General features: G+C 34.2%; 93 protein-coding genes and 3 tRNA genes (2 of these 96 only partly in view). 53 read left to right on the top strand and 43 right to left on the bottom strand.

Annotated features, from left to right (window positions below):
- The 6 genes from KF896_01090 to nuoE form a co-directional block, all read left to right on the top strand.
- Positions 1 to 866 carry the final stretch of a SpoIIE family protein phosphatase gene (locus tag KF896_01090; GenBank protein MBX3042289.1) on the top strand. Its footprint begins 1,222 nt before the window's first position, so only the last 866 of its 2,088 coding nucleotides appear in the window; its start codon lies beyond the left edge, outside the window; it ends in the stop codon at positions 864 to 866.
- A gap of 51 nt (positions 867 to 917) precedes the next feature.
- Complete coding sequence (locus tag KF896_01095) at positions 918 to 1,289, top strand: STAS domain-containing protein (protein MBX3042290.1); 372 nt, start codon at positions 918 to 920, stop codon at positions 1,287 to 1,289.
- Positions 1,289 to 1,732 (top strand): ATP-binding protein, encoded by a 444-nt coding sequence (locus KF896_01100; GenBank protein ID MBX3042291.1) that lies wholly within the window; start codon positions 1,289 to 1,291, stop codon positions 1,730 to 1,732. Before KF896_01095 ends, KF896_01100 begins: the two co-directional genes overlap by 1 nt.
- 815 nt (positions 1,733 to 2,547) lie before the next feature.
- Positions 2,548 to 4,176, top strand: coding sequence for an NADH-quinone oxidoreductase subunit NuoF (nuoF, locus tag KF896_01105; GenBank protein MBX3042292.1), 1,629 nt, complete (start codon positions 2,548 to 2,550; stop codon positions 4,174 to 4,176).
- A gap of 18 nt (positions 4,177 to 4,194) precedes the next feature.
- Positions 4,195 to 5,955, top strand: a complete 1,761-nt coding sequence (locus KF896_01110; GenBank protein ID MBX3042293.1) for a [FeFe] hydrogenase, group A — start codon at positions 4,195 to 4,197, stop codon at positions 5,953 to 5,955.
- Positions 5,955 to 6,458: an NADH-quinone oxidoreductase subunit NuoE gene (gene nuoE / locus KF896_01115; GenBank protein MBX3042294.1), complete on the top strand. Its 504-nt coding sequence runs from the start codon at positions 5,955 to 5,957 to the stop codon at positions 6,456 to 6,458. The genes KF896_01110 and nuoE overlap by 1 nt, the downstream gene beginning before the upstream one ends.
- Positions 6,459 to 6,570: 112 nt before the next feature.
- Here the strand turns inward: nuoE and KF896_01120 are convergent, their stop codons facing one another.
- The 6 genes from KF896_01120 to KF896_01145 all read right to left on the bottom strand — a co-directional run bounded on the left by KF896_01120 (position 6,571) and on the right by KF896_01145 (position 12,186).
- Positions 6,571 to 6,894, bottom strand: a complete 324-nt coding sequence (locus KF896_01120; GenBank protein MBX3042295.1) for an acetyl-CoA carboxylase biotin carboxyl carrier protein subunit — start codon at positions 6,892 to 6,894, stop codon at positions 6,571 to 6,573.
- 12 nt (positions 6,895 to 6,906) lie between these two features.
- A complete protein-coding gene (locus tag KF896_01125) occupies positions 6,907 to 8,451 on the bottom strand; it encodes an acyl-CoA carboxylase subunit beta (GenBank protein MBX3042296.1) in 1,545 nt (514 codons plus the stop codon).
- A 237-nt stretch (positions 8,452 to 8,688) separates the two neighbouring features.
- The gene (rplT, locus tag KF896_01130) at positions 8,689 to 9,036 is read right to left on the bottom strand and encodes a 50S ribosomal protein L20 (protein MBX3042297.1); all 348 of its coding nucleotides are present in this window, start codon (positions 9,034 to 9,036) and stop codon (positions 8,689 to 8,691) included.
- Between the two features lie 67 nt (positions 9,037 to 9,103).
- Positions 9,104 to 9,301: a 50S ribosomal protein L35 gene (rpmI, locus tag KF896_01135; protein MBX3042298.1), complete on the bottom strand. Its 198-nt coding sequence runs from the start codon at positions 9,299 to 9,301 to the stop codon at positions 9,104 to 9,106.
- Between the two features lie 301 nt (positions 9,302 to 9,602).
- On the bottom strand, positions 9,603 to 11,147 hold the full coding sequence (locus tag KF896_01140) for an AbgT family transporter (protein MBX3042299.1): 1,545 nt from the start codon (positions 11,145 to 11,147) through the stop codon (positions 9,603 to 9,605).
- A 94-nt stretch (positions 11,148 to 11,241) separates the two neighbouring features.
- Entirely contained in the window at positions 11,242 to 12,186 is a 945-nt protein-coding gene (locus KF896_01145; protein MBX3042300.1) for a pyridoxal-phosphate dependent enzyme, read from the bottom strand.
- A 147-nt stretch (positions 12,187 to 12,333) separates the two neighbouring features.
- On the opposite strand from KF896_01145, the gene KF896_01150 reads away from it, so the two are divergent.
- Positions 12,334 to 12,831 (top strand): hypothetical protein, encoded by a 498-nt coding sequence (locus KF896_01150; GenBank protein ID MBX3042301.1) that lies wholly within the window; start codon positions 12,334 to 12,336, stop codon positions 12,829 to 12,831.
- Positions 12,821 to 13,723: a hypothetical protein gene (locus tag KF896_01155; protein MBX3042302.1), complete on the top strand. Its 903-nt coding sequence runs from the start codon at positions 12,821 to 12,823 to the stop codon at positions 13,721 to 13,723. The genes KF896_01150 and KF896_01155 overlap by 11 nt, the downstream gene beginning before the upstream one ends.
- Here the strand turns inward: KF896_01155 and KF896_01160 are convergent.
- From KF896_01160 to KF896_01170, 3 genes are all read right to left on the bottom strand, one after another.
- The gene (locus KF896_01160) at positions 13,716 to 14,258 is read right to left on the bottom strand and encodes a TlpA family protein disulfide reductase (protein MBX3042303.1); all 543 of its coding nucleotides are present in this window, start codon (positions 14,256 to 14,258) and stop codon (positions 13,716 to 13,718) included. The two genes, KF896_01155 and KF896_01160, sit on opposite strands and share 8 nt — an antisense overlap.
- A gap of 79 nt (positions 14,259 to 14,337) precedes the next feature.
- Complete coding sequence (locus KF896_01165) at positions 14,338 to 14,865, bottom strand: TlpA family protein disulfide reductase (GenBank protein MBX3042304.1); 528 nt, start codon at positions 14,863 to 14,865, stop codon at positions 14,338 to 14,340.
- 3 nt (positions 14,866 to 14,868) lie between these two features.
- A complete protein-coding gene (locus KF896_01170; protein MBX3042305.1) occupies positions 14,869 to 16,191 on the bottom strand; it encodes a T9SS type A sorting domain-containing protein in 1,323 nt (440 codons plus the stop codon).
- Positions 16,192 to 16,385: 194 nt separating this feature from the next.
- On the opposite strand from KF896_01170, the gene KF896_01175 reads away from it, so the two are divergent.
- The 4 genes from KF896_01175 to queC all read left to right on the top strand — a co-directional run bounded on the left by KF896_01175 (position 16,386) and on the right by queC (position 19,278).
- Positions 16,386 to 17,030, top strand: coding sequence for a putative DNA binding domain-containing protein (locus tag KF896_01175; GenBank protein MBX3042306.1), 645 nt, complete (start codon positions 16,386 to 16,388; stop codon positions 17,028 to 17,030).
- A 137-nt stretch (positions 17,031 to 17,167) separates the two neighbouring features.
- A complete protein-coding gene (locus tag KF896_01180; protein MBX3042307.1) occupies positions 17,168 to 17,968 on the top strand; it encodes a ferredoxin--NADP reductase in 801 nt (266 codons plus the stop codon).
- Between the two features lie 6 nt (positions 17,969 to 17,974).
- Complete coding sequence (locus KF896_01185; GenBank protein ID MBX3042308.1) at positions 17,975 to 18,601, top strand: hypothetical protein; 627 nt, start codon at positions 17,975 to 17,977, stop codon at positions 18,599 to 18,601.
- A complete protein-coding gene (gene queC, locus KF896_01190; GenBank protein MBX3042309.1) occupies positions 18,601 to 19,278 on the top strand; it encodes a 7-cyano-7-deazaguanine synthase QueC in 678 nt (225 codons plus the stop codon). The genes KF896_01185 and queC overlap by 1 nt, the downstream gene beginning before the upstream one ends.
- 4 nt (positions 19,279 to 19,282) lie before the next feature.
- Here queC and KF896_01195 read toward each other — a convergent pair whose 3' ends face one another.
- Together KF896_01195 and KF896_01200 are read right to left on the bottom strand one after the other, a co-directional pair.
- Positions 19,283 to 21,481, bottom strand: a complete 2,199-nt coding sequence (locus KF896_01195) for a hypothetical protein (GenBank protein MBX3042310.1) — start codon at positions 21,479 to 21,481, stop codon at positions 19,283 to 19,285.
- Positions 21,482 to 21,604: 123 nt separating this feature from the next.
- Complete coding sequence (locus KF896_01200) at positions 21,605 to 22,501, bottom strand: membrane dipeptidase (GenBank protein MBX3042311.1); 897 nt, start codon at positions 22,499 to 22,501, stop codon at positions 21,605 to 21,607.
- A gap of 110 nt (positions 22,502 to 22,611) precedes the next feature.
- Here KF896_01200 and KF896_01205 point away from each other — a divergent pair, with 110 nt between their 5' ends.
- Genes KF896_01205 through KF896_01215 form a run of 3 tightly spaced genes read left to right on the top strand, consistent with a single transcriptional unit; the run spans position 22,612 to position 24,666 of the window.
- Positions 22,612 to 23,436, top strand: a complete 825-nt coding sequence (locus KF896_01205) for a DUF3108 domain-containing protein (protein ID MBX3042312.1) — start codon at positions 22,612 to 22,614, stop codon at positions 23,434 to 23,436.
- Positions 23,437 to 23,450: 14 nt separating this feature from the next.
- A complete protein-coding gene (locus KF896_01210; protein MBX3042313.1) occupies positions 23,451 to 24,071 on the top strand; it encodes an outer membrane lipoprotein carrier protein LolA in 621 nt (206 codons plus the stop codon).
- Between the two features lies 1 nt (position 24,072).
- On the top strand, positions 24,073 to 24,666 hold the full coding sequence (locus KF896_01215) for a hypothetical protein (protein ID MBX3042314.1): 594 nt from the start codon (positions 24,073 to 24,075) through the stop codon (positions 24,664 to 24,666).
- On the opposite strand, the gene KF896_01220 is transcribed toward KF896_01215, so the two are convergent.
- From KF896_01220 to KF896_01235, 4 genes are read right to left on the bottom strand one after another with little or no spacing between them, the layout of a single operon-like run.
- On the bottom strand, positions 24,646 to 25,737 hold the full coding sequence (locus tag KF896_01220) for a 4-phosphoerythronate dehydrogenase (GenBank protein ID MBX3042315.1): 1,092 nt from the start codon (positions 25,735 to 25,737) through the stop codon (positions 24,646 to 24,648). The genes KF896_01215 and KF896_01220 overlap by 21 nt on opposite strands.
- Position 25,738: 1 nt before the next feature.
- Positions 25,739 to 26,479 (bottom strand): SDR family oxidoreductase, encoded by a 741-nt coding sequence (locus tag KF896_01225; GenBank protein MBX3042316.1) that lies wholly within the window; start codon positions 26,477 to 26,479, stop codon positions 25,739 to 25,741.
- The gene (locus tag KF896_01230; GenBank protein ID MBX3042317.1) at positions 26,476 to 27,777 is read right to left on the bottom strand and encodes an FAD-binding oxidoreductase; all 1,302 of its coding nucleotides are present in this window, start codon (positions 27,775 to 27,777) and stop codon (positions 26,476 to 26,478) included. Before KF896_01230 ends, KF896_01225 begins: the two co-directional genes overlap by 4 nt.
- Complete coding sequence (locus KF896_01235; protein ID MBX3042318.1) at positions 27,774 to 29,207, bottom strand: UbiA family prenyltransferase; 1,434 nt, start codon at positions 29,205 to 29,207, stop codon at positions 27,774 to 27,776. Before KF896_01235 ends, KF896_01230 begins: the two co-directional genes overlap by 4 nt.
- Positions 29,208 to 29,427: 220 nt before the next feature.
- Between KF896_01235 and KF896_01240 the strand changes: the two genes are divergently transcribed.
- The 6 genes from KF896_01240 (at position 29,428) to KF896_01265 (ending at position 35,915) form a co-directional block, all read left to right on the top strand.
- Complete coding sequence (locus tag KF896_01240) at positions 29,428 to 29,589, top strand: T9SS type A sorting domain-containing protein (GenBank protein ID MBX3042319.1); 162 nt, start codon at positions 29,428 to 29,430, stop codon at positions 29,587 to 29,589.
- Positions 29,590 to 29,793: 204 nt separating this feature from the next.
- Positions 29,794 to 31,686, top strand: a complete 1,893-nt coding sequence (locus KF896_01245) for a T9SS type A sorting domain-containing protein (protein MBX3042320.1) — start codon at positions 29,794 to 29,796, stop codon at positions 31,684 to 31,686.
- Between the two features lie 320 nt (positions 31,687 to 32,006).
- Positions 32,007 to 33,650 (top strand): C69 family dipeptidase, encoded by a 1,644-nt coding sequence (locus KF896_01250; protein ID MBX3042321.1) that lies wholly within the window; start codon positions 32,007 to 32,009, stop codon positions 33,648 to 33,650.
- A gap of 114 nt (positions 33,651 to 33,764) precedes the next feature.
- Positions 33,765 to 34,598 carry a restriction endonuclease gene (locus tag KF896_01255; GenBank protein ID MBX3042322.1) on the top strand — a complete coding sequence of 278 codons (834 nt, stop codon included), beginning with the start codon at positions 33,765 to 33,767 and terminating at the stop codon, positions 34,596 to 34,598.
- A 72-nt stretch (positions 34,599 to 34,670) separates the two neighbouring features.
- Complete coding sequence (locus KF896_01260; GenBank protein ID MBX3042323.1) at positions 34,671 to 35,249, top strand: N-acetyltransferase; 579 nt, start codon at positions 34,671 to 34,673, stop codon at positions 35,247 to 35,249.
- 45 nt (positions 35,250 to 35,294) lie between these two features.
- Positions 35,295 to 35,915, top strand: coding sequence for a class I SAM-dependent methyltransferase (locus KF896_01265; protein ID MBX3042324.1), 621 nt, complete (start codon positions 35,295 to 35,297; stop codon positions 35,913 to 35,915).
- 35 nt (positions 35,916 to 35,950) lie between these two features.
- Here KF896_01265 and KF896_01270 read toward each other — a convergent pair whose 3' ends face one another.
- The 4 genes from KF896_01270 to KF896_01285 form a co-directional block, all read right to left on the bottom strand.
- Positions 35,951 to 37,246 carry a replication-associated recombination protein A gene (locus KF896_01270; GenBank protein MBX3042325.1) on the bottom strand — a complete coding sequence of 432 codons (1,296 nt, stop codon included), beginning with the start codon at positions 37,244 to 37,246 and terminating at the stop codon, positions 35,951 to 35,953.
- A 69-nt stretch (positions 37,247 to 37,315) separates the two neighbouring features.
- Positions 37,316 to 37,789, bottom strand: a complete 474-nt coding sequence (locus KF896_01275; protein ID MBX3042326.1) for a DNA starvation/stationary phase protection protein — start codon at positions 37,787 to 37,789, stop codon at positions 37,316 to 37,318.
- Between the two features lie 67 nt (positions 37,790 to 37,856).
- Entirely contained in the window at positions 37,857 to 38,765 is a 909-nt protein-coding gene (locus KF896_01280; protein MBX3042327.1) for a hypothetical protein, read from the bottom strand.
- Between the two features lie 15 nt (positions 38,766 to 38,780).
- Positions 38,781 to 39,506: a DUF2490 domain-containing protein gene (locus tag KF896_01285; GenBank protein ID MBX3042328.1), complete on the bottom strand. Its 726-nt coding sequence runs from the start codon at positions 39,504 to 39,506 to the stop codon at positions 38,781 to 38,783.
- A gap of 365 nt (positions 39,507 to 39,871) precedes the next feature.
- Here KF896_01285 and ftsH point away from each other — a divergent pair, with 365 nt between their 5' ends.
- From ftsH to KF896_01305, 4 genes are all read left to right on the top strand, one after another.
- Positions 39,872 to 41,815, top strand: a complete 1,944-nt coding sequence (gene ftsH / locus KF896_01290) for an ATP-dependent zinc metalloprotease FtsH (protein MBX3042329.1) — start codon at positions 39,872 to 39,874, stop codon at positions 41,813 to 41,815.
- Between the two features lie 38 nt (positions 41,816 to 41,853).
- On the top strand, positions 41,854 to 43,353 hold the full coding sequence (locus KF896_01295) for a hypothetical protein (GenBank protein MBX3042330.1): 1,500 nt from the start codon (positions 41,854 to 41,856) through the stop codon (positions 43,351 to 43,353).
- 752 nt (positions 43,354 to 44,105) lie between these two features.
- The gene (locus tag KF896_01300; GenBank protein ID MBX3042331.1) at positions 44,106 to 44,591 is read left to right on the top strand and encodes an RNA polymerase sigma factor; all 486 of its coding nucleotides are present in this window, start codon (positions 44,106 to 44,108) and stop codon (positions 44,589 to 44,591) included.
- A gap of 1 nt (position 44,592) precedes the next feature.
- Positions 44,593 to 46,581 (top strand): T9SS type A sorting domain-containing protein, encoded by a 1,989-nt coding sequence (locus KF896_01305; GenBank protein ID MBX3042332.1) that lies wholly within the window; start codon positions 44,593 to 44,595, stop codon positions 46,579 to 46,581.
- A gap of 140 nt (positions 46,582 to 46,721) precedes the next feature.
- Here KF896_01305 and KF896_01310 read toward each other — a convergent pair whose 3' ends face one another.
- Entirely contained in the window at positions 46,722 to 49,793 is a 3,072-nt protein-coding gene (locus tag KF896_01310) for a PKD domain-containing protein (protein MBX3042333.1), read from the bottom strand.
- A gap of 237 nt (positions 49,794 to 50,030) precedes the next feature.
- On the opposite strand from KF896_01310, the gene KF896_01315 reads away from it, so the two are divergent.
- Together KF896_01315 and KF896_01320 are read left to right on the top strand one after the other, a co-directional pair.
- Positions 50,031 to 51,047, top strand: a complete 1,017-nt coding sequence (locus KF896_01315; protein ID MBX3042334.1) for a fumarylacetoacetate hydrolase family protein — start codon at positions 50,031 to 50,033, stop codon at positions 51,045 to 51,047.
- On the top strand, positions 51,047 to 51,982 hold the full coding sequence (locus tag KF896_01320; protein ID MBX3042335.1) for a flavin reductase family protein: 936 nt from the start codon (positions 51,047 to 51,049) through the stop codon (positions 51,980 to 51,982). Before KF896_01315 ends, KF896_01320 begins: the two co-directional genes overlap by 1 nt.
- A gap of 155 nt (positions 51,983 to 52,137) precedes the next feature.
- Here KF896_01320 and KF896_01325 read toward each other — a convergent pair whose 3' ends face one another.
- The 14 genes from KF896_01325 to KF896_01390 form a co-directional block, all read right to left on the bottom strand.
- Positions 52,138 to 55,275: an efflux RND transporter permease subunit gene (locus KF896_01325; protein MBX3042336.1), complete on the bottom strand. Its 3,138-nt coding sequence runs from the start codon at positions 55,273 to 55,275 to the stop codon at positions 52,138 to 52,140.
- Positions 55,276 to 56,337: an efflux RND transporter periplasmic adaptor subunit gene (locus tag KF896_01330; protein ID MBX3042337.1), complete on the bottom strand. Its 1,062-nt coding sequence runs from the start codon at positions 56,335 to 56,337 to the stop codon at positions 55,276 to 55,278.
- A 22-nt stretch (positions 56,338 to 56,359) separates the two neighbouring features.
- Entirely contained in the window at positions 56,360 to 57,808 is a 1,449-nt protein-coding gene (locus tag KF896_01335) for a TolC family protein (protein ID MBX3042338.1), read from the bottom strand.
- Positions 57,809 to 57,841: 33 nt separating this feature from the next.
- Complete coding sequence (locus tag KF896_01340) at positions 57,842 to 58,468, bottom strand: TetR/AcrR family transcriptional regulator (GenBank protein MBX3042339.1); 627 nt, start codon at positions 58,466 to 58,468, stop codon at positions 57,842 to 57,844.
- 177 nt (positions 58,469 to 58,645) lie between these two features.
- Positions 58,646 to 60,055: a leucine-rich repeat domain-containing protein gene (locus KF896_01345; GenBank protein ID MBX3042340.1), complete on the bottom strand. Its 1,410-nt coding sequence runs from the start codon at positions 60,053 to 60,055 to the stop codon at positions 58,646 to 58,648.
- Positions 60,056 to 60,158: 103 nt separating this feature from the next.
- Positions 60,159 to 61,472: a HAMP domain-containing histidine kinase gene (locus tag KF896_01350; protein ID MBX3042341.1), complete on the bottom strand. Its 1,314-nt coding sequence runs from the start codon at positions 61,470 to 61,472 to the stop codon at positions 60,159 to 60,161.
- A complete protein-coding gene (locus tag KF896_01355) occupies positions 61,473 to 62,327 on the bottom strand; it encodes an HDOD domain-containing protein (protein MBX3042342.1) in 855 nt (284 codons plus the stop codon).
- Positions 62,320 to 62,652 (bottom strand): hypothetical protein, encoded by a 333-nt coding sequence (locus tag KF896_01360; GenBank protein ID MBX3042343.1) that lies wholly within the window; start codon positions 62,650 to 62,652, stop codon positions 62,320 to 62,322. The genes KF896_01355 and KF896_01360 overlap by 8 nt, the downstream gene beginning before the upstream one ends.
- Before the next feature lie 201 nt (positions 62,653 to 62,853).
- Complete coding sequence (locus tag KF896_01365; GenBank protein ID MBX3042344.1) at positions 62,854 to 65,238, bottom strand: T9SS type A sorting domain-containing protein; 2,385 nt, start codon at positions 65,236 to 65,238, stop codon at positions 62,854 to 62,856.
- A gap of 163 nt (positions 65,239 to 65,401) precedes the next feature.
- The gene (locus KF896_01370; GenBank protein ID MBX3042345.1) at positions 65,402 to 67,744 is read right to left on the bottom strand and encodes an immunoglobulin domain-containing protein; all 2,343 of its coding nucleotides are present in this window, start codon (positions 67,742 to 67,744) and stop codon (positions 65,402 to 65,404) included.
- Between the two features lie 144 nt (positions 67,745 to 67,888).
- Positions 67,889 to 69,166 carry a phosphoribosylamine--glycine ligase gene (purD, locus tag KF896_01375; protein ID MBX3042346.1) on the bottom strand — a complete coding sequence of 426 codons (1,278 nt, stop codon included), beginning with the start codon at positions 69,164 to 69,166 and terminating at the stop codon, positions 67,889 to 67,891.
- A 20-nt stretch (positions 69,167 to 69,186) separates the two neighbouring features.
- Positions 69,187 to 71,079, bottom strand: coding sequence for a PAS domain S-box protein (locus KF896_01380; protein MBX3042347.1), 1,893 nt, complete (start codon positions 71,077 to 71,079; stop codon positions 69,187 to 69,189).
- A 63-nt stretch (positions 71,080 to 71,142) separates the two neighbouring features.
- On the bottom strand, positions 71,143 to 71,772 hold the full coding sequence (locus tag KF896_01385; GenBank protein ID MBX3042348.1) for a regulatory protein RecX: 630 nt from the start codon (positions 71,770 to 71,772) through the stop codon (positions 71,143 to 71,145).
- A 104-nt stretch (positions 71,773 to 71,876) separates the two neighbouring features.
- Positions 71,877 to 71,958 (bottom strand) — tRNA-Leu (locus tag KF896_01390).
- 164 nt (positions 71,959 to 72,122) lie between these two features.
- Here KF896_01390 and KF896_01395 point away from each other — a divergent pair.
- The 3 genes from KF896_01395 to rpoN all read left to right on the top strand — a co-directional run bounded on the left by KF896_01395 (position 72,123) and on the right by rpoN (position 75,613).
- On the top strand, positions 72,123 to 73,073 hold the full coding sequence (locus tag KF896_01395; GenBank protein ID MBX3042349.1) for a hypothetical protein: 951 nt from the start codon (positions 72,123 to 72,125) through the stop codon (positions 73,071 to 73,073).
- Between the two features lie 210 nt (positions 73,074 to 73,283).
- Complete coding sequence (locus KF896_01400) at positions 73,284 to 73,850, top strand: DUF3109 family protein (GenBank protein ID MBX3042350.1); 567 nt, start codon at positions 73,284 to 73,286, stop codon at positions 73,848 to 73,850.
- Complete coding sequence (gene rpoN, locus KF896_01405; GenBank protein ID MBX3042351.1) at positions 73,850 to 75,613, top strand: RNA polymerase factor sigma-54; 1,764 nt, start codon at positions 73,850 to 73,852, stop codon at positions 75,611 to 75,613. The genes KF896_01400 and rpoN overlap by 1 nt, the downstream gene beginning before the upstream one ends.
- A 1-nt stretch (position 75,614) precedes the next feature.
- On the opposite strand, the gene KF896_01410 is transcribed toward rpoN, so the two are convergent.
- Entirely contained in the window at positions 75,615 to 76,031 is a 417-nt protein-coding gene (locus tag KF896_01410; GenBank protein MBX3042352.1) for a secondary thiamine-phosphate synthase enzyme YjbQ, read from the bottom strand.
- 177 nt (positions 76,032 to 76,208) lie between these two features.
- Between KF896_01410 and KF896_01415 the strand changes: the two genes are divergently transcribed.
- Together KF896_01415 and KF896_01420 are read left to right on the top strand one after the other, a co-directional pair.
- A complete protein-coding gene (locus KF896_01415; protein MBX3042353.1) occupies positions 76,209 to 77,912 on the top strand; it encodes a proline--tRNA ligase in 1,704 nt (567 codons plus the stop codon).
- A gap of 55 nt (positions 77,913 to 77,967) precedes the next feature.
- Entirely contained in the window at positions 77,968 to 78,798 is an 831-nt protein-coding gene (locus KF896_01420; protein MBX3042354.1) for a PHP domain-containing protein, read from the top strand.
- A 3-nt stretch (positions 78,799 to 78,801) separates the two neighbouring features.
- On the opposite strand, the gene KF896_01425 is transcribed toward KF896_01420, so the two are convergent.
- On the bottom strand, positions 78,802 to 80,829 hold the full coding sequence (locus KF896_01425) for an OmpA family protein (protein MBX3042355.1): 2,028 nt from the start codon (positions 80,827 to 80,829) through the stop codon (positions 78,802 to 78,804).
- 247 nt (positions 80,830 to 81,076) lie between these two features.
- On the opposite strand from KF896_01425, the gene KF896_01430 reads away from it, so the two are divergent.
- The 10 genes from KF896_01430 to KF896_01475 all read left to right on the top strand — a co-directional run bounded on the left by KF896_01430 (position 81,077) and on the right by KF896_01475 (position 86,632).
- Positions 81,077 to 81,151, top strand: a tRNA-Pro gene (locus KF896_01430).
- A gap of 104 nt (positions 81,152 to 81,255) precedes the next feature.
- On the top strand, positions 81,256 to 82,044 hold the full coding sequence (locus tag KF896_01435) for a DUF3108 domain-containing protein (protein MBX3042356.1): 789 nt from the start codon (positions 81,256 to 81,258) through the stop codon (positions 82,042 to 82,044).
- The gene (gene crcB / locus KF896_01440; GenBank protein ID MBX3042357.1) at positions 82,044 to 82,433 is read left to right on the top strand and encodes a fluoride efflux transporter CrcB; all 390 of its coding nucleotides are present in this window, start codon (positions 82,044 to 82,046) and stop codon (positions 82,431 to 82,433) included. Before KF896_01435 ends, crcB begins: the two co-directional genes overlap by 1 nt.
- 10 nt (positions 82,434 to 82,443) lie before the next feature.
- Positions 82,444 to 83,034 (top strand): pseudouridine synthase, encoded by a 591-nt coding sequence (locus KF896_01445; protein ID MBX3042358.1) that lies wholly within the window; start codon positions 82,444 to 82,446, stop codon positions 83,032 to 83,034.
- Between the two features lie 89 nt (positions 83,035 to 83,123).
- Positions 83,124 to 84,080, top strand: coding sequence for a hypothetical protein (locus KF896_01450; protein MBX3042359.1), 957 nt, complete (start codon positions 83,124 to 83,126; stop codon positions 84,078 to 84,080).
- Between the two features lie 17 nt (positions 84,081 to 84,097).
- Entirely contained in the window at positions 84,098 to 84,919 is an 822-nt protein-coding gene (locus KF896_01455) for a purine-nucleoside phosphorylase (protein MBX3042360.1), read from the top strand.
- Positions 84,919 to 85,203, top strand: a complete 285-nt coding sequence (locus KF896_01460) for a hypothetical protein (protein ID MBX3042361.1) — start codon at positions 84,919 to 84,921, stop codon at positions 85,201 to 85,203. The genes KF896_01455 and KF896_01460 overlap by 1 nt, the downstream gene beginning before the upstream one ends.
- A gap of 19 nt (positions 85,204 to 85,222) precedes the next feature.
- The gene (lipB, locus tag KF896_01465) at positions 85,223 to 85,861 is read left to right on the top strand and encodes a lipoyl(octanoyl) transferase LipB (protein MBX3042362.1); all 639 of its coding nucleotides are present in this window, start codon (positions 85,223 to 85,225) and stop codon (positions 85,859 to 85,861) included.
- Between the two features lie 87 nt (positions 85,862 to 85,948).
- Positions 85,949 to 86,021: transfer RNA gene (locus KF896_01470), tRNA-Gly, on the top strand.
- Between the two features lie 155 nt (positions 86,022 to 86,176).
- Positions 86,177 to 86,632: a LytR C-terminal domain-containing protein gene (locus KF896_01475; protein MBX3042363.1), complete on the top strand. Its 456-nt coding sequence runs from the start codon at positions 86,177 to 86,179 to the stop codon at positions 86,630 to 86,632.
- Between the two features lie 51 nt (positions 86,633 to 86,683).
- Here the strand turns inward: KF896_01475 and raiA are convergent, their stop codons facing one another.
- From raiA to KF896_01490, 3 genes are all read right to left on the bottom strand, one after another.
- On the bottom strand, positions 86,684 to 86,998 hold the full coding sequence (gene raiA, locus KF896_01480; GenBank protein ID MBX3042364.1) for a ribosome-associated translation inhibitor RaiA: 315 nt from the start codon (positions 86,996 to 86,998) through the stop codon (positions 86,684 to 86,686).
- 115 nt (positions 86,999 to 87,113) lie between these two features.
- Positions 87,114 to 87,896: a hypothetical protein gene (locus KF896_01485; protein ID MBX3042365.1), complete on the bottom strand. Its 783-nt coding sequence runs from the start codon at positions 87,894 to 87,896 to the stop codon at positions 87,114 to 87,116.
- A gap of 98 nt (positions 87,897 to 87,994) precedes the next feature.
- Positions 87,995 to 88,726, bottom strand: coding sequence for a hypothetical protein (locus tag KF896_01490; GenBank protein MBX3042366.1), 732 nt, complete (start codon positions 88,724 to 88,726; stop codon positions 87,995 to 87,997).
- A gap of 156 nt (positions 88,727 to 88,882) precedes the next feature.
- On the opposite strand from KF896_01490, the gene KF896_01495 reads away from it, so the two are divergent.
- Complete coding sequence (locus tag KF896_01495; GenBank protein ID MBX3042367.1) at positions 88,883 to 92,053, top strand: pyruvate, phosphate dikinase; 3,171 nt, start codon at positions 88,883 to 88,885, stop codon at positions 92,051 to 92,053.
- A gap of 143 nt (positions 92,054 to 92,196) precedes the next feature.
- Here the strand turns inward: KF896_01495 and gyrA are convergent, their stop codons facing one another.
- Complete coding sequence (gene gyrA, locus KF896_01500) at positions 92,197 to 94,698, bottom strand: DNA gyrase subunit A (GenBank protein ID MBX3042368.1); 2,502 nt, start codon at positions 94,696 to 94,698, stop codon at positions 92,197 to 92,199.
- Between the two features lie 476 nt (positions 94,699 to 95,174).
- Between gyrA and KF896_01505 the strand changes: the two genes are divergently transcribed.
- The 4 genes from KF896_01505 (at position 95,175) to ubiE (ending at position 100,454) form a co-directional block, all read left to right on the top strand.
- The gene (locus tag KF896_01505) at positions 95,175 to 96,386 is read left to right on the top strand and encodes an alkaline phosphatase family protein (protein ID MBX3042369.1); all 1,212 of its coding nucleotides are present in this window, start codon (positions 95,175 to 95,177) and stop codon (positions 96,384 to 96,386) included.
- Between the two features lie 97 nt (positions 96,387 to 96,483).
- Positions 96,484 to 99,201, top strand: a complete 2,718-nt coding sequence (locus tag KF896_01510; GenBank protein ID MBX3042370.1) for a HEAT repeat domain-containing protein — start codon at positions 96,484 to 96,486, stop codon at positions 99,199 to 99,201.
- A complete protein-coding gene (gmk, locus tag KF896_01515) occupies positions 99,194 to 99,772 on the top strand; it encodes a guanylate kinase (GenBank protein MBX3042371.1) in 579 nt (192 codons plus the stop codon). The genes KF896_01510 and gmk overlap by 8 nt, the downstream gene beginning before the upstream one ends.
- The gene (gene ubiE, locus KF896_01520) at positions 99,765 to 100,454 is read left to right on the top strand and encodes a bifunctional demethylmenaquinone methyltransferase/2-methoxy-6-polyprenyl-1,4-benzoquinol methylase UbiE (GenBank protein ID MBX3042372.1); all 690 of its coding nucleotides are present in this window, start codon (positions 99,765 to 99,767) and stop codon (positions 100,452 to 100,454) included. Before gmk ends, ubiE begins: the two co-directional genes overlap by 8 nt.
- Positions 100,455 to 100,636: 182 nt before the next feature.
- On the opposite strand, the gene metH is transcribed toward ubiE, so the two are convergent.
- The gene (gene metH / locus KF896_01525; protein ID MBX3042373.1) at positions 100,637 to 104,332 is read right to left on the bottom strand and encodes a methionine synthase; all 3,696 of its coding nucleotides are present in this window, start codon (positions 104,330 to 104,332) and stop codon (positions 100,637 to 100,639) included.
- Between the two features lie 241 nt (positions 104,333 to 104,573).
- Between metH and KF896_01530 the strand changes: the two genes are divergently transcribed.
- The 3 genes from KF896_01530 to KF896_01540 all read left to right on the top strand — a co-directional run bounded on the left by KF896_01530 (position 104,574) and on the right by KF896_01540 (position 109,803).
- A complete protein-coding gene (locus KF896_01530; protein MBX3042374.1) occupies positions 104,574 to 107,483 on the top strand; it encodes a TonB-dependent receptor in 2,910 nt (969 codons plus the stop codon).
- Between the two features lie 16 nt (positions 107,484 to 107,499).
- Positions 107,500 to 108,789, top strand: coding sequence for a hypothetical protein (locus KF896_01535; GenBank protein MBX3042375.1), 1,290 nt, complete (start codon positions 107,500 to 107,502; stop codon positions 108,787 to 108,789).
- A gap of 111 nt (positions 108,790 to 108,900) precedes the next feature.
- Positions 108,901 to 109,803, top strand: a complete 903-nt coding sequence (locus KF896_01540; protein ID MBX3042376.1) for a PE-PGRS family protein — start codon at positions 108,901 to 108,903, stop codon at positions 109,801 to 109,803.
- Positions 109,804 to 110,301: 498 nt separating this feature from the next.
- Here the strand turns inward: KF896_01540 and KF896_01545 are convergent, their stop codons facing one another.
- On the bottom strand, positions 110,302 to 112,620 hold the full coding sequence (locus KF896_01545; protein ID MBX3042377.1) for a T9SS type A sorting domain-containing protein: 2,319 nt from the start codon (positions 112,618 to 112,620) through the stop codon (positions 110,302 to 110,304).
- Positions 112,617 to 113,150 (bottom strand): RNA polymerase sigma factor, encoded by a 534-nt coding sequence (locus KF896_01550; GenBank protein MBX3042378.1) that lies wholly within the window; start codon positions 113,148 to 113,150, stop codon positions 112,617 to 112,619. The genes KF896_01545 and KF896_01550 overlap by 4 nt, the downstream gene beginning before the upstream one ends.
- A 162-nt stretch (positions 113,151 to 113,312) precedes the next feature.
- Here KF896_01550 and KF896_01555 point away from each other — a divergent pair, with 162 nt between their 5' ends.
- The 3 genes from KF896_01555 to KF896_01565 form a co-directional block, all read left to right on the top strand.
- A complete protein-coding gene (locus tag KF896_01555) occupies positions 113,313 to 113,495 on the top strand; it encodes a hypothetical protein (protein ID MBX3042379.1) in 183 nt (60 codons plus the stop codon).
- Between the two features lie 20 nt (positions 113,496 to 113,515).
- On the top strand, positions 113,516 to 113,764 hold the full coding sequence (locus tag KF896_01560) for a hypothetical protein (protein ID MBX3042380.1): 249 nt from the start codon (positions 113,516 to 113,518) through the stop codon (positions 113,762 to 113,764).
- Positions 113,765 to 114,231: 467 nt separating this feature from the next.
- A protein-coding gene (locus KF896_01565) for a serine hydroxymethyltransferase (GenBank protein MBX3042381.1) crosses the window boundary here: on the top strand, positions 114,232 to 115,343 show its 5' portion. It continues 184 nt past the right edge of the window; the window shows 1,112 of its 1,296 coding nt (coding positions 1-1,112); it begins with the start codon at positions 114,232 to 114,234; its stop codon lies off the right edge, out of view.

A 115,343-nucleotide genomic window follows, 5' to 3' on the forward strand; every position in this document is an offset into this window, starting at 1 on the left:
CTCTGGTTATATTTGATTCTGAGGATTTTGCCTTCGAGCCGGATGACTTGAACATTCTATCAGCTTTTGGCGATAATGTCAAAATTGCTTTGGAAAATTCCAGATTACTTCGTGAATCAGTAGAGAAAGAACGCTATCGTAACGAGATGATGCTTGCAAGAACAATGCAGAATAAACTCTTGCCGCAAAAGCTCTATCAGCCCATAAATTATTCAATTTCGGCTTACTCAATTCCAGCTCAGGAAGTTGGTGGGGATTATTATGATTTAGTAAAGTTGAAAAATGGAACTGATTGCGTGCTGATAGGCGATGTCTCAGGCAAGGGAATATCTGCAGCATTCTATATGGCTCAGCTAAAAGGTGTAGTGCTCTCAAAATCTTTGGAATCAGATTCTCCTGCAGAACTTTTATGCAAGATAAATTCTACTCTGCATAAGAATATGGAATCTCAGATGTTTATCACCATGAGTGCAGTTTCATTATGCTTGAACAGCTCAAAGGTTAAAATGGCACGAGCAGGGCACATGCCTTTTTTTGTTAAAGCATCAAAAGAAGTGATTGAATATACTCCTAAAGGTTTAGGAATTGGTTTAACCGGAGAAAGTATCTTTAATTCAAATATGGAAGAAATTGAAATTGAATTGTCAAAAGATGATAAATTACTATTATTTACTGATGGATTGAATGAAATAAGAAATCAATCAGGGGAAGAGTTTGGAATTGAAAATCTGAAGGTTATGATACTAAGAAATGACCTTGCTGATACTGAAAAAATGATATACTCAATCAGAGATTATATAGATAATTTTGCAGGTAGTGCAAAAATTCACGATGATATGACCTTAATTATTTTAAGCAGGAAGTAAAAACGGAACGCTTTTTGATAATTTACTTTTTTTATCTAATAGGAGAAAATTATGTCAGAAGATATTAAGTTTGATGTGAAAATCAAATATGAAAAAGAAGTCGTATGTATGTATCTGAAAGGATTTTTAGATGCACATACAGCTTCAGAGTTAGAAAATGCCATTCAGTCAACAATTTCTGAGGGGAAATACAAGATTCTGATGAATTTTGAACAACTTGATTATATAAGTAGTGCCGGACTTGGCGTCTTTATGTCATTTATTGAAGAAATTCGTAATAAAAACGGTGATATAAAGATGTCGAATATGAGCGACAAAGTATTCTCAGTATTTGATTTACTTGGCTTTCCTATGCTTTTTGATATTGATAAAGATGAAGAGATATGTTTGCAAAAATTCTATGAAAACAAAATAAAAGAATAATGGCAGGTAAATCAAATAAAGATCAATGTTTCTGCACTCTTTCCGGCTCTCAAGAGCTGGAAAAGATTCGCAATTTTGTATTTGAATGTTCTGTTAAGTTTGGGTTTGATAATAATATTAGCAATAAAATTGCACTCGCTGTAGATGAAGCTTGCTCTAATCTTATCAAATACGCTTATAACAATAATTCTAATAATGAAATTAAAGTTAAAATCAATAAAAACGAAACAACTAATTATTTAATTGTTAAAATAGAAGATGACTCTCAGCCATTTAATCCTCTCTCAATTGAATCACCTGATATGGTAGATTACTTTAAGCATTTTCGTAAAGGTGGACTTGGTATTCACATAATGAAACTTGTTATGGATGAAATTGAATATATTCCCAAAACGAATTTTTATAAATATAATACTTTAATTCTTAAAAAAAGATTGAATTAATTAAGTCGTTGAAATCAAAAGTTATTACTTCCCATTAATGATTCTCTCGTTTCTCTTTTCAAACCTGATAATGGTTAGCCTTATCTAATTAAAATTTAAGAGTATTCTAATGTATTGAAAAATAATAATTTATTACGATTTTTCTTGCAGGATTGCTAATAATTTGTTACTTTTGTAAAAGTTATTATTGTATTATGTGAATTTAATAACATTAAACAGACTATTGATAACATATTAAAAATGTAAAGAAAGAGGATATTATGCCTAAGGTTATTGATAACTACAATAAATTGAAAAGTGAGCTTGATTTTGCCTCAACTGATGCGAAATCTCATGATAAGGTCATCATTCAAGTCGGTTCTGCAACTTGCGAAAATGCAGCAGGTGCTGATATTGTCCGGAATGAATTTTTGAAACTTATTGCAGCTTCAGGAAGAGAAGACATACTTGTCAAACAAACAGGATGTACCGGAAGATGCTCACAGGAGCCGATTGTAGGTGTTTTTGCTCCAAATCATTTTGCAGTCAAATACCAGAAAGTTACAATTGATAAAGTATCTGAAATATTTCAAAGTCATGTACTTGGTGGCAAACCTGTTCCAAGTCTTATGCTTGATAAGAAAACGGACATACTTTATGAACATGTTGTAACATTTTGCGAAACAAATTACGAAAAAAGACCCGACCACGTTGATTTACGTGAGTTATTCATTGAAAGACTAATTGACCATGGTTTTCATTCAGATTCTGTCAGAGTTTTAAGCGGTGGCAATATTGGTTTATCAAAATTTGAAGATGATGATAAGCACGCAGTGATGATTGTATTTCCAGAGAATGTGATTTACCGTTACAATACTGAAGAAGCTATGGATGAAATCATAGAATCTCATCTGAAAAACAAAATAATATGTAAAAAACATCTTGTTCATTCAGAGCAGCTTAGCGAAGATTATATGAGATTTTACGGAGATGTTTCATTTTTTAACAAACAATCCAGAATTACTTTAAGAAACTGCGGTATTATTGACCCCGAGAATCTTGCCGATTATATTCACGCTCAGGGTTATAAAGCACTTGCTGAAATTCTCGACAAAGGCGACAGGAATTATGTAATTGATGAAATTCTTGAATCAGGACTTCGGGGAAGAGGCGGCGGTGGCTATAAAACCGGCTTGAAATGGAAATTAACAGCTACTTTAAGTGATGACCCAATCAAATATGTGATTTGTAATGCCGACGAAGGCGACCCGGGTGCATTTATGGACCGTTCAGCTCTTGAAGGCGACCCATTCTCAATCATTGAAGGTATGACAATAGGTGCATACTCAATGGGTGCAAGCAAGGGTTATTTCTATATTCGTGCAGAATACCCGCTTGCTATTGAAAGAATTGAAAAAGCTATTAAACTTGCTAAGGAAAATAATCTCCTCGGTAATAATATTCTTGGTTCTGATTTCAGTTTTGACCTTGAAATACGTTTGGGTGCAGGTGCTTTTGTTTGTGGAGAAGAAACGGCTTTAATTCACTCGATTGAAGGAAAACGCGGACAACCGAGAATCAGACCTCCATATCCATCACTTTCAGGACTTTGGGGACATCCGACCTGTATAAACAATGTTGAAACATGGGCAAATGTTCCTGCTATTATGCTTTACGGCTCAGAATGGTTTAACCGAATTGGTACTAAAGAATCAAAAGGTACAAAAGTATTTGCACTTGCAGGTAAAGTAAAAAATACCGGACTTATCGAAGTTCCTATGGGTACAACATTGCGTGAAGTAATTTATGACATTGGCGGTGGTGTACCGGGTAATTATGAACTTAAAGCAATACAAACAGGCGGTCCCTCAGGCGGTTGTATCCCGGCATCAAAAGTTGATACTCCAATTGACTATGAAACATTGAAAGAAATTGGCTCGATGATGGGTTCAGGCGGTATGATTGTACTTGATGATACTGATTGTATGGTTCAGACTGCCAAATTCTTCCTTGAATTTACGAAAGATGAATCTTGTGGAAAATGTCTCCCATGCCGTGAAGGTACTTTCAGAATGTTGGAAATACTTGAAAGAATTACAGATGGCTCGGCAGTGATGGAAGACCTTGATAAACTTGAACGATTAGGAAAAATTATCAAAACAACATCACTTTGCGGATTAGGTCAGACAGCTCCAAATCCTGTATTGAGTATGATGCAGAATTTCCGTGAGGAATTTGAAACACATATAAAAGACCACAGATGCCCAACGCAAAAATGTCAGAAACTTATCAGCTACTTCATTATTGCAGATAAATGTACCGGTTGTACTCTTTGTGCAAGAAGATGTCCTGTATCATGTATTATGGGCGCCAGAAAGCAGGTTCATGAAATAATACAGCAGGACTGTATCAAGTGCGGTGAGTGTTTCAATGCTTGTAAGTTTGATGCAATTGAGAAAATTTAAGGTAAAGGAGAAAATAAAATGAAATATATAAATGCTATAATAGACGGTATAAATGTTTCGGTTCCTGATGGTCTTACTATTATGGAAGCCGCTGACAGAATAAATGCTCACGTGCCAAGATTATGTTATCACCCATTTCTTTCAACTGAAGGTTCTTGCAGAGTTTGCTCTGTAAAAGTAGAAGGTTATGGTAATTTACTTCCTGCTTGTGCTACAAAATTGCAGGAAGGAATGAAAATTACAACAAATTCTCCTGAGCTTAGAGAAACAAGAAGAGATTTAGTGGAATTACTTCTCGATAATCACCCACGAGCATGTTTGACTTGTGAACGTGACGGCAATTGTGAATTGCAAAACTTATCATACAAACTTGGTGTTCGTCACAGAGTATTTGACGGTGCAAGAAAGAGATTCCCAATTGATAAATCAAATGTTTCAGTAGTACGTGATGCTGAAAAATGTATCCTTTGCCGCAGATGTGTAAGAGTATGCTCCGAAATACAGGGTGTGCATAACTTAAGCCAGATGTTCCGCGGTGTAAATACAGTTGTAACTCCGGCTTTTCAGGCACCGATGGATGATTCAGTTTGTATCAAATGCGGGCAGTGTATCAATGTATGTCCTACAGCTGCATTCATCGAAAAGAATGATACCGAAGATGTGTGGGAAATCTTGAAAGATCCTAATAAATTTGTTGTTGCCCAAACTGCTCCGGCAATCAGAGCCGCAATAAATGAAGGATGGGATTTGCCACATGGCAGAAGTGCAACCGGAAAAACTGTTGCTGCACTTCGCCGGCTTGGTTTTGATGCAGTATTTGATACTGATTTCACAGCCGACCTAACAATTATGGAAGAAAGCCATGAATTGATTGAACGACTTAATAATGGAGGTACTTTACCTCTTATCACGTCTTGTTCGCCGGGCTGGATAAATTTTGTTGAACATTTTTATCCCGAATTGCTTCCAAATGTGTCAAGTTGTAAATCTCCGATGCAGATGCTTTCAACATTAATCAAAACATACTACGCTGAAAAAACAGGGCGCGACCCGAAAGATATTTATGTAGTTGCTGTAATGCCATGCGTTGCAAAGAAATTTGAAGCGAAACGACCAGACCATTATTCTCCTGAAGGTATTCCTTACACTGATACAGTTGTAACCACACGCGAATTAATTTGGATGATTAAAGCATACGGTATAGATTTTCCAAATTTACCTGAAGAAGATTTTGATACTCCTATGGGTATTTCTTCCGGTGCAGGCGATATTTTTGGTTCAACAGGTGGTGTAATGGAAGCTGCTCTTAGAACTGCTTATGAAAAGATCACCGGTGAATCAATTACAAACCTCAATTTCACAGAAGTACGTGCAATTGAAGGATTAAGAGAAGCAACAATTGACATTAAAGGAACTTTAATAAATGTTGCCGTTGCTAATGGTCTTAACAATGCAAAAACTATTTTGGAAAAAGTTAAGAAAGGTGAAAAGCAATATCATCTTATAGAAATTATGGCATGTCCGGGTGGCTGCGTAGCAGGTGGTGGTCAGCCATTATCACATGTTGAAAAATATGTTTATCCTCTTGATAAAGATATGATAAAATTAAGACAAAACGCCCTGTATGATATTGATTCCGGAAAAACATTAAGAAAATCTCATGAAAATCCTGCTATAATACAAATATATAAAGAGTTTTTAGGCGAACCCGGTAGTCATACTGCTCATGAATTATTACATACAAACTATTCTGCCAAATTACCAAGGGGGATAAAATAATGTGCTGCGATAAAACATTTACATTAGATAAAGATATTGTAGAATTTGCAAATGAATGTATTACCAAAGAACATCCCGAGTCATATCTTATTGCGGTTCTTCATAAAGTACAGGGACGCTACGGCTATCTTTCTGAAATTCATCTTGATGAAGTAGCTCATCTCTTGCAGGTACCAACTGCAAATGTTTACGGTGTTGCTACATTTTATCATTACTTCAAATTGAAACCACGAGGAAAATTCTCAATTTCAGTTTGCCTTGGAACTGCCTGCTTTGTCAAAGGTGCAGATAGTGTACTCAATGCATTTAAAAGTGATTTGGGTATCGAAATGGGTGAAACTACAAGCGACGGACTTTTCTCAATTGAGGGCACACGATGCATTGGCGTGTGTGCGTTGGCTCCTGTTGTTACAATCAATGACAAGGTGTTCAGCAATGTAACTGCTAATCAGGTTTCACAGATTTTGAACGACGTTAAAGAGCAAGAAAAATCAAGTCTTTAGGCTACATCAAGTCTTTAGGCTACATGTTGTTTAATGCTAAAATAGTACTCTACTAACAAAGTGGAGTACTATTTTTTTTAATAAATAATGCTATTTAAAAAATTGTAATAAACTATAACTTATCTTCATCAATAATTACCAGAAGTTGATTTTTTGAAACATTCTCGCCTAAACTGACGTGAACAGATTTAACAGTACCATTTACAGATGCTGTCACAAGATTTTTCATCTTCATTGCTTCAAGTACAAGTAACTTTTCTCCGAATTTAACTTTATCACCCTGTTTGATTGATATTTCCCTAATCGCTCCGGGAATGAATGCAGTGATGACATTTTTATTAAAGCCACTAAAATTTTTCCTGCTTGAAAATTTCTTATTGACTTTGGTAACATAGACCGTGTCATCAACAACAAATTCAGTATATAGGTCATTCATAAATATGTCTCCTTAAAATGGCGGTATGCCATGTTTTCTACTTGGACGATTTTCAATTTTATTAGTAGCTATATGTAATGAATGAAGCAACTGCCCACGTAACTCATCAGCAGTTACTACCGCATCAATATATCCTGCAGAAGCAGCCTTGTAAGGATTTGCAAATTTTTGAGTATATTCATCAACTTTTTCCTTGCGCATTATTTCAGGGTCAATAGCCTCTGAAATTTCTTTTTTGAAAATTATATTTGCTGCACCTTCAGGACCCATCACAGCTATTTCGGCTGTCGGAAGCGAGAATACGAAATCAGCTCCTAAGTGCTTGGAACACATGGCAATATAACCACCACCATAAGCTTTACGAAGAACAACTGTTAATTTTGGAACAGTTGCTTCGCTATAAGCATAAAGAATCTTTGCGCCGTGCCTGATTACTCCGGCATGCTCCTGATCAACACCGGGTAAATAACCGGGTAAGTCAACAAGTGTTAATAGTGGAATATTGAAGGAATCACAGAATCTTATGAAACGAGCAGCTTTATCAGATGAATCCACATCCAGAACACCTGCTAAAACCATCGGTTGATTGCCAACAATACCCACTGTTTCTCCATTGAAGCGAGCAAATCCCACAACAATGTTCTGTGCAAAATATTCCTGAACTTCCAAAAAGTCGGAATTATCGCTCAATGATTTTATTATATCACGAACATCATAGGGCATTGTAGATTCTTTGGGAATAATATCAAGTATTTTGTATTCAGGTTTTGGAGGCATTGGAGCAAATTTCTCTGCTTTTTTGTAATTATTCCAGGGAATGTATGAAACTAATTTTGCTATCTGCTCAAAACATTCTTCCTCGCTTTCAGCAAAGAAATGAGCATTTCCGGTTATTTCAGAGTGAACTCTTGCACCTCCAAGGTCTTCCATGCTAATTTCCTCACCCAATACAGTTTTGATTACTTCAGGACCGGTGATAAACATTTTCGAAATTTTATCAACCACAAAAACAAAATCAGTTAGCGCAGGAGAGTACACAGCTCCGCCTGCACAAGGTCCCAATATAACAGAAATTTGAGGAATCACTCCTGAAGCAAGTGTATTACGATAGAATATTTCTCCATATCCTGCCAAGGAATTTACACCTTCCTGAATTCTTGCACCGCCTGAATCATTTATACCAATTAATGGGATTCCAAGTTTTATGGAATGGTCCATTATTTTTGTAATTTTTCTGGCATGAGCAAGCCCAAGAGAGCCACCAGCTATAGTGAAATCCTGAGCATATATACAAACAGGATGTCCAACAATATCACCTGTACCGGTTATGACACCGTCACGGGGGAGAAATTTTTTATCCATACCGAAATCTTCGGCTTTGTGCTCTACAAATAGGTCATACTCGTGGAAGGAATCCTTATCTAATATAGCCTCAATACGCTCACGAGCCGTCATTTTACCCAGCTTCTGCTGTTTAACTTTTGACTGTGCGTCTGTATCTTCGGCGACTGTTTTCTTCTTTGTGAAGAAGTCAAGTAATCTTGATGCTAAAGACATTGTTATCACCTAACAATAATTAAAAATTTAAAAAAATCATAATAACATATTACAAAAATGCAATATTTTGATGAAATATAAAAGAACTTTTTTACATATTCTTTGCAAATAAGGTATTTGCAATGCGTTATATGTGAAAACAATGACAATAAGGTGATGGACATTCAATAAAACATAATAAAAAAAGACTGCTTAGTAAAAAGCAGTCTTCTTAAAATATCTAATCAGGAAGCAATATTAACTGTTGACCTGACTAATAATAGCTTTGAATACTTCCGGACGGTTCATAGCAAAATCTGCTAAAACTTTACGGTTGATATTGATATTATTTTTCTTCAGGGCATGAATCAGTCTTGAATATGTTGTATCATTTTCGCGTGCTGCTGCATTGATACGCATTATCCAAAGGCTTCTGTACGAACGTTTTTTGAGTTTACGACCAACATAAGCGTGCAACAAACCTTTTTCAATGTGATTTTTTGCAACTGTCCATACGTTTTTACGTGAACCCCAATAACCTTTGGCTAATTTTAGAAATTTTCTTCTTCTGTTTCTTGCCGCTACTTTATTGGCTGACCTTGCCATACTAAATCTCCAATATTGGCTCGGGGAGAGCAACCATCCCGTTCGCCGGTTAATAAAAATATGTTAATTAAGCGAGCCCTAACATTCTTTTGACTCTTTTAACATCTACATCAGCAATAACTGATGACTGCCTTAAATTACGTTTACGTTTGGCAGATTTTTTTGTAAGGATATGACTATGATAAGCCTTTTTCCTTTTGATGGTTCCGCTTGGAGCTACTTTGAATCTCTTTTTAGCGGACCCGTTTGATTTCATCTTTGGCATAATGCTTCCTATTTAAAATATTAAAATCAAAGAACAGCAAAAATACGATTATTTTCAGAATTATCAAAATTTTATATAAAATTTTAATTTATTTTGCTTAAAAATTTATATTTTGTTAGATAATTTCGAGCTATTTAGCAAATTTCAAATATTATATCCGATTGATTTTATAGCCTGTAATAATTGATATTAATAGTTAATCAATCAAACTCACATCTGTAAGTTTGATTGATGATAAAGCTCTAAATCAATTATTTTCAGTACATTTTCCTGATTGAAAATATGCAATATAGCAATAATCTTAATTCGGTAAATAGAGTGGTCCGTCGGGTCCCAGAGGAATACCAAGCAACATCCACAAAATAAGTATAATCAGCCAGGCAATTGTAAGCATAAATGTATATGGTATCATTGTTGAGATTATTGTGCCAATACCATAATTTTCGTCATACTTTTGAGCGTATGTTACAATTAAAGCGAAATAACTCATCATTGGAGTAACAAGATTTGTTACTGAATCGCCAATTCTGAATGCAGCTTGAGTAAGTGCAGGATGATAACCCAATAGCATAAACATAGGGATGAAAACCGGCGCCATTATAGCCCATTTTGCTGATGCACTGCCCATAAAGAGATTAATGAAAGCAGATAGCAAAACAAATGCTGCGATAAGTGTAATTCCGGTCAAATTTATACTGCGTAAAGTTTCCGCCCCGTTGATTGCAAGAATCAGTCCAAGATTTGAGTAGCTGAAGAAATATACAAACTGTGCCGCAAAAAATACAAGCACAATATAGCTTGCCAGTCCACTCATAGAGTGTGTGATATGCTTTACTGTATCTTTATCATTCTTGATTGTACCGACAATTGCACCATAAATTAAACCGGGAATAAAAAAGAATATCAAAATACCTATGATTATACCGTCAAAAAATGGAGAATGAAGTACAGAGCCGTCAACAGGATTTCTAAACAATCCATTTTCAGGAACTACAGTCATAGCAAGTGCAATTATGACTCCCAAAAGTCCAAGTCCTGCAAATCTCAATCCCTTTTTCTCTAATGAGGTTAATTGTTCAATTGCAAGTGCTTTGGCATTTCCTTCATATTTTCCTAATCTCGGCTCTACAATTTTCTCGGTTACCCATGTACCTATCAGTACGACCATGATACCTGAAGCAAACATAAAGTAGAAATTAACTGCAGGATTTATAACAATTGTGTTGTCTAATATCTGCGCTGCAGTTGTTGAAAGGCCTGCTAAAATCGGGTCAACTGAACCAATAAGAAAGTTTGCACCGAATCCTCCGCTCACACCACAAAATGCTGCAGCAAGACCCGCCATAGGATGCCGATTTAAGGCATGAAACATCATAGCACCGAGTGGAATAAGTATTACATAACCAGCTTCGGATGCAAGATGCGACAAAATTCCGGCTAACACGAGTGCAGCGGTTATAAGCCTTGGCGGTGCAGAAAGCACAAGAGCACGTATCATTACAGAGAATAGACCCGAACCTTCAGCTACGCCAATACCTACCATTACTACAAGGACATATCCAAGTGGAGGGAAATTTACGAAATTTTTGATTATATTGGTATAAATCCACCTAATTCCATCACCACTTAACAAACTATTTACCGATATAGATTCTTTTGTAATTGGATGCAAGGCATAAAATCCAAACATATCAGCAAAGAATGATAATATTGCTACCATCAGGGCAAGTAGGGCAAACAATGTTGCCGGGTGAGGTAATTTATTTCCAATTATTTCAATATAGTCCAACGATTTTAAAAAGATTCGCTGAAATCTTCCATTTTTCTTAGCTTTCTTTTCTGTCATACCTTATTTTTTTTATTTACTAAATAATAAGATACAAATATAATAAAATACTTAAGATTAATCATTCAAAAAGTATTATTTTTTCCAAAAAAGTTTAAAATGGTAGTTTCCCTAAATCAACATTACCTCCTGAAAGTATAATACCTACTTTTTTGCGTTTGAATCTTTCGGGGTTTTCCATTATTGCAGCAACCGGCACAGCACATGATGGCTCAATGATGATTTTCATCCTTTCCCAAATTAGCCTCATAGACTTAATAATGGTTTCTTCTTCGACTGTCAAAATAGTACTGACGTTTTTTTTGATTATTTCAAAAGTGAGTGTACCAAGAGATGTCAAAAGCCCATCTGCTATAGTTTTTGGATTTACAGAGGGCACAATATCACCCTTCATGATAGATTGATATGCGTCATCAGCACCTTTTGGTTCGCCTGCGATTACCTCTGTTTTGGGGCTAATGTGCTTCACAGAAATGGAAGTACCGCTAAGTAGCCCTCCACCACCGACAGGAGTCATCACAATATCCAAATCAACAACTTCATCAAGTAGCTCTATAGCAGCAGTTCCCTGACCGCAAATTACATTGAAATTATTATAAGGATGTATGAATTTAGCACCGGTTTCTGCTGTAACCTTCTCAAGAGTATCCTCTCGGGCTTTTAGGTTTGGCTCGCAATAAATTATCTTACCACCATAACCTGCTACTGCATCAGATTTCACTTTTGGTGAATTGTTTGGCATTACAATATAAGCCGGCACACCCCTCATACGTGCTGCCAGAGCAAGAGCCTGAGCATGATTTCCGGATGAATGTGTTGCAACACCTTTTTGGGCTTCATCGTCTGTAAGTGATAAAACAGCATTCGATGCTCCACGGAATTTGAAAGCACCCACTTTCTGGAAATTTTCACATTTGAAATAAATTTCGCAACCTAAAATTTTGTTGACACTTTCTGATGTTAGAACAGGTGTATGTTTAATTTGATTTCTAATGCGATTATGAGCATCTTGAATATTGTTAAATTCGGGTAATTTCATTATAATTTTTTAGAATAATAATACAAAAAATATGAGACGCTATTTAAACAATGCTATTTTGCAGATTTTAATCGCAAAATTGTTACATTGACAATATTTGCTTATTTTTGTTCAGTCAGATTTTGCAAAAACAAGATTTTATAAATTATGGCAAGTAATAAAAATGTCAATAATAATTTTTGTGCGATAATATTTATCGCAACTATTCTTATTTCATCATGCTCGACCACTCACACAAACAAGCTCAATGGTAATGTTGATATTGAAGATTGGATGATGAAATCCGGTTGGGACAGAACACTTTATGATTCAAGTCAATTTGATGAAAATCAAGTAGCAAAATTCAGAGAAATTATCAATTCGCAAGGTATTGATTTTCAAATATTTGCTATGGCATCTTGTATGGAATGCGCCTCGACACTGCCATATTTTTTCAAGTTATTGAATATTTCCAATATTGATAAATCGAAAATTACACTTACCGGCTTGGATGATTATTGGGAATCACCCGATGGAAAGCATAGAAAGTTTAAAATCGAAGAACTACCTGTTGTTTTTGTAAATAAAAAAAGCAAATTAATATCTCTATTAAAAAAAGATTTCACAGATATAAACAAAATAATCGAAAAAATAGATGAAAAATAAAATATTCGAATTACTTGCCTTGATTTTAGCTGCGATTATTTGTCAATACAACTTGATGTATTCGCAGTGCGGTTGTTGCAGTGCTGCATTTTCAGGCTCGGCACTTGCCGCAGGAACATCAAATATAGGAGTTCTCAAAGAAGGTTCATTGAGAATTATTGCAATGCACAGAGCTCTGTATGGTGACCATTTCTATGATGGAACTCAAAAACTCGGAAAATTTTATGATGAGCAAATGCTTATTAATTTCACAGGAATAAATATCGGATATGGAGTTACTAAGAGATTCACTTTAGAAACTGAAATTGGAGCTTTCCCTGATAAAAATATTAATATGGGATATCAAATTGAAAGAATTTCTGGATTTTCATCCATTAATTTAATAGGAAAATATACAGTTCTTGCTGACAGGGATAATAAGCAGGAAATCACTATCGGTGCTGGATACAGACAACCGCTTTCTGGGAATGTAGCTTTGTCAGGAAATTCTGGCGGAATTCTTCAGCTGTTTTATTTCAAAAATTTGTACGATGATTTCAATTTGGTATTTCTTTCAAGAGCTGAGCTGTTCCTCATAAATCCTGATAAATTTGAGCAAGGGAACAGTTACATAAATTCTGTATTCATCTCCAAAAAAATTTCTGAAAAATTTTATGGATTAGTCGAATTTCGATATGACCATTTATCAAAGTCATATCAGGAAAGTGAATTGCTTATAAATACAGGAAGAAGTGTACTTTCAATTGTACCGCAATTGAGCTGCAATTTTGGAAAATTATCAGTTTCGGGTTTCTTCGAGCTTCCAGTTTATAAGAATTTCAATGGTATTCAATTAGGTGAAAGCTTTGGTGCCGGCATTGCCTTAGTTATGATGAGTGATTTGTTTAATTAAATACTTCTTCGTTAACTAATTCTGCGATTGCTTCTTTCAACTTGTCATGATTTATGGGATTTAATCTATAACGTATTTTACCATGCTTATCTATCAAAATTACAGCAGGTACTCCTTGAATGCAGTATAAGGTTTGTGGGTCTTTACTTAATTTCGTAGAATTTTGAGTGTGTTTCCAATTTAAATTATGTTCTTCAATATATTCTATCCATTTTTCCGGTCTGTCGTTTATAGATATACCTAAGACTTCAAAATCAATATTATTCGAATAATCATTGATTAATTGTTTCATGTCCGGTCTGGTCATACCACAAATTGAACACCATGCACCCCAAAAATCAAGCATTACAACCTTTCCCTTTGTATCAGCAAAATCGAAAAGAGAATTATCTCTTAGTTCGGTTTTAAACAAAGGTGCATCATCGCCTACTTCGCAACCATACTGCTTATTCAGCTCATCTAGATTTGCGGGTATTTCTTTTGCAGAACAGCCAATAAAAAAATAAGCAGTAATTATTAATAATAAGTATTTCATCCTCTGCCTCCATATATGTGAGTTATTATTTTCTTTCTATACTTTATAGACTCATTAATAATTAATTCCTTACGAATTTTTATTTCTGAAGACATTCTTTGATTTTCCTAATCATAATTTCGCTGCTGTTGGGATTAATTCTTGAATTAATTTTGCCATCTTTATCTATGATAATAACCGTTGGAATTCCATCAACACAGAAAAGTGTTTTAGGGTCAGGTCCTAATTGAGATGAATTTTGGATTTGAGTCCACTTAATCTCCTTATCTATCAGATATTCTAACAACTTTTCAGGTTTGTCGTTTACAGATATTCCAAACATAACAAAATTTGTATCAGCATAAAACTCATCATAAACAAGCTTCAGCATTGGTCGTGAGTAGTTGCAGTGAATGCACCAAGTAGCCCAGAAATCTAAAAGAATAACCTTGCCATAATACTTATCAAGCTCAAAAAGGCTGTTATCAATAGCAATTGACTTGAACTTGGGAGCATATAATTCAGGCTCACATCCGGTTATACGGTTAGAATTATCCTTGTTGCCTGTACCATTTTCGGTACAGGCAATCAAGATAAAAATTAATATTAAGAAAACCAGATATTTCATTACTTAATTTTTTATAAATTTAATCAGCTGATACTTTTCATTTTGGCTTATTTTCAGGAAATAAGTGCCGGAAGCCAATTCAGCAATATTCAACAAATTAGAGGAGCCAAATTTCCCAAATGATAATTTAGAACCAAATAGATTATAAATATCATAGTTTAAACCGTTTAAATCAACTTCACTTATAATTGAAATAAAATTTTCAGCAGGATTAGGAAAAACAGTTTGAATTAATTCGGCATTCCCGGCAAAATCATTATTTTTTACAGAAGTTGTTATGCGGTTTGATTTATAAATGCCATTTCCATAAATAGATGCATAAACAATTATACCATTTGCATCAGGAGCAACATTAGGAATAGCGACTTTACGGGCAAAGAAATCTTCCGGAAGTCCGTCGGTTGAAAATTCCCAGTAATCACCACCGGTTCCGCTAATTAAAACGCCTTTATCGCCACCTGCTGCAGCCCAATATCTTGAATCAGTCGGATGATATTGAATGTCAAAGACTGAAGCTCCTGCAGCTCCTGCGTGTCTCCAGTTCAGTCCATAATCATCACTGTAAAAAACTCCCATACCGAATATTCTTCCGGCAGGTGTGATAGAATCGGCTCCAACCACAACCACAGCTTCGTTCAGAGGTGACACCTGAACAGATAATATCCTATAATTCAATAGTCCTTCTGAGCGATCCTGCCAGGATTGACCGCCATCACTTGAGCACAAAACTCTGGCACTTGATACATTATCACCGATCAGATACAAGACTTTTGGATTTGATTTTGATATTGCCAAATCGCGTGAGTTGATATTAGTTTCGACGGTAGTCAAGCAGTTTTCAAATAAGTCATCAGAGTAGCGAAATCCGCTTGTTGAATTTAGCATTGCAGCATAAAAAACCTCACTATCTCCTTCTGAAGCAGATTGGAACCTTGATGCTTGCGATGAGCCTTCGCATCTTTTTGTTTCTTCATCCCAGGTTGTGCCTCCGTCCTTAGTTACGAGTATTCTGCCAATGTCCTGTTTGCGGGCTGAAACCATCAGTAAAGAAGCATCTTCCCCGGACTCAATAATATCAAATATTGAATAATCTGTGAGTTTCGCTTGAGAAAATGTAGCACCTGAATTACTGCTTACTTGAAAACCATATCCGAAAAAGGGAAAATTTACAATATTTGTTGTGATATCCGTTGGAATAGCATCAGAACCTGCAAACAATTTTTCTTGATTATGAATTGAAAATTTTAAAAAATTTACATAATCCAAAGTACCCGGAACCTTTGTCCAAACTTGTGAAAAGGCTTGTGAATTCATTGATATAAACATAAGGATAATCAAAATTCCAAACAAATTAAAATATTTTTTTAAAAACATAAAATTACCATCTATAAATTAACAAATATATTCGTCTTAAAATTTGTAACCAAATCATTTGTAAAATTACTTAAATAAAATTGAATAAAGAAATAATTAAGCAAAAAAGCACTCTTATAGACAAATAATAATACCAAAACAATAAAATGAACCCCAAAAAAGTACTTGAAATCATTTCGGGTGGAGAATCAAGTTCAGTCGAATTTAAAAGAAAATCTACAACTCCGAAAAAACTTGCCAAAGAAATTGTAGCAATTGCAAATACTTCAGGTGGGTATCTCTTTGTTGGTGTTGATGATAATGGCAAGATTTATGGCATTGCAAGTGAAAAAGCTGAATCCGATATCGTAATGACTGCCTGCAAGTTTCACATAGAGCCACCAATTGAAGGTGAAATTCATATTATAAATTTGTATGATAAAGATATTCTGTTACTAGTTATTAAGGAAAGCACGGTTAAACCTCACAAGTTGATTTTAGATACAGATTCCAAAAAACCTGAATATAAAGTTTATATAAGGCTTGGCGAGAAATCTGTCGAAGCAAGTCGCGAAATGACAAGACTTATGCGGCAGACAACTGAGGATAAACCCCTCAAGTTAAGTATAGGTGAGAAAGAAAAGCGGCTTTTTTCCTATCTTGAAAAAAATGACCGTGTAACTGTCAAAGATTTTGCAAGATTAGTAAATATTTCAGACAGAAGAGCAGAGAGATTAATGATTAGACTGGTTCGAGCAGGAGCTTTGAGTATTCATAATGATTCACATCATGATTATTTCACCTTAAAATAATCCAAAATCATTACAAATTATAATAAGTTTCATTATTTTAGCAACAAAAACATCATTTTTTTTATAAAACTTCGAATTTAAACTTAACTATGTTTATTTTTGCATAACTATATGTGCAATTTATAATAATAAAATTTATGAACTCGTCATTATACAACGCAACAGTAATAGGTAAAATTTTGTTGACGCCTGATTTGATGATTCTCAGAATCAAAACTGACCAGCCAAGGAATGAATTTGTGGCAGGGCAATATACATCAATAGGTCTTCTCTCAAATGAACAAAGGTCGGCTAATTCAGTTGTTACTATAGAACCAATGAAGGAAAATGAGCTAATAATCAGACCATATTCCATAGCCTCAGCCAAACATGAAATATCGGAATTCGAATTTTATATAAGTCAGGTAAAATCAGGACAGCTCACACCAAGACTTTTCAATCTGACACAAGGCAGAAGAATGTGGATTGACGATAAAATTCATGGTATTTTCAATTTGAACGAAGTTCCCGATGGTTCGAATATAGTAATGATAGCTACCGGAACCGGACTTGCTCCTTATATGAGTTTCCTCAGATCTCATCTTAAAGACCATACTGAAAGTAAACTTGCTGTCGTCCATGGGGCAGGTTATCCATGGGATTTAGGCTACTACAGCGAATTAAGATTTATTGAGCAAAATTTTAAAAATTTCTACTATTTTCCGACTCTTCTTAAAGCTGACAGCAGCTGGACGGGACTCACAGGATATATTGAGAAACACCTTGAGGCTGAAGCTCTTCAGAACGAAGCAGGAATTGAAATTAATCCGAATAAAACGCATTTCTTCCTTTGCGGCAATCCCAAAATGGTCGAATCAGTAACAAACTATCTGTCAAAATATAATTATACTAAGCACTGTGAAGAAAAAGACGGTGCATTGCATGTTGAAGAATATTAAAATATTATGTCCAAGAATTTATTTAGAATATTAATTGTATTTTTAGTGGTTATTCTTAATTCATGTATTATTGTAGTGCATGAAGAAAAGAGAGTACAGGAGTTCGAACAGGAGCTTGTACTTAGTCCGAAACCAATTTTAAAAATGAGTGAAAATATAATTCGCTCTGATAAGGGCGATATGATTGCTTTCTTGCCTGATGGTTGGTTTTTGGTCAATGTAGAATCTAAAGTTACACCCGATATTATTGCGGTTGCAATGAATCCTGATTATACACTTTCTGCTGTTTTCTCTGTATTGAGGAATAACGAACTGATTAAGCAAATCATTGAAAAGGAAGGACTTTTCGGTCTTGCAAGGATTTCACTTGATAGACGGGAAAATAAAACTGTAGGGTTTGTAAAACAAATTGGCAAATATCAGCAAATTAATATGGGAGCTCAGGATTTTGTGAAATACGAATATTCTAATACAGGTGGAGCATTGATAGCAAGAAGCGCTGTTTATATTTCAACTACCGGCGATTTATATGAGTTTTCGCTCGTACCTGTAAATGTTAAAAATAATATTATGCCCTCACCAAGAGAATTTGATGACATTTTTCAATCATTTTTAGCCAGTATAAATTATTGATGAAAAAGAATCTTGCCATAGTATTGCTCTCAGGAGGAATGGATTCGGCTGTTTGTGCTGCTATTGCTAAAAATGCCGGTTTTGAACTTGCAGCGATACACCTTAATTATGGACAACTTACTCAATTGAAAGAATTAGAATGCTTCAATTTGGTATGCCAAGATTTCAGTATCGAACACAAACTTGTTACTGATGTAAGTTTTCTTGCAGAAATTGGAGGCTCATCTCTGACTGATAATAAAATTGAAGTCAAAAATTCTAATCTCGGCTTAGGTGAAATACCAAATACTTATGTACCATTTCGTAATGCAAATATTCTTGCAATTGCTACAAGCTGGGCTGAAGTTATAGAAGCCAGGGCGATTTTTATCGGTGCTATGGAGCAGGATTCAAGCGGTTATCCTGACTGCAGAAAATCATTCTTCTCGGCATTCCAATCAACCATAAATTTAGGAACAAAGCCGGGATCGGAAATTAAAATTTTCACACCGATTATTGACATGACTAAATCTGGAATTATCAAAATAGGGCTTGAATTAGGAGTGGATTTCTCTCATACCTGGAGTTGTTACAAAAATTCCGATATTGCCTGCGGACAATGCGAGTCTTGCCGGCTCCGTCTGAGAGGTTTCAGAGATGCCGGCAAATCAGACCCGATAAAATATTCAGCCGAATAATTCTTTATTGCAAATATTTATAAATACTTGCATGACGATAATTTGCTTCTTTATTCTTTCGGTTTATTTCCAGTGCTCTCCTCAAATCTTTATCGGCATCATTATATCTTTTTAAATTAATATTGCAGATACCGCGAGCAAGCCAGTTATTATCATCTCTTCGGTCAAATTCTAATATTCTGTCTATGATGGCAAGTTCTTTCTCATAGTCGCCTAAAGTTCTGTAAATAAGAGCATAATTGATAAGTAAAGGCTTGTGTTTTTTATTGATTTTTTCGGCTTCATCATAGAATTTTAAAGCTTCGTCATAATCCTTCTTAAAAAAGTAAATACTACCCTTAATATTATAAGCAATTAGCTTGGAATTGCGTGTTGCTTTTTCTGAATTTATGACTTTATCAATCCATGGTAAGGCATTATCAAACTCACCTCTCATATATAAATACTTGCCTAAAGTTACAATAGCATTTGTGTTGGTCGAATCAATTTTTAAAGCTTCTTTGGTTGTATTGATTGCGCTGACAGCATCATTCATTGATTCATAGACAGCAGCTTTCTCGAGGTAAACTTCAATATCCAGATTATTCCTTTTCAAGTAAGAATTGTAATCTTCTAAAGCTTTAGTGTTTCGTTTTATTCGGCTGAATACCCTGGCTCGGTTCAAATAGCCTTGGGTTTTATCCTTAGAAAGTTCAATAAATTTGTCGTAATCGGTAATTGCTTCTTTAAATCTCTCCGAATTGATATGAATTGCAGCTCTATAGGTATAAGCAGAAATGAATTCCGGATTATATTCAATAGTCTTGTTGAAGTCATCTAAAGCCTGATTAACTTTCTTGTTTGAAATCAGAGCTTGTCCTCTTTTAAAATAAGCACGAGCTTTTTTCGGAGATTTACTGATTACATCACTCCATAGTGAGATTTCGCTTTCCCATACTTTATTCCTATTATGAGCTAAAAAAGCAGAAAATGCTGAAAATATGAACAAGAAAATAAAAAGCACCGGAATTAACTTTTCCTTTTTTGATATAAGCTCATACAGAATAGCTGTCAAAGCTAAAACTAATCCAATCATAGGTAAGTAAACGCGATGTTCAAACACAACGTCAGCAATTGGTATTATACTTGATTCGACCGATATTGTAAGAAAAAACCACAAAATTCCAAATGTAATAAGACGATTATATTTATACATATAAATTGCAAAAGCCAGTAATATAACCAAAATTCCAAAACCAAGAAGAACCTGAGAATCAAAAAATGATTCTGAGATTCTTATATCATGGTCAAAATTCTGACCGTATGGTGCTATAAAAAGCCTAAGATAAAGAGGCAATACTTTAAACTGAGTAATCAAATAATTCTGGCTTGTTACTGTTTCACCATTAAAATTATTGATAGGCTGAAATATATTGGAAGGCACCTGAAATTGTAAAAATATAAATATGCCGAGAGCTATCAAGCCAAGGAAAACTCCAATTACAGCCGGAGACAATCTGAAATTCTTATTAAACAATATAAGCTCTAATATCAGTATCATTGGGAAAATCGTAAATACATTTTCCTTGGAGAATAATCCAAGAATCAAGAATATAAAGCTCAATCCAAAAAGTGGTAATTTTACAGAAAGCCCTTTTTTAGAGATTCTGCCGGCAAGATAAGTCAAAACGGCTCCGAAATAAAAAGTAGTGGCAATAGATGCAAGTCGCTGATAAATATATGTTACAGCTTGAGTTTGAAGCGGGTGCATAGCAAAAAGCAGTGCCCCTGAAAATGCTATAAGTGGTCCGTATTTTGCCATTTCGGTTTCTTTAATTACCGGAGTTTTGAATATTAAAAATAGTATCCCAATAGCAAAAAAACTATTGATAATATGTATCGCAATGTTTGTATTATAAAATCCGGCAAGCTCCTTTCCACCATTGCTTGATGTATAATTAACGGCAAAAGTCCAAAATGGTACCAATCTGAATTTATTTATCGAAAATAGCTTATCAAAATCCGATGGGTCATGCAAATCTGTATTTTTGAAAATAAATTCATCATCAAAATGGATTGAATTGCCATGTATGTTAGAATATACCGCAATGATTGAAACTGCTATTATTATTAACGCAATTACAGGAATAAATTTATTTCCCGCAAAAGAAATAAATTTGTTTGAGCCACCAGAATTATCTGAATTAGTATTTTTGATATTCATTTTTTTTTACTGATTATTTATATTTACTTAAAAACCATCAACAAAAATAATAACTTAAATTGTAAAATTACAATAATAATGAAATATTAAGTTCATTTTGATAGATATTTATTAATTGAAAATTTAAATCAACTTTAAAGTACAATCAACAAGATTTCTGTACATAATTTTTTCAATTACATTTTCAGATAATTTTAATTCATTTCCGAGCAGCTCAGCCACTGAGATATATGAAGAGGCATCAGGGAAAGGAGTTTCAGGTATTCCGTCGAAATCAGCACCCATACCTATTATATTTTCACCTCCAAGGCTCAGAATATGCTCGATATGTCTGATTAATTCAATTTTGAGGTCATTTTCAGCTGAGCCTATGAATTCAGAATAAAAATTAATTCCCACAAATCCGCCTCTGGAGATAATTTCACGAATTTGCTCATCGTGAAGATTTCTGCGATGATCAAAAATAGCCCTTGCATTGGAGTGAGATGCTATAAAAGGCTTTGAAGTATGTTTGACAACATCATTAAAACCGGCTTCGTTCAGATGCGAAACATCAATTATCATGCATAATTTTTCCATTTCTTTGATTACTTCTATGCCAAAAGGAGTCAGCCCGTAATCTGTATCAATGCCGTCTGCTACGAAATTTCGATGATTCCATGTCAAACCCATCGCACGGACTCCGAGTTTGTAAAATGCATAAAGATTGCTGATATCATTAATTATTGGTCCGGCTCCCTCAATTGAAAGCAAAATATTGATTTTACTTTCATCATAATCATCTTTATTTTCTAAAAAATTTATCTCCTGCTGAGGATTACGCAGAAAATTTCCAATAGAATTTACAGCAAATCGCATAGCCGAATCACCTACAAACTGAGCTGGTGTAAATATTGCAAAATATTGCAAAACACCGCCGCAGGATTTGAATTTGTCTATATTCCAATGTGCATTACCGCTATTATAAATATTATTGGGATACTTCGTCAATGTATCACAATGTGCATCAGCAACTTTCATAATTTAATTCCGTCTAAATAATAGTTATTGAAATTTGTTTTGAAATAAATGTAAAATTAAGTAATTATTTGAAAAAAATCAATTATTTTTGAAGAAACAGGTAAATGAATATGGAAATTAGTAAAAAAATATTGTTTCTTTCTCTAAGCGTGGTAATTTTCGTTTTGACTTTGCTTTTGACAATGACTCTGGAATCACAGGATGATGTCAGCAAAAAAACATTCAGATACGTACCTAATGAAGCCTTTGGGTTTGGAGAGAAGCTAAACTACAGCGTCGGTTATAAATTTATAACTGCAGGCACCGGACATTTTCATATTCAGCCTGAACCGGTTTACAGAAATGGTAGAAAGTGCTATGATGTAAGATTTATGGTAAAATCTCTCGAAAGTCTTGATTGGCTTTATATGGTGCGTGACCAATATCGGACAATACTTGATGTTAATGGCATCTTTCCATGGGAATTTGAACAGAAGATTCGTGAAGGTGGCTACAAACGTGATGCAAAAGCTTATTTCGACCAGGCAAATAATACGGCGAAAACAAATAAAAAAACAATTTTTACTCCTGAATATGTCCATGACATAGTTTCAGCATTCTTTTATGTTCGCACTTTGGATATTGGTAATTTTCCAAAAGATTCTACTTTTTTTATGCCAAATTTTGTAGATGATACAACTTATACTCTTGGTGTAAAAATCAGAGGAAAACAAACTGTGAAAGTAGATGCAGGGGAGTTCAATTGTATAGTAATTGAACCGCTTGTAGTGCAGGGCGGTCTTTTCAAAGCTGATGGCACGATACTTGTTTGGGTATCAGATGACGAGAGGAAAATTCCTGTTAAAGTTGCTACGAAGATTCCTATAGGATATGTTGAAGCAAAGCTTACAAGTTACTCTGGTCTTAGAGGCAAGTTAGATTCAAAAATAAATTAGAAGGAAATTTATTGATGTTAAAATTAATATTAAATATCGCAATCTTGGTAATATTTGCCAAGATTTCATTGTTTTCACAAATGGATAAGGATAAGTTGTTTGAAAATATTAAAACTAAGTATTCAAACTTAAATTCATTATCCTTAAACTTTGTTCTGAATGAGAATTCAGCTATCAAGGGTGAACTCATTGCAAAAAAAGGGAATAAGTATGTTTTATCTGTTTCAGGAAGGAAAATTTATTGCGATGGTGAAACTATTTGGAATTATGTTCCTGAAAATAAAAATGTGTTAATCAGTAATTTTGAATCACACGGTGAAACTGCTTCAATTGAGAGGATACTTTTTGAGTTCACTAATAATTTTGTTCCACTTAAATTATATAAAAATCAAACCACTTACGGTAAATCAGTTCATACTTTGGAACTTGTTCCAGGTAGTGAACAGCAGGACGATATAACCATGATTAAACTTGATATGAATACAGATACTCACGATATTTATCAAATCAGCATTATTCGTAATTATGCTGAAGAAAGCTGGAGAATCTCAAATCTAAAGATTAACCCTAAAATTGCCGATAATCAATTTAATTTCGTACCTAAAGATGATGTTGAATTAATTGACCTGAGATAATATGACCGGATATAAATACTTGATAATTTTATTGATTACAATTTTAACTGTAAGTGCCTGCACATCAGTCAGGAATACTACATTCAGAAATCACAAAGCGAAATCAGATGTTGAGCAAGCAGAATTTGTAGAAAACTATGCTCCACGCTTTGTGGACACCACTTTCATAAAAATGCCTGATGTTGTTCCAAGTAAAGCTAATTATTCCAATGATTTAAATAATTTATTTGAAGAAGCATTGAAAGATTTTGATGCCGGTAATTTTTCATCAGCAAAGCAAAAATTCATAAATATCAAAAATACTGTTGATAATGGGGACGAGCTATATTATGAATCTGACTTCTACATTGTTGAGTGCATTATAAGTGAAAATAAGTTCGATGATGCAGAAAAACTCCTCGAAACAATGCTTGTTGATAAGGGACTTCCAGATAATATCTTAGAAAGAGTTTTAGTCAGATTGGGGCAGATAAACTGCGCACGAAATGATAAAAAGGAAGCTGCAAAATATTTTACTCGCTTGGGTGATATCAATCCGAATTCAATTTATCTTAAAGTTGCGAATTGCGATTTCTTAAATGGCGGCTCTAAGTGATTCATATCTAATTGGATAATTCTTTCTTAGAAAGTCAAAACCTATAGTCTTATGATTATTAGATTGACCGAATAATTTTCGGAATTTCATATCGTCACTCATTATTTGACGTGTGAATACAAGGTGATTATACAAATCATATCGTTTGATAAAGTCTGTAATATTTAACAAATTGGATTTGCTTAATTCATTTACTATTAATGATTTGTCGATATCAGTTAAAGTATGTTTTTCAAATGCATCAACCATCATTAAAGTGCCATTAAGTTTGCCGTTATGTGTATGTCCTGCAATATGTGGTGTTGCAATGTAAGATTTTTCAGCTAATTCTTCGTTGAAAAGCGGCTCATTATCCCACACGTCAATTACGAGTGTGATATTCTTTTCGCCTTTCAATTTCAATAAAGCTTCCTCGTCAATAATTCCACCACGCGATGCATGAATAATTAAACTATCATTGTTAATATTTTTTAAATTATCGTAATTAAATAATTTAAAAGTATTATACTTAGAGCCGTGAGTAAGTGGTACGTGGTTAGTCAGTATATTACATTTTGCAATTAATTCATCAAGCTCCATATACTGTGTATAATCCGGAAATTGAAAACCTGAGTTACTCAGTGGTGGGTCATTCACAAGAATATTCAAACCAAGTAATGCTGAATAAAATGCTACTTTTGAACCGATATTACCATATCCGACTATTCCAATTGTGACTTCATTAAGGTCAATGTTATTCTCAATTCCCCATTTAAGGATTGAAAATACAACATATTCAGCGACTGAATTTGAATTACTTCCTAATGCAGAGTAAAATGGAATGTTCCTTTGTGTGATATATTTCAAATCCACATGGTCAATTCCTGAAGTTGCTGTAGCAACAAGCTTAATATTAGTATTTTCAAGAAGTTCAGAGTTTATCAATGTTTGCGAGCGAGTAAAGAGTATATCGCATTTAGAATTAATTAAGTCAATATTTTTCAGTTGCCTGCCTGCAAACGTATGATACTCGCAGTAAGGAGATAAAATTTCTCTAAGAAGAACGATATTTTCATCACCAAAAACTATCATATTATAAGCTTAACCTTTTGAAAATGCTTTCAGGTATTAATTTAATAATCAACATTATAAATTTCCAGAAAAATGGTAGATATACGACATTTTTTTGATTGTCTATAGCATCAATAATTCCTTTAGCAATATCAGCTGGTTTTGCAAAGAGGAAATTTTTAGGTAAATGTGCCGTCATCGGAGTATCTACAAAACCGGGTTTAACAGTAATTACATTCACATTGCTTTTTGATAGCCTGTTTCTAAGTCCTTGCAAATAAATAGAGACAGCACCTTTAGCTGCTCCGTAAACATAGTTGCTTTGCCTTCCTCTGTCACCGGCAACTGACGATATTACTACAAGAGAGCCTTTTTTCTGGTCCTTAAAATACTCAGCAACTAATTCTGAAATTGAAAATACTGATATTGCATTATTTTCAAATGACTTATGAAATAATTCGAAATTTTGTCGAGTATCAACATTATCTGTTAGAGTTCCGTGAGCAATCATAACAATATCAATATTACCAAAATCATTTACAACATTTTGAATAATTTCCGAATGTTTATCATATTCCAATGCGTCAAACTGATAAAACTTAGCATTTGCCAGTGGATAGTTAGTTCGAATATCCTCAATAACGGCTAAAGTTTTTGTATGACTTCTTGCTGCGAGTGCTAAGTTATACCCTGAAACAGCAAATTGCTTTGCGGTTTCTTGAGCAATTGCCGAAGTAGCTCCAAATATTAAAACGTTTTTCATTTTGAATCTCCTGTAACTCTTCTCCAGAACCCTGAAGAAAATTTTGGGTCAATATATTGTTTAAATTCTTTCCACTGTGGATAAAAGTATCTGAAATCCTCTCCTGACATTCTGGCATCTTTAGCAGGGTATAGAATTCCACCTGCATCTCTTACAATTTTATCCGATAAATCTAATATATCCAATATTTTTTGTCCGGTCATTTTAAAGTCAATTGCCATCGTAATTCCGGGTTTGGGAAATGATAACATTCCCGGAGACTTAATTCCTCCGAATGTCTTTAGCACAGTCAGAAATGAAGAGTTTCCACCGGCAGTAATTATTTTAAAAATAGATTTCAGATTTTCCAAACCATTTTCAAAAGGAATAACAAACTGATATTGCAGAAATCCGCGTTTGCCATAAGCTTTATTCCAGCCATTTACTGCATCTAAAGGATAGAAAAATGGATTGTAATCAATTATCAGCCGCTGCCGGTCTTCCAACTGCTTTGTATAATACAGAAAATTGAATGCGGCAACACTCAAAGGATTTATAAAATCATAATCAACCGGAAATGGCAGAGATTTACTGACATAATCATACTTCTCCGGCTGTAAATTCGCATCGGCAAAATTTCCACGTGAAAGTATTCCGCTGCCGTCAGAATTTGTATTGACCCACGCAACCGTAAATTCATAATCAGATGAACCAGCATTTACTTCAAAAAATTCCTCAAATGAGCGAAACTTTATATTTTCCGAATCAATCATAGGACCATTGCACCTTGTGCATTGAAATTTCACTTTTGTAATGATTCCCGTCAGCCCAAGTCCGCCAATTGTAGCATTGAATAACTCTGTATTTTGCTCTCTGCTACAATATGTTCTGCTCAAATCTGAACGAAGTAACTCAAAACTTATGATGTGACAGCCAAAAGTCCCCGCCACGTGATGATTCTTGCCATGGACATCGTTGGCAATGGCACCTCCGATAGTAATGAGCTTAGTGCCCGGAGTTACGGGCAAAAACCAACCGCGTGGAATCAGAAATGCAATGCATTGTTCAAGAGTAACACCGGATTCTACTTCAAGAATTCCGTTTTTATCATCAAAGGATATGAATTTATTTAAGTAATTGATACTAATCAAATTATTATCGGGATTAAGGCAACTGTCACCGTAACTTTTTCCAAGTCCAAAAGGCAGAAATGAATTTTCATCTGAAAAATCAGGATTCTCATTTCTCCAAAATAAATAGTCATTTTTTTTGTGATGTACTTTTGGATATCTTCCAAAAGATTCGATACTGTCAATCATAATGTAGCTCCCAGTGCTATAAGGAATATGATTGCAGCAACGATATAGCTGGCTTTATCTTTTAATCCAAAGACTATCGGGTCATCATTCATCATACCGCGATGGGCTATAAACCACATTCTGAGTATCCAGTATAACACAACAGGAGTTATCAAATATAGATAAAATGGGCTGTTATAGAGCTTAATCACATCGGGATTATCAATGTATAGTGTGAAAACGAGTGTGGAAACAATTCCGGCTGATATACCAATCATACTAATCAGCGGAATATCCTCCACATAGTAATCGCGACCGCGAGTCTTTGTCTTATTAGATTCTATTAAGCCTTTTAGCTCCGTATAGCGCTTCATAGCACCCAGCGACAGGAAGACGAACATCGAAAAACTAAACAACCATGGGGAAATCTCAGTACCGGTTGCCACGCCACCGGCTATCAATCTTGAAGTGTAAAGTAGCGAAAGAATGATAATATCAAGCAGATAAATTTTCTTAAGCCTGAATGAATATAGCACTGTTATTATTGTATATGCTACCAAAATCATAGTGAAATTGATTCCAAGAGCCATTATTGACATTAAATACCCTGACAAAATCATTACAGGTATTATTTTTAAACAAGTTAGTATGCTGATATTCCCTGATGCGGCAGGACGATTTTTCTTGCCATCGTGGTTTCTGTCCGACTCAATATCTGCCAGGTCATTGATAACATAAATTCCCGAGGCTACAAAACTAAATGACAAAAATGCCCAAATAACATTGAAATAATCATCAAATCCTGTTTTATGAGCGAGTAATGGCGGCATAAATATCAACAAATTTTTGACCCACTGATGAACCCTGATTTGTTTTATGAAAATTTTGAATTTATCTCTTTTGAATATAAACTTCTTTGAAACATTTGATGCTTTTTCAGCCTCGTTCAGTAGATTTTCATTGTCGCTTACAACCATTGAATTTCGGGATTTTGCCCAAACAAATAAATCTTTGTATGAATCTCCTGCATAATCAAATCCCTTTTCTCCAAATAGTTCAACCAAGCGGGCAGCTTTATTCTGACCAACAAGATTAATACCGTCTTTACTTGCAATAACTTCATCAAATACATCAAAATGTTCTGCGGCTTTGATTGCTAATGGCTCAGCAGTGGCTGTAACTAATACAATTCTTCTGCCATTTGATTTTTCATTGATGACATAATCCAAAACATCCTGATGAAATGGCATTGAAGTAATATTTGGAGTTATAAACTCAAGCAGTTTAAATTTCAGGAAATATCTGCCTTTTGCAAGCCAGAAGGGCAAGATAAAAATATAAAAGAAATTTTTCTTTAATAAATATATTACCGACTCATAAAGCAGGTCGGTTTTGAGCAGAGTTCCATCCAAATCCACACATAATGGAATATTTATATCATCATTTTTCAAATTCAGTTTTTGATATTTTGTAAAATTATATAAATTCAAAAATAACTTATTTCAGTCAATTATCAGAATTTTTGTTTCTTTTTGAAATTTTAAACACATCTATATTTTGAGATTTACTAAACGAAAGGTTGTTTCTTATTTGTAAAATATATTTTGTTTATTTGAATATTCTGATTATATTACAATTTCTATCCCTGAAATCAACCATAGGGTTAACCCTATGGTTGATAAAGTGCAGATATTCGATATGCTTGGATTAGAGGTTTTATCTGTAGGGATAGGGCTTGACCTGTCCACACAGAAAATTGATGTATCTCACCTGCCGACGGGAGTGTATTTCATCCGTATTGGCAATAAGGTTGAGAAGTTTGTGAAGATGTAACTATGTTGAATGTTATTGAGTTGAAAGTTAAAAAGAGTTATCAGTTGTTATTTGAGCAGGATTTCAATGTCAGTAAAGGTTAATGACCTGATTCTTAATCTAAATGAATTTAAAACAGGTATGTATCTGATTCGTTATTCATCAGGTGGTTCATATCAGAGTGTTGATAAATTAATTATTGTTAAATAAACAAGTTTTATTGAAATGAAAAGATTATTATATATAATCATTTTAATTACTCTTCCCATGTATTCTCAGAATAAATGGGAAATGACACGGAATGTCAATTCAGTTCCTAAAAAGTTAGAATGTCCCGACAGTAATAACTGTTTTGTTACTGTACAATTTGGTGAAAACTGGACAAATTATCAAGCTATTTATAAATCTGAAGACCAGGGTAATAGTTGGTATTTATTAAGTAAATTTGAGAATAATTTATATAGTTCAGACATGAGCTGTCACGACAGTTCAAGTATATTCTTATCTTATAATTATACTGATACGATATTAAAATCAACAAATTCAGGACAGGATTTTGAGTTAATTAATCTAAATTTAAGAAGTAGGATAGGTATTGAATATGTTTCGATGTATAATAAAGATGTTGGGGTACTAACAAATACTTTCATACTTATTACTAAAGACGGATGGGAGTCATTTAAGGAATTTAGATTGGATACTTCTTATGGTAAAATTATGTCTTATAGAAATCCCGTAATGGTGAATGACTCAATTCTATATGTAACGGTAGGCAAAGGAGGTGTAAATATATTGCAACTCAATATAAATAGTTTAGAGTATTCATTATATAAGGTTGATGTGAATTCATTTTACTCAGGCAATCTTTGCAAGGTTACTGAAAAATTATTTTTCATTTGCGGTTGGAGTAATGATATTGCAGGAGGTTCTTGTAGAGATGCGATATATAAAAGCACGGACGGAGGCAAGAACTGGCGAAGGGTATTGGATTTGTATAATGACCGAAAATTTAACGATACACTAAGAAACCCATTTGGTTTGCAACAAATTGCATTTAAAGACAGTTTAACAGGTATAGCAGTAGGTCAGTTCGGTACGATTATTTATACTTATGACGGTGGTGAGTCCTGGATTTATGAAAGTGTAAACCCACCAGGAATAAGAACCCCGGCAACCATGATGGTACGATATGCCGGTACGGTACCAATTATAGCAACATTTTTTGGACATTTATTCCGTATGGTAGAAGATAATTTAGCGCCTGGTCTTGAGGACATATATACAATAAGCGGTAGAGTTTGGGAAGGAGATAAAGGTCAGCCCAATATACCTGTTTTTCTTGGTTATCGTGTAACAATGACAGATACTGATGGTTACTATAAATTTACCCGTCTAAAAAAAGGTTCATACACAGTTAAAGCAATGAACAAATATCATGATAACCCTTTATCAAAATTTTACTACAAACCCTTTGAATATTCACCCTTACAGTATGATATAGAGCTTACCCACGATACGAGTGGTTTCGATTTTAATGCAACTGATTTACGCACATACCACACTATTAGCGGCTATGTTGTAGATACGGACGGCAAAGGTATGGCAGATATAGATGTCCGCTTTGCCCGTTCAGTACTAACCCCTGACGGTTTAGGTCTTGCAGACACGATAACTAAAACCGACGCTACGGGCAAATTTGAATTCCTGAATATAGAATCTTATAAAACCTGGGACATCACTCCAGTTCATGATAATTTCAAGTTTTCACCATTAAAGCATACAGTCCGGCTTATAAGTAACGATTCAACCGATTTGAAATTTACGGGTACACCTACCACCAGTGTATGGGAGAGCAGTGAGGATAGGGGAATTGTAGTAAGCCCCAACCCCGCAAGTGATTTTATTACAATTTCTATCCCTGAAATCAACCATAGGGTTAACCCTATGGTTGATAAAGTGCAAATATTCGATATGCTTGGATTGGAAGTCATATCCACCCCGTCAGCTTCGCAGCCACCCACGGGTGAGGGGAATTTAAAAATTGATGTTTCGCATCTGCCGGCGGGAGTGTATTTCATCCGTATTGGCAATATTGTGGAGAAATTTGTGAAGATTTAAAAATACCGTAGGGGCAGGTTCGGAACCTGCCCTTACTTTTTTATAAATCCGTGAAATCCCTCAATTCGAATAATCTGCAATTCAGATATCAATATTAAACATCCGATGTTTCAAAAACATCGGATGTATGATGATTAAATTAACACTATGGTAGAGAAATTTGTAATACTTTCCAAAAATTGAACATAATCGCATTTTTTCAAAATTAGCATTAAACGAATTTAGAAATATTTATCAAAATTATTGATAATAATAATATTAGTTTTATATTGCATTATTAAAAATTGCAATTTTATTTTTTTATTTATTTAGGTGATTTAATGATTCAATTAAAGAATATTATTATAGGTTTATTTCTGTTGTTGTTCACAATCAACTCATCTGACGCTTGTACCAATTTTCTTGTTACGAAGGGTGCATCAGTTGATGGCTCAACTATGATTACTTACAATGCTGATGCCGGCGGATTTATGGAGCCGCTTGTATATATTCCTGCACAAAAATGGGAACCAAACGATTCACTCGAAGTATATGACTGGGATACAGAAAAGTATTTGGGTAAAATCAAGCAAGCACCTGAAACCTATCTTGTGATTGGTAATATAAATGAATATCAGGTTTCTATTGGCGAAACAACATTTACAGGCAGGAAAGAACTTCAGGACACAAACGGCATTATGGATTACGGCAGTTTGATTAGGATCACTCTTCAACGTGCCAAAACAGCACGCGAAGCAATTAAAGTAATGGGCGACCTTGTCGAAGAGAACGGATATTATTCCACAGGCGAATCGTTCTCAATTGCAGACCCTAACGAAGTATGGGTTCTTGAAATGATTGGTAAAGGCGGCAAAGAAAAAGGCGCCGTTTGGGTAGCCGTCAAAATTCCTGATGGGTACGTTTCAGCACATGCAAATCAGGCACGTATCAGAAAATTCCCTTTGAATGACCCTGAAAATTGTATTTATTCAAAAGATGTAATCTCATTTGCACAGGCAAACGGATATTACGACCCCAAAAAAGATGGCGATTTCTCATTTGTTGATGCTTACTGCCCGCTTGACCCTCCATCATTATTATTCTGCGAGGGCAGAGTTTGGAGTTTATTCCGTAATGCAGCACCATCAATGAATTTATCGGCTGATTACTGGCGTTGTGTGGAAGGAGCAGAACCATATCCATTGTATATTAAGCCCGATAAAAAATTAACTGTTGCTGATGTTTTTGATTTATTCCGCGACCATTTTGACGGTACTGAATTTGACCTCAAAACAAGTCTTGCAGCCGAACCTTACGGCAATCCTGTTCGCTGGAAAGGTCTAACTTTCAAAGTCGAAGGTGATACAACTCAATACGCTTGGGAAAGACCAATTTCCACCCAGCAGACTGCATTTTCATTCGTTTCACAGATGCGTTCATGGCTTCCGAATGAAATTGGTGGAGTATTCTGGTATGGTGTAGATGATAATTACACAAACGTTTATATTCCGATATATTGTGCTAATTTAGCACCTCCACCATCATCACAAGGATATTCAATAAGTGAATTCAGCTTAAATTCTGCATTTTGGGTATTCAATCTGGTAGCAAATCTTGCTTATAATAAGTTTAAATTTGCTTATGAAGATATTAAAATTGTGCAATCTGAGCTTGAAAATAAATTCTTTGCGTTCCAGCCGGCTGTTGAGTCTGCCGCTCAGGAACTGTACAAAAAAGATAAAAATTTAGCAGTACAGTATCTCACCGATTATTCTAATAGTCAGTTTGAACTTTCAGTCGTAAGATGGCGTCAGCTTTGGGAAGATATGGTTATGAAATATAACGATGGTTATATCAATAATGTAAAAGAAGCAGGTGGAAGACATCCTAAGAGTGCAGGTTACAGCAATGAATTCCTTAAAAGAGTAGTGAAAGAGCGTCCGGGCTACCACGAAGTAAAGTGGAGAAAAAATAAGAAAGATTAATTTTTAAAAAAAAATAATCCGATAATTTTAAGTTGTTACAAAAGTTATTTGACTATCATGATTTAATAGTTTACTTTTGTAGCAACTTTTTATATATATTGAAAAATAAATAATATGAGTTCGAATCATTTAATAGTTAAAGCGAGTGGGGAGAAGGAACATTTTGATATTTCTAAACTGGAAAATTCACTAAAACGCTCCGGTGCTGATGATTTCACCGTCTCGCAGGTATTGCAGGAAATCACAGATTGGATTTTTAATGGTGCAACCACAAGAGAAATTTATAAGCGGGCTTTTAACGCACTTAAAAAAAAGAAACTCTCGACTGCAGCACGTTACAGCCTTAAAAAAGGACTGATGGAATTAGGTCCTTCAGGATATCCATTTGAGCATTTTATAGGTCAGCTTTTGAAATATCAGGGATTTGAAGTTCAGGTTGGTGTAATGGTCCAGGGGCAGTGCATTAGTCATGAAGTAGATGTTGTAGCAACAAGTGGTAATAAGCAAAATTTGATTGAATGTAAATTCTATAATACTCAAGGCAAATTTGCAAATGTTCAGGTGCCGCTTTATATTCGCTCAAGGGTTGATGATATAATTAAAAAACGTAAAGCACTTCCGGAATATAAAGATACAGAATTCTATGGATGGATTATTACAAATACGAGATTCACCAGTGATGCTGAAGAATTTGGCAAATGCTCAGGTTTGCATTTAATGGGATGGGATTATCCGACTACTCACAGCCTTAAGGCAATGATAGAAAAGAACAGTTATTTTCCAGTTACTGTGCTGAATTCTATAGAGAAATTCTATCTTAAAGCACTTCTGAAAAACGGAATTGTAGTATGTCACCAAATACAACAAAATCCAAATACTCTTTTGGAAGTAGGTATAAAAGAATCTAAAATCAATAGAATTCTCAATGAAGTTGAGGCTCTCTGTTAATAATTAATTTAATAATATTTGCAATATTATTTTATATCAGTTGTTGATATATTTTTAATTTTAGGAAATTCTATGAGTTATTTCGTGCACGAGTCAAGCTATGTAGATGACGGATGTGAAATAGGTGAGGGAACAAAAATATGGCATTTCAGTCATGTTCAATCAAATGCCATAATTGGTATAAAGTGTGTTTTGGGGCAGAATGTAAATGTTGGCAATAATGTAAAAATTGGAAATTTCTGCAAGATTCAGAATAATGTCTCAATTTATGAAGGTGTTGAGCTTGAAGATTATGTGTTTTGTGGTCCTTCAATGGTATTTACAAATGTAATTGACCCAAGATGTAAATATCCCCAGGTTGGTTCTGAGTTTTATCATCGAACCCTTATCCGTGAAGGTGCTTCAATTGGTGCTAATGCCACAATTATTTGCGGGAATACTATCGGTAAGCATTCTTTTATTGCTGCAGGTTCGGTAGTAACAAAAGATGTACCTGACTATGCAATGATAGTAGGTGTTCCCGGAAAAATAGTCGGATGGGTGAGTGAAGCCGGCACTAAGCTGAAATTCGATGATTCAGGTTTTGCTTTTTGTGAAAAATCAAATCGAAAATATAGATTTGATGGCTTAAATGTACTGGATATTGCCTGAATTTATGAGAATTTTCATGATTTTTTAACAAATATATGATATGTCATGATTTGCCCACTCTGTAAAGACAGACTTTCAAATTTAATTGATGAATTTTATTATCAATGCATCTTATGTGACTCTTTCGTAAAGGAAAGTAAGTACTACTTGAATCAAGAGGAAGAAGTTGCTTATTACAAGCTGCACAATAACGACGTAAACGATTTCGGATACCGGAATTTTACATCTCCTGTAACTAATACTGTTTTAGAAAAATTCAACTCTACTCATTTGGGGCTTGATTATGGATGTGGAACAGGACCTGTAATATCAAAAATGCTTGGGGATGCTGGTTATAAAGTTATACTCTATGACCCGTTTTTTTTTTCGAATGATGATTATTTGAATCATAAATATGATTATATTTTCAGTTGTGAAGTCTTTGAGCATTTTCATCAACCGGCTTATGAAATCGAAAAGTTGCTGAATTTGCTTAAACCTGATGGATATTTGATTATTATGACACTTCTTTTTGATATGTCATCTGATTTCAAAACTTGGTTTTACAGAAATGATCCGACACATGTGTTTATATATACTAAGAAAACCATACATTTTATTGCCAAAAAATATAATTTGAGAATAGACAAACTAGAAGACAGAATCATTGTACTTCAAAAGATTTAAGTTTATATTAGATTAGTGGAATTATAAAAAAAAAATTAATCTTTCAGCCATAAATTAGTAAGGCGTACTTTGATTTTCGCTTCAATCCCTTGGTCAGTTGGGTTGTAGTATTGCTTATTGTGATTTTCAGGCATGTACTGCTCTTTGACAAAATGATTCGGATAGTCGTGAGGATATTTATAGTCTTTGCCATAACCTTCCTTTTTCATCAGCTTGGTAGGTGCGTTTCGTAAGTGAAGTGGAACAGTTGTATCAGAACCCTTACGAATATCGCTGAGAGCTGAATCAATGGCTAAGTAGGAAGCATTTGATTTTGGTGCAGAGGCTAAATATGTCACACCTTGAGCTAAATTAATTCTGCATTCAGGCATACCGATAATATGCACTGCCTGAAAAACAGACACAGCCAGGTTCAATGCTCCCGGGTCTGCATTCCCAATATCCTCACTGGCAAAAATGACCATTCTGCGGGCAATGAATTTCGGGTCTTCGCCTGATTCAAGCATCTTAGCAAGCCAATAGATTGCAGCATCAGGGTCTGAGCCACGCATTGATTTAATGAACGCTGAAATTGTGTCATAATGTGCCTCGCCTGTTTTATCATAACCCGGAACACGCCTCATAGCTGCTTTTTCAAGTAAATTTTTATTGATTACAATTTTATTTTCTGTTTTTTCCGGATTTGATTGCTTGATAATATTTTCAACCAAATTTAATGCCGCTCTTGCATCACCACCTGAAATAGCAAAAATCACGCTGTAATCTTCAATAATAATCTGATATTGTTTTAATAAAATATCTTCATTAATTGCATGATTTATAATATTTCTTATATCATCTTCATTTAGCTCGTTTAAGTGATAGACGCGACAGCGCGAGATTAAGGCAGGGTTTACTTCGAATGACGGGTTCTCTGTTGTTGCACCTATAAGAGTGATTACACCTCGTTCGACTGCATGAAGCAGGGCATCTTGTTGTGACTTATTAAATCTGTGTATTTCATCTATGAAAAGTACTGTTTTGTTGCCATCCTTTTTGCTTGATTCCGCTTTGCCTAGAATTTCCCTGATTTCTTTGACCCCTGATTCAATCGCAGAAATTCGGATAAACTCAAATTTGCCAACATTTGAGATAAGATATGCAAGTGTTGTTTTTCCCGAGCCGGGAGGACCCCAGAATATCATAGATGGGAAATCGCCATTTTCAAAAAATGAATATAGCGGCATACCCTCTCCTGTAAGATGTTCCTGACCGAAGAACTCGTTAAGATTTTTTGGTCGCATTCTGTCAGCAAGGGGCGAATCAGATGTCTTAGTGGTAATTCTGTTCATTTTTGTCCGATTCTCATAAAAAAAGGAGCTGTCCTTATAAAGACAGCCCCAAATTAAGAAAAACTAATTTTATCCCAAAAAGGCACTATACATCCATACAGATTTTTCTTGCTCGCGTATGTAATCACTCATAAGAGCATTAGTACCTTCATCACCGGTATCAGAAGACAAATTAAGGATATCTCTTTCCATTCTGATTAAAATTGAGAAGCTGTTAAGAATACTCTTTACAGCAATTTTTCCTTCTGTTACATCTTTTGCAGTTTTGATTTCTGATTCAGCAATGTAATCTGTGTAAGTATGTAATGGAGTAAAGCCAAGGGTTAGGATTCTTTCAGCTATCTCGTCAATTTTGAGAAATGCGTCATTATAAAGCTCTTCAAATTTAAGATGAAGCTCGAAGAATTTCTCTCCTTTGATATTCCAGTGATAACCGCGAAGATTTGAATAAAAAATCTGATAATTGGCAAGTAATTTGTTAAGTTTACTTGCAAGTTCAGCTGCTTTTGTATTATCGAGACCAATTAAATTGAAACTTGACATTAGCTTAATTCCTTTATTTTATAAACAATTAAATAAGCATCATAAACGATTTAATTTAATTTATATTTTAATTTGTCATTGAATTCTTAGGTTTTGAGATTCTATCATTTTCCCAAATCCCTTCTAAAACAATTATATTGTTTTTATCATAAATCTTACCTTTGCCGTTTCTTAAGTCTTTATCCCAATTTCCTTCATACCTTTCTCCTGAAGAGAAGTAATATACCCCAAACCCCGAGCGTTTACCATTCAAGTATTCACCTTTGTATATATCACCATTAGCCCAAGTATAAATTCCTTCACCATGCTTGAGATTATCTTTCCAAAAACCCTCATAAATCGCTTTTTTTCCAAAAATCCCAACTCCGAATCCATTTGCAGCTGAATCTGATATATTTCCAAAATAACGAACCATTATACTGTCATGATTTATAAATTCAAGCCTGCCAATAGATTTTTTAAGCATCTTAAGCGAATCGTTTAAGCTTTTGATTTCGCTATTCAAAAGTTGAATATTTCTATGTGAAAATTTGGAATAATTTCTCAGTGAATCCTCTATTCGATTTCTTATGGATAATTCCTTTGAAATTAAATTCAATGAGTTGTTTAAATCTTTGATTGCAAATTGATTTTTTTGAATTGTTCTTTTGTTTATCTGCTCAATTAACTGCAGAGAATCTAATAGAATATTTTTATAATCAATCTTATCAATAAAAGTTTTACTTTTATTATATAAGTCGTTGTTTTTTGAGTTCAGTACGCTCAATTTGGAGAAAAAATCATCTGATGAGTTAAAATCATCATCAAATAAGCTTTGATTAGCTTGCTGAAATAATAACAATTCAGCATAGATATCATTTTTTTCTTTAGTGATAATGCTAATTTCGTTCTTAGCCTTGAAATAAAGGATTGTCAAAATCAATCCCAAAATTACAATTATGGCAATAAAAATATATATTAATTTAAAACTTTTCATACTAATTACTTTAATTTAATAACCAATATTAATATTAGGAAGTCTGTCCTCTATGTTCCTGGCATCCAATCCAATAAATACATTCAGGCGGAAAATATGGCTTTCGGAATATTCAAATCCTGAACTTTTTTGTCCTATTGTCCACATGTGACCTGCAAAGAAAGTAATTCTTTCATTGTAAATATATCCAAATCCATTGTAAATACGAAAATCTTCGAAGTGGTTGTTTACGATTGACTCTCCTGATTGAAAGAAAATCTCAGCACTCGGTGAAAAGTAAAGACTTTTTTCTTCCATTTTGGATTTATTCAATGGGATATAAGCAAATACTTTATAGCGATACCTATCTGTATAATTCATATCCGATCCTTTTAGATTACTTCTTCTCCAACGATGCTCAAATCTAAACTGATGATATAAAGAAATATTTGACATTTCAGGCATTTTAAAAAGCCATTGATGCCAAATCCTTGGCTCCAATGTAATATTCTCAAAATCCGAATTACCCGGTTGAGGGTTAAAATTGAAGACCAAAGTCGGACCAATAACGGCTTCGAAATATGGATTAAAAAATATATTTATCCCGGCTCTGTTGTAAACTTGTCTGGTTATACTGATGAAATTATATAAATCATCTTGACTGTTTCTTGTGCGATAATGATGCTCACCGTAATAACCAATTTTATCGCTTAGTTTTACTTTAAGATACAGACCATTCCATAATCCTGTTTCCTCAAGCATGGATACAGATTTATCCTGCGAATAGACCTGAAAATAAATAAAAAATAATAACAGAACAATAAATTGTTTCATACATAATTTAATTTGTTGAATATATATATCAACGATAAATTCAATTAATTATTCTTTATCAATTGTAAAAATGTATTAATAAATTTATTAATCATAGTGATGTAGTATGAAAACAAATATTTTTTTGTTTTTTGAAAAATTATGAGTATTTTATTACGTCATAGCAATATATTATCAAACAAATTATTTCCTTTTGGAGAATTTTAATGGCAGAATCGCAAAATAACGGCGATAATTCAAATAAAAATAAAAAAGACCCTTTTGATGAATTCAGAAAATTTGGTGACGGCAAAATGCCTCCTGCAAATTTTATGAGAAATATGATGCTTTGGTTTGTCCTGGCTGCAGGTATATTCATTGTATATGTATTTATGCAGGGAAATCAAAAGCAGGAATGGCCCGTAACATTCACAGAATACCAGCGTTTTTTGCAGGAAGACCTTATATCGGAAGCAGTTGTAGTCAAAAGTCAATACAATAAATATGAATTCCGAGGTGTACTTAAACAACCTGTTAACATAATGGCTGAAGGACGCGAAAGGGCAGTAACAAGATTCTCGGCTAAACTTGGTGTACTTGATAGCGAAACAGAACAATTATGGGCTGAAAAAGGAATAGCTTGGTCTTACGAAGAAGGAGACGGAGCATTTTGGAATTATATTCTCCCTATGCTCCCGTGGATTCTTCTCATTGGACTTTATATCTTTTTCATGCGTCGGATGCAGGGTGGAGGCTCAAAAGGAATATTTTCATTTGGAAAATCCCGTGCTAAACTGCTGAATGAAGGTGCGCCCAAAGTAACATTTGAAAATGTTGCAGGTGCTGATGAAGCAAAGTATGAACTTCAGGAAGTTATTGAATTCCTTAGAGAGCCTGCAAAATTCCAGAGACTTGGCGGCAAAATTCCACGCGGAGTATTACTTTTAGGTCCTCCAGGTACAGGCAAAACCCTGCTTGCACGTGCAGTTGCAGGCGAAGCGAATGTTCCTTTCTTCTCTATATCAGGCGCTGATTTCGTAGAGATGTTTGTCGGAGTTGGTGCAAGTCGTGTAAGAGATTTATTCGAACAAGCTAAGAAAAGTTCACCATGTATCGTATTTATTGATGAGATTGATGCTGTCGGACGTCATCGCGGCGCCGGTCTCGGCGGAGGTCACGATGAACGTGAGCAGACACTTAATCAGCTATTGGTTGAGATGGATGGTTTTGAACAGAATAGTGGTGTAATTATAATAGCAGCAACTAACCGTCCGGATGTTCTCGACCCTGCACTTCTCAGACCGGGAAGATTTGACCGCCAGGTAGTTGTTGACCGCCCTGATGTAAAGGGCAGAGAAGGTATTTTCAAGGTTCATACAAACAAAATTCCACTTGGTAGTGATGTTGATATTCTCACTTTGGCAAAGGGTACACCCGGACTATCTGGTGCAGATATTGCCAATATTGTAAATGAAGCGGCACTTCTTGCAGCAAGACGTGACAGCGATAAAGTAACGATGTATGATTTTGAAAATGCGAAAGATAAAGTTTTAATGGGTGTTGAGCGTAAGAGTATGGTAATTTCCGACCGAGAAAAAGAAATGACAGCTTATCACGAGATGGGACATGCCTTAGCCGGTAAATTTCTTCTACATTCCGACGCTGTTCACAAGGTAACGATAATTCCTCGTGGAAGGGCTTTGGGGCTTACCTGGCATTTGCCAAATGAAGAATTCCACTCTAAATCAAAAGAGTATTTTGAAGACCAGCTCGTTGTTCTTATGGCTGGACGTGCAGCAGAAAGATTAGTTTTCAGAGTGCTTTCGACAGGTGCATCAAATGACCTGATGAGAGCATCTCAGATTGCCCGAAAAATGGTTTGTGAATGGGGTATGAGCGATGTTATTGGTCCGGTTACGTTCAATCATGATAACGAGGAAGTTTTCCTTGGACGTGATTTTTCAAAAACAAGAGACCATAGTGAGGAAACCGCTCAGATTATTGACTCAGAAGTCAGACGAATACTTACTAAAGCTCAGGACAGAGCTGAAGACCTACTTGCAGAGAATATTGATATTTTACACAGAATATCAAAAATTTTACTCGAAAGAGAAATTCTTGATGGCGAGGAACTTGATTTGCTTGTCAAAGGCGACGAATTACCTCCAATAAGCCGTCAGGCTATGCTTGCTATCAAATCTACGAACTTCGATGGTAATGAGAATTCAAGTAATTCTGTTACCAATAGTATTGAATAATTTATATGTGCTTTGATTAACTAAGAATAGGTATGGATGTGAGTGAAGAATTAAATTTTGTAGCGGGAGCTGATGATGAGCCCCGGAAAGGTGATGTTCTGGTACAATACAACAATGATGATGAATACAGAACAGCTTATGATAATATTAAAAGTGAACTTGATAAAGCAGTAGCCTTTGCAAGTGAAAGTATGGATTGGAAGGAGATTCGCAAACAACTCATGGATGTTCGCGATAAGATTAAGGGTCTGTTTCTCAAAGAAGATGACAATAATAATCTTAATGAATCAATAAGAGCTACTCTTGAGTCTGTTAATCAGCGTCAGACCGAAGAGCAGGATAAACTCGATAAAGAATCTCAGGAAAATTTTGATTCAGTAATTGGTCAGGTTAACGAAGCTTGCGATTTTTCAGAAACAAGCAGTGATTTTAAAAAGTCAAGAGAACTTTTGCTTGCCGCACAGAATTCATTTAAAAGCATTAGACTAAAAAGATCACATCGCGACGAACTTTACCGACTTATCAATTCTGCTTTTGATAATGTTAGCAAAAAGCAAAACGAAGATCGTGAAAATTATGAAATGGAATGTATCGAAAATTATCACAATCTGAAAGGAAAAATTGACGCTGCTATTGATGTTGCCACGAAATCCGAAAATTTTGCTGAAGCTAGAAAAGTACTTATTAATGTTCAAGGTCACATTAAAGGTCTTAAGCTAAAAAGAGAGCAACGCGATGAACTATATCAAACTATACGCGATGCTTTTGATTCTGTTAATCAAAGACAGGAAGCCGAAAGGTCAGAATTCAATAAGGCTACAACTGAGAATTATGATAAAGTAAGAAAAGTTGTTGATGATGCTATAAATTTTGCCAAAACTTCTGAAGAATATTCTATTTCGAGAGAGCAACTTATTAATGCTCAAAATCAAATCAAAGCCCTCAAACTCAGACGTGACCAAAGAGACCAGCTATTTTCAGATATCAGGGCTGTTTTTGAAGAGTTGAACGAAAAGCAATCTTCTGAAAGAATTGAATATGAATCTGAGTGTAATGAAAATTTCGACAGATTAAACCTGAAAGTCGCTGAAGGAATGAATCTGGTTGAAGATTCGAGCGAATTTAATATTATTCGTGAAACACTTATCACTATTCAGGGTGAAGTCAGGATTGCGAGATTGAAAAAAGACCAAAGAAATGAGCTTTTTGGTAAAATTCGTGAAGCGTTTGCTAATTTCGACAAAAAGAAGAATGACTACTATGACCAGAGGAAAGAAGATAAATCACATAAACTGCATGAAATAAAAGCAAATCTTGAAGAAAAAATATCAAGACTTGAGGATGTACTTTCTAAAGATATCGAATCGCTTGAAATTCAAAAAGACAAGCTCAAAGAAGAAGGTATAGATGAGTTTTTAATCAGTGAAATCAATACTAAAATTGAAAATATTCAGACAAGAATTAAAGAAAAACAAGAATCTATTGACCAAAGCAAAGCAAGAATTGCTGAAATTGATTTAGAAATAAGCAAATTTTAATGTGATATGGATTATTTTTTAAAAAAACCTCTGTAATTCCATAATTATAGAGGTTTTTTATATGTAAAAACTCAAATTTAAAAAAGTTTTACAAAGCCTTAATAATGTACGTTATCAAATACTACTTATTAGCTTTTTTTTCCTGCTTTTCCTTTCTTTTTTCTATCAAAGTCTTAGTCGCTTTTTTCTTTAATTCCGGTTTAGACTCTTTACCTTTTGCCATTGAAACACCTGATTTTTAAATTTAATAATTTACTTGAGTTTAGACATTGCAATCAAGTAATTATTGTCAATTATTATTCGATTTGTTGATTTTCAATGAACAATTGGTTTAAAGCAACGTTTTTTGAACTAATAACAGCTTGTGGATTATGGGCTGGATTTTGCGGGATTGTGTTTCGGGATATATCAATTAGTGATTAATTTATGATAACTAGTGTTTGGCAGAAAAGTATTCAGTTGCAAAATAATAAAGTTAAATGTCACACTGAGCGAAGTCGAAGTGTTATATATCGCTAAATATCAAGCAATATGTACACATTTCGACATAGTTTATCCTGAGCTTGTCGAAGGGCTACAAATGTGACAAAACTTTATAATTGTACTTTTTTGTCAGATACTAAATATAGATTTGTATATTGAGTAAATAAGTAATATTATTACATGAGTTATAACAAATATTAAATTGATATGTCCACTTTTTTGTGTTTATTTGCTCTTCCTAATGAGTACGAAATTTAATAAGAAAAAATTTGAATAAGCAGGATAGATTTTTGGAAATATATGAGCCGTGTCGTGAACGGCTCTGGAAATTCATACTGTCTTTCATCAATAATCGTTTTGATGCTAAAGACATTATGTCTGAAACTACTCTGCGGGCTTATGAAAATTTTGACAATATTAATGATAATACTGCATTTTTGAGTTACCTTTTTACAACTGCCAGACGGCTAATTTACAGACGAACTTTATTTAACAAGCGAATTGACGGCAGCAGTAAATTTGAGCCGGATGATATTGCAAATTCGGATTTCGGTGCAGAAAATCTGCAACAATTGAATGAACTTTATGCTGCCCTTGACAAAATTTCCAAGAAACAGAAGGAAGCTATTGTTCTGACAGCTATAAATGGACTTTCTTATTCTGAAGCGGCTATTATTATGAGTACGAATGTAGAAAACATCAAAAAATTAGTTTTTCGCGGTAGAGAAAAACTTAAAAATTTGCTGGATAATTAATATGAAAGATAAATTAGACAAATATTTAGATTTAGCAAAAGAGGTACACTTAGCTAATGTACCTTATAATACTCCCGAAGCAGAAAGTCTGCTAAGTGGGTCTGGACGCGGTACCGCCCAAAATTTTGTTGATCGTTTTTTAAACTTTTTTGGGAGACATTTATTTATGACTATCACATCATTAATCGCTATAATTCTATCGGGTATTTATTTGCTATCGCCTTTCGGAGCAGATGAAAAAATGACAGAGAAAAAGCAAGAATCTACATTTACACAATCTAAAGCGGAAATACATTCAAATAACGAGAAATCCAACTTGATTGGGGAAGATATTACTTTACCAAGCAATGAACAGCTTACGAATAACAATATGACATCCGATACAACGAAAAAAGTTAATTCATCCAATGATAAAATATTCAGTATAGATGAAATAAACTGGGAACTATTAACATTCAATATAGAAAACTGGAGTTTCATGTGGACATTCAGAGTTGAAAGTAAATCAGTTTTCAGTAAAGATGGTAATCATAATATTATGGAAAGAAAATATCAACTTATATTAGAGGATAAATATCTTATTACTGTTTCCAAACAATTGGAAGATTCTTTGAGAAATATAGTTGATTTACAAAGAATTAAATCTATATGCTTTCTTGATGTTCCAGATTATTTCGACAAATTGACTGAACTTAACAATGAATTAATTATTCAATCAAACAATATGGATTTGGTAAGAATGTTGAATATGTATGCTCATATCACTCGTAAGTTATTCAACAATCCAACAGAGATGATGAAAATCAAATCAAAAGGGTTGTTATTGGGTAAGGAAATCCTTGAAAAACTTGATATTGTATTTTCTGATACAACTTTCTCAATTCCACAGGACGAATTATATTTGGATAAACAGTATATCAATAAATTCTTAAAATTATATGGAGCTGACAAGTTTGACTTGAATGATATTCCTGATAAGAATATACTCATGAAGAAAAATGTTATTTTTGAATGGGAAAAGGTTGATATATCTGACGATAAAACCAACATCTTATGGAAGTACGGAGAGGCACCTGTATATCAACGAATTAGTATGTTGGATAAATCCAGTTTGTATGATGACTTAAACACATCCCCAGAAAATAAGAAAGCAGTTTTGACACAATCATACTTTAAGATTGATGGACTAAACAGTTCTGATAAAGTAAACCGGAAATCACCAGTAATGTTCAAAAATTGGACTGTATTTAATAATCATGATGCAATTTTATATTACGGAAATGAGAAAACTAAGAAAATTTATGACTTGGCTTCAAAATTTGAGTTATTAATTCTAAAGTTAGATTCATTGAAATCCCTAAAGAGTAAAAATAGTGATGAAATAAATACAATCAACAACGAACTAAATACAATCAAGATTTATTTAGAAAATCTTAAAAACTCTGTCAAATACCGTTACCTCATCCCTGTAGATGTTCAAATTCCATACTACGGATTTACAAAAGAGGAGCTTGATACCATGCCTAATGCAACTTTTGTAACACTATGGTACTATCCGAATGAAGAGTTTTTGTCTGCATTACCCGATGATATTCGAAAGCAACTTGAAAAAGAAATGAAGTTGGTAGAATCTGTTCGCAAAGGCGAATTGCAGCCGGAAGATGCCTGTGATGAAATCAAATTGGAAGAATCGCTTCTCGGGCTGTGCAATCTGACATCACAAGCAATTACAAATCTAAATGTTTTTCCGAATCCAGCTCTGGATTATGTAAATATAAAATTTGATTTACTTGACAAAAGATTTTACAAAATAATACTTACCGATGCAAGCGGTCAATATTTAAAGGATTTAAGCGGTTGGACTGAAAGTGGCAAGAATGAAATTAAGGTCATTGTATCAACTTCCGGTCTTCAGAGTGGAGCTTATGTAATTCAGGTGGTTACTGAAAAAAGCGAAAAACTGATGTCAAAGTTTGTAGTAAAGAGATGATTTTTTTATATTCAGAATCATCAACGGATTAAAAGATTTCGCGGATTGATAAATATGCAAGATGTCCTACACTTGCGAAGTGTAGGACATCTAACACATTTTAACATTCAGCACAATAACATTATAACACAATAACTAACTCACATCTTTACAAATTTTTCAACAATGGAGCAAGCTCCATTGCTGCAATTAATCCTTATAAAATACACACCAGCCGGCAAATGCGAAACATCAATTCTTTGGGTGGACAGGTCAAGCCCTGTCCCTACAGACATTACTTCCAGCCCAAGCATATCAAATATCAGCACCTTCATACTCTCTACAAAGGGCTGAAGCCCTTTGTTGCTGAATTGGATGGTGATGAAATCTGTAGCGGGATTAGGAGCAATACTAAATACGATATTATGCTGAACTCTATTGTTCTCATTCTTTTCAATAATGCTTAAAGGTATGTCGTTATCCATCTCCATTAGTACAGTCAATTTATCGGCTTCATACTCAGAATAGGCAAATAAACTATTTGGAACACCAATAAGTAAATAGTCCAATATTGAATTTTTATTTGTTTTTCCCAATAACTTGATTTTGTTATCACTTGTTTTATGAATATCAGATAAAACGAAGGTTGTATCGGAAATTCTGTAATCTTTAATTCTTTGCATATTGGAATTGAAAACGTAAAATCCTTTGTTCTTTGAATTTGTGGTATTCAATACAGCGAATTCATAAGAGCTGAGTGGCAGAATTTTTATAAATGAATAATTAATATCTCTAATTTCCTGCTCAAAAACCAATTCCCCGTTCCCATTAAATTTGGCAATATATGCAGCACCTTTATCAAAGTCAGTACCTGTTATACCTACAGCTACATACATATCATCATTAATTTTCTTGTAATCAAAAATAAAAAGAGAGTTAAATTTTGATAGATTTTTTGTTGTTCTGTGGATTTCACCATTTTGATTCATTAGTAAAAAATCAATATCATTTTTATCAATTCCGAAGTAAGTTTTAACAGAAGAATAGAATTCTTGGTTATGCTGTTGAAAAACAGATAAATTACCGTCAAATGTAATATCTTCAATCATCGTAAAGCTTATATCGTATTCACCATTAACTACCGTGTCTTTTTTAGTGAATACCTGTATCACTGTCTTATTAGTATCAAACGGCTCTAAGTTAAAGTTATGTATAACCAGATTTTTAGAATTTAATGTATTGCCAAGTGATTTTGAACTAACAATACTTCCTTCGTAAAATGGATAATAATATGAATTACGCCCGTTAAATCTATTATCGTATTGGGTTATTAATAGTCTTTGGTTATAAATACCCATATTGTCAAGACAGGAATCCGGATAAAAATTATTTGCAAATAGATATTTTCCAAGAGGCAAAATTCCATCAAGGTCTATCCAATTGTTATAAAAATTTTTAATATCAACGACTTTATTATCTTTTAAAAATACCTTTTGCACGTGATTATCCGCAAAAGTGGTACCCCCACTAAACATTTGGCAATAAACAAGTTGAATTACATGGTCTTCTCCGCTTCTGAATTCATAAGATTTTTGTGGTCTTGATGAATATATATCCCTTGAACACAAGAGGGGGATTTTTGTTAAGTTCTTGATATTAACAGGTTCAATTTCTATTGAATCAGTATTAATATAAAAGTATTTTGTCTCAATTTTGGTAGTTAATAAATCCTTTGTTTGTAGCTTAACATTATAAGCTCTAACTGAATCATAAGTATGGACAGGATCTTTTTCTGTACTGACAGTACCATCTCCAAAAAACCACTTGTAAGTTAACTCCTCTCCCTTTGTAAGATTACTAAATTTTACGGTAAGTGGGGTGGCTCCACGAGTTACATCACTTGAAAAGTTCGGTTTGTGCTCTTCCACAACACGTATATATTTAGTCTTCTCGGTTTCATATCTCTCACTATCATATAGATATATCAGTTTAACAGTATAAAAACCCGGTTTGGAATAAGAAACAATTGGAGACTTGTCGTTCGATGTCATTCCATTACCTAAATCCCAGAGATATTCACCTTTGTCCTCCGGAACTTTTTTGAAAAACTGTATTTCCTGATTAACATATATCAAAGTATCTGTTGCAATAAAATCGGAATCAACTCTATATTTATCTCTTACATTAATAATTTTCAAAGTGGAATCAGAACAACTAATGAATATGTCATTACCATCGTTCAGATAATTTGATGACAAAATTACAAATTTTTTATCAAAGTGTATAGAATCCATAAGTGATAATGAATTCAGATTGGCAAAGTAAAATGTTTTATTATCACCTAAAATTACGGCTCTATCGGAGAAGTTATAGTTATGTAACGATATTACATCAGTATTTAGAATACCAATAGTTCTTATGTCCTTTAGCTCATTATCTATTTCTTTAAAAGTTCTTTGCATACCGTAAACTAATTTATTAGAATTTACAATTGTTAATTCGCCTTTTCTGTAATGTGAAAATTCTTCCAATTTTCTTGGTTTTTTATTGTCATATTTTTTGTACTGATTCCCAATAATTTCATATTTGCCGACATCAGCAGTTAAATCGTTGTAAAAGTAAATAAAATTATCTGTAAGAACCAAATCAGTGTAAGCATCGTCCATAATTTCTGATTTGATAATTCTATTGTTTGACAATTCCACAAAACCCCAATTGCCGAACCAATAATCCCGTGCTATCTTACCCAAATCTTCTATTGCAAAGGCGCCATAAGTAAAATAAACAGTTTTGTTTCTTTCATTATAAGCTATTTCACTAAAGTGAAAAGTATGAATAAGATACCTAACTCCAATTGGCATCATAATACTTAAACTGTCCGTCATTAACTTTTCTTTAATACTATAAATTAAAAGTTTTATCGGGTTATTGTTGTCATAATTATTAATTACAACTACTCTTTCTTCATCAAAATATGAAGCTACAATATTTTGGTTGAGATTATGGTCGAAAGTAATACTATCAGTTACCTTCCCGCTATTGATATCAAAATCAATTATACGAAAAGTTTTTTTATCATAAGTTAAAAATTGATATTTTTGATTGTCAACTTTTCTGATTTGTTGAACCGTGTAATTAAGTTTAGTTTCAATATAATCAATTTTATCTTGCCAATCAGCTAAAGCAACCTGAATAGTTGATATAACACAAAAAAGAAAAATTACGCTTTTCATCTCACTTTCCAAAAATAATTTATAAACAGTAAAAACTCTCAACAATTACAATAACACATCAAAATGAAAAAAATCTCAAAAATAATTGAAATTTCTTTTAAAAAAGGGCTAATTTTTAAATATTTTTTTGAAAAATGTAAAATTCACCAAAAAAGCAATTCCTACCCCTCTAATACGTTTATATATAACTACATTGAACCAAAAGAAATTATTAATCACAAAATAAATTAAATCATTATGAAATTAGTTACTTATCAGAAGAAAGACCTTAGCCATTCACTCGGAATTATGCTTGATGGCTCTGTATTTGATTTGCAGAAATCAGCTTTTGCAATTGGTCATAAACTGCCAACAGAAATGCTCGAATTTCTCAAAGGTGGCGAGGAGTTTATGGAAATTGCACGCGAAGTTGAGAAGAAAATTATAAAATCCGGAAATGTTACTCCGGAAAAATATCTCAAACTTGCTTCACCTGTTCTTAATCCGCCGTCTATGCGTGACGGCTATGCTTTTCGCCAGCACGTAGCAGCAGCCCGCCGTAACCGCGGTGTGGATATGATACCGGAATTTGACTCTTATCCTATATTTTATTTTACAAATCATAATGCTGTTTTTGGCGAGGGTGATGTAATTGTTGAAAATGACCACCTTCACAAACTTGATTTTGAGCTTGAATGGGCTGTCATAATTGGAAAGAGTGGTAAGAATATCAGCTCTCAGGATGCAGATTCACATATTGCAGGATTTACGATTATGAATGATTTATCGGCACGCCGCCTGCAAATGGAAGAAATGCTTCTTAATCTCGGTCCTGCAAAAGGTAAGGATTTTGCTACTACTTTAGGACCATTTATGATAACTCCCGATGAACTTGAAGACCGCAAAATTGAGACTCCATTCGGCAACTTGTACGACCTCGAAATGACTGCGTACCATAATGGTAAGCAGGTTTCACTTGGCAATACAAAGGATATGACCTGGACTTTTGCTGAAATAATTGAGCGAGCTTCTTATGGTGTGGAATTGCACATCGGTGATGTAATCGGCTCGGGAACTGTCGGCACCGGTTGCTACTTAGAGCTTAACGGCACTTGGGCAAGAGAAGCAAAAGAACGTGGCGAGGACTTTACTCCAGTTTGGCTGAATAACGGAGATGAAATCGAGCTTAGAGTTGAGCGGCTCGGCTCTCTGAAAAACAGAATGGTTTTATCCGCTAATAATGTTTCAATTTTAGATAAAAAGAAGGCATTTTAATGTTTAGAACTATTAATCCTAATGAAATTAAGCAAAGTGAAGTCCAGAAATGGCTTACCGGTGGTGTTGCACCGCGTCCTATAGCTTTTGTTTCTACAATCAGCAAAGATGGTATAAAGAATTTGTCGCCTTTCTCATTTTTTGGTGCTTTTGGTTCAAATCCACCGGTGGTGGCATTTTCTCCTTCAAGGCGCGGGAGAGATAACACGCTCAAGGATACTTATAATAATCTCATTGAAACAGGTGAGTGTGTAATACATTCCGTAACTATGGACATTGTCCAGCAGATGAACCTTGCATCAAGTGAATTCCCGCCTGAAGTGGATGAGTTTTTTATGGCTGGCTTTACTCCGGTCGAATCTCAAATTGTAAAACCATTCAGAGTGAAAGAATCTCCTTTTGCTATGGAATGTAAATTATTGCAAATGGTTGAACTTGGCGGTAAACATGGCTCAGGCAATCTTGCAATTTGTGAAGTATTGCTGTTTCATGTAGATGAAAGTATTATCACTGAAGACAAGATAGACCCGTTCAAAATCCGGCACACTGCTCGAAACGGCGGGAATTGGTACACCATTGCCGATAAAAATTCAATGTATGAACTGCCCAAACCATCGCATGATAATGCAATAGGATACAATGGACTGCCGGAATATATCCGGAATTCAAGAATATTATCAGCAAATGATATTGCAGTTCTTGCACACACTGACAGATTGCCAAGAATGGAAGAAATTGAGGATTACTGCAACAGAATGGTTGATACTGATGAAATGAATATTCAGCAGGCAGAATTTCGCGAAACTGTGAAATCTAACAGGCAAATAAACCTTGAGGATTGCGAAAGAATTATTAAATCCGCAATTGACAGCAATGACATAGATTTTGCACTGAAAGTAGTAGTTTATGGTGAATTTAACCTTATAGCGGATTAACCAAGAGAATTGACTATAACTCGTATGTGGAGTCAATGTAATCAATTTAAACAACAAATAAATTTGAAATTTTAATGTAAAAGAGTAAATAATGACAACAAAAAAGGGATTTTACTAAATCAGCAAAATCCCTTAAAAAATTAACAACTAAAAACTTATACGGATTTAGGTTTTCTTCTGAATAATCTACCAAAGAACCTAAAAACACCATCATTGACGTAATAAGCAGACGGTACAATTATTAAGGTCAGCACTGTTGACATAAGCAATCCGCCAATAGAAACAATACCGAGTGGTATTCTCATCTCAGAGCCTGTTTCACCCATACCGAGTGCCATTGGTAACATACCGAGAATAATCGCAGTAGTTGACATAAGAATCGGCTTTATTTTTGTTGGTCCGGCTTTGATGAGGGCATCCTTAGCAGAAAGTTTTTCATCCCGCACAAGCTGATTAGTATAATCCAGCAGGAGAATCGCATTATTAACCACAATACCAAGAAGCATAATCATTCCCATCATTGCAGTAAGACCAAAGTTAGTATCAGTATAATACATCAGAAGAATAACACCAATTAATGCGAGTGGTAAAGTTATCAGAATGAGTACAGGTTGCCAGAAGCTCTCCAGCATAGCTGCAAGTAGCATATATGTCAGCAAAAATGCAAGCATAAATGCAAATCCTAAGTCCATAGCCATTTCCATCTGCATTTCTGATGTACCAGCCCATTTAATACGATAGCCAACAGGCATATCAATTCCACCTTGCATTTCCCCTCCGACATTTTCACCATCTATAATTTTGGTGATTTCATTGATAATATTTCCTGTCGGAACTCCGGGTGCAGCATCAGCAGTGAACTTAATTGCGATATACTTATCTCTTCTCAATACCATTGTAAACCCTTTGGTAAATTCGACTTCGCAAAGCTGTGACAATCTGAAGCTACCCATTGGGGTGGCTATTGGAATATTAGCAATCTTTTCGGGTGTATTTGTTGATTCTTCGTTTAAAGTAACTGAAATATCATATTCTTCACCAAGTTCTTTAAATTGAGTTGAAACAATGCCCTCAATTGCAGCGCGAAGTGTAAGGGCAATTTCATTGACAGTAATTCCAACTTCAGCCATTTTTTCACGTTTTGGCGTAATCGTAATTTCAGGTTTACCGGCACTTGATGAATTGTCAAGATTAACAAGCCCTTCAACATTCTTGATTTTATCCATAATTTCATCTTTTATGGATTCTAATTTATTCAAATCCTGACCAAGCAGGAAGAATTCAATAGGTGCGCCCGGACCAGCCATATTCTCTGCAACACCAACTTTAATGTCAGCATTAGGAATGTCAGCGAGGTCTCTGATGAACATAGTTACATAATCCTGAACAGAAGTTTCACGGTATTTAGCTTCATTTAAGTAAACTTCCATCAGTGATAAATTCGCTCCAATATCTAAATCCGTTGACTTGCCAATATTAGTTAGAATATTTTCAACATCATCATATTTGCTAACTCTTTGTTCAATTTGACGCATAAGCTGAGTAGTTGATGTCAGGTCATCGCCTTCAGGCAATTTCACCTGAATACGAATTTTTCCGTTATCACCTTGCGGCATAAACTCTACTGCAAGATTTGGTCCATAGACAGCAATAACCACAACATAAAAAATTACAGCTACACCTACAAGTGAAAATATCGGTATGTATTTATTTTTCAAGAAAAATCTTAATACTTTTTCGTAAAGACTTTTTTGTAAATTTTCAAATCTCATTAATATTTTCGATAATCTGCCAATTTTTGGTTTCTCAGGTATAAGCAGAGAAGCCAGCATCGGAGTAAGTGTGAATGACATCAGAAGTGAAAATATTGTAGCATAAGTAGCTGTCAGAGCAAGTTCTTTGAGGAATTCTCCAACCATAGAACTGATATTTGCAAGGGGAACAAAAACTACAACATTTGTAAGTGTCGCAGCAAACACTGCTACAACAACTTCTTTAGTTCCTAAATACGCCGCTTCTTTCCTAGATTTACCTAAATCTTTGTATCTGAAAATATTTTCAATTACAACGATTGAATTCGATACCAAAACACCCACAGAAACTGATATTCCCATAAGCGACATCATATTTAGAGAGAATCCTGATGCTTTTACAAGCAGGAATGTTGAAATTATTGAAGTTGGCATTGAAAGAGCAACAATCAAAGTTGACCTTAAATCATGAAGAAATAAAAGCAAAATTATTGATGTAAACAATATACCCAAATAAATATTGCCCATTGTGTCATCAACATTCGATTTAGTAAAGCTTGAGTCATCATTAACGATAGTAAGTTTAGTACCATTAGGAATAATTTCTTTCAGCTCAGGCATGATTTTTTTCAAATCATTTGAAATATTGATTGCATTACCGTCAGATGCTTTGATAATACTCAGTCTAACTACATTCTCATCACGAAGTTTGGTTTTGTTATCAAAATAAACAGCTCGCTGGCGGACAGTCTTCGAAGCGTCATCAATAGAAGCAATCTGGTTTAATTTTTTCTTTCCGAATGCTGTTGGCACTTCCATCTCACCAATTTCATCAAGGTCCTGAAATTCACCTTTCATACGGACGGTATATTCAGTTCCTTCAATATTGAAATATCCGCCCGGAATGTCAAAATTCTGAGCACCCAAAATTCCAAGCATTTGAGGTAGCGAGATAATATTTTCGAACACTGTTCTGTCATCAAAAGTTATTTTTATTTCCCGCTCCTCACCACCGATAAGATTTACTCTTGCTACACCGGCAATTTGAGAAAATCTGTCTTTTAGAGTACGGTTGGCAACGTCATAGAGCTCTTTCGGACTTAAATTTCCCGAAAAAACTATATCTATAATCGGAAAAGATTGAAGGTCAACTTTCTGAATAATAGGTCTGTCAGCATCATTAGGTAAATAATTGATGATCTCTTCGACTTTATCTTTAACTTCCTGATTAGCAATATCAATATTTTTCTTTAAATCGAATTCAATCATCACAAGTGAAACGCCGTCAAGTGAGTATGATTCGAGTCTTTTAATCTGGCTGACAGTGGCTACTGCATCTTCAATCTTCTTGCTTATCTGTGTTTCAATTTCCTTAGGACCGGCACCAGGGTAGACAGTCTGAATCGTCACAAAAGGAATATTAACTTCCGGCACCTGATTCATATTCAAACTTGTGAAGGAAATATATCCGAATATCAAGAAGACCAGAATAACCATTGTAGTCATAATAGGTCTTTCTATAGATATTTTTGCAAGTATCATTTATTTACTTCCTTTGGATTCTACTTTAATCTTTGTGCCATCTTCGAGGAATGTAGTGCAGCATGAAATCAGACTTTCTCCAACATTCAGACCCCCTGTAATTTCAACCATTACTCCGCTTTCTTTTCCTGTTGTAACTTCTTTTTTTACAGATTTTCCATTATCGGAGACAAACACAAACTTTTTATCATTATCATCAATAATATATTTTCTATCAATTGCTATAATCTCTGATTCATCAGAAATTTTGATTCTAACATCAACACTCAGTCCGCTTTTTAGCTCATTTTTTGGATTATTTAACTCAATTTCAACAGGAAAAGAGCGTGTCATTGGAGACATTTCAAGTCCAATCATCGAAACTCTTCCTTTGAAAATACTGCCATTCCATCTAACATCTGCTTCCATGCCTTTTTTAATAAAACCTATTTCTTTGTCTGATACATTCAGTTTTGCTATCATTTTTCCGGTATTGGCAACTGAAAAAAGTACTTTTCCTAATTCAGGGACATCACCTGCTCGGTAAGGTAAATTAATAATCATACCTGAAGCAGGAGCTTTGACATTGATTACCTGATTAAGCTGTTCGAAATTTCTTTTAGAAACTATATACTGAGTATTCGTATTGTCGTACATTTGCTGGGATATTTCTCCGGCATCAAGTAACTCCTTCATCCTTTTTACTGTGATTTCAGCATTATCAAGTGCGGCTTTAGCTTGATCATATTGCAAAGCAGGATTATTTGAAGGGAATTCCATTACAATTTGTCCTTCTTTGACGTAGTCACCAACTGATACATTCAACTTAATAATTTTGTCCGAAACTTTTGATATTTCAACAGTTTCTTTAATCGGTACTAATTGTGCAAAGTATGACAGTTCTTTTGAAAAACCACTGGTCTTCACTTCTATAACCGTTACAGGAATACCTTCTTCCGATTTAATTTGTTCCATACTTTTCGGTGGTTCGACCTTTTCCTTCATACATGAAGTAAATGTAAAACTAATAGTTCCAAGAAGTAAAAGGAAGATTCCACTTCTAAGGAATTTAAAATAATTCATTGAAATGCTCCATTTATATATATTATTTGTTAATTTCATTTCTCATCACCATTTGGATGTAATCATCTTTAATATTACCAATCAGGTCATCAATTTCATTCAGTGTAACGATATAAGCATAAACCGACTGCAAGCGGTTTGTCTTTGCTTGTCTGAGTTGAGTTTCAGCTGTTAAGACTTCGAGCTGAGTTCTGGTACCGTTTGTATAACCAATTGAGGCAATTTTCGCCGTTTTTTCAGCAAGTTCGACATTGCGGTCAGCAGAGATCAGGTTTTGCTTAACTCTGTCCAATTCGTTTAATTTAGTTTTAATTTGTAAAGTTACAAAATCACGAAGTTGGGATAACTGTTCCTCAGTTTTGATACGTTCAATTGTAGCTTGCTGAACCTTGTTTTTTGTTCTGTTACCGTTGAAAAGATTCATTTGCAAGGCGACGCCTACCATTGATTGGCGATAATTCAAAAAATTAAAATCATCAGCCATGCCATTTAACGAGTAATTACCAAAAGCAGCAAGCGAGGGCCACCAGTCAGACCTGTCGAGATCAATGAAAGCTTCGTCAACTTCGATTTTTGATTCAAGTGTACGAATATCATTATTACGTTCATTTGCAATTTTGATTAAATCGTTTGCCTGAGCAACTGCAATTTCATTGTACACCAAACTACCATCAACATCAATTTCAGTATCTTTATCAAGTTTCAGAATCAGCTTAAGTCCTTCCTTGGAATTTTTTAAAGCATTTTCAGCCTCAAGTAAAGAAGGTTTAAAATTTTCGACCTGTACTTCCGCCTGAAGAACGTTGTATTCAGCTGCTATACCTTGGTCGTACATTGCTTTCACATTTTTATAGTGCTTTTGGAAATTGTCAAGACTGACATTCATTAAATCAACAACTTCTTTTGCAAGTACTATTCCGTAAAATGCTTGCTTAACTTGAAGGACTGTCTTAGAAACTTTGCTGTTCAGCATTTCCTGAGATGTCTGCAAATACTTGCCTGATGCTCCAATTCCTGTAAATACTGCGGAATTGAATAAAATCTGAGTAACTTCAAGTTTTGCTTCGTAATTGTTAGAAAGTGCAAATGCCTGAAGTACATTTCTCATTGGAAGAAAATGATTTGGGTCTTTTGGAATAAGGTTTTCTGCTTCAAGAACTGAATATGTTGAGTTATTAAGCAATGCTTCAAAATCCGGAAATGGCATTCTCGGTTTCTCAAGTAAGTGAGTGTAACTTGCTGAAAAATCAACTGAAGGTAAGGCATAGCCGAATGCTTCATTCACTGCAGATTGGGCTTTCTTTACTTCAAGGAGTGCAATTCTTGTATCAGAATTATTCTGAAGTGCTGTCTTTATAGCATCATCCAATGTCAATATTTTGACCTGAGATTCTGCATCAAAGTTATTCAAAATCAAAACTGAAATAACCAGAATTATGATTTTGAATTTATCAAAAATATTTTGAATCATGTTTTGTTTTACTCGTAAATTTATTTATTATAGTTAATTTCTTAATTTCGAAATATACTCATCCCGTGCCTGCTGAGTTAAAGCACCGGTCAGAAGAATTTCATAGAAGTTAGACAAAATATCATTTACAGATAATGGAATATTTGTCAGAATCTCCGGTTTAAGCAAATTTCTTAATGCGTGAAAATGAATTATGTAAAAAACTTCTTCACTAATGTTTGGCTTAATATAACCTTGCTTTATACCGGCTTGATATACTCTGCGAAAATCATCAACTCGCTCAGCATCAAACCTTTCGCATTTCTCCCAGTATCCGGGTAGATGTAATTTCAAATCATTAATAACTTCACCACTAAAATAAGAAGTATGCTCTATTATAATTTGCCAAAGATTTTTCAACTCATCTATAAATCTAAAATTATCACCGTCTGTCATTCTTCCTATTACTTCCTGAATCTTCAGTCGAAAATTATTCAGAGCACTATCAATTATTTCATAAACAAGTTCATGTTTTGAACGAAATAATTCATAGAAAGTTCGTTTGCTTATACTAAGTTCAGCAGCTATATCGTCAATACGTAGGTTCTTGTAACCATTCTGCAAAAAAGCTGCTTCAGCGACCTTTAATATTCTTTTCTTTGTTTCTTCTCTTAAATTCATATATACCCATAAAACTATTATAGTTTTTTCAGTTTTCATTGATATTGACGTTTCATATTATGAGAATATTATAACAATTTTTATTACGAGAATAACTTAAAAAGGTTTCAAACATATAAAAAAAACGCTCCCGAATATATTTGGGAGCGTTCCTAAAAATCTGTTAGATATGTTTTATTAGAAAATAATTCTTGCTTTTGGGAGCATTTTCTTGACTGATTCTTTAGTTTCATCAGTTACAGGATTGCCCTTTAAGGTAATAACTCTCAGTTGTTGCAAATTATCAAGTCCTTGGGGAACATTTTTGATTTTGTTATCTGCAAGTGATAAATTTCTTAAATCCTTCATGCCGGATATTTCACTTGGTAGTACTGTAATCTCATTTTGATTTAGATTAAGAGTCTGTAATTTTTCCAACTTACTGATAGAAGCACCAATACTTGTAATTTTATTATCTGAAAAATCAATCTGAACAATGCTTGTCATCTGAGTTAGAACATCAGGCAATTCTTTGAATTGATTGCTTTTAGCAGATAGTATTTTTAATGAAGCTAATTTTTCAAAACTTTTAGGGAGAGCAGAAATTTGATTTCCGTCAATATTAAGTTCCTGTAAATTTTCTATTGTAGTTATGACATCAGGTAATTCTTTTAAGCCGGTCGAACTTATAGTCAAGCTTCTTAAGGATGGTAACTTGGATATATGAGCCGGAAAATTTGTTAAACTATTTTCGCTGATATCAAGATGTGATAATTTTGGCATATTTGCAAAATCATCTTCAAGACTGTTGAGGCTATTTTTTCTAAGGTTTAAGTGTCTTAAAGATGGTAATTCACCAAATTCTTTAGGAACAGAACTTAAGTTATTAGCCTCTAAATTTAGATTAGCAAGTGATTTTAAATTGATTATTTTAGAGTTGATAGTGTTTATTGAATTATTTGATAAGTTAAATATAGTCAAATATCTTGCTGAAAAGATGCACTCAGGTATTGAGCTTAGAGAATTTCCTGATAAATCCATTTCCCGAAGAGATTCCATAGGGGAAAATTCACCCTGCATTGAATTTATTTTATTTCCGTTGACTGCAAATTTTCTGAGTCGAACTAACTTATTTATATCTGCAGGGATGTTCGAAATTTCATTATTGGTGAATTCAAGTACTTCCAAATTCTGCAATTGAAAAACTACAGCAGGTATATTAGCAAATTTGTTGTCATTCAACTTAAGCTCTCTAAGATTAGTTAATTGGGCAAGCTCTTTGGGTAAATCCGTAAGCTGATTATTGCTCAAATCCAATCTTTCAAGATCAATTAGCTCTTTAATTCTTGGTGTAAGACTTGTTAATGATTCCCCTCTGACAATTAAATTTTTGACACCGGCAGGATTAGCCAGTGCATTATCTAAGGAGCCGGTAGCATTTCTACCTTTTTTTAAATCCTTCATTCTTTCCATTTTTTGCTCTCTCATTTTATCCATTTTGGCTTTTCTGTCCAGTGGGGATTTAGATTTAGAGCTATCCTGAGCAGAAGCGGCTATAAAAATGAAAGAAAGAAATATAATTGTAATGCTAAAAAATTTATAATTCATACTAAAATCCTAAAGTTTTGTAGTTCAATATACATTAGACGTGTGAGAAAAAAAAATGTTAACTTGATTAATTGAAATTTTACAATTCATTACAAATGGGCTATCAATCAAGTATGAAAGAATTTGTGGTTCGAACTTTTACAATCACTTTTGTAAATTTGTTTAATTCGCTCTCTATCAGGATTTTACCATTGTGCAAATCAACAATTTTGTAAGCTATTGCAAGCCCCAGTCCCAGTCCCTGTTGTTCGTGTTTATTTCTTTCAAATTGTACATAAGCGTCAATTTGGTTCAGAAACTCATCAGGAATTCCGGCACCCAAATCATGAATAGTCAATTTGTAAAACTCGCCTTCAATTGATGAATAAATATCTATTTTAGTACCTTTCTCCGAGTATTTCAAAGCGTTGTCAACAAGTTCATCTACTAATTTAGCTAAATATTCTTCGCCCATTAAAATTGTTGCAGATACCAGATTGATTGATATGTCATCTACTCTTTCATACGCCATTGCCTTTATCTGAGTTTGCTCAAAAATAATGGAGTCGCAATAAGGTGAAATTTGGGTTTGAAGTTTTTCGATTTCCTTGAGTGATGTTGAAATAATTGACAAACGTGTATGATAAATAAAATTCTCGAATAAATTTCTAAGTCTGTTTGCAGATGTATTAATGTCAGCAATGATTTCAAGTACATCGTTTCTGTCGGTATCTTTTATTCCATTAGACTGTGTTATAAAACTATTCAGATAGTTCGTCATACCAAGAATTTCATTAATTGGAGTGCGGACTTCATGTGGTATAGACATACTTAAATTGGACTTAAGAGACTCGATTTTGTCTCCAAGTGCTTTATTGTTTTCAACTAACTCCATTGTTCTTGAAGCTATTAGCTGGTCTAATAATTCTTTTGTCTGTTTTTGTTTGAGGTATAATTCTTTATTTTCCAATATATTAGCAAGACTGTTGCAGAACATATTCAGTAAATTTATATAGTTTAATGTAATAACATTGAAATCTGATTTTGAAGTCAATATAAAAACACCTACTACCTTTTGTGTACTAATAAGAGGTAAAAACAAATTCCAAACTTTAAATTCTTTCATCTCGCATAATGAGTACCTGCCTGTTTGGACAGCAAGCCCTACAGAGCCGCTGTCCAGGCAAAATTGGAGGCTTTCGCGATATAATTTATTGCTTTCTTTAGGATAGTTGAAATTTAAATTGAATTCAAAATTATCATGGTTCATTTTTAAAAAAGCAACTGATTCTACATTTGGAAACTTGCAGAGGTATTTTGTTGATTCTTTAATAATATTGCCCGAATATGTTTTGTTGCTTATGATACCAAGAAGACTTGATGATTCATTCATAATCAAGCTAAATTGTTCATCTATATGTATTAGTTCTTTTGACATTTAAACCTTTAATTGTAATATACTGTTAGCCATATTAAATGCAACATTAATTTCTTCATACTTACTTTTTAAGGTACCTGCAGAAAAATTTAAAATATTCCAAATTTCAAATGCAGGTTCAGGAATATAATTATCACCGGTATTTCCTAATTTCATCAAACAGGCAATAATATTTGCAAGATGTACGCAAGCCAACAACGAATCAGTACGATTGCTGTATTTGCCACGCTCATGATACTCGATTGTGTTAATCAATGCAGTTGGCAAATTCCATTTTCTGGCGAGTTCAGCACCAACTTGTTCATGGGTCATCCCAAATTTGTTTAATTCAAATTTACTAATAGAAATTTTCGCATTTGATGCAAGTTCAATTATTTCGGAATATTCATTTGGAAAAAAATGAATATAAAAAAGCTTTCCGATATCATGGATTATACCTGCTATAAAATAATTCTCTACATCCTTGATACCTAATGAATTTGCTAAAATTCTTGATGTTACAGCAACACCAATTGAATGCTTCCACAAGTCAATAACATTAAACTTGTCTGCATTATTGATTTTATCGAAAACATCCATTACTGAAAGTGCAAGCAGAATATTTTTTACTTCATTAAATCCAAGATATAAAATTGCCTGATTGACTGTCGTGATTTGACTTTTTATTCCAAAAAGGGGAGAATTTACTACTTTTAAAAGTTTGATTACTGAAGCCTGGTCTTTCATTATTACATCAGCTAAATCCTGAATAGATGACCTTGGATTAGATATTACAGTCATCAACGACGTATAAATTGTCGGTAATGTCGGAAACTGATTAGATTTATATAAGTAGTAATTAACTTTATCAATCATTGTCACTCCTGTCAAATTGATGTGCAAGGCTAATTACCCCTAATTCAAAAAGGTCCTTTTCAGCGTCGTTTCGAGGCTTCCATGTAAGTATTTTAGCAAGTTCAGCTCGCGCTAAAATTATCTGATCTTCACTCAACTCTGTTGCCTCATCACCATCATCCGAGAGTACTCTGACGAATTGAATGTTCCATGTTTTTAATATTCCAATATGCCGGGATGTAATTTCTACACCACTATTAATAAGAGTCTGACCCATTGTATTTACAACAGGTTCAGCAAGTATTAATCCAGGCTCAAGAACATCTAATGATAAATTTATTGGCATAGAATTATAAAATTTACTTATAAATTATTTCAAATATATCAAAAATCAAACCAAAAAAACGATTTTTAATTAAAATATTTGAAAATAAATTCAATTTTTTCAAATATTATTGGAATTTGGGGGGCATATTAAGTTGATATTGTGATAACACATAAAGTCTTTCTTCATTGCTATGGTTTGTTATGGAGTGATATGAAACATTTACATTTTGACAAATTTTTCTACTTTATGACCTATCCTTAAAAAATACACACCTGTTGGCAGTTGGGAAATGTTGATTCTATTATTGCCTGCAATCAGTGATATTTGAACTACTTCCAAACCCAAGAAATCAAATATCTGGACTTTATCTGCTGCTTCATTGGGCTTAAGCCCTTTGTTATAGAAGTTTATTATAATATAATCGCTTGCTGGATTGGGGTAAATAGTTATGCTGTTTTCTTTATCAAAAATACTGCTTACTAAATCATTATCCGGTAATATAATTCCTTCAGGCTTATATGCTGTATTTGTAACTTTCATTTTATTTGACCAGACTTCACCACAGTCATTTCGGAATAAATACTGATAGACACCCGGTTTAACATTATTTTCCTTACCTCCGAATAAAAAACCATAATCATTGTTATAAAGGTTATTCCTAAATTTTGTACCCTCGTGAATTTTTACTTTATCCAAATATACTTCATAATCCAGAAAAGGACCGTTTGAAATGACGGATGCAAAAATTTGCTTAATATAATCTCCATCATTGGTAAGTTCATTTGGAAAATCTTTTTGTATAAAAGGAGCAGTTATTACTTCAACAAATACTTTCGAATACAATGTTTTAGTATTTGAATTTTTATCAACAGTCCAAACAAGATAATTACCATGGTCTTCGATTTTCAAATTCCGGATAATTAATTTACTGGATTCAACATTTTTTATTCTGTCTGTTTCTTGTAGTTCTTTGCCGTCAAATTCCCAAATATAAGAATAATTCTCACCTAAATCTTTTACTTCGATAGCTATATCCTTACCAATGCAACTGTATAATTCATTATAATCCCAAGCAACATAAACAGAATCTGTCCAGGTTACACCGCACTCATTTTCAATTTTACATCTGTACCAGCCCACATCTTCAGGTACAGATGCTCTTGGTGGAGGAGGATATAATGAAGGGTAGGGCGGACAACTGTCAATTCCAAGCCAGTAGTCTGATCTATGGCAAGTCTTTCTTGCCTGTTTACCGTTTCTATACCATGTGTACATACAACCTACATCGTTTTTTACGATAACATCAATGTATGTTTGTCCGAAAAACTTGTTTGTTCTGTCTTTAATGAAGGTATTTCTTGGTTGTTCGTAAATTTTGGGCAACATATTGAGTTCAAGAACAAAATGCTCACTTCTTTTAGAAACTTTTTTTTCTACCCATGTTACAAGCACATAATATATATTGAAATCTTCATCATAGTCAGTATTTTTTATTGTTAACTCTCTTGTTTGTGTTCCGATAAATTTTTCACTTTCAATAAGTTTTTTAAAACCGGATTTATACCATTGATATGTAAATGTACCTTCGACTTCGGTTACAACCGTTGCTTTAAAGGTGACATCCTGACCTTCACAGCCATAAAAATCCGGCGACACTTTAATAATCTCAAATCGGGATTCATCACCAATTTCGCAGCTAACAGTATCAGAGCCGCATAATCCATCGGCAACACAATAATATGTAGTTCGGTCACTCCACACAAGTTTTGTAATTTCCAAATCCTGAGATTTTGTACCTATATACTTCTTGCCCTCTTTCAATTCAAGCCTAATCGTATCAGGAATAAAGGTTTTTGGTGGTTTGAAAGTATAAATTATTGTATCTTTAAACCATCTGAATTTAACATTATTTATTTCGGGTTCATTATTGCCATGAAGTAAGGCAGTCATTGTTGCGGATTTATTGTATTCCCAGAAAACCTCTTCCGGTCTTGTAGTAAATTCTGTAGGAGTTGCAACATAAACACTGATTGGTTTGCTTTGTGCTATATCGCAAGGACTATTTGATTTTATTTTGCATACATACGTGCCTGACATGGAGTAATCGGCATTTGAATATCTCAATACGCTGCTAACAGCTCCGTCAACAGGATTATTGTCTCTATACCATTGATATGATAAATTATATCCAAGTGCATCAACCTGTAAGTAGATATCATCACCTGAGCATACCTGAACTGATTGTGTCTGATGTAGAATTTCTGTTTCACTAAAAATTGTTATACCATGGAATTCATCATATATTTCAGGATTATTTTTATCACTGACTTTTACTGAAAGCGTTGTATTGAGGTATTCTGCATCATTTACAGTCCAGACGAAGGTATTATTATTAATCTGATAGTTTAATACAAAATTGTATTTTGTATCATTTTCATTTTTTATTTCTACAATCACATCTGCTGTCGAACCTTCCCACTTGATTACAATAGGCGTTGTCCTGCATAATTCCTGTATATCAGCAGGGTAATAAATATTTATTCCTTCAGAAAATGCCTTATTTACTAATATTAAAAATATAAATATGTAAATGATTATTTTCATAATTGCTCCAAATCATTTTTTCGATATTTCAATATATCATCAATTTGACAATTGAAAAGTCATTTTGTAATATTCATTTCAAAAATAAATATTTACTAAACATAAATTTTAAAAAAACTATTTTTCATTTCGTATATAAATAAAATTACCCAAATACAAAAGCTCACATCTTAACAATTTTCTTCACCATATCACCCATCCTTATAAAATATACACCTGCCTGCAGATGGGAAATGTTGATTCGATTTTTGCCTTCAATCAATGATAAATGAACGACTTCTAAACCCAAGAAATCAAATATCTGCAATTTATCTGCTGCTTCAAAGGGCTTAATTCCTTTGTTGCAGAAGTTTATTATAATATAATCGCTTGCTGGATTGGGATAAATATTAAAGCTGTTTTCATTATCAAAAATACTGCTTGTCAAATCATCTTCGGGTAAAATAATACCACCTGGTTTGTAACTTTCGTTTATTACAGTCATTTTGTTTGACCATGTAACACCACATTCATTCCTTATGCGATATTGATAAACCCCGGGTTTGAGATTTGATTTATTACCTCCAAGTACAAATCCGAAATCAGTATTTCCATAAGAATCTCTGGGTCTAAATATTTCCTCATAGAATTCTTCGCCATCAATAAATAATGTATGATGCACACCTTCACCTTTTGACAATACAACAAATGCTGTTATTGGCATTCTACCTTCAATGGCTTCCAACGTTTCAGGTAAATCTCTTGCGACTTCGGGAGGTAAATGTGGTTCGACAATTACTTCTCCAAGTAAAATTTTATTCCCGGTTTGCTTGTTGACTGCATATAAATAATAAGAACCACCGTCACTCTGCTCAAGTCTTGTAAATGTCAGTTTATTAGTGCTTGAATTGATTATTTTATGATTGTCTCTGACAACATTTTTCTTAAAAACCCACTCATACTCATAGCCATCACCTAAATTGTCTGCTTCGACAGTAAGTTGACTGTTGATACATGCACCTTGTCTGGCTTCATCGAATCCCCATGCTACATAAACAGAATCACTCCAAACAGAGCCACATTCATTAGTAATCTTGCATTTATACCAACCAACATCATCTTTTGTTGGCTTATTAACACGATAATCGTCAGCCATACCACCACCAAGAAATTTTTCTCCTTTGAACCATTCAAAATAAGCCGGATTTTGGTTATACAAGCTAACTCTTAGAAAAATTTGGTTTATGTAGTAGTCCCGAGGAGCCTTGATTATCCAATATTTTTGCTGATTGCTTATAATCGGCTTATACTCGGGGTCGTAAAGAAATACATCCGACCTTTTTGTTAAAGATTCTTTAAGGTATGTTACTAACACGTAATAACCTGAAGCATCATCCTTGTCCGGATTTTTTATAGACAATTCCAGCGTTCTTGTGCCGGAGAATTTTTCATCATCAACAAGTAATTTATGTCCTGTTTTAAACCATTGAAAAGAGAAATCTCCATCAATCGAAGTTAGTAAAGATGCTTTGAAAGTAACATCTATTCCTTCGCAATCAAAAAAATCGGGTGATTCTTTTTCAACATCAAAATAATTATGGTCACCTATAAACCCTTTTACAGAATCAACTCCGCATAATCCACTTGCTATACAAGTGTAGTAACCTCTGTCGCCCCAAACTAAATTATTAATGACTAAATCCTGTGAATGTGTTCCTGAGTATTTCTTATTATCCATAAGTGGAATTCTAATGTCATAATATCGAAATACGTAATATATTGTATCAAAAATTGAAATTGTTGAGTCCTTATACCACTGAAAGCTAACATTGTTTCTGTCAATTTCATTGTTTGCATGAATTTCTGCTATAAGACTTGCTGATTGGCGATATTCCCATTTGAAAAATTCGGGTCTTGTCAAAAATTTTGTTTCTGAAGCGATGTAAACACTAATTGGCTCTGATACTTTCTTGCTACAATTACTGGCGGAGGAAATCTCGCAAGTATAAACACCCGAATTTCTATATTCGGCATTTGGTATTTTTAAATTATTGGATGTTGCACCATTAATAATTTCACCATCTTTGAACCACTGAAAATTAATTTGATAGCCCTCTGCTTCAATATCAAGGAGAATATCCTGACCTTCGCAGGATTGAATTGACTTTGATTGACTAATTATTTCAGGACTTTGATATACAGTTATACTTTTTGATAGGCGAAAATCATCAGGATAATCATAATCAAATATTTTGAAAGTAAGTTCCTTGTTGAATAGTTCGAGGTCGTTAACATACCAGAGAAATGTATTATCTGCAATTTGATAATTTTTAATATTATTATAAGTTGTATCATCTGTTGATTTTACAAATATAACTGGCTTATTAATAAATTCTGACCATTTAATAATTACAGGGGTATTGCTGCAAAAGAATTGTTCATCCTTTGGATAAGTTAAATCAAATGAATTAGCTGATGTTGAAATTAGCAATAATAATAATATTAATAAATAATATAAACGTCCCATTGTAGCTTATATTCTCCAATTACTCAAAAATTTCTCAGATTCTATTCTATGACAAATAAGAATCCAAAAAGTTACAGAAAAATTGAAAAAATTAACTTTTTAAAGCGATATTTTAGTTAAAAATTGATTTCAAAAGACCATAAATTATGATTTAAAGCCTTTCTGAGCAATATCATTTCTATAATATTTATTGTCAAACTTGATTTCATCTGCTAAAATATATGCAGTCTTAACAGCTTGATTCAGCGAATCACCAGTAGCTACAACTCCCAAAACTCTGCCACCGGAACTAACAAGTTTTCCGTCTTTTATAGCAGTTCCTGCATGGATGATGAATGAATAATCGTCCTCAATTTTTGGAAGTGCAATTTCGTAGCCTTTATTGTATGAATCCGGATAGCCATCTGATGCAAGAACAATACAAACAGCAGATTTATTGCCAATAATTTCCACAGAATCTTTTTCAATTATTCCAATTGCAGCAGTATAAAACAATTTTGCTAAATCACCTTTTATAAGTGGCAAAACTACCTGAGTTTCAGGGTCGCCGAATCTTGCATTAAACTCGACAACTTTCGGCTCAGAATTATTTATCATAAGTCCGACATAAAGGCATCCTCGATAGGGATTTCCGGAATCACGAAGAGCTTTAAGTATCGGCTCAATGATACGAACTTTCACTTTTTCGAGTACTTCACTATTAGCTATCACAGCAGGTGCATAAGCTCCCATACCGCCTGTATTTTTTCCGGTATCACCGTTTCCGATTCTTTTGTGGTCTTGCGATGGTGGAAGAATTAAGTAATCAGTGCCATCTGTTACAACAAATACAGATGCTTCTTCACCTTGCATAAATTCTTCAATTATAACACAATTGCCTGCAGCTCCGAACTCACCTGCGAACATACTGTCAATTGCATTATGAGCATCATCATAGCTTTGGGCTATAACAACACCTTTTCCGGCGGCAAGCCCATCAGCTTTCAGCACCAGAGGAAGTGGCATAGTATCAATAAATTTATGGGCTTCAAACATTTCACTTGCAACAAAAGATTTGTAAAATGCTGTTGGAATCGAGTGTGTTTGCATCAATCTTTTAGAAAAATCTTTTGATGATTCAAGCCCGGCAGCATATTTTGAGGGTCCGAATACTGCGATTCCAACTCCTGTTAACACATCGCTTAGTCCTTCAGCCAGTGGCTGCTCGGGACCAATCACAACAAGCGAAATTTCTTTGTCCTTACAAAAATTTACAACATGCTGATGATTGTTTGTTACAATATCTGCTTTTTCCGCTTTTTCAAAAATTCCGGGATTTCCCGGAGCAGCATATAATTTACCGCATGATTTTGATTTTGCTAAACTAATTGCGAGTGAATGCTCACGACCGCCTGAGCCAATCAGTAGTATATTTAATTTCATAGTTTTTGTCAATTAATTTTCTAAAAATGTTTGGATGGGACCGTAAAATAAAACTTAGTTCCCATATCGGGTTCGCTTTCAACATAAATTTTGCCACCGTTTATTTCTACTAAATCCTTACAAAGTATCAAGCCTAATCCTGAACCACTTTCATTTGAAGTGCCTTTATTTGAAAAATGTTTATCAAGACGATAAAGATTTTCAATTTCTTCGTTTGTCATACCGACACCTGAGTCTTCGACGCAGATTTCTACAAAATCATCATTATTTAATGAAGAACTTATTGTTACAGTACTTCCATTAAAGGAGAACTTTATAGCATTTGAAATTAAATTTCTAAGGATTGTATTCAGTAAATTGACATCAGTATAAATTAGCACACTGCTATGTACTTTATTATTCAAGGATATTTCTTTTTGTTTAGCTACAATCTGAAGTAAGTCAATATTCATCATGACAAGTGTTGAAAGTTGCATTGTGATTGGATTGTAGTCCATAATTCCACGTTGAATTTTCGACCATTCAAGAAGGTTTTCCAAGAGTTTATATAGATTTTGAGAAGCCTCAAACATTGAATTTGTAAGGTCGAAAATTTCCTCTTTATCCATACTTGGAAGTTCGTCTGATAGGATTTTTGTAAGTTGCATGAACCCTTTCAGAGGGGCTCTTAAGTCATGACTGATTACGGAGAAAAATTTATCCTTTTGATTATTCAGCTCGAATAAATCTTTTTTGGATTCAGTTACTTGTTCCAATAATTGCCTGACTTTCGCGGTTTGTTCGCTCTCAGATTTTCTTGATTCTTCCAACTTTGCGATTGAATCCGTCAAATCTTGTTCTTTTGCGATAAAATCACTTATGTCATGCATTGCAGCAACTGCACCCCAGACATTATTATTTTCATCAATGATCGGATTTATCAATATTCTGTAGTTACTGCCAAAATAGTATGATTCTCTTGAATTTGTTATTCTGTTAACTGAGTTGCGATTAAAAATTGCAAGCTTTAAGTCATCTTCAATTTCCAAATGCTCAGATAAAAATATTCTGGAAATTCTGTTATTTGCGATTGAATCTCTGCTTTCAAATCCTGAAATCTCAATTAAATTATCACTAAAGTCCAATATTTTTAAATCCTTATCAACTACAATGATAATTCCCGGAATGGTATTCATTATTACACGCAATTCCTGCAAAGTTTTATTTAAATTGTCATAACTTTGCTTCTGTTCATTGACATCAATAACAAGCCCAATAATCTCTTTGGGCGTTCCTGAATAGTCTCTTACAAGTCTTGCCCTTTCCTCAAACCATCGGTAATCACCATCATTACTCAATATAGGATATATCATTCTTACTTCATCGCTGGTTTCGAGACAATGCAGAGAATTGATGACATAATTTTTAAAATCAGGTTTAATCAATGAATCCCAAAAATCGTTTGCCCGAACAAACATTGATGCGTCGTATCCCAAAATCTCACTTACATTATCGGAAATGAAATTAAAAGCATAATCTCCGTCAGGCTTTGTAGAATAAACAATTGCTGAATTATTTTTTAGAATATTGCTCCAGGTAGAATTATTGATGTTGTCGAGCGACTCGATTGTTGCAGAATATTTTCCATCTTTAATTTTAGCGATGCTGACTCTGAAAAAGTTATCAAGTTTGTTATTGCAATTTAACCTGAGTACAAAGTTGTGTTTATTTGCAAGTGGTTGTGTTATGTTTTTGAGAATTTCTCTGGCAATGCAGTCAGGGTCAGAGTCCATATTTGAATTTAAAAATTCATAATTAAAGGCATTATTATAAAAATCACAACTTATTTCACCACTTTTATCAACATTTATAATGATAAATGGACTTGGAAATAAATCAAAAGTTGATTTAAAATAATGCAAGTAGTCGAACATGAAATCAAATTATATTTTTTTGTAAAAATTAACTGTGCAAAATTAACTCTTTTTTCAAATTAATCAAAATATTTCTTTTAAAATATTCTTGATTATTGCGAATTCGTAACCTTTTCCTGCAAGATGTCTGATAATTGCATCTTTTTGTTTTTCTGTTGTTTTTTTACGTATCATATTTAATTTTTTTAAAGCTAATTCTTTTGCGGATTCATAAATATCATCATAATTCAGCTTAGAATTCAAATATTCTTGAAAATTACATATATTTACGCCTCTTTTTCTGAGTTCGTTAATAATTTTTAGTTTACCCCACTTTTTCTTCAGGGCATAGTTTATGAAATTTTCAGCAAATTTATTATCATCAATCAGATTATTTTGGTGTAATTTTTTGATAGTATATTCTATTAATTCTAAGTCGTAATTTTTCTGTTTAAGCTTTTGCCTTATTTGAAATTCAGACCTCACAAATCCATCAGAAAGTCTCATTGAATATGATAATACCTTCTTTTTATCAACCGCAGTTCTTAATTGCAGCAAAGTGACATCGTTGATTTTAGAGCCTTTATTCAGGGATAGATTCATCACCTCATCAATAGTGGTCATAATGTTGTTGCCATTACTCAAAATAAGAACACAATTTCCGGGGAATCTGCTTTTAACAATTTTTTCAATATTAATTATTTCATTATCCATAAATCATAATTTTAGTGATTTGTTTCAAAAATAACGATTTTCTCAACTGAAACAAAAATATAAATAACAAAAAAGGGCTGAAAAAATCAGCCCTTGATTACTTGTGCGGAAGAGGGGATTTGAACCCCTACACCTATCGGCACCACCCCCTCAAGATGGCGTGTCTACCAATTTCACCACTTCCGCAGTCAAAAGGATTACAAAAATAATAAATTTTAAAATATCTACCAAAAATTTTCTTTTTTAATTTGAAAAATCTTTCTACATTTTAAGACTGATTTATCTATTTAATGGCATAATATTTGATAATTTTATTTTGATTTATAAATAAATATTGAATTTGGAAATCCATGATAAATAAAGATGATTATACCATTATCGGTATTGATGGCGGCGGCACTAAAACGCGTGGAATACTATTTTCCAAAGGCGAAATCAAAGCAGAACTGGTATCCGGCACAACAAGAATTGGAGCTGTTGGGGTAGGAGAGTCCTGCGAGAGAACTTTAAATGTAATTACAGAATTATGCAACAAAGCTCAGATTGAATCAGGCGAAGTTGATGCTATCGTTGTTGGTTTAGCAGGGGTTTGGCTTGACGAAGAAAAGAAAAGGTCGCAAAATTTGCTCCGAACCTTAGCAAGAGGGCAGCGGACTGTTCTTAATGACGTAATGGTCACAAGTGATGCCGAAATTGCTCTTGAAGGTGCATTTGGTGGTGAAGACGGAATTATGGTTATAGTTGGTACCGGTTCAATTGGACTTGGAAAGTACAAAGGTAAATTTTACCGTTGTGGTGGCTGGGGCATCGAACTTGATGATGAAGGCAGTGGCGCTTGGATAGGGCGCGAAGGTCTTACTGCTGTTGTACGTGCTTTGGACGGAAGAGGACAGCACACAGCACTTGCTAAAAAAATAGAATCGCTATACCCTGCAATTACACTTGAAGAGCCTCGCACTATAGTAAAGGCGTATGCTGAACGAGCTTTTGAATATCAAAATTTAACACCTTATGTGATGGAATGTGCCGAAAATGGCGATGAAGTATGTATGAAAATTATTAACTCTGCATCAGTTCACCTTTCTGAGCTTCCGGCTGCAATTATTAATAATTATAAGGATAAAAAGTCCGATGTTGCACTGATGGGTGGCATTATTGATGCTGACACTCTACTAAAAAAAATACTTGAAAAAGAAATAGCGAAAAATAAAAATCTTAACTTAGTCAAACCAAAAGGCACAGCACTTGATGGGGCTATAACAATTGGTTTTAGAATGGTAGCAGATGACATAGAATTATAGACGATCCCGAATTCCTTAATTTGATTGATGTAATTTATGAGGCTTTTTTGATTATTATCAGAAAGTCTCATTTTTTTTCTGCTTAAAAGTAATATAATTGTAATATAAAGTTAATGAAAATCGGCATAAATAAAGTTTTTATTTGTTTATGTAAAAAATAATTGTTAATTTCGTAAATATTTGGCACAATATTTTCTAAGCAGATTTTTTATGATTTTAATTAACGATGTTTTAGTTGATGAAAAAATAGGTAAAACCCATTTCAGTTGCGATTTGAGCAAGTGTAAAGGAGCTTGTTGCACTTTCCCCGGCGAGTTCGGTGCTCCGCTTCTTGAGGAAGAAATTGAATTGCTCAAAGAATCTTTACCATCAGCTATGCAGTATTTATCAGAAAAATCAATAGCGATAATCGAAAATGATGGTTTTATTACAAAAGTTGGAAAAAGCTACTACACGAACTGCATAGAAAAGAAAGACTGCGTTTTTGTTTATTATGATGGGGATATTGCATTTTGCAGTCTTGAAAAAGCATTTATTGAAGGTAAAACGAAATTCCAAAAACCTGTATCATGTCATTTATTCCCAATAAGAGTTGCATATTTTGGCGGTAAATATATTTATTATGAAAATATTGAGGAATGCTCTCCGGCTCTTGATAATGGCAAAGCCAAGAATGTAAGAATTTTCGAATCTGTAAAAGATGCCCTCATTCGCTCCTATGGAGCTGACTGGTTCATTAATTACTTAAGCGAACTAAGAAAAAGGGAGAGTGAATAATGAAACTATCACTTGACCTGAAAACCACACTCAGCCAAACCCTTACACCTCAACAGATTCAATATCTGAAAATGTTGCAACTTCCTGTAATGCAATTTGAGCAGTTCCTTCAACAGGAAATCGAGCAAAATCCTTTACTCGAAGATGAAAGAAATCCTGATATGGATTTGTTCGATTACGATGATGAGCCTATTGTTGAAGTAAAAGAACCTGAAACAGAAAAATTCGATTATTATGATGATGAATATGGCTATGATTCTATAGACAAAACAGAAAAATCCAAAGATTATCTGTCTGATGATAATTTGACCTACAGAAATGATGATTTCAATGAGGATAATGACCCATTTGATTTATACAGTATGGTTTGGCAAGATACTTCAGAAATGGCTTATGGTGCTGGTGACAATTATGGTGAGGATGATGAGCCGGTATTTCAAATTAAGTCTCATACAAGTCTCGAAGAGGATTTGATTGAACAGCTAAACTTGTTGCATTTGACAAGGGAACAACAAATAATCGGTACATATATCATTGGCAATATTGATGGAGACGGCTATCTTAGACGTCCGCTTCATGAAATAGTTGATGATGCTAACTCGTTTATAGCTGAAACAAATTTCAGTATTCAGCATAAGCAATATCTTGATAATATCGAAAAGAAAGAGAAGAAAAGTAAAAATCCCGCAACCATGTACTCAATAAGTGATGAAAGTATTAAATTGCTGGAAAATGCCAAAAATTTGCAAAATGGTACATCTAGTTTAAATAAATCTGAAAATTCACATAAGCAAAATGTCCAAAGTGAGATATTAAATCAGATAGACATTGAAAGTGCAGAAAAAATCTTAAAAATAATTCAAACCCTTGACCCTCCGGGAATTGCTTCCAGAGATGTGAGAGAATGTCTGATATCGCAATGCAAAGCAATATTTAATCCGAATACTGCTCAGCTACTTGCTCTCAGAATCCTTGATGATGCTTATGAACATTTTATACGTAAGCATTATCCTATTATAATCAGACAATTGGGTATTACAGAAGATGATCTGAAAGCTGCAATAGAAGTTATACGGCGGCTGAATCCAAAACCTGGTGGGGGAGACTCACAATCTGAGCTGAATACCGTAATTCCGGACTTTATAGTTGAACGTGATGAGGATACTGATGAACTTATTATTTCCCTCAATGACAGCCGTCTGCCAAATCTAAAACTTAGTAAAGCTTATGAAAAATTGCAAAAAGAAGCGAAGATGAAGCAATTCAACAAGGAAACGAAGAATTGGATTCGTGGCAAAAGGGAAGATGCTAAGTTTATGATTCAGGCAATTAAGCAAAGAAAAAATACTATGCTCAAGGTGATGACTGCTATTGCTACATTGCAGAAAGACTTCTTCTACGACGGAAAAAGCGGAATCAAGCCTCTTATTTATAAAGTAATAGCTGAAGAAACATCCCTTGATATTTCAACTGTTTGCAGAATTGTTAATGGCAAATATGTCCAGACAGAATTTGGTACATATGAATTAAAGTTCTTTTTCAGCGAGTCTTTAATTACTGATGATGGAGAGGATGTATCAACGACAGTAATCAAAGAAAAAATTAAAGAGCTGATTGATTCAGAGCCGAAGAATAAACCTTACAGCGATGAACTAATCAGCCGTCTTCTAAAAGATGCAGGCTATAATGTAGCAAGGCGGACAGTAGCTAAATATCGTGAACAGCTCAGAATTCCTGTGGCACGACTCAGAGTCGAAATTTAATTTATTCACCGATAATTTTAACCAAAACTCGTTTTCTTCGTTTGCCATCATACTCACCGTAGAATATCTGCTCCCAGGGACCAAAATCAAGTTTACCGTTTGTTATCGCCACAACTACTTCGCGACCCATTATTTGCCTTTTCAGATGAGCATCTGCATTGTCTTCAAAACCATTATGACGATACTGAGTATGTGGCTTTTCGGGTGCAATTTTTTCAAGCCAAACTTCAAAATCGCTGTGAAGTCCGCTTTCATCATCATTGATAAAAACACTTGAGGTAATATGCATAGCATTAACCAAAATTAAACCTTCTTTAATTCCGCTTTCATGCAGGCTTTTCTCAACTTCAGAAGTTATATTGATATACTCTCTTCTGTTTCTGGTGTCAAACCATAATTCCTTTCTAAAGCTTTTCATCTTAATAAATATTTAATTTAACAATTACAGATTACAAAAATGCAAAAAAATACTTAAGAAGTCAAGTTATATTTGAAAAAAATCATAATAAAAAGTGGTTATATTAGTAGAAATGATTAACTTTGTAATTTGATTTTTTGACATTTCTAAAAAATATATTTTTTTGGGTTACAAATAATGAGACAATCAGAGTATTTCGTACCGACACTTAAGGAAACACCTGCTGATGCACAGATAATTTCACATCAGCTGATGCTTAGAGCCGGACTTGTCAGGCAACTTGGTTCAGGCATTTTTTCCTTCTTGCCGCTCGGTTTTCGAGTGTTAAATAAAGTTATAGAAATTATTCGTGAAGAAATGAATAAAATTGGCGGTCAGGAATTTTTACTACCGGCGTTAAATCCTATAGAAATTTGGGAGCAAACCGGAAGAGTAGAGTCTATGGGAGATGTTATGTTTCACATCAAAAACCGCGAGGGTTTAGTGCTTGCACCGACTCATGAGGAGATAATCACTTTTCATGCCCGACAGCATGTTAAATCATATCGGGATATGCCGCAAATCTGGTATCAGATTCAAACAAAATTCCGTAATGAGCCAAGACCTAAATCAGGCGTTTTGCGTGGTAGGCAATTCATTATGAAGGATGCCTACTCGCTTGATACTTCCTGGGAAGGGCTTGATGAAAGCTATAACAAGCACGCACTTGCTTACAAAGCAATTTTCGATAAATGCGGGATTAAATTTTTCGTGGTTGGTGCATCAAGCGGAGCAATGGGTGGACGTCAATCTCAGGAATTTATGGTCGAATCTGATTCGGGTGAAGATACTTGCGCAATTTCAGATTCAGGATATGCGGCAAATATTGAAGTTGCAACATCTGCTCTGAGTCCGGTCGAAAGAATTGATGGTGATTTGAAACTTGAGAAATTCCCAACCCCAAATGCAAAAACAATTGATGATTTGATTAAGCAGTTTGGATTCCCTGAAGAAAGATGTGCTAAGTCGGTTGTATATATCGCTGATGATAAGCCGATTTTGATTTTTATGCGCGGAAATGATGAATTGAACGAAACTAAACTTCAATCAATTCTTGGCACAGGAAATGTTCGTCCGGCTGTTTCCGAAGAGTTGAAACAATTTACAGGTGCTGATCATGGATCAATTGGACCAATCAATCTCAAAACAAATATCAGGATTATTGCTGATAACTTGTTGAAAGATGCAAATGGTCTTATCAGTGGTGCAAATGAAGATGGCTATCATTATAAAAATATAGATTTTACTCGTGATTGTATCATACCTGAATATCAGGATTTACGAACTGTGTGTGAAGGTGAACCTTGCATAGTTGACGGCAGCCCGCTAAGAGTCGTTAAAGCCATTGAACTTGGACATATATTCAAGTTAGGCACAAAATATTCAGAAGCATTAGGAGCAAATTTCCTTGATTCCGAAAGTATTGAGCATCCAATTATAATGGGTAGCTACGGTATCGGTGTCGAGCGTGTTATGGCTTGCTATCTTGAGCAGCACTATGATGACAAAGGAATTATCTGGGATGGTCCTTTATCTCCTTTCCATGTTCATATTTTAGGACTTAATGAACCTAAATTCCCTGAAGTTAAAACTGCAGCCGAGAAACTTTACAGCGAATTGAAAGAACTTGGATTTGACGTACTCTATGATGACCGTAATGAATCCCCTGGTATCAAGTTTAATGATGCTGATTTATTGGGTATTCCCGTGCAAATTGTAATTGGAAATAAAAATATTGTAAATGGAATAATTGAATTGAAATTCAGGAATACAGGTGAAAGACAGACAATTGAAATTAGCAAAACAGCAGAAGTTATTCAAAATTACTTCAAAGGTAATTAAGTGAAGCTAATTTTTTATTCAGAAACCATTTATAAGTGTGTGTAAGAAAGAAAAAATGCAAAAAAAAGTAGATTTACATACACATACGACTTATTCTGACGGAATACTTCAGCCCCATGAATTGCTTAGCCTTGCTAAGGAAAAGGGGCTTTCGGCTATAAGCATCGTTGACCATGATACTCTCGATGGAAATATTGTGGCTCAGTCAATTTGCAGTCAATATGATATTGAAGTATTGATGGGCTGTGAATTCTCTTGCTATGAAAACGGAAAAGAATATCATTTGCTTGGCTATAATTTCGACCCCGATAATCAAAGTCTGAAAACACATCTGGACAATTACAGAATTGCCCGTCTGACCCGTGCAAAACAGATTCATAAAAAGCTTGTGAACATTGGTGCGGGGATATCATTCGACGAAATATTGGAAACTGCCGATAAGGCACCGGTAGCAAGACCTCACATAGCATCAGTATTAGTAAAAAAGGGTTATGCGGCAGATTTAAAAGAAGCATTTACTAAATTCCTTGGTGAAGGTAGTCCTGCTTATTATCCTAAAGCAATTTTCCCGGTTGAGATGGCAATCAGAATGATAAATAAAGCTCGAGGAGTAGCAGTCCTTGCCCATCCACGAAATTATATTGACCAGCCGACTTTATATAAATTTATTCAATCAGGTCTTGACGGGATTGAAGTTAATCACCCAAGCCATTCCGAAGAGCAGAAGAAATTCTACCATTATGTTGCTAATCAGTTTTGGCTTTTGGAAACAGGTGGTTCGGATTATCACGGTTCAAGAGAATTTGATGCAGTGAACATAGGAAATGTATTTGTTCCTTATTCAGTAATTGATTCAATAAAAAATCTTACCGGCTACAGATTTTAAAAATTATTTCACGAGCCGGACTTCAACCCGTCGATTAAGTGACTTATTTTCAGCAGTATCGTTTGGAGCATAAGGTCTTTCTGAACCGTATCCTTCTGTTATAATTCTTGAGTTATCAATGCCGTTCTTGGTCAGATAATTTGCCACTGCTTCTGCTCTTTTAAGCGATAATATCTTATTGTGATCATTTGTACCCTCGCTGTCAGTATGACCTTCTATTATGATTTTAAAATTTTTCACCTTATTGGCAAAATCCAGCAATCTTTTGAGTTCAGGTAGTGATTCCTCTTTTAATACAGATTTATCAAAATCAAAAAAGATATTATTAATTCTGATATTCACTCCTCGTTCCTGCAAATCACGGATGGATGTCATCAAAATATCTTTATAAATAGTTGTGTCATTTTTGAATTGCCGTAAATCAACACTATTAGAGGTAGGATAATATCCGAAACGCTCGGCATAATAACCGTAATTCATTCCAAGTGGGAGTGTTATGAAATAAAATCCGTCACGGGGGTCACTTTTAAGATGTCCTACCTTATTGCCTGTACTGAGGTCTTCCCAGACAATATTACATGCAATGGGCTTGCCTGTTGAATCTATTACTCTGCCTCTGATTACTGCAAGTGGCTGTGGTTTTGCCGACTCCGGAAGTGAAATCGAATATAAATCCCAACCTCCAAAACCGTCAATATCATTTTCTTTGGAAAAATATGCAAACTCACCTTCGAGGTCAACGACATAGCCCCAATCATCATTGACTGTATTAATTTCCTTACCAAGATTGACAGGTGCAGACCAATCAGTCCAGGATGTATCGTTCAAACGTACCGTTTTATACACATCCAATCTGCCGAAACCATAATGTCCGTTGGAGGAGAAATACAATGTTTTTCCGTCAGGGTGAAGATATACAGCTCTTTCAGCATAAGGGGTATTTATTGTAGGACCGAGATTGATTGGTTCACTCCAGCCGTTATCAGTTTCGAGCGAAACATATAAATCCATATTTCCCATTATACCTCCACCATAAAATCTTGAGTTCATCGGAACATGGGGACCTATTCCGCCGGGACGGTCTGAAGAGAAGATCAATGCTTTACCGTCAGGGGAGAGGCAGCCGGATTCATCATGATATTCTGTGTTTACAGGTGCCGGGAGGTGATAAATATCGCCCCAACCGTTTGAATCTTTTTCTGCAAGGTAAATATCAAACTCACCATAAGAACCATCGAAATTACCTGAAATCAATAGGGTATTTCCATCAACAGATACGTTATCTACTGTTTCATCTCTTATGCCATTAATTGGTTTGCCGATATTCACAGATTTTTGCCAAACTCCATCAATTTTTTCAGAAACCCAGATATCAGAGTTCCCATTACCACCCCGTCTGTGGTCAGCACTAAAGTATAAATATCTTCCGTCCGGTGTGGGAGTTGGATCCCATTCACTTCCGGGTGTATTAATCATATTTCCGAGGTTTTCTACTTTTAAGCCCTCTAGCTTTGCTTTGAATAATCCTATCGTACTTTCAAAAATATGTTTATAATTTGGAAATAGAGGTTTATAAGTATCATAGACAAATTCTGCCGAATCCCAAAGCTGACGCTGAATGTAGTAATCGGCTATTCGTTGCACTGCAAAAAATGCATCGTTTGATGGGGCTCTGTTTTTGATATAATTTGAATATAGAGGTATAATATCAGGCATTGCTGATTGGGCAATCATTACCTGCTCAAGCCGATGAACTTCATTAAGTAAAAGGGAATCTTTGTCCGGGAAAAGTGGCTTGTAATATTCGACAAGATATATAGAAACTGCTGCACGTCTTTGCAAATAAAGGCGGTTAGCCCAAGCTATCAGTACATTAAAAGCACTGTCGGCTGGAGCATATTTTTTGATATATTCATCATATTCTGCTGCTACTTCTGATGTAATATCTCGCCTGAGATTTATCGAACGCTGAGAAAATGCTGTTATGCTGCAGAATATAATTACAAAGTTTATTACTAATATTATTTTCAAAATTAAATCTATTCGTATTTGAGAATTCATTAAATTAATATCGGGATAATATTTTATTTATTGTTAAATTATCCAAATTCAGATTTAGTCAGAATAATGAAAAATCTTCAAAATATATTTTAAATTATCAATAATCATTATCGAAGGTCACCAACTTAGAAAATAATTATTTTTTATTTTTACAAAATATCAATAAAATATTTGTTCAAGTCAAAAAAAGTTCGTATTTTTGTAATCTTGAAATGAACGGGGTGTAGCGCAGTCCGGTTAGCGCACCTGCTTTGGGAGCAGGGGGTCGGGGGTTCGAATCCCTCCACCCCGACAAAACAAAAGGCTGAGAATAATCACTCAGCCTTTTTTATTATGTAGCTTTTTGACATATTTTACGTCTATATTAATGTATTATCAATTATATTGGAAATTATCTTGAAAAATATAAAGTTTATTCTCGTATTGTTTATTGCTTTTTTATCAGTTTACAGCTATTCATATACTCAAAGTAAGGTTGTACATTTGGGAGAATACATTGAATATGATGTATCTTTCTTTGGTGTTAAACTTGGTAAGATTATAATTGAGTCTGAAAGTTATGTTGATTTCAAAGGCAAAAAAGTTTTCAAAGCTAAGTCCGAAATGAAGTCAAATCCCGGAATACCATTTGTTAGTCTTCACGCTTTTTTTGACAGCTGGATGGACACAAGGCTAACGAACTCTTATGAGTTTGTCGGCTCGACAAAAGGGGATGAAGGCGTTTGGGAGAAAGAAACTTTCTACATGAATTATGATAAAAACATTATTACTTACGAGAAAAGAGTAGATGATAAAGTAACTGAGACCAAACCGATGCCTTTTGACAAAAAAGTTGTTGATGGTGCTGCATTATTCTTTTTTGCAAGGCAGTTTACAGATATTAAAAAAACTGTAAAAGTGCCTACAGTAATAGGAAACAGCATATCATATACTCACTTGAATTTTCATGGTACAAAGTCGCAAATTACAGTTCCTGCAATAAAATATCCTGTGAAAACTTTATATTTTGATGGTAGGGCAGAATGGGAAGGGATTTACGGTTTGAAGGGTCATTTCAAAGGTTGGTTTTCAGATGACGAAGCCCGTGTTCCAATAAAAGCTTCAATGAATGTATATGTCGGTAATGTTGATATTGAACTTGTAAAATGGTCAAGAGGGGATTGGCAGCCGCCTAAAGCGAACTGATGAATGATTATATTATAAATATGATTTGGGTCGGTACAGGTGGTTTTATCGGCTCTGCAGCGAGGTTCTCAATTTCTTATTTTTCACAAAGATTTGAGAATATTCACCCGAATTTTTCTACACTTGCTGTTAATTTAATTGGCAGTTTACTGCTTGGAATAATGAGTGAATACATCCTTGAAAATAAAAGTATATCGCAAGGTGTTGGATTATTTCTTACAGTAGGTCTTTGTGGTGGATTTACTACTTTTTCTACATTTGCCTATGAAAATATATTATTGCTGAAAGAAGGTCATTTTGTTATGGCTGCGTTGTACATATTTGGAAGTTTGATTGGCGGAATAGTACTTTTCATTTTTGGAATGTATATTTCAAAACAGCTATTATAATTTTTCAAAATTGAAAGATAATTTCAAATATTACATTTTTAATAAACCGTATAAGGTGTTGTGTCAATTCAGCACGGAAGGAAAAAAGATAACTCTCAAAGAGTATTTCCCTGATGATGATGAAATATATTCTGTCGGGAGGCTTGATTTTGATAGTGAAGGGCTACTGATTCTTACAAATGATAATCAATTAATTCATAAGCTAACTGCACATGAGAATCAGCACGAGAGGACATATCTTGTCCAGGTGGAGGGTAATATATCAAAAGATGCTTTATTATTACTTACCAACGGCATTGACATTAATTTGAAAAATACACTCTACAGAACTAAGCCATGCATGGTTAAGAAGTTAAATCAAGCTCCTGAAATTCCTGAAAGATATCCTCCTGTCAGGTATCGTGCAAACATTCCGACATCATTTATTGAAATCACTCTAAAAGAAGGAAAGAATCGGCAGGTAAGAAAAATGCTTGCTAAAGTAGGGTTTCCTGTCTTACGTCTATTGAGAACTTCAATTGGTAATCTGCATCTCGGAAGTCTGAAATGTGGCGAATATACTAAACTCAGCAGGAAATTTATTTATGATAAAATTGGTTAAATTAATTATTAAATCTAATTAGTTAAATTTATACAATAAATCTTGAAAAATTTTGTTAAATCAGTTTACATTTTTTATAAATTTCAAAATTGACGAACATAGAAAAATCAAAAAATATCGCAGCTATTGACATTGGAAGTAATTCGATTCATACGATTATTGCTTCTGTTACTGCCAGTGGTTCTTTGAACATATTATATCATGAAAAACAATCAGTACGACTTGGTAAAGGTATGGATAGCGGTATTTTGCTTGATGATACAATTTCAGCAGCAGTTGAAGTCCTGAATCAATTTGTTCAAACCGCTAAAAGATATGATGCAAAACTAAAAGCGGTAGCAACAAGTGCTGTCAGAGAGGCAAAAAACCGTCAATTCTTTTTAGACTTGATTGAACAAAAATGCGGACTCAAAATTGATGTAATTTCAGGCGAAGAAGAAGGAAAATTGATTTATCTTGGTGTTTCAGGCTCTTTGGACATAAATGATAAAAAAGTCTTGATAATTGATATTGGTGGTGGAAGTACTGAATTGATTTTAGCCGATGGTGGAGTATTCAAACTTGTCAAAAGTTTAAAATTAGGTGCAATCAGAACATCAAATGAGTTCTTTGATAATTTTGTAACAAGCGAAGAGTCAATTGAAAAATGCAAAGAGCATATCAAAGTTGTTATGAGTGAATCAATTGAATTTATCAAAAAATACGGGTATGATATTGTTGTTGGAACATCTGGCACAATTCAGGCATTGGGTAGAATTGCCCTTAGTATTTCAGGAGAGAAACCACAGAATATGTTAAATAATATTTCTATAAGCGAAAAACAGCTCAATAATATATTCAATATTATTGAGAATAACCATAAACCAGAATCCAGAGCAGAAATTTCAGGAATAGACACATCGAGAGCAGATATTATTACTGCCGGTGCTTTGATTTTAAGAAATTTAATTGATGAACTTAGATTCCCTGAAATTTTTCTATCATCTTATGCAATGCGGGAAGGGATTATTATTCAAACAAGCATTGATAATATAAACAATAATTAACATTAAGGATAAAATTTATGACAGAAATAAGAAAAAGAGTATTTACAGCAGCTGAATACATTAAAAAAATAGAATCTGAGCCGGTTGAAATTGGTATAATTCTTGGAACAGGTTTGGGACATCTTGCTGATGCAATTGAAGTTTCAAACTCAATAGATTACAGAAATATACCGGAATTTCCAGTTTCTACTGTTGAAAGCCATGCCGGCAAACTTTTATTTGGTAATGTCGGTGGTAAAAGAGTGGTTGCTCTCCAAGGGAGATTCCACCTTTATGAAGGCTACACAGCAAGCGAGATTGCTTTGCCAATAAGAGTAATGCGGGAGCTTGGTGTAAAAACACTGCTTATATCCAATGCTTGCGGTAGTTTGAATCCTTACATCAGAACAGGCGACCTTATGATAATTGATGACCATATAAATTTAATGGGAGATAATCCTTTAATCGGAGAGTATGACCCGTATTTTGGTCCTCGATTCGTAGATTTAAGTGAACCTTACAGCCAGAGAATTATCAAAATGGCTGAGTCCATAGCACTTGATTTGAATGTTAAAGTTACAAAGGGTGTTTATTCGGCGATGAGTGGTCCAAGCTTAGAAACTCGTGCTGAATATCGTATGCTTAGAATTATGGGAGCTGATGTAATCGGGATGAGTACAATACCTGAATGCATTACAGCCCGTCAGATGGGAATCGAAGTTTTCGGTGTTTCGATTATTACTGATGAATGTTATCCGGACGCATTGAAGCCGACTTCAGAAGCTGAAATTGTACATGCTGCAAATACAGCTACTCCCAAATTAAGCAAATTATTCACCGAAGTAATAAGAAGTCTGTAATGAATCTTGTTTACTACGAAATAGTCGAAGATTGCATTGAAGCAAAGAATGTCTATGATGCCTATTTGAGTATCAAACTTGACGACACATTAATCAGTCATTTGGCTATTCTGGGTAAACTTGTATTTTTTAAAGATTTTGAAAAGCCATATTTCAGAGTTATTTCAAGAGGTAAATTTACAATCAAAGGTATTGAAAATGATGATAAATTCAGAATTTTACTGCCTGATGATGCAGGAATTGAATCTCTTGAACTAATTAAATCGCATATAAATAGTTTTTAAACACTAATTAATCAAAAATATGTTCGAAATTCAGGATTGGGGATTAATAGAATATAATGAAGCGTGGGATAAGCAAAAAGAAATTGCTTCAGATATTCAGAAGAAAAGAAACCGTAATGTATTGGTATTTTGTGAGCATCCAACTGTTATTACAATCGGAAGAGCAGGTGGCAGTGAGAATATACTTATGTCACGCGATTTTCTGAAGAGTCTAGGAGTTAGCACTGTCGAAATAGACAGAGGCGGAGACGTTACAATGCATAACCCTAAACAACTTGTCGGGTATCCGATTTTCAATTTATCCTCTCTTAAAGAAGATTTGCACTGGTTTCTGCGTGAAATAGAAAATTCACTGATTGATATTATCTCTCATTGGGGCTTGACAGGTGAGAGGGTAGAAGGTTTGACGGGTGTTTGGATTGAAAGGAAGCGCAAGATAGCTGCAATTGGCTTACACTGTTCAAGATGGGTTACATCTCATGGCTTTGCTTTAAATGTTGCAAATAATTTGATGGAATTTTCGTATATAGTTCCGTGTGGCATAACTGACAAGGCAGTCACCTCAATAAGTCAGGAGCTTGGCACAGATATTGATATCGAAGAAGTGAAGCATGTGAGTGCAAAGGTCTTTGAAAAGCGATTTTTTGAAAAAAATTAAGATAAAGTAAATTTTTTTCTTGCACATTTCAAAAAATCTTAGTACATTTGAATCCCTGACAAATTACAAAATGAAATTTGTTATTAAGCGAAAGTAGCTCAGTTGGTAGAGCACAACCTTGCCAAGGTTGGGGTCGCGAGTTCGAGTCTCGTCTTTCGCTCGACAAGTCAAATTGTCACTTCCTCTTTATGCTGCATGCCTTGCTGTCATCCCCCCGATGGTAAGGCATTTTTTTTTGTTAAAAATGAAAACATTTTAGGCATACTTTTTGATAATGGTATAGTAATTAGTTTTATTATTATTCAGCATAAAGATATGAAATTTAAATTCGATCAGAAGCACCTTAACTATCTTATAATTGGCTTATTGACAATTTTAGTTACAGTAATGACTACTTCGTTTGTTCTAAGGATAGCTGTTGCTCCACCTGTTTCGGCATCAATTGATAAAACAATAGCAAAAAGCACAGCTCAGGAAGTAATACAACTTAATATTCTTAATGCTTGCGGAGCGCCGGGCTTGGCATCTAAAGCCAAAGACTATCTCAGAGCCAGAGGATTTGATGTTGTTGAAATTGGAAACAGCGATGAAATACTAAGCAAAACTGTAATTATTGACAGACTGGGAGATATTCAATCAGCACGTCAGCTTGCTTATGCATTAGGTGTTAGGGATTCTATGATTACTGCAAGAATTGACTCGAATTTATTTTTGAGAGCAACTGTAATGATTGGAAGTGACTACAACAGCTTAAAGCCATTTTCAGAATAAAAAAAAGGGCTGCCATTTAGCAGCCCACGTTTTTTTTAGTTTGTTGATAAATTATTCTACTTCTATTATATCTTTAGTTCTGTTACTTAGATGTTTGGTTTTATATTTTCGAATTTGCCTCACAATTTTTTCGGAAGCACCATGAAGACTTTTATGGAAATCATCTGAATCATCCTTTGCAACAAGTGTTGTACCCTGCATGTGCATTGTTATTTCTACCGTCTTATGAGCTTCATTGATAAATTCGATATTGGTAGAAATTATACCTTCCGTATACTTTCCAAATCCGGATGCAACCTGTAGCGCATCTTCATGCAGCTTAGGATGAGAAGAATTTGTGTGTCTGAATGTTATCTGGGTTTTCATAATAACCTCAACTATTAATGATTAAAAAATCAGTGTATGTGTATCCCAAAAAGGGATTTATTTTCAAAGAACTATAAATTAAACACGAAGTGTAAAATAATTTCTTTTAATTACTTTACGTCGTCTTGTTAAAGTTGAAAGTAACAGCAATTGATATTACTATATATCCGGGTATTACATTATAATTTTCAGTAAGCCTGGGCTCAGCAGGAACGAACTGCCGTCTGACTTTTGAAAAAATATCAGAACTACCGAATGCATAATTATAAGATGCTTCAATTACTAAACTTCCAAGAAAAGTTTCTTCCGATTGCTTGTCAAAACCAAGTTCTAAACCTGAATAAATTTTGAAAAAAGGAAAAATATCGGTATCATTGTAATTGGTTCCTCCTTCCCTTCTATCAAGTGGAATTCCACTTCTTATGCTTTCTGTCCATTCCATATTTCGCATTAAAAAGCCTAAACCACCTCCAATGAAAGTTCGAAACTGCGACACGAATGGCATATATTCTATTGTGCCAATCACAGGTATATCAGTAATGTTTATTGTTTGTGCTATTCCTCTGTATCCTGAATTATCTCCCACTTCTATATATTGTTCATAAGAATCCTTCAAATTAGAGTTTAGGATAAAAGTTTGAATACCCAAACGATAATGCTCAATCCTGAACTTCGTTCCGGCACCTATTAATGGCAGAAGAGTAAAATCACGCTTATTACCGCCGAATTCATTGTTGTAAACAGAGAAAAACCCACCCGAGCCAGAGCTGAATGGCATACCCATTGAGACAAAAATAAGTGATTTGAAACTCTTCTTACTCGTTTCAAATCCTGTTTGCGAATTACTGCAGACAGTAATCAAAATTGTCAAAATGAATATTGATGTTATGTTTTTCATACAATCTAAATATAAGAATATTTTTAATATTGTGCAAATAAAATGTTAAATTAATATTAAATAAGTTGAAAAATATCGAATAAAATAGAAATATACTGCTATTTTGTGCAAGGACATATCAATTTACGTGTTTCTTCATCAATTGAAATATCATCAAATTTTTTAAAATTTCTAACCATTTTCTTAACATTATCATAGCCCTTATTTACTCCATCAGTATTGTCCATCCAATAATTGTATGCTTCCTCATTTGAAAAATTGCAAAATTGCATCAGTGTTGCAGCCGATACATAGCCTGACTGATGCCAACCATTCCAGCAATGAAGATATAATGGTCCTAAATCCGGATTGTCAATTACTTCCTTAACCATGAGCAGAATTACTTTCAAATCCTTTCTGTCATTACCGGAATTCTGATGATAGTATAGTGTGTCTCCTGTTTCAGGATTAACTTGTATTTTATCGGCAGTTGCAAAATTTTTGGAATAAAGATACACAGCATTTGAAAAACCGTGCATACACAAATGATTTAAACCATCAGGAGGTAATGGATTGTGGTTATCACGTTTATCAGTTTTGTGGTAAAAATTATTGCTGCCTCCACGATATGCAATGCCATATAGTATTGTTCGCATATTTCTGGTGCCGTAGAGTGATTCGAAACCATTGCCGAAATTATCTGTAATCTTTTCGCTTAAACAATCAACTTTATAAAGGTTTTTAAAATAATTTACTTTTTCTTGTAGCGATTTGAACTCAGCTGATATTGAAATTTGCGACAATAATATTGTTATTATAAACACTCTTAATATATGTTTCAAATGCATCATCAACCTTAAAATTTAAATTAAAAAAAAAAATGACGTTACATTTCTGATTTGATTTCATAATTTCAATTAAAAATATATTTAAAATAATTATGCCTTATAAACTTTTTAAATAAATTGTAATTATCCATATATTTATTTTTCATAATGACTACAAAGATGAGTAAGTTGAAACATACTGTAAATTCAGACTTAATTGAAAGAACTAAAGAATTAAATTGCCTTTATCGGGTAGAGGATTTATTTAGTCAAACCCACCTCACGTTAGAAGAATTGATGAATTCTTTGTTATTGATAATTCCAACAGGCTTCAGATTTCCTGAAACAATTCAGATAAGAATCAAGTTTTTTGATAAGATTTATCACAGTACAAAATTCAAAGAAAGTAATTTCAAAATCGAAAATATTATCAAAGCGTTCGATGAGTCTTTCGGAAAAATTGAAGTCTTTTCAAGTGAAAGCGATATCCCATCAAGCCAAAATCCATTTCTTCAGGAAGAGACGCAACTACTTACAACAATTTCAGACAGAGTAGGACATTTCGCTATTTATCTTAAAGTCAGAGGCTTATTTCATGAGCTTAAAGAATTAAATGATGAGCTTACCGAATCACATAAACCTGAATGGCTGGTTATTCTTGATATGCTCAAGAAAACTGACCAAAATTTATATTCTATTTTATCTCGCAAAATGCTTAATCATCTTTTTTGTAAAGGTGTTAGAGAATCAACTGATTTGTTCAAAAAGTTAGGTTCGAATATAGACTATGATACTACTGTTTCCACTGAAATTAACAGACCAAGCAAGAAAACAGTTCTGATGCAGTCATTCAAGTTTGGTCATGAAATTTTCAAATTAGCTTCAAGATATTTCAGCGATGAAGACATAATACAAAAAATTCAGAAATGGATTCACGAAGAGAAATCTCATATTCTGATTAAGTTGCTTGCTAATCAGAATTCATCACTGACTGACCTTGCCGATGCTATAAGAAGGTATCACAGTATTAACCCGGGAGGAGAAATCGGTGCTACACCTACCAGACACGGTATAGTTGTGGCATTGATTAGAAGATTTCTGACTGAACAACTCGAATTTATTGATATTGCTAAGAATTACTTTTGGGAAGAAGATTTCTATTATTTATTGCAAAAATTGATCTTTCCAGCAGAAAGTCATGGTAAAATTGGTGGCAAAGGAGCGGGTCTTCTTCTTGCAAGAAAAATAATTGAAAAATCAAATAAATTTTCTGATGCTCTCAGGTCAGTGAGATTCCCGAAAACATGGTATATTACATCAGACGGATTAACTAATTTCATGTATTATAATAATATGGAAGATGTTTTAGACCAGAAGTATAAGGATATTGATGAAATACGTCAGGAGTATCCACATATAATTCAAGCATTTAAAAACTCCAATTTTTCACCTGAAATAATGAATGGTTTAAGCCGGGCTCTTGATGATTTTGGCGATAATCCAATAATAGTACGTAGCTCATCATTGCTTGAAGACAGACTTGGATCAGCTTTTGCAGGAAAATACAAGAGCCTGTTCCTTGCAAATCAAGGTCCAAAGCAACAGAGAATGGAAGAACTTCTTGACGCAATATCTGAAGTTTATGCTTCTACATTTGGTCCTGACCCTATTGGATACAGAACTGAAAAGGGTCTGCTTGATTATAATGAAGAAATGGCTATTCTAATTCAGGAGGTTGTCGGTGTCAAAAAAGGTAAATATTTCTTTCCGGCATTCTCCGGAGTTGCATTCAGTAATAATGAATTTCGCTGGTCACCAAGGATTGAGCGTGAAGATGGATTAATCCGTATGGTTCCTGGTTTAGGTACTCGTGCTGTGGATAGAATTGGTGATGATTTTCCAATGTTGCTTGCTCCGGGAAAACCAAATTTAAGAGTAAATCAAACATTTCAGGAAATTGTAGGATATGCTCCGAAATTTATTGATGTAATGAATTTAAATACAAATACATTTGAAACAATTTCTGTTGATGATTTAATACGTGAAATCGGTAATGATTATCCTATGCTAAATGAAATATTTTCTATAGTAGATGGAAGAAATATAAAAAGACCAATTGGACTTGGTATAGATACAAGACAGCACGATATTATTGCAACATTCGATAATTTAATCAACGGCAAAAAATATATCGAACAAATTTATTATATGATGGTTGAACTTAAAGATAAACTCGATACTCCGGTTGACATTGAATTTGCATGTGATGGTAAGAATATTTATTTATTGCAATGCCGTCCCCAATCTTCATCCGGTGAATCTGTATCGGCGATAATACCAACTGATGTACCTCAGGAAAAAGTACTCTTTACAGCTAATAAATTTGTTTCAAACGGTAAAGTTCCCGATATAGCATTTATAGTATATGTTGACCCGCTCAAATATTCAAAATTGGAGAAACACGAAGACTTGCTTGCTGTAGGGCTTGCTGTTGGTAAACTCAATAAAATGTTACCCAAGAAGAATTTTATACTTATGGGTCCCGGAAGATGGGGAAGCCGTGATGAAATAAAGCTCGGTGTAAAAGTCACTTATTCTGATATACATAACTGTGCAGTTCTTATCGAAATTGCTAAACAACAAGAAAATTATACTCCTGAACTTTCTTTCGGCACTCATTTCTTTCAGGATTTGGTAGAGGCCGGAATAAGATATTTACCTCTTTATCCTGACAATGAAAACCAGGAATTTAATTGGGAGTTCTTCAACTCAAAAGAAAATACTTTGACAAGATTTTTACCGGAATTTGAACATATAGCCGACGTACTGAAAGTAATAAATGTCCGCGAGAGCACAGCAGGAAGCGTAGCACGAGTATTACTGAATGCGGATATGGGTGTAGCGATGTGTTTGCTTGCTGATTCTTCTATTTCTCAAAGTTATACGGCAAATACTGAGCTTGTGCAGAAAAGTGACAGTTATTATGATGAGCCGCTTCAATGGAGAAAACGTATGGCAGAAAGTTTAGCACTCAAAATGGATGCTGCGAGATTTGGAGTTAAGGGGGTTTATCTTTTCGGAACTGTGTTTAACGAAACTGCGAGCGCAAATTCCGATATTGACCTTCTTGTTCATTTTGAAGGAAGCGAAGATCAACGCAGGGAACTTAATACTTGGTTTGAGGGATGGAATCATTGCCTGAGTCAAATTAATTACAATCGCTCAGGCTATTATATTGAAAAATTTCTTGATATAACTTATATTTCGGAAAAAGATTTCAAGGACCAAAAATATTATGTGGACTTGATGGATTCAGCTAATCATTCTTCAAGAAAATTAAGTATGGGTTGATGAAAAATATCTGATTATCATTATTGTTCCTCAATTTACAACAGAATTCAACTAATATTGTTAGCTCATATACGAAATCTAATAAAAAAAAGCCCCTTAGGAATCATAAAGGGCTTTGCATTTTTAATAACAATCAAATGAATTTATAACAAAGGTTCCTGACCGTTTGCATCAGTATGATCGAAATCAATTTCCTCACCGGTAATTTCATCATCATCACGATTTACTGTAGTAATGTCAGCAATTTTATCGCCTTCATCCAGTCTGATAAGTCTTACACCTTGAGTATTTCTACCAATTGTACGAATATTTTTGATGCTTTGACGGATAAGAATACCATTTACAGTCATAACCACTAAATCCTCGCTGTCATTAGCAGGCAGAAGCCCAATTACTTTTCCGGTTTTAGAGGTAAGATTCATCGAAATAACACCTTTGGCGCCGCGTTTTGTTAGTCTGAAATCTTCGTGCTTGGTTCGTTTTCCATAACCTTTGTCACTTACAACCAGCACTTGTGTATCAGCACGCTTGATAACAATCATTGAAATTACATAGTCGTCTTTTGATAATGAAATTCCTCTCACACCAGCGGCGGTTCTGCCCATACCTCTGACATCACTTTCTCTGAATCTGCAGGCAAGACCTTCTCGTGTACCGATGATAACATCGCAATTTCCATCTGTGATTTGTGCTGAAATCAGTTTATCCCCTTCATCAAGATTAATTGCAATTATTCCTGTCTGCCTTACATGGGCGAATGCTGAAAGCCCCGTTTTCTTGATTGTTCCGCTTTTTGTACACATCATAGCGAATTCATTATCCGTAAATTCTTTAACAGGCATTAATGCAGTTACTTTTTCATCAGGCAATTTTCCGATTACATTAGCAACAGACCTGCCTTTTGAATTTCTGCTTCCTTCCGGTATGTCGTAAACCTTGATTCTATATACTCTTCCGGCATCAGTAAAGAATAAAATATATTGATGAGTAGATGCCTGATAGATAAATTCAATAAAGTCATCGTCATAAGTGGCTGTACCGCTCGAGCCTCTGCCGCCTTTGTTTTGGCGACGGTAATTAACCAGTGCTGTTCGCTTGATATACCCATTATGAGACATTGTTACGATTACCTCTTCATTAGCTATCATATCCTCAATAGAAAATTCACGGGAATCCATAACAATTTCAGTTCTTCTTTCATCACCGAATTTATTTTTCAGCTCAAGAAGTTCTTCTTTGATTATTTCCATTTGAAGATTATGATTATCTAAAATTGATTTGAGTTTTTCAATTAATTGAAGTATTTCGCGATATTCTTTTTGAATTTTCTCTCTTTCAAGACCGGTCAATCTTTGAAGTCTCATTTCGAGAATCGCTTTTGACTGAATTTCCGATAGTCCGAAGTTTTCCTGAAGTGCAATAGATGCAGTATTCGGGTCACGCGAATCTCTGATAGTTTTGATTACAGCATCAAGATTATCAAGAGCAATTATAAAACCTTCCAAAATGTGAGCACGTTTCTCGGCTTGGTCAAGTTCAAACTTGGTTCTTTTTACAACAATTTCATTTCTGAATTTGATGAAATAATGCATCATTTGTTTAAGTGTCAGCACTTTTGGTCTGCCATTAACAAGTGACAGCATATTCGAGCCGAAAGTAACCTGCAATTGAGAATGTTTAAATAAATTGTTAAGTACAACATCAGCATTAGCATCACGCTTGAGGTCAATAACGATTCTCATTCCGTTCCTATCAGATTCATCATTAAGACCTGAAATATCTTCAATTACCTTACTGCGAACAAGGTCTGCAATCTTTTCAATCAGATTGGCTTTATTTACTTGATATGGTAGCTCTGCTACAATTAATGACTGTCTGGATTTGGCTTTATTCTCTTCAATGAAGACTTTCGCTCTTACTGTAATTTTTCCGCGTCCGGTGAGATATGAATCTCTAACACCATTATAACCGTAAATAATACCGCCCGTCGGGAAATCAGGAGCAGGAATAATTTTCATTATTTCTTCATCGGTTAAATCTGGATTCTCAATTAAAGCCATCAAACCATTTATAATTTCTGTTAAATTGTGTGGAGGAATATTTGTTGCCATGCCAACAGCAATCCCGCTTGCGCCGTTAACAAGTAAAGTTGGAAGTACAGTTGGAAGTACTGTTGGTTCTTTTAACGATTCATCAAAATTATTCTGAAATTCAACAGTATTTTTATCAATATCTCTTAAAGTCTGAGTTGCTATTTGTGCAAGTCTTGTTTCTGTGTAACGCATTGCAGCAGGTGGGTCGCCGTCAACTGAGCCGTAGTTACCCTGACCATCAACAAGTGGATAACGCATACTCCAATTCTGAGCAAGTCTAACCATTGCTTCATAAACTGAGCTGTCTCCATGAGGGTGATACTTGCCAAGCACTTCACCAACAAGACGTGCTGACTTTTTGTAAGGACGGTTGGGTGCGAGACCTAATTCCTGCATCGCAAATAATATTCGTCTGTGAACAGGCTTAAGACCATCACGTACATCCGGTAAGGCACGCGATACTATTACTGACATTGAGTAATCCAGATACGAATTACGCATTTCATCTTCGAGAAGGGTCTCGACTATGTTACCTTTATCAAGCAGTGACATAAATTTATCTTTATTTAGAAAGTGAGTTATAACAAACTTACAAAAATACGAAAAAATAAGCATTTAAGCAAGAAATATCAAGCTTTCTAATGCTTTTGTAGTATTCATGATTGAAAATTTCAGATTGCCTCTCAAACTACTTATATTCACAAATACTAATAATTTATTCATTTTGCATACTTCTGCCATAGTCTGAAATATCAGTGAAACATAACTGATTATTATTCAATAGATTAATCGAAAATTTTCTTCTTCGTCAGGAGCATCTGAATTTATATTATTTAGTGTTGCAAAACACGAAAATTTAATTTATTGCTCTGAATAAATCTGATATGGAGTGGGTGATGTTTTTGTAAATTAATATTGCCACATACAATTTAAAATAATTCGAAAATCAAAACTTTTTTTCTAAAATTAATTAACACTTAATCAATTTTTATTATTTTAGAATCATTATTAAATTACATTTTATAAATATGAAAAAATTTACTTTGATCTTGTGTTTGGCTTTTATTTCTATATTTGGTTTTACTAAATCAGAAGATAATAAGCAAATTGTCATTTTAGTTTCGCTTGACGGTTTTCGTTGGGATTATCTCGATAGGGGCAAAAGTCCAAAACTTAGCGAAATTGCATCTGATGGAGTACGAGCTTCCTCGCTTCAACCTCAATTCCCAACAATGACATTCCCGAATCATTATTCTATAATTACCGGGCTTGTTCCTGAAAACCATGGTATAATTGCAAATTATTTCAATAATCTATATGATACGACATTTTTCTCACTCAAACAACCTTATGTTACTAACTCAATTTGGTATATGGGTGAAGCTTTTTGGGAGACAGCCAGACGTAATGGTATCATAACAGCATCATATTTCTGGCCCGGCTCAGAAATTGAACTGGACTACAGAAGACCAAATTACTACCACATCTATGATCACAACAGACCTTATGAAGAAAGAGTAAATGGTGTACTGGATTGGCTCTCATTGCCGGATTCCTTAATGCCGAGATTTGTCACTCTTTATTTTGATGAGACTGATTCTAAAGCCCATCGTCACGGAACCGATTCACCAATGCTAAATGACGGAATAGTTAGAGTTGACAAAATTGTGGCTATGCTCGATAGTGGTATTACTTCTTTGGGACTTAAAGAACGTGTAAATTTAATTATCTTATCCGACCATGGTATGGCTGATATGGCGGAAGATAGAATAATTGCCATTGATGAAATTTTACATGATAAAACAGATATAAGCATTACCGCATTGAGTACACTCGCATTCATCAATCCACCTAAAGATAAAATCAATAGTGTATATCAGAAGCTAAAGAAATCTGAAAAAGGATATAAAGTATATTTGAAGAAAGACATACCAAAGCGACTAAGATACAGTAAACATCCATTTATTTCTGAGATAATGATGTTTGCTGAACATGGATGGCTGATAGGTGACACAAGGAAATGGAGCGATAAATATATTGCAACTCATGGATATGACAACAAGCATCCGGAAATGCACGGGATTTTTATTGCCCGAGGTCCGGCATTTAAAAATAATTATAAAAGCGGTACTTTAAACAATATTGATATATATCCGTTACTTTGTAAATTATTTGATATTTATCCGGCTGGTAACATTGATGGTGATATTTTAAATATCATTCATTTACTAAATGAGTAAATATGGCATAAATTATGATAATGAAAAATTGATTTATTGAATTGATTTCGGAACAGGTTTGAAAAATATTTTAGTACTTTTTTTATTAATTATTTCTGTGAATTTGTACTCACAGAATTTATTTTATAACTCTGAAAAGTTTAATAATTTATACAACAACCTGCTGACTACTCACGAATTGAGCGTCAGAGATATATTTATTCCCGAATCTTATAAACAAGAAATCAAGTATGAACTATTATTATATAAAGATTTATTGAAATATCCGCCAAGTTCAAACTTACTTACTGAGAAATTGGCTCTAAATTTGAAAAATAATTCTCTAAATAAAGAAAATTTAGCTGACATTTGTAGCAAAATTTCAGTTAAGCCATTTCAAATGATTGAATATGATGATTTTCTTGCTAATGATTTTATCAATAAGATGTTGGGTATTAATCTTGACAGTACATTTTCGTTTCCTGCTTCACTTATTATCAAACAATATTTGATTCCAATTCTTAAAGTATATAAAAGTTTGGAGAATGATTTTATTCTAAGTAATAAACCGGAAGTAAGATTTCTTAAAAAATATGCAGATTCTTTGCTTTTTGTTGAGAAAACAGAAATTCATAATCCTTATCAATACCATCATTTTCAGAAAAATAACACCGAAATTGCTCGCAATTTTTTCAATTATTCCGATGGTTTTAAACAAAGCAATGTAATTAATTATGGCTATTCGTTATATTCACATTTTGATAAAGTAAATCAAATTACTCTTGATAACATTGATGATTTGAAATCACAGGTTAAAACGGTTATCGTAGAAACCAATCTTGGTAAAATTGCGATAGGAGGTACCGGTGATGATTCTTATTCAGGCAATTTCTTACTTATAATTGACCTTGGTGGAAATGATACTTACAATATTGAATCTGTCAGTAAAGAGCTTCTTTCGCTAAGTCCTGTACACGTTATTATTGATTTAAGCGGTGATGATAATTATAAAGCAGGTGATTTTTCTCTTGGATGCGGTTATTTTGGTATAAATATTTTGATGGACTTAGCCGGTAAAGATAAATATAACGCCGGAAATTATTCTTTAGGTGCTGCAATTTTTGGTTTTGGTATTTTGCATGACTTTGATGGTGATGATTTATATGTTGGTAAGAATTTTACTCAAGGTGCTGCATTTTTTGGCTTCGGATTTCTGTTGGATGATAAAGGTAAAGATGAATTCAGAGCTGGAAGCTTTTCTCAGGGCTTTGCTACCACAGCCGGATTCGGAATTTTGATTGACAAATTTGGCGATGATAAATATACTTCTAACTCTTTTATGAAAAAATCTGCTATTGAGTCAAATAATTCGGTCTCATTTTCTCAAGGTGCTTCCCTTGGTTATGAAGCCTTAGCGGCAGGTGGAATTGGACTCCTTATCGATTTATCCGGCAATGATAAATATATTGCTGATTCATATTCTCAGGCAGTTGCGATTAATTATGGGATTGCAGGATTGTATGACTTTGAGGGTAATGATGAATATAATTGCCGCGATTTTGGTCAGTCTTTTGCAGCTAACTTTTCAATGAGTAATTTTTATGATTATATCGGGAATGATAAGTATTCATCAGGTATTTCAACTTTAGCAAGCTCATATAGTTATTCATATAGTAGCCTTTTCGATATTTCAGGAGATGATTCTTTTTTCAATTCAGAAAAAGTATTTGTTAAACAAAACCCTGCAATTTCTTTATTCATAAAAACTTCAGGAAAAGCAAATTACAAAGGGTATTGCTCGCTAAATAAAGATCGGAAATTTTCATTTAATACTCAAAATTCATCTTATAATTTAGTTATTAATGATATAAATAATTTAGTCAATGATGATTTAGAACATCCTTCAGAAGATTATTCCAATTTATCATTTAAGCTATTCAATTTGCCTCTTATGAATATCGAATTTAAAAATTCTGAGAAAAACTTTCTTTTGCCATCAAGTATTGACAGTTTGGCTGTGATAGCTATTTCTCCACTTGAAAATTTCAAAAAATTTGCTTCTTCAGCAAAAGACAGTCTTGCAAAATATAGTATTTCAGATATGATAGCAATTGAAAATGTAATTGATTTAAGCGACAAACACAATTTATCAGTTTATGAGTTCATTATTAATAAAATTATATCACGAAAAGAAAAAAATGACTTTTCTGAACTGACAAAGCTAATTAATACAGAAAATCAATATACATTTGGAGTATATTCCAGAGTAATGACCCGACACTACCCTGAAGAGTCAAAACTATATATTACACTCAGATTCACAGATAAAAATCCACAGATTAGAGAAGCCGCAATAACTTCATTAGGAAGAATAAATAATATTGCTGTTGCTGAGAATATTTCCGGATACTTAAACGACAGAGATATTTCAGTGCGTTGTGCAGCAGCCATAACATTGGGTATGATGAAGCAACCCGGATACCTGGAAGCATTAAATCAATCATTTGAAGATGGATTATTCGCCATAAGAGATGCCGCTTATAAGGGTATTGTATCAAATCTGTCACCTGATTTCTTATTTGTCGAAAGTTTGTTAAGCGATAAAATCAGTTCTGCAATGAAAACAAAACTCATTCCACTGATTTTGAAAGCCGACTTAAATGATAAGGAGTTCAGAGAATTTCTTAAATTGTTTAAATCTCAGGATAGTAGCATTAAAGCTATATTTTACTCTGAATTATCTAACAATAATTCAAAACAATGGACGAAAAGACATAAGCAAATTATTAAAAATGAAAAAGACAACGAATTAATAAAATTATTAAAACATGAATAAAAAAAGACTTTTAGTTTTGTCATCACCAAGCGGTGGGGGAAAGTCCACCATCGCAAAAGAATTAATGAATACATACTCAAATTTGAGATTTTCTGTTTCTGCAACCACCCGAAAACCAAGAGCAGGTGAGCAAAATGGTGTGCAGTATTACTTCCTTGGTAAAGAGGAATTTGAAACTAAAATCAATAAAAATCAATTTGTGGAATATGAAGAAATTTTTGGGAATTATTATGGCACTTTGAAATCAGAAATTGATAAAGCATTTTTTGATTCTGAATGCCTGATTTTTGACGTAGATGTCAAAGGGGCAATGTCAGTCAAACAAAATTATCCTGAAGATGCACTTTTGCTTTTCATAATTCCACCCGATATTGATACTTTGGAAAAAAGACTGCGCAGTCGCAGCACCGAAACTGAGGAGCAGATCCGACTAAGACTAAGTAGAGCAGAGCTGGAGTTGGCGTATCAAGATAAGTTTGATCACATAATTGTAAATGACGAATTGGATAAAGCAATAAAAGAAACAGTTGAATTTATCGGAGAGAAAATGGAGGTTAGGATAGATGAGTGAGCAAGTTCGTGATATGTTTTCTGATATTTCAGCAGAGTACGATTTACTTAATGATGTGCTTTCTTTTGGTCGTCACCGCTGTTGGAAAAATAAATTCGTAAAAAATATCAAATTACCAAATGATGGTAAGCATCTTGATGTTGCAACCGGAACAGGTGATATTGCTGAATTAGTTGTAAAAAAATATGGAATGAAAACCGAAATAATCGGAGTTGATTTTTCTGAAAGTATGATTATTAAAGCACGATTCAGGAAAAATTCCAAATATGTAAATTTGGATTTTCAAACAGGAGATGCAACAGATTTAAAATACCCTGATAATTATTTCGATTCTGTTTCGATTTCTTTTGGAATAAGAAATATTCCGAGTCTTGTAAAAGCTATCGAAGAAATGGGGAGAGTCATAAAGCCAGGAGGCTTACTTGCAATAATGGAATTTGGTACACCATCGCAGCCTTTCAACATTATATATAAATTTTATTCGAAATATTTAATTCCTAATATCGGAAAAATAATGACAGGAAACGATTTTGCATATAAATACCTTCCGGAAACAATCAAAAAGTTTCCTTATGGAGAAGAATTTAAAAAAATCGTTATCTCGACAAATATCTTCAGCGATATTAAAGTAAGTAAAATGGATTTTGGAGCTGTGTTTGCATATTACTGCACTAAAAAGTAGTTTCTTTGCAAAATTATTTGTTTTCCGATATTCGGCAAATTGCATGAATTTGAAGAATCAAGATTATAGCTTCAATTCATTGCACAGAAAAATCATCACATGGCAGACTTTACTTTTTATAAAAGTATTTACTTTTATAATCAAGAAGATTTTAATAGTGAAATATATAATAAATACTTCTTCTAAAACGCTAAATTCTGTGAAAGCCATTTCTTTGCTTCGTCGTAAGAAATTCCTTTACGCTCTGCATAATTTTCAAGTTGGTCGCGTGTTATTTTCCCGACTGCAAAATACTTGCTGTCTTTGTGTGAGAAATACATTCCACTGACCGAAGCGCCCGGGTGCATCATACAGCTTTCCGTAAGAGTAATACCTGAATTTTCTTCGGCGTTAAGCAGGGACATGATTTTCTTATTTTCAGTATGGTCCGGAAGTGACGGATAGCCGGAAGCCGGACGAATACCAGTGTATTTCTCGGCTAAAATATCATCTATAGCAAGCTTTTCATCCGAAGCAAAACCCCATATTTCCTTCCTGACTTTTTCATGCAGAAGCTCTGCAAATGCTTCTGCCAATCGGTCCGAAATTATTTTAATCATTATTGATTTGTAATCATCATGCTCAGATTCATATTTTGCAACAAGCTCATCTGTTCCGATTCCCGCAGTGCAGGTAAATAATCCAAGATAATCAATTTTACCACTTTCAAGAGGAGCTATATAATCGGCAAGAGATAAATCACCGACATTTCCGCGGCTTACCTGCTGCCTTAACAAGTTGAATTTTTCAATTACGCCATTGCGATTTTCATCAGAGTAAATTTCAATATCATCATAGTTTACGGTATTTGCCGGAAATATTCCTAAGGAAGCATTTGCTGTAAGCAGATTATTTTCAATTACTTCATCAAGCATTGAATTTGCATCGTCAAATAATTTACGTGCCTCTTCTCCTTTTTCGGGGTTATCGAAAATCTGCGGGTAGCGTCCTTTAATTTCCCAGGTAACAAAGAATTGCGTCCAATTGATATATTTCCTGATTTCTTCAAGAGGATATTGATTGTAAACAATCACGCCTGTTTTATTTGGTTTGGGAATTTCGTAATTCGTCCAATCTGTTTTCAGACGGTTTTTAACTGCTTCATCGTAACTTAAAAGTGTTTTATCTTCTAATGATTTATAGTGATTAATCCTTATTTGCTCGTATTCCTTTTCAATATTTTTTGCAAATTCATCTCTTGAATTTTTATTCAAAAGATTTGAAACAACCGGCACGCTTTTACTTGCATCAAGCACGTGAATAACCGGTTGCGAGTAATTTGGTGCAATTTTCACGGCAGTATGAACACGTGATGTAGTAGCTCCACCGATTAAAAGCGGTTGAGTAAAACCTGCACGTTCAAGCTCTTTTGCAATATGAACCATTTCATCGAGCGATGGGGTTATGAGTCCGCTAAGACCAAACACATCAACATTATGCTCTTTTGCAGCGGCGAGAATTTTTTCAGGTGGAACCATCACGCCTAAGTCAATCACCTCATAATTATTACATGCAAGTACGACTGCGACAATATTTTTGCCAATATCATGCACATCACCTTTTACAGTAGCAAGCAGTACTTTCCCCGCGGATTGCCGTTCTCCTTTTTTCAACTGTGCCTCAATATAAGGAATCAAATGAGCAACAGATTTTTTCATAACTCTTGCACTTTTTACTACTTGCGGCAGGAACATCTTGCCTGAACCAAAAAGCTCCCCAACTACATCCATACCTGCCATCAAAGGTCCTTCGATAACTTCAAGCGGATTCTCAACTTTCAGGCGTGCTTCTTCAGTATCCTCAATTATAAATTCAACTATACCCTTTATCAAAGAATGTTTTAATCTTTCTTCGACAGGAAGAAGTCGCCAAGCATCCTGCTTTTCAACTTTCTTAGTGTCGCCTTGTTTTACTTTTTCGGCATAATCAACAAGTCGTTCAGTAGCATCGGCTCTTCTGTTTAGCAGCACATCTTCAACAAGTTCAAGCAATTCCTTGTCAATATCTGCATAAACTGCGAGCTGCCCCGCATTTACTATACCCATATCCATACCGGCATTTACTGCATGATACAAAAATGCAGAGTGCATAGCTTCACGGACAATATTATTCCCTCTGAATGAAAATGAAATATTGCTCACGCCACCGCTAACTTTTGAATAAGGTAAATTTTCCTTAATCCATTTTGTAGTTTTAATAAAATCAACCGCATAATTATTATGCTCTTCAATACCCGTTGCAACTGTAAGAATATTTGGGTCGAAAATAATATCATAAGGAGCAAAACCAACCTCTTCTGTAAGGATATTATATGCTCTTTGGGCAATTTCAATTCGTCTTTCAAAAGTATCTGCCTGCCCTTTTTCATCAAAAGCCATGACAATGACAGCAGCGCCGTAATCAAGAATTTTTGCGGCGTGTTCTTTGAAAACTTCCTCGCCTTCTTTGAGAGAAACAGAATTTACAATTCCCTTACCCTGAAGACACTTCAGCCCTGCTTCAATAACAGTCCACTTAGATGAGTCAATCATTACTGGAACTTTAGAAATTTCCGGTTCTGATGCAATCAGATTAAGAAATTTTGTCATCGCAGCTTCTGAATCAAGCATTCCTTCGTCCATATTCACATCAAGCACCTGGGCGCCATTTTCTACCTGCTGAAGTGCTACGGCGAGCGCATCCTCATACTTGTCATTTTCAATCAGCTTACGGAACTGAGCGGAGCCGGTTACATTCGTTCTTTCCCCAACATTGATGAAATTTGAGTTTTCAAATACCACCATCGGCTCAAGACCACTTAATTTCAGATATTTAGTTGCCTGCGGAATTTTTCGCGGCTCTCTGCCTTTTACAGTTTCCTTAATGGCGCGGATATGCTCAGGTGTTGTTCCACAGCAGCCACCGACAACATTTATGAAACCTTCATCAAGATATCCTTCAAGCACTTTTGCCATAGAATCAGCCGTTTCATCATACCCGCCAAATGCATTCGGAAGACCTGCATTTGGATACAAACTTGTGTAGCAATCAGAAGTTTCAGATAATTCAGATATATAGGGTCGCATCTGTTCTGAACCAAGGGCGCAGTTCAAACCGACTGATAATAAATTTGGCGTATGAGATATTGAAATCCAGAATGCTTTGGTCGTTTGTCCTGATAACGTCCGGCCACTCTGGTCAACAATTGTACCTGAAATCATCACAGGAAGATATATTCCTGAATCTCTGAAATAGCGGGCAGTAGCATAGATAGCACTTTTTGCATTAAGAGTATCAAATATAGTTTCGATTAGAATTATATCAGAGCCACCTTCTACTAATCCTTTTACCTGCTCATAGTATGCCGTTGCCATTTTATCAAACGAAGTAGCACGAAATCCGGGATTATTAACGTCCGGCGAAAGTGATAAAGTCTGATTTGTAGGTCCGATTGCACCTGCTACAAATCTTACTTCTCCCGGGTTTTCATTCATAAAATCAACTGCTGCTTTTTTAGCAAGCCGAGCAGACTCAAAATTTAGCTCATATACAATTTTTTGTAAGCCGTAATCACCCTGTGCAATTGATGTACCGCTGAAAGTATTTGTTTCGATAATATCGGCACCTGCTTCAAGGTACTGCTTATGAATATCATAAATAATATCCGGCTGAGTAATGCTTAAAAGGTCATTGTTTCCCTTTAAATCACGTCCGCAGTCCTTGAATCTCTCCCCGCGGAAATCTGCTTCTTCAAGTTTGTGCCGTTGAATCATGGTTCCCATAGCACCATCGAGAACTAAAATTCTATTTTGTAATATACCTGAAATGAATTTGTATTGATTGCCTTGTATCTTTCTCATATTTTTAAATTAAATCTGGAATAAGTAAGTATAATTAAAGTTTGAAGTTAATATAGCGAAAATATTTTAATTTTCAAACTTATTTCTATTTGGAATAGTGTTTTTTATTTTAAGCATTTGATATATAAAGTATACAAAATTCACTATTTAAATCTTAACACAATCTTAACATAAAGCTAATTATAAAATAACACTTAAATGTTATTTTTACATAATGTCAAACTTAAATTTTCAATAATCAATGGTTACAGCTAAAAAGTCAATATTTTTACTTTTTGTTTTTTTTATTAATTATTCTGCTTTTTCTGTTGATATAACAGGAAGCATTAAGTCAAAACATTCCAAACAGCCGCTTGTTGGCGCCACCGTTAGGGTGGATGGGACAAGTTCCGGTGCAAAAGCCGGCTTAAATGGTTCATACCGAATAAAAAATATCAAACCCGGAGAATATACATTAAAAGTAACTTATGTCGGTTACGAACAATCATCACAAAAAATATCTATAAATGACAAGGATTTAGTTAAAATTGACTTCGAACTTGAGGAAAAAAGTGTAGAAGGTGATGAAATATTTGTTTTTGCAGACAAAGATATTTCATCAGAAGAAGGAGCAAGAGCCAGCGAAAAAATGAATATCGGTGTATCGAATATTATGACATCAAGTGTAATAAGTGTTTCACCGGATATAACAGTTTCAACTTTAATCCAGAAGATGCCCGGTGTATCTATTGAGGAAGAGGGTTCAAATGAAGGTTCTTATGCTATTATCCGTGGTATGGATAAGCGATATAACAATACTTTGGTTAATGGTATCAAAATCCCGTCACCTGATGCGAGAAACAGATTTGTACCGCTTGACATATTTCCTTCAGACTTAATCGGGCGACTCGAAGTATTCAAATCAGTTACTCCTGATATGGAAGCTGATGCAATTGGCGGAACAGTAAATCTTGTGATGAAAAATGCTCCCAATGATTTTCTTGTTCAGGCAAATGCAGCAGTGGGCTATAATGATTTGTTTTTAGACAGGGATTATCTTTGGTTTAACACAAGTGTTCAAAGAAGACGTTCACCCGGAAGAATTACAGAATGGAATGATAATTTAAGCAAGCAGGAAAAATATGATATTGTAAATAAGTATTTTCCGCTTGAAGCATCTGTATTTGAAAATAGAACAGCGTTGCCAAATGCAATTGCGGGCTTTACTATAGGTGACAGATTTGGTGAAAATAAGCAGTTTGGAGCAATTTTAGCGTTAAGTTATCAGAGTATCACTCGTGGACAGAATTCATCTTCAACCAATATTGACCCTGAGCGTGAATCAGGATTGACAACGCTCGATAATGTTTACGTACGTGAAAACTCTATTCATGATACAAGAATTGGTATTCATAATAAATTAGATTACAATTTTAATCCTAACCACAGAATAAGTCTTTATAACGCATTTATGCACTTATCACAAAATGAAGCATGGTACTTAATTGATTCAAGTTATTTCCGGCTTTCATTTGTACGTACTGTTGATTATGAATTATTCTCACAGCAAATTGACCAGAATATTTATAACTCGACTATACGTGGTGACCATAATTTCGGAAAAAATCATGTTTTTGACTGGTCTTTATCTTATGCTTTAGCGACGAGAAATCAGCCCGACAGAGCAACAATGCGACTAAACAGAAAAGATGTCAATGATTTGAATATCCATGGTGATATTCGTGTTGATTATGATTATCAGTACGTTCGTGAATTTACTTACAACTCTGACCAGGATATTAATTTTATTACAAACCTCAAACAATTATCTTTTATTTCCTTAGGAAGTTCAGAACTTCGGTTGGAAAATAAAATCGGTACATTAATAAGATTCAAAAACCGTGAAAATTTCTACGACCAATATACATTCAGACCATATCTGAATAATTCACTGAATGAATATCCTGGAAATCAGGAATATGTGTATGAAGGTGATGTTAGAAATGGCGATTTACGTAATACATATTTCCGGCTTTTCAATCCAAACGGCTCAACCGGAAGCACAAATGAATATACTATTAATGAATTGGTTGGTGCAGCATTTTTGCAAAGCAAAGGAAGAATTGGTGATTTTGAAATAACTGCCGGTGTAAGAGCAGAATATACAGATATTGAATTTGAAACTGCTGCATATCGTGGTCCTCAATCGCCTGCAAATACAAAAGGTTCGCAGGATTATTTGAATATCTTACCTGGTGTTTTTATCAAATATATGCCAAACCGGAAGACAAACTGGAGATTGAGCTATAATCAGGCGCTTACCCGCCCAAGTTTTTATGAATTTGTTCCGGCTATTGAAATCAACTCCGACGGCGAAAAATTTCAGGGTAATCCAAATGTTAAGAATACAGTTGCAGACAATTTCGATTTAAGATATGAATATTATCCTTCGGCTTTAGATAAAATATTTGTTGGTGTTTTTTATAAGCACTTAACAAATCCTATTGAGCGAGCATACATCGGAAGCGGAACTTTTACTTTTGAGAATTTTGATGAAGCAAATAACTATGGTCTTGAAATTGAATTTACCAAATATATAAGTCAAATCGGATTCAGAATTAATTATTCTTATACAAGTTCACAAATTGAATCACAAAAGAGATTTTTCTTCAGATTAACCGAAGAAAACATGTATCTTGTTGATATGGATATATCAGGAAGATTAAGACAAGACTTAGATGCAGGCACTGTCAATGTTGGAGATTTAACAAATATCATCAGGAATGAAACAAGACCACTTCAGGGGCAGACAGACCACCTTTTCAACTTCTCAATTTTGTATAAGAATCAGGAGCTTGGAATTGATGCACAGGTGGACTTGAATTATCAGGGAGAAAGAATTGTGTTTGTTGCACCTGAATATAAACTTGACTGGTGGCAAAGACCTCAGATTAATTTAGACTTTTCGGCAGAGAAAAAATTTGGTAGTTTTACACTATATTTCAAGTCAAGGAACTTATTAGATACACCGAGAGAATTTTATGTAAAAAGACCGCTCGTGGACCTTGGTGTACAAATGCCATTCCAAGATAATCCGAGAGAAGAGACATTTGCAAGAAGAAATTTGTTTGGCAGAAATATGCAAATTGGAATTAAATACTTGTTCAATTAATAATATGGAGATAACTATGAAGTTATCAAGAATACTAATGCTTTTAGCATTTACTTTAGTTGTATCATTCATTTCTTGTAGCGAAGACAGCAAGAATACCACTGGTCCGGACAATAAAGCACCTGAAAATTTAGGCGGCAATATTGAGGGCGTACTTAAGGAAGGTACATATATTGTAACTGATAATCTGATTGTTCCAATCGGAAAAACACTTACAATCGAACCAGGTGTAAAACTCATTTTTGATGGAGATGGTATCCAAGGTTCAAGCCCGGAAATCGCTGTTTTTGGACAGTTGATTGCAGAAGGAACACCACAGAAAAGAATTATAATGACAGTTGACGATGCAAAGAAAGGTATTGACAATTTTGCACGCGGTTACTGGGGTGGCATTCAATGCTATCAGACTTGCAACAGATTAGTATTGAGATATTGCGATATCGAATACACAGGCGGTCCTGCAGGCGAGCTTATCAATCCGGACTATGTGTTAAGAAATCCGGGTAGTACTCGTTACACACTTATGAATGACAATCAAGACGGCGATTATATAGTAGAACATTGCCATTTCTTTGGTATTGCTGATGACTTATGGCGCCCACTTGGTGGCAGAATTTCTTTCTGCTACAATTTAGTTGAGTTCCAAGGCGAAACAGGTGGTGACTGTATTAATGCAAAAGGCGGTACAGTTGGTATTCTTGCTTACAACTTAGTTATCGGTAGTGCTACAAACGGTCTTAAAACCGGTAACGGCGGCGACAAAACTATCCAGACTAACATTGATATTTACAATAATACAGTTGTTACTTCCGGCTACAGAAGAGCACAAGCCGGACGTGGTGGCTCAATCAACGTTGAGGAAGGTGCAAGAGGTCAGATTTACAACAACTTAATGGTAAATTGCCGTTTCGGACCAAGAATGGTTGATGGTTTTGATGCTGTTAATACAGTTTATGGTTATAACTATAATTTTGCTTCATTCCAGAGTTTAATTGATGAAATTTACCCTACTGCCGGTGTAACTGTTCCTCAGTCAACTGACATCAACAGTGCAACTCCGGGCGATAAAGACCCGATGTTTGTTAATTATACTGTTGATTACACTGAAGCACAGTTAAGAGAAGGTATCCTTGCTAAATTGAATGTTCTTGGTAACCAGAACTTCAGATTAAAAGCGGGTTCACCGGCTTTAGGCAAAGGATTCACCGGCTTTACTCCTGTTCGTGCTCCAAATGGTACTACTGCACCTGCTCCAAGCAGTGATATAGGTTGCTACCCTGCATCAGGAAACGGTAATAAATTCTAATTTCTTTTTTTTGTAATAAAGACTCTGCCCTTAAAAGCAGAGTCTTTCTATTTAATATCAATTATGATTTTAAAATATTTTCTCATAATTATTGTAGCAATATTAATTATCATGCTCTTCATCAAGTGTGATGATTCTCCATTTGATGTACCTGAAGAAAAGTTTGAAATAAAAATTGCAGAAAATTGTACGGGCATAAATAATGTTCTATTTCATACAGGCGAGCCGTTAAATCTGATTCAATCTCCTCCTCTTGATGAAATATCAGGCATGGCAGCAAGTATTAATAACCCGGGTTATTATTGGGTACATAATGACAGCGGCAGCCCTCCGAATTTATTTCTACTTGATTCAAATGGAAATTTAGTTGCAACTTATAGAGTTACAAGTGGTAATAGGGACTGGGAAGATATCGCTTGTGTAAAAAATCCTTTCGATGGTAAATCCTATATCTATATTGGAGATATTGGTGACAATAATGCTATAAGAGCAAATATTAAGATTATAGAAATTGAGGAACCAAAAATCCAAAATTTTGATACTTCAATAATTACTGATTTACAACATAAACGTAACATATTTTTTAAATATCCTGATGGAGCAAAAGACGCCGAGTCACTGCTAATTGATCCTATTTCGATGGATTTGTTTGTAATCAGCAAACGAGAAGGTTTTTCAAGAGTATTCAGCTCCAAGTATCCATTTATTGATGATTTTAACGAATTGGAGCATATCGCTACATTACCCTTTAACACTGCAACCGGAGCGGATATAAGTTCCGACGGAAAAGAAATCTTAGTCAGAAATTATATAAGAGTATATTATTGGCAGAGAAATGGGAGAGAACATCTGAAATACACTTTTCAGCAAAATCCGCAATGCCTTCCCTTGATTTCAGAGCCGAAGGGTGAATCAATTTGCTTTGCTTATAACAACTCCGGATACTATACGGTAAGTGAAGTACAAGGATATGAGCGATTAAATGTTACAATGAATTATTATAAAAGAAAATAGTTAAATGATTATTTTTATTTATTTTGCTTTTAACATTATTTTGTTGTTTGTTTTATCTGATTTTGATTCATCCAAACCATACCATCTTTAGCAAGCAGTGAAACTGAAGCTTTGCCATCAGGAGAGTTATAAATTATCATATCTTGCTTATTATTCATATATTTATTGCTCAGTTTTAAGATATATTACTAATTTAATTTTAGTTCATTTCAGAATATCAAAAATAACGATAATTCAGGCATTTTCAAAGTGAAATTTAATAAATAAATGGAACAAATTAAGGAACTACTTAGGTTAATTCAATAGCCCCGTCATTCATGGCGGGGAGTTTGATTATTTAATAACGGTAGGGCTTTAGCCAAAATTCTCGGCGATTACACATTCGGCTAAAGCCACAGAACAACGACAAAATCAAACTCCCCACTGAAACAAAACCCTCGCAAAATAAACATTTGCAAGGGCTTATATCAATTACCCGATAAAATTATTAATAATCAATTACTTCACTTTCACAAATTTCTCGTTTACAACATTTCCCTTATCGTCGCTTATACTTATGAAATATATACCTTGTGAAATATTTCCAACATTAAAGTTTAATGAATTAATATAAGTTGAATAACTCTTACTTTCACTCAAAGTAGAAATAAATTTACCTTCATGACTGTAAAGTTCGAATCTCAGATTACAGTTTCTTTTCGGTGCGAAGGATATGTTAATATTATCGCCACTAAGAGGGTTTGGATAAATATTCAGTGATTCAAGCAAATTATTACTTAGTTTACAAACTCCAAGATATGATATTTCTCCTTTGAGTGCTTTGCAGGCATCATCGGGAGAGAGTGAGCCGTCTTCCACCCTTGAAATTATTTCAAGCTCGTTTAGAATAGGTGTGCGGTATCTTTCAGGAAGAAGCTCTGCAAATTCCTTGCTCACATAAAACCAGATGTCAACATCATATCGAATTGTATCATCACCGTTATATTCTTCCCAATGGAAGTTAACTGGTAACAAATTATGAATTAAAGGTTTGTATTTTCCCAATGAATCTTTCGTTAGTATTTTATCAACATCTATATAATCATCATTTGTGGTGTCTGAAAGTAGAAAAGGTGATTGAGAAATTTGAGTCATTGTTACTTGATTTGAAATTATTCCGTTCAAGCTCATAACTGATTGATAAATAACACCTAAAGCAGCTTTTTCTGACCATATAGTATAATCCCATCCTGAATAACGAACAGGTTTTACTCTAATCCCTTTGGTATTTTCATCTGAGTTATACATGATTGAAGAAGCAGTTGATTTGAGTAACAAATGCTGTTTTGTTGTATCATAACCAAAAACTTCATTTATCATTTTCAAACCTCCAGGTGGAACATTATCAATATTAATATATTCTTCCATAGAGCATGATATTGTATCACCCTTTTTAAATATTCCTATTTTTTCCGCTTCTTCAAATGATAAAGTTAGTTTTTCGATACCTGCGATTTGTTTGATTTCTTTAACTTCGGGTTTTGATAATAGTTGAGGTTGACTAAAATTACAAGGTTCTTTGATTTCAGCAACTGCATCAACAAATTGCTTATGAATCAAGCCTTGGTCAATATTACTTAATAAATTCTCAAATGATTTATTATGACTTGAACGCTTATATCTATCAGGCAGAAGGTTGATGAAATTTTCAGTAGCAAGATAAGTTACTATAATGTAATTAGTTCTTTCTTCAGTATTTACCCTTAGAAATACCGGAACTCCAGCATTAATATTAGGATTTTTAGTTTTATCGTAATATATCTTTATTGAACTTACTTTTCCATCAGGACCAAGAATTTTTCTTAAATCAGATTGTAGTTTGCCTGTATATACGTAATTATTTATAATATCTTTCAATATTTTGTTTGAGCCGAAGCTATTTATAACACTTGTTCCAAAACTTGTTGTCGAATAAGTTGTCCCTGTACTATCGCCTCGATGCATTCTTAGACATTCAGGAAAAATTCCTGGTGATAATGACATATCCCAATCAGGATTCTTTAGATATGAAAGTTGAAATTTATTTGAATCATTTACCAAATGTAACATTCTGACAATACCTTTGTCTGGATACATATATTTTGGTATGTCCTTGAATTGATTTAGGTTATAACTTGGATATATGGATTCAGTAAGGAACAAATATCCACAATCTACTTTTCTTATATTAATTCTTTCGAGTTCATCATCAGATAACACAAGGACATCAATAGAGTCAAGCTCATCTTTTGGTAAATCTTTTTTATAGTAGTGAATTGTTATATTGCCATTAACATTTTTTGCAATATTGGTATCAATTGGGTCAATTCCTAAATGCTTATTAAGTTTTTCTCTTTCTTCAGAAGTGAGATTCTTTTGCATCTTTTCTATAGAATTGAATCCGTTTCTGTTTGTGTTGTTTGGTTCGTCATTCTTCTCCGAATTTTCAATTTGTTTTCTCGGGCTTTTCGGAGTATCATTTGAAGCAATGTTCTTTACCTGATTTTGCTCTGAAATATTAATCTTTGATTCTGGCGCAACTTGAATTGAGTTAAAATTTGAAAGAACCTCATTATTAGAAACTATGTCTGTAGTATTCTGTATCATCATCAGACTTACAAAAACGATTAGGATACTTGAAAATATACTCATCACAACTACTCCTCTTTTATTAAAAATGTTTGTTTTCTTTTGTTTATCAATATTAGTCAAAGTTTTCCTGATTTCGCTGTCGTTAAACGGAAACTCAGGGAGGTTGGTCTTTGAAATATCATCGAATAATCTATCTAAATCCTTCATAATGCCCTCTTAGGATTATTATTTACATAAGTTTTGATTTCTGTACTCAGCAGTACTTTTAGTTGTTCTTTTCCCCTGTAAAGCCGCTGTTTAAGTGTTTCAAGTTTCACATTTTGAATTTCCGAGGCGATATTTTGAGGATAACCCAGAATATTACACAACACAATTGCTTCTTTCTGCTCCTTTGGTAATTTTTCCATTGCTTCATAGAGAAGTTTAATTTCATATATTCTGTCGGGTGTCAGTTCACGGGATTCGAGCAAATCATAATATTTTTCTGAAGTAAGTTCAGTCATTTTCTGTTTTGCTGCTCTGCTGTAATTAAGTCGTGATGCAATTGAAAACATCCATGATAGAAACGCCCCGTAATTTCTTAATTTATCAAATTCTCTGTAAGCAGATTCAATTGTGTCCTGAAGTAAATCCTTTGCATCGTCGTAAGTCGGCGTTACCGATAGGCAAAACCTCCAGAGGTTCTTCTTCAGCGGTTCAAAGAGTTCTAAAAATTTGTCTTGTTTATTTCGCATCATACTTTCAATTTGTTTTACGAACAGTAAGAGCAGTGAAACTTAAAAAAGATGACAAAGATAATTAAAAATATTTGATTTAGATATTTTTTATTGTATTTTTGAATTAGAATTTAATGTGATTTCGATTATAGGTTTTAAAACTTACTAATGTGATGAGCAACCATGAGTTTACACAACGACATCAACGACCTTGTTCGGGCTGAACTTAAATATCGTCAATCTTTGCAGGATTCAACCGCAGTTACTTATGCTTCGGTTTTTGTCAAAAATGGTAAAGCCGTATTGAAAGATGTATTAATTAATGGTGTATCAATCCGGAGGATTGTGGAAGAGGAAATGAAGTAAGGTCAAGATGATAATTGTTAATGATTAATATTGGCAAATTAGTAAATGTTAAAAAAACCTATTTGATTTCTCTTAAATCCTACAATTACAATAATGCAGGACGATTAGTGGAATATACCAAGAGCAATATTTCCGGATTTGGTTCAAGTTGCAATCAAAATATATTACCAAATGAGGCATTCAATGCAGACAAATGGACATTGGGCTATATGTATAATCATGACGGAGTGCGTGAGCAGATGCGTTTTTTCAAATTGAAAATTGGTTAAAAATGTCAAAAAGATAGTTAAAAATGTTAATAAGATTTCTTATTATGAAATTATTTCATATTATTATAATTTTTCAATTGTTTAAAATAAAAAAGTATCGTTTAGTTTTCATAATTTAATGTATTCTTAAAAAATATAAGGTTTTTGATTATATGGCTACGATTAATATAATAGCCACAATAATTAACTTTTTGAATAAATTTATATAATTACAATTTAAAAATAAATTTTGGAAATTGCATTTTTGTGAAATGCTATAAATAATTAATTCGCTATATTTTCAATATATTTAATTTTTTATTCGTACAATGAACCCAAATATTTACAAACATTGCAATAGAAATTAAACTATTCACAATTCATTTACGCTTTAATTTTGCAGTCAGAATTATTTACATTACTTTTGTAATATTGGATTAATCCATATTTAACGAAAGTTTTTGAGAATTAAAAATTAGGTTATTATTATGTACGAAATAGTTAAAGCAAATGACCCGGAACTTTATGACGTTCTGATGAAAGAGAATGCCCGCCAGCACGAGAAAATCGAACTTATTGCAAGTGAGAATTTCACTTCTGATGCAGTTATGCAGGCGCAGGGTTCTGTCTTGACAAACAAATATGCTGAAGGTTACCCGGGCAAACGCTACTACGGCGGTTGTGAGTGGGTGGATGTTGCTGAAGATATCGCCCGCGACAGACTAAAAAAACTATTTGGAGCTGAATATGTGAACGTTCAGCCACATAGCGGTTCAAATGCCAATCTTGCTGTGTATTTCACTTTCATCAAGCCGGGTGATACTGTGATGGGGCTTAGTCTTGCTCACGGCGGACATCTTACTCACGGCTCACCTGTGAATTTCTCCGGTCGTTTGTATAATTTTATTCCTTACGAACTGGACCCTGAAACCGGAATTATTGACTATGATAAAGCCGCAGAACTTGCTAAACAGCACAAACCAAAACTGATTACAGTAGGTGCATCTGCTTATTCTCGTGATATTGATTTTGCAAAATTCCGTCAGATTGCTGATTCTGTAGGTGCATTTTTATTTGCTGATATTGCACATCCTGCCGGACTGATTGCGAAAGGTAAACTCACAAATCCACTGCCATACTGCGACATAGTTGCATCAACAACTCATAAAACGCTACGTGGACCTCGCGGCGGTATCATAATGACACACAAAGATTACGAAAATCCATTCGGCTTGGTGGCACCAAAATCAGGACGCGTGAAGAAAATAAGCGAAGTGCTTGATTCAATGGTTATGCCGGGCGTTCAGGGTGGTCCGCTTATGCACGTAATTGCTGCAAAAGCTGTTGCTTTCGGCGAATGTTTGTCGGATGAGTTCGACCGTTATACAACTCAGGTTATCAAAAATGCAAAAGCATTTGCACAAGCTATGAGCGACAAAGGTTATAACCTTGTTAGTGGTGGCACCGACAACCACCTTATGCTTATAGACCTACGCAACAAAGGTGTTACCGGAAAGCAGGCAGAAAATGCATTAGATGAATCGGGCATCACGTGTAACAAAAATGCAGTACCAAACGACAATCAATCGCCACTTGTTAC

The sequence above is a fragment of the Ignavibacteriota bacterium genome (assembly GCA_019637995.1).
Classification (GTDB): domain Bacteria; phylum Bacteroidota; class Ignavibacteria; order Kapaibacteriales; family UBA2268; genus JANJTB01.

Coding starts and splice junctions, on each gene's coding strand:
- KF896_01330 (MBX3042337.1), bottom strand. CDS start 56,337: ATGAATTATTTTAAATTCCTTAGAAGTGGAATCTTCCTTTTACTTCTT.
- KF896_01530 (MBX3042374.1), top strand. CDS start 104,574: ATGGTTACAGCTAAAAAGTCAATATTTTTACTTTTTGTTTTTTTTATT.
- KF896_01400 (MBX3042350.1), top strand. CDS start 73,284: ATGATTTTAATTAACGATGTTTTAGTTGATGAAAAAATAGGTAAAACC.
- KF896_01475 (MBX3042363.1), top strand. CDS start 86,177: ATGAAATTTAAATTCGATCAGAAGCACCTTAACTATCTTATAATTGGC.
- KF896_01505 (MBX3042369.1), top strand. CDS start 95,175: ATGAAAAAATTTACTTTGATCTTGTGTTTGGCTTTTATTTCTATATTT.
- KF896_01250 (MBX3042321.1), top strand. CDS start 32,007: ATGATTCAATTAAAGAATATTATTATAGGTTTATTTCTGTTGTTGTTC.
- KF896_01220 (MBX3042315.1), bottom strand. CDS start 25,737: ATGATAGTTTTTGGTGATGAAAATATCGTTCTTCTTAGAGAAATTTTA.
- lipB (MBX3042362.1), top strand. CDS start 85,223: ATGTTCGAAATTCAGGATTGGGGATTAATAGAATATAATGAAGCGTGG.
- KF896_01355 (MBX3042342.1), bottom strand. CDS start 62,327: ATGATTGATAAAGTTAATTACTACTTATATAAATCTAATCAGTTTCCG.
- nuoF (MBX3042292.1), top strand. CDS start 2,548: ATGATTGTATTTCCAGAGAATGTGATTTACCGTTACAATACTGAAGAA.
- rplT (MBX3042297.1), bottom strand. CDS start 9,036: ATGGCAAGGTCAGCCAATAAAGTAGCGGCAAGAAACAGAAGAAGAAAA.
- KF896_01225 (MBX3042316.1), bottom strand. CDS start 26,479: ATGAAAAACGTTTTAATATTTGGAGCTACTTCGGCAATTGCTCAAGAA.
- KF896_01160 (MBX3042303.1), bottom strand. CDS start 14,258: ATGAAATACTTATTATTAATAATTACTGCTTATTTTTTTATTGGCTGT.
- KF896_01310 (MBX3042333.1), bottom strand. CDS start 49,793: ATGAAAAGCGTAATTTTTCTTTTTTGTGTTATATCAACTATTCAGGTT.
- KF896_01325 (MBX3042336.1), bottom strand. CDS start 55,275: ATGATACTTGCAAAAATATCTATAGAAAGACCTATTATGACTACAATG.
- gmk (MBX3042371.1), top strand. CDS start 99,194: ATGAATAAAAAAAGACTTTTAGTTTTGTCATCACCAAGCGGTGGGGGA.
- KF896_01155 (MBX3042302.1), top strand. CDS start 12,821: ATGAAAAATAAAATATTCGAATTACTTGCCTTGATTTTAGCTGCGATT.
- KF896_01535 (MBX3042375.1), top strand. CDS start 107,500: ATGAAGTTATCAAGAATACTAATGCTTTTAGCATTTACTTTAGTTGTA.
- KF896_01540 (MBX3042376.1), top strand. CDS start 108,901: ATGCTCTTCATCAAGTGTGATGATTCTCCATTTGATGTACCTGAAGAA.
- crcB (MBX3042357.1), top strand. CDS start 82,044: ATGAATGATTATATTATAAATATGATTTGGGTCGGTACAGGTGGTTTT.
- KF896_01185 (MBX3042308.1), top strand. CDS start 17,975: ATGTCCAAGAATTTATTTAGAATATTAATTGTATTTTTAGTGGTTATT.
- KF896_01340 (MBX3042339.1), bottom strand. CDS start 58,468: ATGAATTTAAGAGAAGAAACAAAGAAAAGAATATTAAAGGTCGCTGAA.
- KF896_01150 (MBX3042301.1), top strand. CDS start 12,334: ATGGCAAGTAATAAAAATGTCAATAATAATTTTTGTGCGATAATATTT.
- KF896_01100 (MBX3042291.1), top strand. CDS start 1,289: ATGGCAGGTAAATCAAATAAAGATCAATGTTTCTGCACTCTTTCCGGC.
- KF896_01555 (MBX3042379.1), top strand. CDS start 113,313: ATGAGTTTACACAACGACATCAACGACCTTGTTCGGGCTGAACTTAAA.
- KF896_01360 (MBX3042343.1), bottom strand. CDS start 62,652: ATGCCAATAAATTTATCATTAGATGTTCTTGAGCCTGGATTAATACTT.
- KF896_01125 (MBX3042296.1), bottom strand. CDS start 8,451: ATGTCTTTAGCATCAAGATTACTTGACTTCTTCACAAAGAAGAAAACA.
- KF896_01165 (MBX3042304.1), bottom strand. CDS start 14,865: ATGAAATATCTGGTTTTCTTAATATTAATTTTTATCTTGATTGCCTGT.
- KF896_01315 (MBX3042334.1), top strand. CDS start 50,031: ATGAAATTAGTTACTTATCAGAAGAAAGACCTTAGCCATTCACTCGGA.
- KF896_01490 (MBX3042366.1), bottom strand. CDS start 88,726: ATGATGCATTTGAAACATATATTAAGAGTGTTTATAATAACAATATTA.
- KF896_01420 (MBX3042354.1), top strand. CDS start 77,968: ATGCAAAAAAAAGTAGATTTACATACACATACGACTTATTCTGACGGA.
- KF896_01215 (MBX3042314.1), top strand. CDS start 24,073: ATGACCGGATATAAATACTTGATAATTTTATTGATTACAATTTTAACT.
- queC (MBX3042309.1), top strand. CDS start 18,601: ATGAAAAAGAATCTTGCCATAGTATTGCTCTCAGGAGGAATGGATTCG.
- KF896_01460 (MBX3042361.1), top strand. CDS start 84,919: ATGAATCTTGTTTACTACGAAATAGTCGAAGATTGCATTGAAGCAAAG.
- metH (MBX3042373.1), bottom strand. CDS start 104,332: ATGAGAAAGATACAAGGCAATCAATACAAATTCATTTCAGGTATATTA.
- KF896_01285 (MBX3042328.1), bottom strand. CDS start 39,506: ATGCTTGAGGAAACAGGATTATGGAATGGTCTGTATCTTAAAGTAAAA.
- raiA (MBX3042364.1), bottom strand. CDS start 86,998: ATGAAAACCCAGATAACATTCAGACACACAAATTCTTCTCATCCTAAG.
- KF896_01240 (MBX3042319.1), top strand. CDS start 29,428: ATGGTTGATAAAGTGCAGATATTCGATATGCTTGGATTAGAGGTTTTA.
- KF896_01380 (MBX3042347.1), bottom strand. CDS start 71,079: ATGTTCGACTACTTGCATTATTTTAAATCAACTTTTGATTTATTTCCA.
- KF896_01560 (MBX3042380.1), top strand. CDS start 113,516: ATGATTAATATTGGCAAATTAGTAAATGTTAAAAAAACCTATTTGATT.
- KF896_01415 (MBX3042353.1), top strand. CDS start 76,209: ATGAGACAATCAGAGTATTTCGTACCGACACTTAAGGAAACACCTGCT.
- KF896_01180 (MBX3042307.1), top strand. CDS start 17,168: ATGAACTCGTCATTATACAACGCAACAGTAATAGGTAAAATTTTGTTG.
- KF896_01550 (MBX3042378.1), bottom strand. CDS start 113,150: ATGATGCGAAATAAACAAGACAAATTTTTAGAACTCTTTGAACCGCTG.
- KF896_01485 (MBX3042365.1), bottom strand. CDS start 87,896: ATGAAAAACATAACATCAATATTCATTTTGACAATTTTGATTACTGTC.
- KF896_01260 (MBX3042323.1), top strand. CDS start 34,671: ATGAGTTATTTCGTGCACGAGTCAAGCTATGTAGATGACGGATGTGAA.
- KF896_01345 (MBX3042340.1), bottom strand. CDS start 60,055: ATGAATTATAAATTTTTTAGCATTACAATTATATTTCTTTCTTTCATT.
- KF896_01205 (MBX3042312.1), top strand. CDS start 22,612: ATGGAAATTAGTAAAAAAATATTGTTTCTTTCTCTAAGCGTGGTAATT.
- KF896_01145 (MBX3042300.1), bottom strand. CDS start 12,186: ATGAAATTACCCGAATTTAACAATATTCAAGATGCTCATAATCGCATT.
- KF896_01305 (MBX3042332.1), top strand. CDS start 44,593: ATGAAAGATAAATTAGACAAATATTTAGATTTAGCAAAAGAGGTACAC.
- KF896_01195 (MBX3042310.1), bottom strand. CDS start 21,481: ATGAATATCAAAAATACTAATTCAGATAATTCTGGTGGCTCAAACAAA.
- KF896_01545 (MBX3042377.1), bottom strand. CDS start 112,620: ATGAAGGATTTAGATAGATTATTCGATGATATTTCAAAGACCAACCTC.
- KF896_01395 (MBX3042349.1), top strand. CDS start 72,123: ATGATAAATAAAGATGATTATACCATTATCGGTATTGATGGCGGCGGC.
- KF896_01110 (MBX3042293.1), top strand. CDS start 4,195: ATGAAATATATAAATGCTATAATAGACGGTATAAATGTTTCGGTTCCT.
- gyrA (MBX3042368.1), bottom strand. CDS start 94,698: ATGTCACTGCTTGATAAAGGTAACATAGTCGAGACCCTTCTCGAAGAT.
- KF896_01200 (MBX3042311.1), bottom strand. CDS start 22,501: ATGAAAGTTGCTGATGCACATTGTGATACATTGACGAAGTATCCCAAT.
- KF896_01275 (MBX3042326.1), bottom strand. CDS start 37,789: ATGTCAAGTTTCAATTTAATTGGTCTCGATAATACAAAAGCAGCTGAA.
- KF896_01335 (MBX3042338.1), bottom strand. CDS start 57,808: ATGATTCAAAATATTTTTGATAAATTCAAAATCATAATTCTGGTTATT.
- nuoE (MBX3042294.1), top strand. CDS start 5,955: ATGTGCTGCGATAAAACATTTACATTAGATAAAGATATTGTAGAATTT.
- KF896_01455 (MBX3042360.1), top strand. CDS start 84,098: ATGACAGAAATAAGAAAAAGAGTATTTACAGCAGCTGAATACATTAAA.
- KF896_01370 (MBX3042345.1), bottom strand. CDS start 67,744: ATGGGACGTTTATATTATTTATTAATATTATTATTATTGCTAATTTCA.
- rpmI (MBX3042298.1), bottom strand. CDS start 9,301: ATGCCAAAGATGAAATCAAACGGGTCCGCTAAAAAGAGATTCAAAGTA.
- KF896_01350 (MBX3042341.1), bottom strand. CDS start 61,472: ATGTCAAAAGAACTAATACATATAGATGAACAATTTAGCTTGATTATG.
- KF896_01095 (MBX3042290.1), top strand. CDS start 918: ATGTCAGAAGATATTAAGTTTGATGTGAAAATCAAATATGAAAAAGAA.
- ubiE (MBX3042372.1), top strand. CDS start 99,765: ATGAGTGAGCAAGTTCGTGATATGTTTTCTGATATTTCAGCAGAGTAC.
- KF896_01270 (MBX3042325.1), bottom strand. CDS start 37,246: ATGAACAGAATTACCACTAAGACATCTGATTCGCCCCTTGCTGACAGA.
- KF896_01365 (MBX3042344.1), bottom strand. CDS start 65,238: ATGAAAATAATCATTTACATATTTATATTTTTAATATTAGTAAATAAG.
- KF896_01210 (MBX3042313.1), top strand. CDS start 23,451: ATGTTAAAATTAATATTAAATATCGCAATCTTGGTAATATTTGCCAAG.
- KF896_01320 (MBX3042335.1), top strand. CDS start 51,047: ATGTTTAGAACTATTAATCCTAATGAAATTAAGCAAAGTGAAGTCCAG.
- KF896_01385 (MBX3042348.1), bottom strand. CDS start 71,772: ATGGATAATGAAATAATTAATATTGAAAAAATTGTTAAAAGCAGATTC.
- KF896_01410 (MBX3042352.1), bottom strand. CDS start 76,031: ATGAAAAGCTTTAGAAAGGAATTATGGTTTGACACCAGAAACAGAAGA.
- KF896_01245 (MBX3042320.1), top strand. CDS start 29,794: ATGAAAAGATTATTATATATAATCATTTTAATTACTCTTCCCATGTAT.
- ftsH (MBX3042329.1), top strand. CDS start 39,872: ATGCCTCCTGCAAATTTTATGAGAAATATGATGCTTTGGTTTGTCCTG.
- KF896_01120 (MBX3042295.1), bottom strand. CDS start 6,894: ATGAATGACCTATATACTGAATTTGTTGTTGATGACACGGTCTATGTT.
- KF896_01495 (MBX3042367.1), top strand. CDS start 88,883: ATGAGTAAGTTGAAACATACTGTAAATTCAGACTTAATTGAAAGAACT.
- KF896_01170 (MBX3042305.1), bottom strand. CDS start 16,191: ATGTTTATATCAATGAATTCACAAGCCTTTTCACAAGTTTGGACAAAG.
- KF896_01140 (MBX3042299.1), bottom strand. CDS start 11,147: ATGACAGAAAAGAAAGCTAAGAAAAATGGAAGATTTCAGCGAATCTTT.
- rpoN (MBX3042351.1), top strand. CDS start 73,850: ATGAAACTATCACTTGACCTGAAAACCACACTCAGCCAAACCCTTACA.
- KF896_01230 (MBX3042317.1), bottom strand. CDS start 27,777: ATGATTGACAGTATCGAATCTTTTGGAAGATATCCAAAAGTACATCAC.
- KF896_01280 (MBX3042327.1), bottom strand. CDS start 38,765: ATGAAAAGTTTTAAATTAATATATATTTTTATTGCCATAATTGTAATT.
- purD (MBX3042346.1), bottom strand. CDS start 69,166: ATGAAATTAAATATACTACTGATTGGCTCAGGCGGTCGTGAGCATTCA.
- KF896_01255 (MBX3042322.1), top strand. CDS start 33,765: ATGAGTTCGAATCATTTAATAGTTAAAGCGAGTGGGGAGAAGGAACAT.
- KF896_01175 (MBX3042306.1), top strand. CDS start 16,386: ATGAACCCCAAAAAAGTACTTGAAATCATTTCGGGTGGAGAATCAAGT.
- KF896_01265 (MBX3042324.1), top strand. CDS start 35,295: ATGATTTGCCCACTCTGTAAAGACAGACTTTCAAATTTAATTGATGAA.